106 protein-coding genes, 9 tRNA genes and 2 pseudogenes (1 of these 117 running past the window's edge) are annotated in these 115,343 nt (G+C 47.5%); 106 read left to right on the top strand and 11 right to left on the bottom strand.

Going from position 1 to position 115,343, the window contains the following annotated elements; genetic code table 11:
• Positions 1–67, top strand: the 3' end of a protein-coding gene (locus FYJ59_RS05335) for an EAL and HDOD domain-containing protein (RefSeq protein WP_154495754.1). Its footprint begins 1,151 nt before the window's first position; 67 of the gene's 1,218 nt are visible here — the last part of the coding sequence; its start codon lies beyond the left edge, outside the window; the stop codon is at positions 65–67.
• A gap of 143 nt (positions 68–210) precedes the next feature.
• On the top strand, positions 211–825 hold the full coding sequence (locus FYJ59_RS05330; RefSeq protein ID WP_235897926.1) for an ECF transporter S component: 615 nt from the start codon (positions 211–213) through the stop codon (positions 823–825).
• 146 nt (positions 826–971) lie between these two features.
• On the opposite strand, the gene FYJ59_RS05325 is transcribed toward FYJ59_RS05330, so the two are convergent.
• The gene (locus tag FYJ59_RS05325) at positions 972–2,171 is read right to left on the bottom strand and encodes an alanyl-tRNA editing protein (RefSeq protein WP_154495752.1); all 1,200 of its coding nucleotides are present in this window, start codon (positions 2,169–2,171) and stop codon (positions 972–974) included.
• A gap of 504 nt (positions 2,172–2,675) precedes the next feature.
• Between FYJ59_RS05325 and FYJ59_RS05320 the strand changes: the two genes are divergently transcribed.
• The 8 genes from FYJ59_RS05320 (at position 2,676) to FYJ59_RS05285 (ending at position 10,330) form a co-directional block, all read left to right on the top strand.
• Complete coding sequence (locus FYJ59_RS05320) at positions 2,676–3,863, top strand: carbamoyl phosphate synthase small subunit (RefSeq protein WP_154495750.1); 1,188 nt, start codon at positions 2,676–2,678, stop codon at positions 3,861–3,863.
• Position 3,864: 1 nt separating this feature from the next.
• On the top strand, positions 3,865–7,065 hold the full coding sequence (carB, locus tag FYJ59_RS05315; RefSeq protein ID WP_154495748.1) for a carbamoyl-phosphate synthase large subunit: 3,201 nt from the start codon (positions 3,865–3,867) through the stop codon (positions 7,063–7,065).
• Between the two features lie 196 nt (positions 7,066–7,261).
• On the top strand, positions 7,262–7,972 hold the full coding sequence (locus FYJ59_RS05310) for a superoxide dismutase (protein WP_154495746.1): 711 nt from the start codon (positions 7,262–7,264) through the stop codon (positions 7,970–7,972).
• Positions 7,923–8,582 carry an NUDIX hydrolase gene (locus tag FYJ59_RS05305; protein WP_154495744.1) on the top strand — a complete coding sequence of 220 codons (660 nt, stop codon included), beginning with the start codon at positions 7,923–7,925 and terminating at the stop codon, positions 8,580–8,582. The genes FYJ59_RS05310 and FYJ59_RS05305 overlap by 50 nt, the downstream gene beginning before the upstream one ends.
• A gap of 50 nt (positions 8,583–8,632) precedes the next feature.
• A complete protein-coding gene (locus FYJ59_RS05300; protein ID WP_154495742.1) occupies positions 8,633–8,893 on the top strand; it encodes a hypothetical protein in 261 nt (86 codons plus the stop codon).
• 95 nt (positions 8,894–8,988) lie between these two features.
• On the top strand, positions 8,989–9,318 hold the full coding sequence (locus FYJ59_RS05295; protein WP_022154221.1) for a PadR family transcriptional regulator: 330 nt from the start codon (positions 8,989–8,991) through the stop codon (positions 9,316–9,318).
• A 2-nt stretch (positions 9,319–9,320) separates the two neighbouring features.
• The gene (locus tag FYJ59_RS05290) at positions 9,321–9,707 is read left to right on the top strand and encodes a permease prefix domain 1-containing protein (protein ID WP_154495740.1); all 387 of its coding nucleotides are present in this window, start codon (positions 9,321–9,323) and stop codon (positions 9,705–9,707) included.
• Positions 9,708–9,772: 65 nt separating this feature from the next.
• On the top strand, positions 9,773–10,330 hold the full coding sequence (locus FYJ59_RS05285) for a hypothetical protein (RefSeq protein WP_154495738.1): 558 nt from the start codon (positions 9,773–9,775) through the stop codon (positions 10,328–10,330).
• Positions 10,331–10,602: 272 nt separating this feature from the next.
• On the opposite strand, the gene holA is transcribed toward FYJ59_RS05285, so the two are convergent.
• Positions 10,603–11,583 carry a DNA polymerase III subunit delta gene (gene holA, locus FYJ59_RS05280; protein WP_148448027.1) on the bottom strand — a complete coding sequence of 327 codons (981 nt, stop codon included), beginning with the start codon at positions 11,581–11,583 and terminating at the stop codon, positions 10,603–10,605.
• Between the two features lie 281 nt (positions 11,584–11,864).
• Between holA and mscL the strand changes: the two genes are divergently transcribed.
• Together mscL and FYJ59_RS05270 are read left to right on the top strand one after the other, a co-directional pair.
• Positions 11,865–12,302 (top strand): large conductance mechanosensitive channel protein MscL, encoded by a 438-nt coding sequence (gene mscL / locus FYJ59_RS05275; RefSeq protein ID WP_154495736.1) that lies wholly within the window; start codon positions 11,865–11,867, stop codon positions 12,300–12,302.
• A gap of 29 nt (positions 12,303–12,331) precedes the next feature.
• Positions 12,332–13,378: a tetratricopeptide repeat protein gene (locus tag FYJ59_RS05270; RefSeq protein WP_154495734.1), complete on the top strand. Its 1,047-nt coding sequence runs from the start codon at positions 12,332–12,334 to the stop codon at positions 13,376–13,378.
• On the opposite strand, the gene FYJ59_RS05265 is transcribed toward FYJ59_RS05270, so the two are convergent.
• Positions 13,368–13,739, bottom strand: coding sequence for a helix-turn-helix domain-containing protein (locus FYJ59_RS05265; protein ID WP_205839457.1), 372 nt, complete (start codon positions 13,737–13,739; stop codon positions 13,368–13,370). The two genes, FYJ59_RS05270 and FYJ59_RS05265, sit on opposite strands and share 11 nt — an antisense overlap.
• 623 nt (positions 13,740–14,362) lie before the next feature.
• On the opposite strand from FYJ59_RS05265, the pseudogene FYJ59_RS14495 reads away from it, so the two are divergent.
• The 32 genes and pseudogenes from FYJ59_RS14495 to malQ all read left to right on the top strand — a co-directional run.
• A pseudogene (locus FYJ59_RS14495) lies at positions 14,363–14,461 on the top strand (DUF2798 domain-containing protein); the annotation flags it as partial.
• A 474-nt stretch (positions 14,462–14,935) separates the two neighbouring features.
• The gene (locus FYJ59_RS05255) at positions 14,936–15,400 is read left to right on the top strand and encodes a ribosome maturation factor RimP (protein ID WP_022154229.1); all 465 of its coding nucleotides are present in this window, start codon (positions 14,936–14,938) and stop codon (positions 15,398–15,400) included.
• Positions 15,401–15,454: 54 nt separating this feature from the next.
• Positions 15,455–16,579 (top strand): transcription termination factor NusA, encoded by a 1,125-nt coding sequence (gene nusA, locus FYJ59_RS05250; RefSeq protein ID WP_154495730.1) that lies wholly within the window; start codon positions 15,455–15,457, stop codon positions 16,577–16,579.
• A 3-nt stretch (positions 16,580–16,582) separates the two neighbouring features.
• Positions 16,583–16,855 carry an RNase P modulator RnpM gene (gene rnpM / locus FYJ59_RS05245; RefSeq protein ID WP_118546568.1) on the top strand — a complete coding sequence of 91 codons (273 nt, stop codon included), beginning with the start codon at positions 16,583–16,585 and terminating at the stop codon, positions 16,853–16,855.
• The gene (locus FYJ59_RS05240) at positions 16,842–17,159 is read left to right on the top strand and encodes a L7Ae/L30e/S12e/Gadd45 family ribosomal protein (RefSeq protein ID WP_022154232.1); all 318 of its coding nucleotides are present in this window, start codon (positions 16,842–16,844) and stop codon (positions 17,157–17,159) included. Before rnpM ends, FYJ59_RS05240 begins: the two co-directional genes overlap by 14 nt.
• A gap of 17 nt (positions 17,160–17,176) precedes the next feature.
• Positions 17,177–20,095: a translation initiation factor IF-2 gene (infB, locus tag FYJ59_RS05235; protein ID WP_154495728.1), complete on the top strand. Its 2,919-nt coding sequence runs from the start codon at positions 17,177–17,179 to the stop codon at positions 20,093–20,095.
• Positions 20,096–20,120: 25 nt separating this feature from the next.
• Complete coding sequence (rbfA, locus tag FYJ59_RS05230; protein WP_148448035.1) at positions 20,121–20,540, top strand: 30S ribosome-binding factor RbfA; 420 nt, start codon at positions 20,121–20,123, stop codon at positions 20,538–20,540.
• Complete coding sequence (locus tag FYJ59_RS05225) at positions 20,540–21,496, top strand: DHH family phosphoesterase (protein ID WP_154495726.1); 957 nt, start codon at positions 20,540–20,542, stop codon at positions 21,494–21,496. Before rbfA ends, FYJ59_RS05225 begins: the two co-directional genes overlap by 1 nt.
• Positions 21,496–22,410 (top strand): tRNA pseudouridine(55) synthase TruB, encoded by a 915-nt coding sequence (truB, locus tag FYJ59_RS05220; RefSeq protein ID WP_154495724.1) that lies wholly within the window; start codon positions 21,496–21,498, stop codon positions 22,408–22,410. Before FYJ59_RS05225 ends, truB begins: the two co-directional genes overlap by 1 nt.
• A 2-nt stretch (positions 22,411–22,412) precedes the next feature.
• On the top strand, positions 22,413–23,324 hold the full coding sequence (locus FYJ59_RS05215; RefSeq protein WP_154495722.1) for a bifunctional riboflavin kinase/FAD synthetase: 912 nt from the start codon (positions 22,413–22,415) through the stop codon (positions 23,322–23,324).
• A gap of 166 nt (positions 23,325–23,490) precedes the next feature.
• A complete protein-coding gene (locus FYJ59_RS05210) occupies positions 23,491–25,140 on the top strand; it encodes a Na/Pi cotransporter family protein (RefSeq protein ID WP_154495720.1) in 1,650 nt (549 codons plus the stop codon).
• A 155-nt stretch (positions 25,141–25,295) separates the two neighbouring features.
• Complete coding sequence (locus FYJ59_RS05205) at positions 25,296–25,913, top strand: histidine phosphatase family protein (protein ID WP_154495718.1); 618 nt, start codon at positions 25,296–25,298, stop codon at positions 25,911–25,913.
• A gap of 185 nt (positions 25,914–26,098) precedes the next feature.
• Positions 26,099–27,430 (top strand): MATE family efflux transporter, encoded by a 1,332-nt coding sequence (locus FYJ59_RS05200; RefSeq protein ID WP_154495716.1) that lies wholly within the window; start codon positions 26,099–26,101, stop codon positions 27,428–27,430.
• A gap of 312 nt (positions 27,431–27,742) precedes the next feature.
• Positions 27,743–30,136 carry a ribonucleoside triphosphate reductase gene (locus FYJ59_RS05195; RefSeq protein WP_154495714.1) on the top strand — a complete coding sequence of 798 codons (2,394 nt, stop codon included), beginning with the start codon at positions 27,743–27,745 and terminating at the stop codon, positions 30,134–30,136.
• Between the two features lie 126 nt (positions 30,137–30,262).
• Positions 30,263–31,189, top strand: coding sequence for an orotidine-5'-phosphate decarboxylase (gene pyrF / locus FYJ59_RS05190; RefSeq protein ID WP_154495712.1), 927 nt, complete (start codon positions 30,263–30,265; stop codon positions 31,187–31,189).
• 110 nt (positions 31,190–31,299) lie between these two features.
• A complete protein-coding gene (locus FYJ59_RS05185; protein WP_118550422.1) occupies positions 31,300–31,590 on the top strand; it encodes an HPr family phosphocarrier protein in 291 nt (96 codons plus the stop codon).
• A gap of 77 nt (positions 31,591–31,667) precedes the next feature.
• Positions 31,668–31,741 (top strand) — tRNA-Arg (locus tag FYJ59_RS05180).
• A gap of 140 nt (positions 31,742–31,881) precedes the next feature.
• A complete protein-coding gene (locus tag FYJ59_RS05175) occupies positions 31,882–32,382 on the top strand; it encodes a DUF1700 domain-containing protein (protein ID WP_154495710.1) in 501 nt (166 codons plus the stop codon).
• Positions 32,383–32,630: 248 nt separating this feature from the next.
• On the top strand, positions 32,631–32,795 hold the full coding sequence (locus FYJ59_RS05170) for a hypothetical protein (RefSeq protein ID WP_022154245.1): 165 nt from the start codon (positions 32,631–32,633) through the stop codon (positions 32,793–32,795).
• A 106-nt stretch (positions 32,796–32,901) separates the two neighbouring features.
• Positions 32,902–34,053, top strand: a complete 1,152-nt coding sequence (locus FYJ59_RS05165; RefSeq protein WP_118546581.1) for a THUMP domain-containing class I SAM-dependent RNA methyltransferase — start codon at positions 32,902–32,904, stop codon at positions 34,051–34,053.
• Positions 34,054–34,059: 6 nt separating this feature from the next.
• Positions 34,060–35,130: an N-acetylmuramoyl-L-alanine amidase family protein gene (locus tag FYJ59_RS05160; RefSeq protein ID WP_154495708.1), complete on the top strand. Its 1,071-nt coding sequence runs from the start codon at positions 34,060–34,062 to the stop codon at positions 35,128–35,130.
• A 27-nt stretch (positions 35,131–35,157) separates the two neighbouring features.
• Positions 35,158–35,769, top strand: coding sequence for an XTP/dITP diphosphatase (locus FYJ59_RS05155; protein WP_154495706.1), 612 nt, complete (start codon positions 35,158–35,160; stop codon positions 35,767–35,769).
• Positions 35,747–36,226, top strand: a complete 480-nt coding sequence (locus FYJ59_RS05150) for a metallophosphoesterase family protein (RefSeq protein WP_154495704.1) — start codon at positions 35,747–35,749, stop codon at positions 36,224–36,226. Before FYJ59_RS05155 ends, FYJ59_RS05150 begins: the two co-directional genes overlap by 23 nt.
• A gap of 122 nt (positions 36,227–36,348) precedes the next feature.
• Positions 36,349–36,423: transfer RNA gene (locus FYJ59_RS05145), tRNA-Pro, on the top strand.
• Positions 36,424–36,542: 119 nt separating this feature from the next.
• A tRNA-Arg gene (locus FYJ59_RS05140) sits at positions 36,543–36,616 on the top strand.
• A 44-nt stretch (positions 36,617–36,660) separates the two neighbouring features.
• Positions 36,661–36,734: transfer RNA gene (locus FYJ59_RS05135), tRNA-His, on the top strand.
• A 49-nt stretch (positions 36,735–36,783) separates the two neighbouring features.
• A tRNA-Gln gene (locus FYJ59_RS05130) sits at positions 36,784–36,855 on the top strand.
• A 10-nt stretch (positions 36,856–36,865) separates the two neighbouring features.
• Positions 36,866–36,938: transfer RNA gene (locus tag FYJ59_RS05125), tRNA-Lys, on the top strand.
• A gap of 91 nt (positions 36,939–37,029) precedes the next feature.
• Entirely contained in the window at positions 37,030–38,400 is a 1,371-nt protein-coding gene (locus tag FYJ59_RS05120) for an MATE family efflux transporter (RefSeq protein WP_154495702.1), read from the top strand.
• Positions 38,401–38,453: 53 nt separating this feature from the next.
• A tRNA-Leu gene (locus tag FYJ59_RS05115) sits at positions 38,454–38,533 on the top strand.
• 68 nt (positions 38,534–38,601) lie between these two features.
• Positions 38,602–38,675, top strand: a tRNA-Val gene (locus FYJ59_RS05110).
• Between the two features lie 78 nt (positions 38,676–38,753).
• A complete protein-coding gene (malQ, locus tag FYJ59_RS05105; protein WP_154495700.1) occupies positions 38,754–40,250 on the top strand; it encodes a 4-alpha-glucanotransferase in 1,497 nt (498 codons plus the stop codon).
• A 44-nt stretch (positions 40,251–40,294) separates the two neighbouring features.
• Here the strand turns inward: malQ and FYJ59_RS05100 are convergent, their stop codons facing one another.
• Positions 40,295–40,801: a CYTH domain-containing protein gene (locus FYJ59_RS05100; protein WP_154495698.1), complete on the bottom strand. Its 507-nt coding sequence runs from the start codon at positions 40,799–40,801 to the stop codon at positions 40,295–40,297.
• A gap of 210 nt (positions 40,802–41,011) precedes the next feature.
• Between FYJ59_RS05100 and FYJ59_RS05095 the strand changes: the two genes are divergently transcribed.
• The 13 genes from FYJ59_RS05095 to FYJ59_RS05035 all read left to right on the top strand — a co-directional run bounded on the left by FYJ59_RS05095 (position 41,012) and on the right by FYJ59_RS05035 (position 56,233).
• On the top strand, positions 41,012–41,563 hold the full coding sequence (locus FYJ59_RS05095; protein ID WP_154495696.1) for a DJ-1 family glyoxalase III: 552 nt from the start codon (positions 41,012–41,014) through the stop codon (positions 41,561–41,563).
• Between the two features lie 28 nt (positions 41,564–41,591).
• Complete coding sequence (gene gmd / locus FYJ59_RS05090; protein ID WP_022154117.1) at positions 41,592–42,647, top strand: GDP-mannose 4,6-dehydratase; 1,056 nt, start codon at positions 41,592–41,594, stop codon at positions 42,645–42,647.
• 33 nt (positions 42,648–42,680) lie between these two features.
• Entirely contained in the window at positions 42,681–43,622 is a 942-nt protein-coding gene (locus FYJ59_RS05085; protein ID WP_022154116.1) for a GDP-L-fucose synthase family protein, read from the top strand.
• 48 nt (positions 43,623–43,670) lie between these two features.
• Positions 43,671–44,996 carry a M18 family aminopeptidase gene (locus tag FYJ59_RS05080; RefSeq protein ID WP_154495694.1) on the top strand — a complete coding sequence of 442 codons (1,326 nt, stop codon included), beginning with the start codon at positions 43,671–43,673 and terminating at the stop codon, positions 44,994–44,996.
• A 140-nt stretch (positions 44,997–45,136) separates the two neighbouring features.
• Complete coding sequence (locus FYJ59_RS05075) at positions 45,137–45,547, top strand: bacteriohemerythrin (RefSeq protein ID WP_154495692.1); 411 nt, start codon at positions 45,137–45,139, stop codon at positions 45,545–45,547.
• A 90-nt stretch (positions 45,548–45,637) separates the two neighbouring features.
• The gene (locus FYJ59_RS05070) at positions 45,638–47,473 is read left to right on the top strand and encodes a S8 family peptidase (RefSeq protein ID WP_235897925.1); all 1,836 of its coding nucleotides are present in this window, start codon (positions 45,638–45,640) and stop codon (positions 47,471–47,473) included.
• Between the two features lie 244 nt (positions 47,474–47,717).
• Positions 47,718–48,734, top strand: coding sequence for a LacI family DNA-binding transcriptional regulator (locus FYJ59_RS05065; protein ID WP_205839456.1), 1,017 nt, complete (start codon positions 47,718–47,720; stop codon positions 48,732–48,734).
• 275 nt (positions 48,735–49,009) lie between these two features.
• Positions 49,010–50,341: an extracellular solute-binding protein gene (locus tag FYJ59_RS05060; RefSeq protein ID WP_154495689.1), complete on the top strand. Its 1,332-nt coding sequence runs from the start codon at positions 49,010–49,012 to the stop codon at positions 50,339–50,341.
• A 265-nt stretch (positions 50,342–50,606) separates the two neighbouring features.
• Positions 50,607–52,031 (top strand): carbohydrate ABC transporter permease, encoded by a 1,425-nt coding sequence (locus tag FYJ59_RS05055; RefSeq protein ID WP_154495687.1) that lies wholly within the window; start codon positions 50,607–50,609, stop codon positions 52,029–52,031.
• Complete coding sequence (locus FYJ59_RS05050; RefSeq protein ID WP_154495685.1) at positions 52,031–52,873, top strand: sugar ABC transporter permease; 843 nt, start codon at positions 52,031–52,033, stop codon at positions 52,871–52,873. The genes FYJ59_RS05055 and FYJ59_RS05050 overlap by 1 nt, the downstream gene beginning before the upstream one ends.
• An 84-nt stretch (positions 52,874–52,957) precedes the next feature.
• Positions 52,958–54,067: a glycoside hydrolase family 53 protein gene (locus tag FYJ59_RS05045; protein WP_154495683.1), complete on the top strand. Its 1,110-nt coding sequence runs from the start codon at positions 52,958–52,960 to the stop codon at positions 54,065–54,067.
• Between the two features lie 136 nt (positions 54,068–54,203).
• Positions 54,204–56,042: a hypothetical protein gene (locus FYJ59_RS05040; RefSeq protein WP_022153791.1), complete on the top strand. Its 1,839-nt coding sequence runs from the start codon at positions 54,204–54,206 to the stop codon at positions 56,040–56,042.
• Positions 56,015–56,233 (top strand): hypothetical protein, encoded by a 219-nt coding sequence (locus FYJ59_RS05035; RefSeq protein WP_022153790.1) that lies wholly within the window; start codon positions 56,015–56,017, stop codon positions 56,231–56,233. The genes FYJ59_RS05040 and FYJ59_RS05035 overlap by 28 nt, the downstream gene beginning before the upstream one ends.
• Before the next feature lie 48 nt (positions 56,234–56,281).
• On the opposite strand, the gene FYJ59_RS14490 is transcribed toward FYJ59_RS05035, so the two are convergent.
• The 3 genes from FYJ59_RS14490 to FYJ59_RS05020 all read right to left on the bottom strand — a co-directional run bounded on the left by FYJ59_RS14490 (position 56,282) and on the right by FYJ59_RS05020 (position 59,947).
• On the bottom strand, positions 56,282–56,692 hold the full coding sequence (locus tag FYJ59_RS14490; RefSeq protein ID WP_154495681.1) for a DUF2752 domain-containing protein: 411 nt from the start codon (positions 56,690–56,692) through the stop codon (positions 56,282–56,284).
• 90 nt (positions 56,693–56,782) lie between these two features.
• Complete coding sequence (locus FYJ59_RS05025) at positions 56,783–57,022, bottom strand: TM2 domain-containing protein (RefSeq protein ID WP_205839455.1); 240 nt, start codon at positions 57,020–57,022, stop codon at positions 56,783–56,785.
• A gap of 444 nt (positions 57,023–57,466) precedes the next feature.
• A complete protein-coding gene (locus FYJ59_RS05020; protein WP_154495677.1) occupies positions 57,467–59,947 on the bottom strand; it encodes a YfhO family protein in 2,481 nt (826 codons plus the stop codon).
• 141 nt (positions 59,948–60,088) lie between these two features.
• Between FYJ59_RS05020 and FYJ59_RS05015 the strand changes: the two genes are divergently transcribed.
• From FYJ59_RS05015 to coaW, 23 genes and pseudogenes are all read left to right on the top strand, one after another.
• Positions 60,089–60,367 carry a hypothetical protein gene (locus tag FYJ59_RS05015; protein ID WP_022153786.1) on the top strand — a complete coding sequence of 93 codons (279 nt, stop codon included), beginning with the start codon at positions 60,089–60,091 and terminating at the stop codon, positions 60,365–60,367.
• Between the two features lie 88 nt (positions 60,368–60,455).
• Positions 60,456–61,121, top strand: a complete 666-nt coding sequence (locus FYJ59_RS05010; RefSeq protein WP_154495675.1) for a TetR/AcrR family transcriptional regulator — start codon at positions 60,456–60,458, stop codon at positions 61,119–61,121.
• Positions 61,122–61,233: 112 nt separating this feature from the next.
• Positions 61,234–61,728: pseudogene (locus FYJ59_RS05005) on the top strand (ABC transporter ATP-binding protein); the annotation flags it as partial.
• A gap of 274 nt (positions 61,729–62,002) precedes the next feature.
• Positions 62,003–63,340, top strand: coding sequence for an amidohydrolase (locus FYJ59_RS05000; protein ID WP_154495672.1), 1,338 nt, complete (start codon positions 62,003–62,005; stop codon positions 63,338–63,340).
• Positions 63,333–63,878 carry a hypothetical protein gene (locus FYJ59_RS04995; protein WP_154495670.1) on the top strand — a complete coding sequence of 182 codons (546 nt, stop codon included), beginning with the start codon at positions 63,333–63,335 and terminating at the stop codon, positions 63,876–63,878. Before FYJ59_RS05000 ends, FYJ59_RS04995 begins: the two co-directional genes overlap by 8 nt.
• Positions 63,856–64,644 carry an ABC transporter permease gene (locus FYJ59_RS04990; RefSeq protein ID WP_154495668.1) on the top strand — a complete coding sequence of 263 codons (789 nt, stop codon included), beginning with the start codon at positions 63,856–63,858 and terminating at the stop codon, positions 64,642–64,644. Before FYJ59_RS04995 ends, FYJ59_RS04990 begins: the two co-directional genes overlap by 23 nt.
• Positions 64,645–64,676: 32 nt before the next feature.
• Positions 64,677–65,729, top strand: coding sequence for an ABC transporter substrate-binding protein (locus FYJ59_RS04985; RefSeq protein ID WP_154495666.1), 1,053 nt, complete (start codon positions 64,677–64,679; stop codon positions 65,727–65,729).
• A gap of 22 nt (positions 65,730–65,751) precedes the next feature.
• Positions 65,752–66,537, top strand: a complete 786-nt coding sequence (locus FYJ59_RS04980) for an ABC transporter ATP-binding protein (protein ID WP_154495664.1) — start codon at positions 65,752–65,754, stop codon at positions 66,535–66,537.
• Between the two features lie 21 nt (positions 66,538–66,558).
• Positions 66,559–67,440, top strand: a complete 882-nt coding sequence (locus FYJ59_RS04975; protein WP_154495662.1) for a nitroreductase family protein — start codon at positions 66,559–66,561, stop codon at positions 67,438–67,440.
• Positions 67,441–67,615: 175 nt separating this feature from the next.
• Positions 67,616–68,293 carry an orotate phosphoribosyltransferase gene (pyrE, locus tag FYJ59_RS04970; RefSeq protein ID WP_118547143.1) on the top strand — a complete coding sequence of 226 codons (678 nt, stop codon included), beginning with the start codon at positions 67,616–67,618 and terminating at the stop codon, positions 68,291–68,293.
• A gap of 44 nt (positions 68,294–68,337) precedes the next feature.
• On the top strand, positions 68,338–68,490 hold the full coding sequence (locus FYJ59_RS13895) for a hypothetical protein (RefSeq protein WP_176863551.1): 153 nt from the start codon (positions 68,338–68,340) through the stop codon (positions 68,488–68,490).
• A gap of 91 nt (positions 68,491–68,581) precedes the next feature.
• On the top strand, positions 68,582–68,899 hold the full coding sequence (locus tag FYJ59_RS04965; RefSeq protein WP_118550447.1) for a DUF6142 family protein: 318 nt from the start codon (positions 68,582–68,584) through the stop codon (positions 68,897–68,899).
• Between the two features lie 72 nt (positions 68,900–68,971).
• Positions 68,972–71,056 carry an aminopeptidase gene (locus FYJ59_RS04960; RefSeq protein WP_154495661.1) on the top strand — a complete coding sequence of 695 codons (2,085 nt, stop codon included), beginning with the start codon at positions 68,972–68,974 and terminating at the stop codon, positions 71,054–71,056.
• 83 nt (positions 71,057–71,139) lie between these two features.
• Complete coding sequence (gene purE / locus FYJ59_RS04955) at positions 71,140–71,676, top strand: 5-(carboxyamino)imidazole ribonucleotide mutase (RefSeq protein ID WP_154495660.1); 537 nt, start codon at positions 71,140–71,142, stop codon at positions 71,674–71,676.
• A gap of 86 nt (positions 71,677–71,762) precedes the next feature.
• Positions 71,763–72,788 carry a phosphoribosylformylglycinamidine cyclo-ligase gene (purM, locus tag FYJ59_RS04950; RefSeq protein ID WP_154495659.1) on the top strand — a complete coding sequence of 342 codons (1,026 nt, stop codon included), beginning with the start codon at positions 71,763–71,765 and terminating at the stop codon, positions 72,786–72,788.
• Complete coding sequence (gene purN / locus FYJ59_RS04945; protein ID WP_022153776.1) at positions 72,782–73,417, top strand: phosphoribosylglycinamide formyltransferase; 636 nt, start codon at positions 72,782–72,784, stop codon at positions 73,415–73,417. Before purM ends, purN begins: the two co-directional genes overlap by 7 nt.
• Before the next feature lie 20 nt (positions 73,418–73,437).
• The gene (gene purD / locus FYJ59_RS04940; protein WP_154495838.1) at positions 73,438–74,712 is read left to right on the top strand and encodes a phosphoribosylamine--glycine ligase; all 1,275 of its coding nucleotides are present in this window, start codon (positions 73,438–73,440) and stop codon (positions 74,710–74,712) included.
• Positions 74,713–74,742: 30 nt separating this feature from the next.
• Complete coding sequence (locus tag FYJ59_RS04935; RefSeq protein ID WP_154495658.1) at positions 74,743–76,257, top strand: SH3 domain-containing protein; 1,515 nt, start codon at positions 74,743–74,745, stop codon at positions 76,255–76,257.
• Between the two features lie 141 nt (positions 76,258–76,398).
• Positions 76,399–76,776 (top strand): GntR family transcriptional regulator, encoded by a 378-nt coding sequence (locus FYJ59_RS04930; RefSeq protein ID WP_022153773.1) that lies wholly within the window; start codon positions 76,399–76,401, stop codon positions 76,774–76,776.
• Entirely contained in the window at positions 76,776–79,217 is a 2,442-nt protein-coding gene (locus FYJ59_RS04925; RefSeq protein WP_154495657.1) for an ATP-dependent Clp protease ATP-binding subunit, read from the top strand. The genes FYJ59_RS04930 and FYJ59_RS04925 overlap by 1 nt, the downstream gene beginning before the upstream one ends.
• Before the next feature lie 290 nt (positions 79,218–79,507).
• Positions 79,508–79,921: a hypothetical protein gene (locus tag FYJ59_RS04920; RefSeq protein WP_022153771.1), complete on the top strand. Its 414-nt coding sequence runs from the start codon at positions 79,508–79,510 to the stop codon at positions 79,919–79,921.
• Between the two features lie 85 nt (positions 79,922–80,006).
• Positions 80,007–81,389: a DNA repair protein RadA gene (gene radA, locus FYJ59_RS04915; RefSeq protein WP_154495656.1), complete on the top strand. Its 1,383-nt coding sequence runs from the start codon at positions 80,007–80,009 to the stop codon at positions 81,387–81,389.
• 72 nt (positions 81,390–81,461) lie between these two features.
• Positions 81,462–82,295 carry a type II pantothenate kinase gene (coaW, locus tag FYJ59_RS04910; RefSeq protein WP_154495655.1) on the top strand — a complete coding sequence of 278 codons (834 nt, stop codon included), beginning with the start codon at positions 81,462–81,464 and terminating at the stop codon, positions 82,293–82,295.
• 270 nt (positions 82,296–82,565) lie between these two features.
• Here coaW and FYJ59_RS04905 read toward each other — a convergent pair.
• A tRNA-Trp gene (locus FYJ59_RS04905) sits at positions 82,566–82,636 on the bottom strand.
• Positions 82,637–83,154: 518 nt separating this feature from the next.
• On the opposite strand from FYJ59_RS04905, the gene FYJ59_RS04900 reads away from it, so the two are divergent.
• From FYJ59_RS04900 to FYJ59_RS04790, 23 genes are all read left to right on the top strand, one after another.
• On the top strand, positions 83,155–84,018 hold the full coding sequence (locus tag FYJ59_RS04900; protein ID WP_154495653.1) for a formate/nitrite transporter family protein: 864 nt from the start codon (positions 83,155–83,157) through the stop codon (positions 84,016–84,018).
• A 332-nt stretch (positions 84,019–84,350) separates the two neighbouring features.
• Positions 84,351–84,635 carry a co-chaperone GroES gene (gene groES, locus FYJ59_RS04895; RefSeq protein ID WP_022153767.1) on the top strand — a complete coding sequence of 95 codons (285 nt, stop codon included), beginning with the start codon at positions 84,351–84,353 and terminating at the stop codon, positions 84,633–84,635.
• Positions 84,636–84,692: 57 nt separating this feature from the next.
• Positions 84,693–86,318, top strand: coding sequence for a chaperonin GroEL (groL, locus tag FYJ59_RS04890; RefSeq protein ID WP_022153766.1), 1,626 nt, complete (start codon positions 84,693–84,695; stop codon positions 86,316–86,318).
• A 282-nt stretch (positions 86,319–86,600) separates the two neighbouring features.
• Positions 86,601–86,774 carry a hypothetical protein gene (locus FYJ59_RS04885; RefSeq protein ID WP_022153764.1) on the top strand — a complete coding sequence of 58 codons (174 nt, stop codon included), beginning with the start codon at positions 86,601–86,603 and terminating at the stop codon, positions 86,772–86,774.
• A 124-nt stretch (positions 86,775–86,898) separates the two neighbouring features.
• Positions 86,899–88,443, top strand: coding sequence for a glycoside hydrolase family 43 protein (locus FYJ59_RS04880; RefSeq protein ID WP_154495651.1), 1,545 nt, complete (start codon positions 86,899–86,901; stop codon positions 88,441–88,443).
• Between the two features lie 364 nt (positions 88,444–88,807).
• A complete protein-coding gene (locus FYJ59_RS04875; RefSeq protein ID WP_022153762.1) occupies positions 88,808–89,287 on the top strand; it encodes a sigma-70 family RNA polymerase sigma factor in 480 nt (159 codons plus the stop codon).
• Between the two features lie 109 nt (positions 89,288–89,396).
• Positions 89,397–90,413 carry an RsiV family protein gene (locus FYJ59_RS04870; RefSeq protein ID WP_154495649.1) on the top strand — a complete coding sequence of 339 codons (1,017 nt, stop codon included), beginning with the start codon at positions 89,397–89,399 and terminating at the stop codon, positions 90,411–90,413.
• Between the two features lie 60 nt (positions 90,414–90,473).
• Positions 90,474–90,998 carry an N-acetylmuramoyl-L-alanine amidase family protein gene (locus tag FYJ59_RS04865; RefSeq protein WP_154495647.1) on the top strand — a complete coding sequence of 175 codons (525 nt, stop codon included), beginning with the start codon at positions 90,474–90,476 and terminating at the stop codon, positions 90,996–90,998.
• Positions 90,999–91,142: 144 nt separating this feature from the next.
• Positions 91,143–92,066, top strand: coding sequence for a phosphate ABC transporter substrate-binding protein (locus FYJ59_RS04860; protein ID WP_154495645.1), 924 nt, complete (start codon positions 91,143–91,145; stop codon positions 92,064–92,066).
• 28 nt (positions 92,067–92,094) lie between these two features.
• Positions 92,095–93,033: a phosphate ABC transporter permease subunit PstC gene (gene pstC / locus FYJ59_RS04855; protein WP_154495643.1), complete on the top strand. Its 939-nt coding sequence runs from the start codon at positions 92,095–92,097 to the stop codon at positions 93,031–93,033.
• Positions 93,026–93,913 carry a phosphate ABC transporter permease PstA gene (pstA, locus tag FYJ59_RS04850; protein WP_154495641.1) on the top strand — a complete coding sequence of 296 codons (888 nt, stop codon included), beginning with the start codon at positions 93,026–93,028 and terminating at the stop codon, positions 93,911–93,913. Before pstC ends, pstA begins: the two co-directional genes overlap by 8 nt.
• Before the next feature lie 27 nt (positions 93,914–93,940).
• A complete protein-coding gene (gene pstB, locus FYJ59_RS04845) occupies positions 93,941–94,699 on the top strand; it encodes a phosphate ABC transporter ATP-binding protein PstB (protein WP_154495639.1) in 759 nt (252 codons plus the stop codon).
• Between the two features lie 30 nt (positions 94,700–94,729).
• Positions 94,730–95,395 carry a phosphate signaling complex protein PhoU gene (phoU, locus tag FYJ59_RS04840; protein WP_154495637.1) on the top strand — a complete coding sequence of 222 codons (666 nt, stop codon included), beginning with the start codon at positions 94,730–94,732 and terminating at the stop codon, positions 95,393–95,395.
• Positions 95,396–95,726: 331 nt separating this feature from the next.
• On the top strand, positions 95,727–97,547 hold the full coding sequence (locus FYJ59_RS04835) for a Na/Pi cotransporter family protein (RefSeq protein WP_154495635.1): 1,821 nt from the start codon (positions 95,727–95,729) through the stop codon (positions 97,545–97,547).
• 57 nt (positions 97,548–97,604) lie between these two features.
• A complete protein-coding gene (locus FYJ59_RS04830) occupies positions 97,605–98,291 on the top strand; it encodes a response regulator transcription factor (protein WP_154495633.1) in 687 nt (228 codons plus the stop codon).
• A gap of 6 nt (positions 98,292–98,297) precedes the next feature.
• Positions 98,298–99,608, top strand: a complete 1,311-nt coding sequence (locus FYJ59_RS04825; protein ID WP_154495631.1) for a sensor histidine kinase — start codon at positions 98,298–98,300, stop codon at positions 99,606–99,608.
• A gap of 830 nt (positions 99,609–100,438) precedes the next feature.
• Complete coding sequence (locus FYJ59_RS04820; RefSeq protein WP_154495629.1) at positions 100,439–101,704, top strand: competence/damage-inducible protein A; 1,266 nt, start codon at positions 100,439–100,441, stop codon at positions 101,702–101,704.
• Between the two features lie 363 nt (positions 101,705–102,067).
• Complete coding sequence (gene recA, locus FYJ59_RS04815) at positions 102,068–103,096, top strand: recombinase RecA (RefSeq protein WP_154495628.1); 1,029 nt, start codon at positions 102,068–102,070, stop codon at positions 103,094–103,096.
• A 4-nt stretch (positions 103,097–103,100) separates the two neighbouring features.
• Positions 103,101–103,730: a regulatory protein RecX gene (locus FYJ59_RS04810; protein ID WP_154495627.1), complete on the top strand. Its 630-nt coding sequence runs from the start codon at positions 103,101–103,103 to the stop codon at positions 103,728–103,730.
• Positions 103,731–104,002: 272 nt separating this feature from the next.
• Positions 104,003–105,523 carry a ribonuclease Y gene (gene rny / locus FYJ59_RS04805; RefSeq protein WP_328597204.1) on the top strand — a complete coding sequence of 507 codons (1,521 nt, stop codon included), beginning with the start codon at positions 104,003–104,005 and terminating at the stop codon, positions 105,521–105,523.
• 240 nt (positions 105,524–105,763) lie between these two features.
• A complete protein-coding gene (locus FYJ59_RS04800) occupies positions 105,764–107,050 on the top strand; it encodes an aminotransferase class I/II-fold pyridoxal phosphate-dependent enzyme (protein ID WP_154495625.1) in 1,287 nt (428 codons plus the stop codon).
• A 37-nt stretch (positions 107,051–107,087) separates the two neighbouring features.
• Positions 107,088–107,630, top strand: coding sequence for an NUDIX hydrolase (locus FYJ59_RS04795; RefSeq protein ID WP_118547363.1), 543 nt, complete (start codon positions 107,088–107,090; stop codon positions 107,628–107,630).
• A gap of 143 nt (positions 107,631–107,773) precedes the next feature.
• Complete coding sequence (locus FYJ59_RS04790) at positions 107,774–108,373, top strand: stage II sporulation protein M (RefSeq protein WP_205839453.1); 600 nt, start codon at positions 107,774–107,776, stop codon at positions 108,371–108,373.
• A 13-nt stretch (positions 108,374–108,386) separates the two neighbouring features.
• On the opposite strand, the gene FYJ59_RS04785 is transcribed toward FYJ59_RS04790, so the two are convergent.
• Complete coding sequence (locus tag FYJ59_RS04785) at positions 108,387–109,415, bottom strand: 3-deoxy-7-phosphoheptulonate synthase (RefSeq protein ID WP_022155183.1); 1,029 nt, start codon at positions 109,413–109,415, stop codon at positions 108,387–108,389.
• A 246-nt stretch (positions 109,416–109,661) separates the two neighbouring features.
• Here FYJ59_RS04785 and FYJ59_RS04780 point away from each other — a divergent pair, with 246 nt between their 5' ends.
• On the top strand, positions 109,662–111,218 hold the full coding sequence (locus FYJ59_RS04780; RefSeq protein ID WP_154495621.1) for a Na+/H+ antiporter NhaC family protein: 1,557 nt from the start codon (positions 109,662–109,664) through the stop codon (positions 111,216–111,218).
• Positions 111,219–111,237: 19 nt separating this feature from the next.
• Positions 111,238–112,353 carry a UDP-galactopyranose mutase gene (glf, locus tag FYJ59_RS04775; RefSeq protein ID WP_154495620.1) on the top strand — a complete coding sequence of 372 codons (1,116 nt, stop codon included), beginning with the start codon at positions 111,238–111,240 and terminating at the stop codon, positions 112,351–112,353.
• Positions 112,354–112,450: 97 nt separating this feature from the next.
• On the opposite strand, the gene FYJ59_RS04770 is transcribed toward glf, so the two are convergent.
• Both FYJ59_RS04770 and FYJ59_RS04765 read right to left on the bottom strand, forming a co-directional pair.
• Positions 112,451–113,134, bottom strand: coding sequence for a phosphatase PAP2 family protein (locus tag FYJ59_RS04770; RefSeq protein WP_154495618.1), 684 nt, complete (start codon positions 113,132–113,134; stop codon positions 112,451–112,453).
• A gap of 122 nt (positions 113,135–113,256) precedes the next feature.
• On the bottom strand, positions 113,257–114,225 hold the full coding sequence (locus FYJ59_RS04765; protein ID WP_154495616.1) for a diacylglycerol/lipid kinase family protein: 969 nt from the start codon (positions 114,223–114,225) through the stop codon (positions 113,257–113,259).
• A 265-nt stretch (positions 114,226–114,490) separates the two neighbouring features.
• On the opposite strand from FYJ59_RS04765, the gene FYJ59_RS04760 reads away from it, so the two are divergent.
• The coding region (locus FYJ59_RS04760; protein ID WP_154495614.1) for an IS110 family transposase at positions 114,491–115,343 on the top strand (853 nt) is incomplete at its 3' end.

The raw sequence follows: 115,343 nt of genomic DNA, 5'->3' as shown, positions 1-115,343 counted from the left end.
TATTGATATGAATACAGTATATGAAGCCTATACATCGGCGTTGAAGTGGTATCGCACCGTACGTTGATTGTATTAAAAAATGTACTTGTGTTTTGTATACATTTATGTTATTTTCTTGAATGACTTGTAATTATATCCTCCGGCAGTTCAAAGGACGCCAGATGGAGGAATAGTAGCAAAGGCGCAAAAAGCGCGGAAAGGAAATTTCATATGAAAAAAAACAAGACACTTGAGATGGTACAATTGGCCGTACTCATCGCGATCATGCTGATTCTGGCATTTACCCCGCTTGGGTATCTGCGCATCGGACCGTTAGCAATCTCCCTGATGACCATTCCCGTAGTCATCGGTGCAATGCTCTTAGGACCCACAGGCGGAGCTGTTCTGGGACTGGTATTTGGACTTACCAGCTTTTACCAGTGCTTTGCAGGAGATCCTTTTGGAGCAGCTTTGGTAGCAATGAATCCGTTTTTCACTTTCCTGGTATGCATCCCTACCAGAACTCTGATGGGATGGCTGTCCGGCGTGATCTTCAAGGCACTGTGGAAGATTGACAAGACGAAGACCGTAACTTACTTCGTGACCGGTCTGCTGGGAGCATTTATGAACACCCTGTTCTTCATGTCTACTCTGATGATCTGCTTCGGTCATACCGAGTATCTGCAGAGCATGAATGCAACCGGAGCGAATCTGTTTATGTTCGCCGTAGCATTCTGTGGTATCAACGGAGCACTGGAGATGCCTATGAGCTGTGTAGTAGGTGGTGGCGTTGCGAAGGCAGTCAGCGTAGCGCTGAAGAAGAATGCAACAACAGAAGAGAAATAATCAGATTTTCCGAAACGAAAAATATATAAAATATACAAACAGACCCCCGGAGTATGACAGATGGTCATGCCGGGGGTTTTCCATGTGGAAATTTTGAATACGGAATTCATGTGCCGAAATGCATATATAGGCAGAAAGGATGGTCATTACAGCGACCTCCACATTGTCTGTAGGGTATCTGCCGTGACAGCAACATTCCCCTGGATCATGGGAGCGGATCCGCCACCTTTTGCAGAAAGTTCCCGGCGCATGCGGTCTGCCAGTTCCTGACAGTTACAGGAAGCACTGCCTACAATAAATCGATAACCGTTTGTATCGTCTCCGGCAAAGATACCACAGTAACCGGAATATTTTCCGGTCAGGGTATTCACAGCGTTACGTAGGGCAATGGCATCCAGTTCACCGACGAAGAGAAGCACGTGGTGTACTTTTTCCGGGGAGGGAAGTGCGCCCATCTGTACGTTCAGTAGCTCTGCCTGCAGGGCATTGGCGCGCTCTTTTTGCAGCCTTGCATCCTCTTTGGCGCGGGCAACAGCACCTGCTACTTCCGGCTGTTTCGCTGAGAGCAGAGAAGAAATTGCCCAGACAGAATCCTGTTTTTCAGTATAATCTGCCAGAGCACGGTCTCCGCAGAGAATATTGATGCGGACACCGCCTCTGTGGCTCTGCACATTTACAACTTTGATGAGACCGATCTGTCCGGTGGTATCTACATGCGGAGCACAGCAGGCACACAGATCCACGCCGGGGATCTCGACGATACGTACATTTTCTGTGAGAGCCAGCTTGCTGCGGTAGTTTAAGCTTAACAGTTCTTCGGAGGAGGGCCAGCTGATGTTGACCGGAAGATTTTTCCAGACATAAGCGTTGGCTTCTTGTTCGATGAGACGCAGCTGCTCCAGAGAGACTTCTCCGTTCATATCCAGTGTCACTTCTCTGTCGCTTAAATGGAAGCCTACGTTTTCCAGTCCGAAATGGGAGTGCAGTAAGCCGGAGATTATATGCTCGCCGGAGTGCTGCTGCATGAAATCAAACCGGCGGTTCCAGTCCACATGACCGGTGACCCGGGTGCCAGCGGGAAGTTCACAGGCTGCTTTATGATATAGGATGCCCTGTTTGATGCTGACATCCAGTACTTCCTGACCGTTTAAGGTGCCTTTGTCGGCGGACTGACCGCCCTCTTCCGGGAAAAAAGCGGAAGCGTCCAGAACGATCCTGTAATATCCCTCTTCCTTGTCGGGAACACATTCCATTACCACAGCGGTGAAATCCGTCTGATGTACATCTTCATAATAGAGTTTGCGGGTTCCCAGGGAGTTCATTTGAGCATTTTCGATACGATCCATAGATGCCTGTCCAATCTGCTGTAGGAAAACAGCGTTTTGTGATAATTGAAAAATAGAAAATACATATCTATTCTATATCAGACCCGGTGGAAAAAGCAATGGAAATTGTAAGCTTTTACATAGCTTTGTCAGATTCTCCAAGGAGTATCGGGATTGCGGAGAGGTTTTTTGTGGGTTTTTATGCAGACAGGGTCTATTGCGACGCATTTTTTTTTATGATATAATGAATCGATTATGCAGATACCAGATTTAAACGGCAGAGGCCGACCGCGCTTGCACGGGGAGGCAGGTGCCGATTTAAATCGCCAAAACATGAGGATGCAGCGATTTGCGGAAGCAAATCCGCGGAATCCGAATGTTTTCAGAATTGCGAGAGCTGCGAAGCAGCGGAGCAATTCGTAGGTATCGTAGACATTGCAGATACTCAGCGGAGCAATTCGCAGGTATTGTAGGAGACTGAGAGAAATACAAACGTCGCAAAAAGCGGCAGAATGTGAGGAAAGAATGAAGGCATTTTTGATTTTGGAAGATGGAACGGTGTTCGATGGAACGCACATCGGTGCAGACAAAGAGATCATCAGTGAAATCGTATTTAACACATCCATGGCCGGATATCTGGAGGTCCTGACGGATCCGTCCTATGCAGGACAGGCTGTATGCATGACTTACCCCCTGATCGGTAACTATGGCATATGCAGGGATGACTGCGAGTCGGAGAGACCCTGGCCGGATGGATTCATCGTCAGAGAGCTTTCACGTATTCCCAGCAACTTCCGCTGTGACTGCACAATACAGGAATACTTAGAGGAGAACGGCGTGCCCGGTATCGCCGGTATCGATACCCGTGCGCTGACCAAGATCCTGCGTGAGAAGGGTACCATGAACGGCATGATCACCACCAACGAAGCCTATGACCTGAACGAAGTACTTCCGAAGCTGAAGGAGTATACTACAGGCAAGGTCGTGGAAAAGGTGACCTGCAGGGAAAAATATGTGGTAGCGCCCACCACGGAGCTGGCACAGAACGGACCTCTCTCCGGTGCAGCGCGTTTTGATAAAGAAGCTTATGAAAAAGGTGTCAGAGAGCCTAAGCCGGCACTGGTAACGGAGCTGTCCGGACAGGGACTGAAGGTAGCTCTGTTAGACCTGGGAGCTAAGAGAAATATCGCCAGATCCCTGGCAGAGAGAGGCTGTGAGGTGACCGTATACCCCGCAGGAACTCCCGCACAGGAGATCATTGATGATAATCCCGACGGTATCATGTTAAGTAACGGACCGGGAGACCCCAAGGAGTGTACCGGTGTGATCGCCGAGATCAAAAAGTTATACGATACCGAGATCCCTATTTTCGCAATCTGTCTGGGACATCAGCTGATGGCTCTGGCTACCGGCGCAGATACCCATAAAATGAAATACGGACACAGAGGAGGCAACCATCCGGTAAAGGATCTGATGACCGGAAGAGTATATATTTCCTCTCAGAACCACGGCTATGTGGTAGATACCGATAAACTGGATCCGTCCGTAGCGGTTCCCGCATTCATCAATGTCAACGACGGTACCAACGAGGGCCTGTCCTACACCGGCAAGAATATTTTCACCGTACAGTTCCATCCGGAAGCATGTCCGGGACCCCAGGACTCCGGTTACCTGTTTGACCGGTTCATTCATATGATGAGAGGAGAGAACTAAGATGCCCAAGAATCCTAATGTAAAACGAGTAATGGTAATCGGCTCCGGTCCTATTGTCATCGGACAGGCAGCGGAATTCGACTATGCAGGTACCCAGGCCTGCCGTTCCCTGAAGGAAGAGGGAGTAGAGGTAATCCTGGTGAACTCCAATCCTGCGACCATCATGACCGATAAAGATATCGCAGATAAGGTATATATTGAGCCCCTGAACGTAAAGGTTCTGGAGCAGATCATTGAAAAGGAAAAGCCCGACAGCATTCTCCCCACCCTGGGAGGACAGGCTGGTCTGAACCTCGGCATGGAGCTGGAGGAATCCGGTTTCCTGGCAGCTCACAATGTAAAGCTGTTAGGTACTACCGCAGCTACCATTCGTAATGCGGAAGGCCGTCAGGAGTTCAAGGATCTGATGGAGCGTATCGGCGAGCCCTGTGCAGCATCCAAGGTCGTTGAGAACGTGGAAGACGGTGTGGAATTCACCAACACCATCGGCTATCCTGTTGTACTGCGTCCTGCTTATACCCTGGGCGGTTCCGGCGGCGGTATCGCACACAATCAGGTAGAACTGGAAGAGATACTGGAGAACGGTTTACGTCTGTCCCGTGTAGGACAGGTACTGGTAGAGCGTTGTATCGCGGGCTGGAAAGAGATCGAGTACGAAGTAATGCGTGACAGCGCAGGCAACTGCATCACTGTATGTAACATGGAGAACATCGATCCCGTCGGTGTGCATACCGGAGACAGTATCGTAGTAGCGCCTTCCCAGACCCTGAGCGACAAGGAGTACCAGATGTTACGTACTTCCGCTCTGAAGATCATCAACGAACTGCAGATCACCGGTGGATGTAACGTACAGTTTGCACTGCATCCCACCAGCTTTGAATATTGTGTTATCGAGGTGAATCCCCGTGTCAGCCGTTCTTCTGCACTGGCAAGTAAGGCGACCGGTTACCCCATTGCAAAGGTAGCAGCGAAGATCGCACTGGGCTTTACTCTGGATGAGATCAAAAATGCCATTACCCACAAGACCTATGCCAGCTTCGAGCCGACACTGGATTACTGTGTAGTAAAGATCCCCAGACTGCCTTTCGATAAATTTATCACTGCAAAGCGTACTCTGACCACACAGATGAAGGCAACCGGTGAGGTTATGAGTATATGCAATAACTTCGAGGGAGCACTGATGAAGGCCATCCGTTCCCTGGAGCAGCATGTGGACTGCCTGCGCAGCTATGATTTCAGCACTTTGTCTGTGGAGGAACTGTTAGAGCGTCTGAAGATCGTGGATGACCAGAGAATCTATGTGATCGCTGAAGCAATCCGTAAGGGTATCAGTTATGAACAGATCCACGACATTACAAAGATCGACCTGTGGTTCATTGACAAGATCGCCATTCTGACCGAGATGGAGCATGCACTGGAGACACAGCCCCTGACAGTGGATCTGCTGAAGGAAGCCAAGAGAATCGAGTTCCCGGATAACGTCATCGCAAGACTGACCGGCAAGACCGAGGAAGAGATCAAGAAGATGCGTTATGACAACGGCATTAAGGCTGTTTACAAGATGGTAGACACCTGTGCCGCAGAGTTCGCAGCTTCCACTCCTTATTATTACTCCGTATTTGGCGGCGAGTGCGAAGCCAAGGAGACCACCGGGCGCAAGAAAGTCCTGGTACTGGGTTCCGGTCCTATCCGTATCGGACAGGGTATCGAGTTCGACTATTGTTCCGTACATGCTACCTGGGCATTTTCCAAGGCAGGCTATGAGACCATTATCATCAACAACAACCCGGAGACCGTAAGTACCGACTTCGATATTGCGGACAAGCTGTATTTCGAGCCCTTGACTCCGGAAGATGTGGAATCTATCGTAAATATCGAGCATCCTGATGGTGCTGTGGTACAGTTCGGCGGACAGACCGCTATCAAGCTGACCGAGAGCCTGATGAAGATGGGCGTGCCCATCCTGGGCACCAAGGCGGAGGATGTAGATGCCGCTGAGGACAGAGAGCTGTTCGACAAGATTCTGGAAGAGACCGAGATCCCCCGTGCAGCCGGCGGTACCGTATACACCGCAGAGGAAGCTAAGGCGGTTGCCAACAGACTGGGCTATCCCGTACTGGTACGTCCTTCCTATGTATTGGGCGGACAGGGCATGCAGATCGCTATCTCCGATGAAGAGATCGAAGAGTTCATGGAGATCATCAATCGTATCGCACAGGATCACCCGATCCTGGTAGATAAGTATTTACAGGGTAAGGAGATCGAGGTCGATGCTGTATGCGACGGTACCGATATCCTGATCCCCGGTATCATGGAGCATATCGAGAGAACCGGTATCCACTCCGGAGATAGTATCTCCGTATATCCGGCTCCGACCATTGATAAAGTAGTAAAAGAGAAGATCGCAGAGTACACCAGAAGACTGGCAAAGGCACTGCATGTCAAGGGACTGATCAATATCCAGTTCATTGCCATCGGTGACGAAGTATATGTCATTGAGGTTAACCCCCGCTCTTCCCGTACCGTACCTTATATCAGTAAGGTAACCGGTATTCCTATCGTGGATCTGGCTACCGAAGTGATCATCGGCAAGACCATCCGTGAGCTTGGCTACGAGCCCGGCTTACAGCCTGAGGCAGAGTATTTTGCCATCAAGATGCCTGTGTTCTCCTTCGAGAAGATCCGCGGTGCCGAGATCAGCTTAGGACCGGAGATGAAGTCCACCGGTGAGTGCCTGGGTATTGCCAAGAGCTTCAACGAGGCACTGTACAAGGCATTCCTGGGGGCAGGTGTGGAACTGCCCAAGTATAAGAACATGATCATTACCGTAAAGGATGCGGATAAGGGAGAAGCAATCGAGATCGGAAGACGCTTCGAGAAGCTGGGATACACCATCTACGCTACCAGAAGTACCGCAGCAGCTCTGAATGAGGCAGGTGTGAAGGCGAGAAAGGTCAACAAGATCTCTCAGGAATCCCCGACCGTTATGGACCTGATCCTGGGACACAAGATCGACCTTGTCATCGATACCCCTACTCAGGGCCGCGACAAGACCAGAGACGGCTTCCTGATCCGTCGTACCGCTATCGAGACCGGTATCTACTGCATCACCGCAATGGACACCGCCAATGCTCTCGTGACCAGCATGGAGCATATGAACGATTGCAAGGAACTGACACTGGTGGATATTGCACAGCTGTAAAAATATAAAAAATGGAATTGAGCAGGAGGGAATATTTAATAAATTTTCTCTCCTGCTTGATTTATGTCAAAAAGAGAAGAACGCTGACTGCAAAAGTGCAAATCCGAAAATAAAATCCGTAAGTGCGGCATATAATAGGCGTATGGTAAATATTGTATGATCGCAAGCCTGTATCCCGCAGGCGGATTGGAGCCTTATGTTAGAAGAACATTATCCTTTTGTCGCACAGCCTCTGCCCTATGAATATGATGCCCTGTTTCCGGTACTGGATGAGGAGACACTGCATTTTCACCATGATAAGCATTATCAGACCTATGTAGACAAGCTGAATGCAATTCTTGCGGATTATCCTCAGTTACAGCAAATGACCTTGACGGAACTGCTCACTTCGGAGGATAATAAACTTGCATCCTTGCAGGAGGAAGCCCGGGAAAGTATTCACAATAACGGTGGCGGCGTATACAACCACCAGCTGTATTTTGACAGTATGCGAAGCCCTGTGGGGCAGGAACCCTGCGGAACATTGGAAGAGGCCCTGATCCGGGATTACGGATCGGTGAGACAATGGAAAGAGCAGATGACCCAGGCAGCCACGGGAGTCTTTGGCTCCGGCTGGGTATGGCTTGTAAGTGATCAGGATGGAACGCTTATGATCCTGACCACAGCAAACCAGGATGTGCCGGATCTGAGATTGTATACTCCCATATTTCTGATAGATGTGTGGGAACATGCCTATTATTTACAGTACCGGAACCGCAGACCGGATTATGTGGTGGGGTGGCATAAGCTGATCCACTGGAAAAAGGCGGAGAGACGTTATGAACAGGTCCTCTGCAGACTGGAAAGAGGAAATGAAAATGGAGAACAGACCGATCATAAAAAAAGAACAGGTAGAGACCGTCTATGACAGCAGATTCATCAAAGTATTTGACCTGCAATATGAGCCCGGAAAACATTATTTTGATGCCACCAGAAGAAGCATTGAGAATCTGGCGGCAGTAAAAAATGACGAAGAATTTAAACAGATGCTGCCGGATGCGGTGAGCTGTGTCGTAATCCTAAAAATCAGCGGACAGGAGCCGAGACTCTGCTTGAGCCGTGAGTATCGCTATCCTGCAGGACAGTTCCTGTTAAGCGTTCCGGCAGGACTGTTGGACCCGGAGGATGCGGCACAGGAAAATCCGGTGTTTCATGCAGCCATCCGGGAATTGCGGGAAGAGACCGGCATTACACTGGAGGAAAGTGACAGCATCCGTCTGGTGAATCCCCTGGTATTCAGCACCCCGGGCATGACGGACGAGAGCAATGCACTGGTGCAGATCACTCTGAACAGGGAAGAAATGCCGAAGGTAAGCCAGGAAGGTGCCGTAGGTACGGAATGCTTTGACGGCTTTTTATTGGTGTCCCAAGAAGAAGCACAGAAAATCCTAAAAGACGGCGTGGATGATCAGGAGCTTTTCTATCCCTTATATACCTGGGCGGCACTGATGTGCTTTGTAACGGGAATGTGGGAATAATTTTGAAGTTGCCATTCGCTCAATTGCGTTTCCGACTGTTCAATTGTATAATGATATTATCAGCAGACACTACTTACCTGGGAAATCTATACGCCGAAGTGGATGACAAATTGTACCGTGCGGAAGCGGATGGTTTCGCCTGGGGCATTGATGAAGACTCCATCAAAATATGGAAGCAACAGGGAGACAACCGATATGTGGTGACCTCTAAAGACCAAAGCGAGACAGTCTCTGATATGATATTCGTCATAAGGAAAGTGGAAAACAAGGATAACAAATATGAAATAGTAGATGAAGTCGAACTGTATTAGTGATCGATTTGAAAAATAAATATTGACATATATAGATAGCCGATATATATTATAGACAACGATATATATCGGCTATCTATATAAGGAGGACAAAAATGGCTGTGGACAAATCACTGATGTCGGGAAGTATGACGATGCTTCTGCTCAGATTACTGGCGGAGAAGGATATGTACGGATACGAGATGATCGATACACTGCGGAAAAAATCCTGTAACGTGTTCGAGTTAAAAGCAGGTACGCTGTATCCGCTGTTGCATGGGCTGGAAGCGAAGGGCCTGCTTACGGTATATGAGCAGGAATATGCAGGCAAGACGAGGAAGTATTACAGTATTACGAAAGAGGGCAGAAAATTACTGGAAACAAAAAAAGCGGAGTGGATGGAATATCAATCCGCGGTCACCAGCGTTCTGGCAATGGGGGTATAGGGATGGAGACATATTTGGAAAAACTGCTGTCACAGATTCGCTGCAAAAAAGCAAGACCTTATATCGCTGAGGAGATAAGAGACCATATAGAATGCCAGATCGCAGACAATCTTTCCGAAGGGATGACCTCTGAGGAAGCAGAGAAAAATGCGGTTGCGGACATGGGAGATCCGGTGGAAGTCGGTATCTCACTGGACAGAATCCACAAGCCTAAGATTGCATGGAGGTTACTTGTGATCGTAGGAATTTTAAGCCTGCTGGGCATTCTGATACAGCAATCCATTCTCAGACAACCCGGTTATCAGGAGCTGGAAACATGGAGACAGGAAGTGTACCGCTATACTACGGAGGGGTTTGTCTCATGTATTGTGTCCTTCTCATGTGTGTGATCTACTTTCTGGATTATACATTAATTGCAAAGTACTCCAGGTTCATTGGAGTCCTTATACTTATTTTGGGAGGATTGCGGCTGACCAGCTTTTTCGGTGTGGATATTAACGGAGTCGGCGACTGGGTTGGATTTGGAATGTTCCGGGTGTCGATTACTTCCCTGATGATGTTCTATGTGCCCATCTATGGAGCTATCTTATACAAATACAGGGACGGTGGGTTTATGGCACTGTGCAAAGCACTCCTGTGGCTGATCCTTCCGGTATTTATTACATTCCGGATTCCAAGCCTCGGTGTGGCTGTCATCATGATGATCAGTATGCTGATGGAACTTACGGTGGCTATTTGGAAGGGGTGGTTTCAATTGCCCGTCAAAAAGACGATTATTGTCTTGGGGTTGTTTCTTGCGGGATTACCGGTCCTGTTACTGGCTGCAATGTACGCATTTCATATGCTGGCAGTATATCAGGAAGCAAGGATCCGCTCCTATTTCACCGCTTCCGGAGATGCCTATTATATGACGTCCATGCTTCATAAATTTAATGAGAACATTTCGTTTTGGGGAAATAGTGGAAATGATGTGCTCGAAGGTCTGCCGGAATTTTTGGATGGATCCCGCTGACGACAACATTCCTGCCGTTCTTATCTGTTGGCAGAGATAATATTTTACTGTCTTACGCATTGGCGGGAATCATTCTGAGTATTTACAGATACAAAGATGTATATCCAAAAAAGTTCAAGGCGTCACAGGTATCATTGCAGAAGACCATTACTTTGAATCTGAATATGTAACATGGTAATAAAAGTAATGCAAATAAAAAGTCCATGAGCAGGAAAACTGTCCATGGACTTTTCTATATCGTGAGCAGAACTCACTCAATGCATTTCGCAAGCTTACGAGGGCAATACCGACAAAATCAGTATCTCCACACTCATCATATCATTCATCCGTCCGGATTTCACGGCCTCTTCAGTCTCCACGCACTGCTTTACCGCATTTTTCAGCACGGAAGTCTTGAAATGGGATGCCTGTGCCACATATTTTCCGGCGGCAAAGGGCGGTACACCAATCTTGGAGGCAATGGTCTTATTGTCGTGGCCTCTGTTTTTCAATTCCTTGGTCTGGAGCAGCAGGTTACACTGTCTGGCGATCAGGAACAGTACGCGCATGGGCGGCTCTTTTAATGCCAGCAGATCATAATAGAGCTGTAAGGCTTTCTGCGGCTGTTTTTCTGCAATGGCATTGACCATATCGAAGATATGGTTGGTGATACGGGTGGTGCAGACAGCCTCTACATCCTCCGCGGTGACCACATCCCGGTCCAGACAATAGCAGATCAGCTTCTCCAGCTCCATCTGGATATTTTCCATATCGGTGCCGGTCTTGGAGAGCAGGAGCTGTGCGGTGTTCTCGGAGATCTTTTTCCCTTCTTTGCCCAGAATACCGGCAATCCAGCGTTTCAGTGTATTTTCATCCTGTACTGTGAACTCTGCCACATATCCCTTGGACTGCACGGCTTTGTAGAGCTTGCTGCGCTTATCCACTTCACTTTCCGTGAACACGAAAAAGGTGGTGTCGTTGGGGTTTGCCAGGTATTCCGCCAGCTTTTCCCCACCGGCTTTGAAGAGTCCGGTATCTTTAAAAAACATGACACGGCGCTCTGCCAGAAAAGGCAGCGTCTCTGCCAGATCAATGACTTGTCCCAAGGAGAAATCCTTCCCCTGATAGAAATGGGTATTCATCTCGTCGCCGTCCTGACACAGAGCCTTGCGCAGACGGGTCGTGTACTGGTTCTTCAGATAACGTTCCTCTCCGTAGAGAAGGTAGATCTGTTTGAAATTGCCGGTTTTGATGTCTTCATTGATCCGCTGCATAAATAGTATTCCTTCTATTTCTTACTGTATTTTCTGAAAAGAGTATACCCCATTTCCTATTGAGGTTTCAAGGGGTGTATGCTATTATGAAACAAAACAGTTCGACCATGGACATATACGAGAGACACAATCATGCTTGCATGATTGCGTGAACGAATATGTCCATGAGTCAAGCGCCAATTCATGAGCAAAGGTAGTCACGAAGTGACGGAAAGCGCGGCAGCGCGACTTTGCGAATGGCGCGGGCCGAACAGTATACCATAAGAGGAAGGAAGAAAAAAATGAGCAAGAAAAGCGGATTCATGCAGGAATTTAAAAAGTTTATTCTGAGGGGAAATGTAATGGATATGGCAGTCGGCGTGATCGTCGGCGGCGCATTTACCGCTATCGTTACTTCTCTGAATCAGGACATCCTTACTCCGGTTCTGGCAATCTTCGGAGGCACGGATTTTTCTAATTTATATGTGAAGCTGGGAAGCGGTGACACCGCACCGGTGTTGATGTACGGTAATTTTATCACAGCGGTCATCAATTTCCTGATCACAGCATTTGTGATCTTTTGCCTGGTAAAATTCATTAACAAGCTGGGAGACACCCTGCACCACAAAGAGGAGACTCCGGCTGCACCTACGACGAAGAAATGCCCATTCTGTAAGAGCGAGATCGCTATTGATGCTACGAGATGTCCTCATTGTACTTCTAAACTGGACGAGCAGTAAGACACCTTGACAATACCGTGGAGGAAAGCATGGGTAAAACACATAAGAAAATAGTGATGGCAGGAATCTGTTGTCTGATGATAAGCATGCTGACAGGCTGCGGAAATGATACTACGAAAATCACCGAGGGGATGCAGCTGGTGGAAACACTGGATTATCAGGGTGCATTGACAGCCTTTGACGAAGCGGAAGCACAGAAGGAGAACAGCCGTCTTATTGCAAGAGGCCGGGGGATTGCCAGCATGGGGCTGACAGAATATGATCAGGCAGTGCAGTATTTTACAGAGGCGTTGGAGCTTAGTGACGGCTGGGTGCAGAATGTAGACTACGATATGAACTATTATCTCGCAGCCGCCTACCGGAAGAACGGACAGCCTGCGGAGGCAAAAAAGGTATATGATGCCATTCTGGAACTGAAGCCGGAGGAGAAGGACGCCTATTTCCTGCGGGGATCGGCGGAACTGGAACTGGGAGATTACGAGAGTGCCAAGGCAGATTTCGACAAGGCGATCTCTATGGATCCGAAAAATTATGACCGGCTGATCGAGATCTACGAAGCTCTGGCAGACTACGGATACCGGGAAGTCGGGCAGGAGTATCTGCAAAATGTACTGAATACCGACAAAAAGCTGGATGCCTATGACAGCGGTCGTATTTATTATTACCTGGGAGATTATCAGAAAGCCTACCTGGCACTGGAAGAAGCCAAGGGTAAGGGTGGAGTGGACAGCTATCTGTACCTGGGGAAAGCTTATGCTGCCACCGGAGATTATAATTATGCCTCCAGTGTGTACAGCAATTACCTGTCCAAGCAGGGACCGGATGCGGAGATCTATAATCAGCTGGGATTATGTGAGATGGCGAAAAAAGACTACCAGAAGGCATTGGAAGCATTTCAGGCAGGAAAACAGATCGAAGGGAACAGCCTGATGCAGACCTTGTCCTTCAACGAGATCGTAGCATATGAATATCTGCAGGATTATCAGAAAGCGGCAGTGCTGTTAAAAGCCTACTTACAAAATTACCCGGACGACCAGACGGCCATCCGGGAGCAGCAGTTTTTATCTACGAGGTAGAGGAGCAATCCTCTGCCTTTTGTCGTAATTGCAGAAGTTCGATATAATCCAAAAAGGATGCCGTGTTCTGGGGACTGAAATGCTGTATGATGTCCACCAGCTCAGCCACGGTCATGCCGGGAGCATATTCTTCATTTAAGGTATCCAGACTATAACGATAGGAAGTACGCCCCAACAGATAATCAACGGTCACTCCGAAATAATCAGCCAGCTGCAGTAATGCTTCCTGATCCGGGAAGTGAATATTGTTCTCGTAATTAGAGACGGTGCCAACGGATACTTTTAATATGGCAGCCAGTTCCTTCTGATAGATGCCCCGTTCTTCCCGCAGGGATGTAAGGATCTCACCGAAACTCCTCATATTGCCTCTCATTCTGCCGCAGATGCAGCACTATTTAAATGTTTTCTTTTAAGATTTGATGAAGTCTATTTTACTATATTTTAGTTTTAAAGGAATGACATTTTAGAAATAGATGAAAAATGTATAAAAGAAAGTCTAAAATTAATCTTACCTAAAAACAAAGGGATATACATGGAAAATCCTTTTGGGGACTCTTTTTCTCTTCAGGGACTGTTCGAAAGGACAGTCCCGTTTGCGGTTTGTCAGTGCAAATGAAGGCTGTCAGGAATTTTATTGGGATGAGTATTACTGGCATGACGGGACTTTGACAACATCATTTACAATTTATGATTTTATGCTTGTGGATATGGATGGCGATCAGAAATAGGAAATGATACTTACCGGCTGTATCCGGGAACAGCAGAAGGAAGCCGTGGAAGAAAAAATGGAAGAAAAAATGCATTATTTCATATTGACTTTTCCGGAATCTATGTGATAAAATCTCACCGTTGCAAAAATAGTAAAACAGCATAAAGACTTTAGGTAAGAATTGGAAACGACACATGTGCGCACTGCTCACTGATTAACGAACAACACACATGTGTCTTTTTGCGCTCATTTTTAGAAAAGGAGGGCATCCAATTATGCCGAAAACAAAATTACAGAACATTATTCTCACCCTGATCATGGCGTTCGTTATGGTGTACGCCATGGTCTGTTACAACATCGCACTGGAAAAGGGAGCAGAACTTCCCCATGGCGCTGTGCTGGCAGATCTTTTTCGCAGGCCCCGGAGTGCGGAATGTCTTTGGGTTTGTTGTCGGGAAAATGGCAAAAAACAAGAAAAATGAGAAACAGATCAAAAGTAATTGACAAAACAATTATAGTAATGTTAAAATAAATCGATTTTGAGAGACAGGCGATCTACACCACCTGTAAGAACAATACCTTTAACGGAATGCCCCTTCCGGCGATCTGGGTGTACCGGGAAGATGGAACCTGTGAAGAACTGGTGCATTTTGGATATAAGGATTTTAAGGCAAGGCTGGGGAGAACGTGATATACTAAAGAATAAAACCGATTATTAAGACTTGACTTTTTTTTACACAGGGTCTATACTGTGTATAGTTTAAAGATGATTACTAGAGTAAGAGTGGACACGTGCCACTCTTTCTTGTTGTTGTGACGACAGTTCATATCAGTAAAGGAGGGCATACATGTCCAAACGAGAGGACTACGAAAGCAGAACCGAAGAACTGCTTGCGCCCATCGCAGAAGTAAACCAGGTGGAGATCTACGATGTGGAGTATGTGAAGGAAGGCAGTGACTACTATCTGAGAGCCTACATCGACAAGCCGGAGGGTGTGAATATTCTGGATTGTGAAAATGTCAGCAGAGCATTATCCGAAGCTCTCGACAAGGCGGATTTCATTCCAGATGCATACATTCTGGAGGTCAGCAGCCCGGGACTGGGCAGAACTCTGAAAAAGGATAAGCATTTACAGAAGAGCATCGGCGAAGAGGTGGAGATCAAACTGTTTAAACCCATCGACAAATGCAAGGAATTTTCCGGCATTCTGGAAAGCTTTGATGCAGATACGGTTACGATCACAGAAGAGGGAACCCCGAGAACTTTTGCCAGAGCAGACATCGCACTGATCCGCCTGGCACTGGATTTTTGATAATAAGAAGAAACCATACACTAAGAAAAGGCGAAAGCCGGAATGGAGGAAATGATGAATAAGGAATTAATGGAGGCACTGGACATTCTGGAGAAGGAGAAGGAGATCAGCAAGGAGACCTTGTTTGAAGCCATCGAGAATTCCCTGATGACAGCCTGCAAGAACCATTTTGGAAAGGCTGACAATGTCCATGTGGAGATCAATAGAGAGACCTGCGATTTTCTGGTATATGCTGAGAAGGAAGTCGTACCCACGAAGGACGATGTAGAGGATGACTGCTTACAGATTGCTCTGGAGGATGCACAGGAGATCTCCAAAAAGGCACAGGTCGGCGACATGCTCCATGTAGAGATCAAGTCCAAGGAATTCGGACGTATCGCTACCCAGAATGCCAAGAACGTGATCTTACAGAAGATCCGTGAAGAAGAGAGAAGCGTGATCTACAATCAGTATTATGAGAAGGAAAAGGATGTTGTCACCGGTGTGGTACAGCGTTATGTCGGCAAAAACATCAGCATCAACCTGGGTAAGGCAGATGCCATGCTGACCGAGAATGAGCAGGTGAAGGGTGAAGTCTTCAAACCCACCGAGCGTATCAAGGTCTACATCGTAGAAGTGAAGAATACCCCGAAGGGACCCCGTATCAATGTCAGCCGTACCCATCCGGAACTGGTAAAGCGACTGTTTGAGTCTGAAGTTACCGAGATCAAGGATGGTACCGTAGAGATCAAGAGCATTGCCAGAGAGGCTGGCAGCCGTACCAAGATCGCTGTATGGAGCAACAACCCTAACGTGGATGCGGTCGGTGCCTGCGTAGGTATGAACGGTGCCCGTGTCAATGCTATCGTAGAAGAGCTGCGCGGTGAGAAGATCGATATCGTGAACTGGGATGAGAACCCCGGTAACCTGATCCAGAATGCACTTTCTCCTGCCAAGATCGTAGCAGTATTTGCGGATCCCGATGAGAAGACCGCAAAGGTAGTCGTTCCCGATTATCAGCTGTCTCTGGCGATCGGTAAGGAAGGTCAGAACGCAAGACTGGCAGCAAGGCTGACCGGTTACAAGATCGACATCAAATCCGAGACACAGGCCAAGGATGCTCCCGGCTTCCGTTATGAGGATTATGTGGATGATTACGAGGATGAAACCGAAGACGATTTTGATGGAGAGCAGGAATAATCAATGGCAAAAAAGATTCCACTGAGGCAGTGCGTAGGCTGCGGAGAAATGAAAGGCAAAAAAGAAATGCTGCGTGTTCTGAAGACTCCGGAAGGAGAGATCTGTTTAGATACAACGGGCAAAAAGAACGGACGCGGTGCATATATATGCAGACAGAAGGAATGTCTGCAGAAGGCCCGGAAGAATAAAGGCTTAGAGCGTTCTTTCAAGATGAGTATTTCTCCGGAAAGTTATGATATGCTGGAAAAGGAGTTTGATCAGCTTGAAACAGAATAAGATTTATTCCCTTTTGGGACTTGCGATGAGGGGGCGTAACCTGGTAAGCGGTGAATTCCAGACGGAGGACGCTGTGAAAAAAGGTTCTGCCATGTTGGTGATCGTTGCAGAAGATGCATCCGCCAATACGAAAAAGTTGTTTCACGACAAATGTTCCTATTATGAAGTCCCGGTATACGAATATGGCACAAAAGAAGAGCTCGGCTGGGCGATCGGCCGGAACTTAAGATCTTCGGTAGGTGTGTGTGATGCGGGACTGGCAGATGCACTCATCAAGCAATTGGAAGCGAATTTGCCCGGTTAGGCAGAATGGAGGAAAGCATGGCGAAAATCAAAGTACATGAACTCGCAAAAGAATTAGAACTACAGAGTAAGGATATATTGAATTTTTTACAGGAAAAAGGAATTGAGGCAAAGGCAGCACAGAGTTCGTTGGAAGAGGATGCAGCAGCGCTGGTACGTAACAGCTTAGGACAGAAGAAGGCTGCAGCAGCACCCGCTGTGGAAAAAGAAGCTCCGGCAAAGGCTGAAAATACAAAGCCTGTTGAGGAAAAGGCGCAGGAGGAAACAAAATCTCCCGAGGAAACGAAAAAGAAGAAAAAGATTATTTTCGTAAGTAACCCGCAGAATTCCAAGATGCCCGGACAGCGTCAGGGCGGACAGAACGGACAGGGACAGAGAAATGCCGGCGGACAGCGTCCGAACCAGGGACAGAATAACAGATATCAGAACAACGGCTATCAGAACAATTCTTACAATAACCGTGTGCAGGCACAGACTCCCGTACGTCCCATCAAGCCGCTGACCCCGCCTTCACCCACACCCAGTGTGGCAATGGTACCCGGCAATAAGGGACAGCAGCCTGCGAAAAAGCCTGTAAATAATACCGCAGCTGCACAGGCTCCCGTAAAAGAGCAGGCAGCGCAGAATACCAATACCGCAGCTGCACAGGCAAGACCTGCGGACAGACCTGCGGAGAGACCGCAGAACAATAACCGCGACAACCGTCAGAGTGGTTACGGTCAGAATAATTACGGACAGAACCGTGATAATCGTGGTCAGAACGATCGTGGTCAGGGCAGCCGACAGGGCGGACAGAACGCAAACAGAGGAGGTATGGGCAATGGCAGACCTCAGGGAGGCGGATTTAACAGACAGGGTCGTCCGGGTATGGAAGGCGGCCAGGGTGATCGCAGGAATAACGGCAACGGTGAGCGCGGTTACGGCAATAACGGCCGCGACCAAAGAGGCAATGGCGGATCGGGTAATCGATTCGGAGATAACAGACAGAATAAGGGCTTCGCTCCGGAACCTGCAGGTAAAGATATTGAGAAGAAGCGCGAAGATGAAAAGAGACGTTTCAGCCAGGAGAAGGACAACAAGCGTTCCAAGAAGGACCATATCTATGAGGACGAGGACGCACTGAAGAACAAGCCCGGACGTTTCATCAAGCCGGAAAAGAAAAAGGAAGCGGTACAGGAAGAGCAGATCAAGGTGATCGTGCTGCCGGAATCCATTACCATCAAAGAACTGGCTGAGAAGATGAAGTTACAGCCCGCAGCCATCATCAAGAAGCTGTTCCTGGAAGGTAAGATTGTAACCGTGAACCAGGAGATCTCCTATGAAGATGCAGAGAACATTGCCATGGAATATGACATTCTCTGTGAAAAAGAGGTCAAGGTAGATGTTATCGAAGAACTGTTGAAGGAAGACGAAGAGGACGAGGCAGATCTGGTGGAGAGACCTCCCGTAATCTGTGTTATGGGTCACGTTGACCATGGTAAGACTTCCCTGTTAGACGCTATCCGTAAGACCAACGTAACCGAGCGTGAGGCAGGTGGTATCACCCAGCACATCGGTGCTTATACTGTAAATGTGGGAGACCGTAAGATCACCTTCTTAGATACTCCCGGACACGAAGCATTTACCGCCATGCGTATGCGTGGTGCCAATGCGACCGATATCGCTATCCTGGTAGTAGCAGCGGACGACGGCGTAATGCCCCAGACCGTAGAGGCGATCAACCATGCAAAGGCAGCGGGTGTGGAGATCATCGTAGCAGTGAACAAGATCGATAAGCCCTCTGCAAATATTGACCGCGTAAAGCAGGAGCTGGCAGAGTATGAGCTGATCCCCGAGGATTGGGGCGGAAGCACCGTATTTGCACCCGTATCCGCAAAAAGCGGCGAGGGTATTGACCAGCTGCTTGACATGATCCTGCTGACCGCAGACATCATGGAGCTGAAGGCGAACCCCAAGAGAAAGGCAAGAGGTCTGGTCATCGAGGCAGAGCTGGATAAGGGACGCGGTCCTGTGGCTACCGTACTGGTACAGAAGGGTACCCTGCATGTGGGAGACTTTATCTCTGCAGGTGTGGCTCATGGTAAGGTAAGAGCCATGATTGATGACAAGGGACGCAGAGTCAAGGAAGCAGGACCTTCTACTCCCGTAGAGATCCTGGGTCTGTCTGATGTTCCCAGTGCCGGTGAAGTATTCCTGGCACATGATAATGATAAGACAGCAAAATCTTATGCAGAGACCTATCTGGCGCAGAATAAGGAAAAGATGCTGGAAGAGACCAAGGGCAGAATGTCCCTGGATGATCTGTTCAGCCAGATCCAGGAGGGTAATCTGAAGGAACTGAACCTGATCGTCAAGGCTGATGTACAGGGTAGCGTAGAGGCAGTAAAGCAGTCCCTGATGAAGCTGTCCAATGAAGAAGTAGTAGTAAAATGTATCCACGGCGGTGTAGGTGCCATCAATGAGTCCGACGTATCTCTGGCAAGCGCGTCCAATGCGATCATCATTGGATTTAACGTCCGTCCCGATGCGACTGCCAAGGCAACCGCAGAGAGAGAGGGCGTGGATGTACGTCTGTACAAGGTCATCTACCAGGCCATCGAAGATATCGAAGCTGCCATGAAGGGTATGCTGGATCCTGTCTATGAGGAGAAGGTGATCGGTCATGCAGAGGTTCGTCAGATCTTCAAGGCATCCGCTATCGGTAACATTGCCGGTTCCTATGTCTTAGACGGTGTCTTCCAGAGAGGCTGTAAAGTTCGTATCACCCGTGAGGGCGAGCAGATCTTCGAGGGCAACCTGGCTTCCCTGAAGAGATTCAAGGATGATGTGAAGGAAGTTAAGGCAGGATATGAGTGTGGTCTCGTATTTGAAGGCTTTGACAAGATGCAGGAGCTGGATATCGTAGAAGCCTACATCATGGTGGAGGTACCACGGTAGGGAGTTATTTTAAGAAGGAATAAGAATGAGAAAGAATAGTGTGAAAAATACCCGTGTCAACGGGGAAGTACAGCGCGTTCTGGCAGAGATCATCCGGGGCGGTCTTAAGGACCCCCGGATCAGTCCCTGGACCAGTGTGGTCGCTGTGGAAGTGGCACCGGATTTAAAAAGCTGTAAGGCATGGATCAGTGTGCTGGGAGACGAGGAAGTCAGAAAGTCTACCCTGCAGGGCTTAAAGAGCGCCGAGGGCTTTATCCGCAGAGAACTGGCGCGTACCATCAATCTGCGCAACACTCCGGATATCACTTTTGTGATGGACCAGTCCATCGAGTATGGTGTCAACATGTCCCACAAGATCGATGAAGTCATTGCAGCGGATGAGGCACAGAAGCCGGATCATGAAGTTGTGGAAGATACGGAAGAGACAGAGGAAGGTGACGAATAATGGATTTGCGTGAAGAATGTCGTGGCGCAAAAAAGATTGGCATCAGCGGACATATTCGTCCCGACGGAGACTGCGTGGGTGTATGTCTGTCCTTACAGATGTACCTGCGTAAACTCCTTCCCGAAGCAGAAGTTACCGTATATTTACAGAAGCCTTCCGAAGAGTTTTCCTATCTGAAGGGATACGATGAGATTCAGACCGAATGTCTGGAGCAGGATCCTTTTGATGTATATTTTGCGCTGGATTGCAGCTCAGACAGACTGGGAGACGCAGAGAAATATTTCCAGAATGCGAAAAAGAAGATCAACATCGATCATCATATCAGCAATTCCGGCTGCGGTGATGTAAATCTCGTCCGGCCCGAGATGGGCAGTGCCTGTGAGGTGCTGTATCACATCATGGATGCCGAACTCATTGACAGAGATATTGCGGAAGCATTGTACACCGGCATCATTCACGATACCGGCGTATTCCAGTATTCCAATACGACACCGGAGACATTGCAGGCAGCAGCATTTCTGATCTCTTTTGGATTTAATTTTTCTAAAATCATTGAGGAGAGCTTTTATCAGAAGACGTATCTGCAGACACAGATCATGGGCAGAGCCCTGATGGAGAGCATACGCTTCATGGACGGCCGCTGCATCGTGAGCATGGTGGACCGTAAGACCATGGATTTCTACAATGCAGTACCGGGAGATCTGGACGGCATAGTGAACCAGCTGCGCAATATTAAAGGAATCGACTGTGCGATCTTCATGTATGAGACCGGTGTACTGGAGTACAAGGTCAGCATGCGTTCCAATGAGAAGGTTGATGTGGCGAAGGTGGCATCCTTCTTTGGAGGCGGCGGACATGTACGTGCCGCAGGCTGCACCATGAAGGGGACTTTTCATGACTGTATCAATAATTTGTCACTGCACATCGATAAGCAATTGCGGGGAGAACAGGATTAATGGACGGCATCATCAATGTATATAAGGAAGCAGGTTTTACCTCTCATGATATGGTAGCCAAGCTTCGCGGGATCTGCCGGCAGAAAAAGATAGGGCACACAGGTACACTGGATCCACAGGCTACCGGTGTGCTCCCTGTATGTCTGGGGAGTGCTACCAGAGCATGCGAAATGCTGACGGACAGGACCAAGGAATATGTGGCAGAACTTTTACTGGGTCAGATCACAGATACCCAGGATACCACGGGAACCGTTTTGGAAGAACGGGAAGTAGCGGTGGATGAGGCACAGGTACGTGAAGTGATCGAAAGCTTTGTCGGCGGTTATGACCAGATTCCGCCTATGTATTCCGCACTGAAGGTCAACGGAAAAAAACTCTATGAGCTTGCCAGGGCAGGTAAAGAAGTGGAACGGCAGGCAAGACATGTGGATCTGCCGGCGATCGAGATCCTGGAAATAAGACTTCCGGTGGTGAAGTTCCGTGTGGAATGCTCCAAGGGAACTTACATCCGCAGTCTCTGTGCCGATATCGGCGGGAAGCTTGGCTGCGGTGGCACCATGAAGAGTCTCGTCCGCACCAGGGTCGGAGAATTCCGGCTTGCGGATGCCCTGACACTTGCACAGCTGCAGGAACTCCGGGATACGGACAGATTAGAGGAGGCACTGCTTCCCACGGACCGTATTTTTGCGGATTTAAATGCAGTACATGTAGAGGAAAAATGGCGGAAATTGATCGATAACGGGAACGCTTTTTATCCGGGACAGACCATGGAGCAGACTACTTACCCTGCGGGAGAGTGGGTGCGTGTCTACAGAGAGGATGACAGCTTTGTGGGCATTTATGCGTATGACAGGGTAAAAGAATGGTACAAGCCCATGAAAATCTTCCCAAGTAACACAGAAAGCAGGAAATAGACTTGGAAATCATTGCAGGAACAACAGATTTTTATCTGGAAAAAGATACTGCGGTAGCTATCGGCAAATTTGACGGTGTGCATTTGGGGCACAGAAGACTTTTAGAGGAAATCCTGAATAAGAAAAAGAACGGACTGGCAGCCTGTGTTTTCACTTTTGATCCCACACCGGCGGTGCTGTTCGGACTGTCGGATGGAAAAGAACTGACGACAAGAGAAGAGAAAAGGCGTCTCTTCGAACATCTGGGGATCGACATCCTGATCGAGTTCCCGTTGACAAAAGAGACTGCAGCCACAGAACCGGAGCGTTTCGTGACAGAGATTCTGGCGAAGCAGATGAATACCCGTTTTGTGGCAGCAGGTGAAGATCTGTCTTTTGGAAAAAATGGAGCAGGCAATGCAGAACTTTTAGAGAAAATGGCTCCGCAGTTAGGTTTTTGTGTCCGGACCATAGAGAAGATCGAAGTGGATGGCATCGAGGTCAGCTCTACTTACATCCGCAAGCTGGTGGAAGAGGGCCGGATGGACGAAGCGGAAAAGATGCTGGGGATGCCCTATACTCTCGTGGGATGCGTGGAACATGGCAACCATATCGGTCATACCCTGGGCTTTCCCACAGTAAATCTTCTGCCGCCCGCAGGTAAGCTCCTGCCGCCCAACGGTGTCTATTATGCGGTAGTCCGTTATAATGGGAGGGCCTACAAAGCCATCAGCAATGTAGGGACCAAGCCGACGGTTTCTTCCGAAAAAATGATGGGAGTGGAATCTTATCTATATGATTTCGCTCAGGATATTTACGGTCAGGAGATTGAAGTGGCATTGAAAAGCTTCCGGCGCCCTGAACGCAGATTCGGATCTTTGGAAGAGCTTAAGAAACAGCTGGACCTGGATATTGCGGATGGGCGAAACGCGTAAATTGAGTAAAAAAATGTAAAGAAACGTAAAAGAAAAGTAAAATATCCATTGCAAGTTTTTATTCTATCTCGTAAAATATATTTTGGATTGTTTATAGTTAGATTAAATTTGAAAATAATTATTTTGGTTTTTCGTAAGAGAATCAAGAGAGATTGAGGGATTAAAAATGAGCTTTGGAACAATATTGACAATGGCTGGAGGTCTGGGACTATTTTTATTCGGAATGGAACTGATGAGTGATTCCATTGAGAAGGTAGCAGGAGCCAGACTTCGTCGTATTCTGGAGATTTTTACCACGAACCGTTTCATGGGGATGATCGTAGGTATTATTTTCACCGGTATCATCCAGTCTTCCTCCGCATGTACGGTTATGGTCGTCAGCTTTGTTAACTCCGGTCTGATGAATCTGTATCAGGCAGCGGGAGTCATCCTCGGTGCCAATATCGGTACCACCATTACCTCACAGCTGGTATCATTTAATTTGTCCAAGATAGCACCGTTAATTCTGTTAGTCGGTGTGGTCGTGATGATGTTTACGAAGAAAGAAAAAGTCCGTAAAGTAGCGGAAGTGGTCGTAGGCTTCGGTATTCTGTTCGTGGGACTGAGCACCATGTCCCAGGCAATGGCCAACATGAAAAATGAGCCGCAGGTAGTAAATCTGCTGATGTCTCTGAAGAATCCGTTCTTAGCCACCTTGATGGGATTTGCCCTGACTGCGATTATTCAGAGCTCATCCGTAACGGTCAGTATCGTACTGCTGCTCGCCAATCAGGATCTGCTGCCGTTACCGATCACACTTTACATTATCTTAGGATGTAATATCGGTGCCTGTGCTACCGCAATGTTAGCTTCTATGACCGGTAAAAAGGATGCGAAGAGAGCTGCACTGATCCATCTGCTGTTCAATATCATTGGTACGGTTATTATCTATATTGCTCTGTTCGTGGCAGGTGATCAGATCGTGGAACTGATCAAGTCTATCTCCGCGGACAACGGCCGGTTCGTGGCAAATGCGCATACGCTGATCAAGATCGCACAGGTAATTATGCTGTTCCCGTTCACCGGCTGGCTGGTAAAGATGACCTACCTGATCGTACCCGGCGAAGATCAGAAGGTTGGTTACAGAGAGAGCTATCAGTTAAAATACATCGGCGACAAAGTGGTGTTCAACCCCGCTACCGCAGTAGTAGAGGTTGTCAAGGAGCTGGAGCGTATGGCTTCTCTGGCGGAGGAGAACTTAAACCGTGCCATGAATGCCCTGATCACATTGGATGAAGAAGACATTGAGGAAGTCTACGAGGTAGAGAAAAATATCAACTTCCTGAACCATGCCATTACGGATTATCTGGTGAAGATTAACCAGACGACACTGCCCATCGAAGACCTGAACAGTCTGGGTGCTCTGTTCCATGTGGTGAATGATATCGAGCGTATCGGTGACCATGCGGAGAATGTAGCGGATGCCGCAAGACAGCGTAAGGAAGAAGGAGTATCTATCAGCAAGGAAGCCCAAAAGGAACTGGGAGACATGCTGGAGATGGTCAATAAGATCATCCGTTATGCCGTAGAAATGTTTGCCAAGAGCGATGAGACCCATATGCAGGAGATCATCACTTTAGAGGATCAGGTAGATGAAAAGGAACGCGAACTGCAGAAGAAGCATGTAGAGCGTCTTACCAAGGGAGAATGTTCTCCCGAAGCCGGTATGATCTTCTCGGATATTGTATCCGGTCTGGAGAGAGTTGCAGACCATGCGACCAACATTGCATTTGCCATTACTACCGAAGACGAAATGGACGAAGGCAAGACCAATTAAAAACAAGAATGAGCTGTAAGATGAGAACCATGCAAAGTATAATGCTTTGCGTGGCTTTCTTTTTTCGACACTTAAGACGATACGATTGACAAAGCAGAGAAAACAGTAGTATTTTGTAACAGAAATACTATCGGAAGTTGTGAGGATACAAATACATGAAGATCTATTTGGTAAGACACGGTGAGACGGACTGGAATCAGGCAGGACTTTTGCAGGGGCAGACGGATATTGCGCTTAATGCCCAGGGATTGGAGCAGGCCCACGACGCGGCGGAGCGGTTAAAGGAGGTTCCGTTTGAAATTGCATTTTGTTCACCATTGATCCGGGCGAAGCGCACGGCAGAGATCATCATAGGCGACCGGAAGATCACCCTAACCACAGACGAAAGACTCAGAGAACTGAATTTCGGACCCTGGGAAGGCGTGGATATCCGGACCATCAAGGATGCTGCCAGCCAGCCTTTTACCAACCCGGGCAGCTACATTCCCCCCGCGGGAGCGGAAAGTTTTGCACAACTGTATAAAAGAAGCGGCGAATTCGTAGATCAGGTATTGCTGCCATTAGAAGGTACATATGAGACTGTGTTGGTGGTGGCTCACGGAGGAGTGAACCGCAGTATTCTGAATCCTGTTCTGAATATTCCTGTCGATGATTTCTGGCGGGTGCATATGGGCAACTGTGCTACTGCGATTTTCGACTGTACAAATGGAAAACTGTCCATGCTGGAATATACGGATAGCAAGAGTGCCAATGCGAAGAGCAAGCTGTTGTGAAGGGTTTGCTGAAATTTTAGGTGTGTTGGCTTGACAGACAGAGATTTTTTCCCTATAATACGCACTGGAACAAAGTAAATCTCGATTACAAAACCCGTAAGGGCAGTGGATTTTTCAAGATTTTGATCTTATTTTCGCCACACAGCAGAAATGTTGTGTGGCGTTTGTTGTATAAGGAGCAGAAAATGAACCAGACTTATATGAAAGAAAAGAAAATATTTCCCCTTGTGATGTCCATGGCACTTCCCATGATGCTTTCCATGGCATTCAATTCCCTCTATAACATTGTGGACAGCTATTTCGTGGCGAAACTCAGTGAGGATGCCATGACAGCACTTTCCCTGGTCTATCCGGCACAGAACCTGCTGACTGCTGTGGCGGTGGGCTTCGGCGTGGGTGTTAATGCCATGATTTCCTTCTATCTGGGAGCACAGAATCAGGAAAAAGCGGATAAGACGGCAACTCAGGGCATGGTGCTGGGCGTATTGCACGGTGTGCTGCTCATGGTCCTGTTCCTCTGCGGAATGAACTTATTTTTGGGAATGTTTACGAAGAGTGATACGGTGCGGGCACTGGGCATGGAATATTCCAATGTCGTGTTCCTGTTTTCTGCCATTGTGACCGGAGGCATCACACTGGAGAAAATATTCCAGGCGGTAGGCCGGATGCGGGCTACCATGGTCAGCATGATCGCCGGATTTGTAACGAATATTGTACTGGATCCGCTGTTGATCTTTGGCATCGGACCTTTTCCCCGGATGGAGATCGCCGGAGCGGCGCTTGCCACCGGCATCGGACAGGTGATCACGTTACTGGTATATCTCATCTATTATGTGGCGGATCCTTTGCCGGTGAAGCTTCATAAAAAATATCTGCGCCCGGAAGGGGAGATCTGCGGCAAGACTTATGGTATCGGCATCCCGGCGACCCTGAATATGGCCCTGCCTTCTCTGTTGATCTCCGCGTTGAACAGCATTCTGGCAGCATATTCCCAGGGGTATGTGCTGGTGCTAGGGGTTTATTATAAGTTACAGACCTTTATTTACCTGCCTTCCAATGGTATCATTCAGGGCATCCGCCCCTTGATCGGCTACAATTATGGTGCCGGAGAGAGAAAGCGTGTGGAGCAGATCTACCGTCTGACATTGGAACTGACGGCCGGGATCATGGCTGCCGGTACGGCACTGTGTTGGCTGATCCCCGGAGGGCTGATCGGACTGTTTACTGAGAATCCGGAGACCATCACCATCGGTATCATGGCACTGCATATCATCAGTCTGGGCTTTATTCTGTCCGCTGTGTCGGTGACCAGCTCCGGAGCCCTGGAGGCACTTGGACAGGGTATGGCTTCCCTGGTGATCTCTGTGATGCGGTATGTGGCGGTGATCATTCCTGCGGCATTTGTCTTAAGCCGCCTCATCGGTGTCACCGGTGTATGGTGGGCGTTTGTCTGCACGGAGAGCGTGACCGCGATGGTGGCGTATGTGCTGTACCGGAAGGTGTGGAAGAGAGCGTAAAGCGGCCGTTCACTCCGCGCCATTCGCGCTTGCGGCCGTTCACCCCGCGCCATTCGCAAAAACGCCTCTTCGAGGCTTTTCGCTGCTTCGCAGCTGCTTTTGCTCATGAGATGGCGCTCCCTCGTCGATTTGCACAGAGCCGGCTCCTTACGCGAGCGTAAAGCCGTCTCCGCACAAATCGACGGGTGAACTGATGTATACACAATATCTTGTATCCTAAGATTGACTTCCACCACAAAGTGTTGTAGAATAGACTGTAATAGGTTTTATGGGCACAAGCCATGGGGACATGAGATTAAGGGGGTACATAAGATGTTTCAGGTGATCAAACGAGATGGTTCCAAAGCAGACTTTACACTGACGAAGATCAATGATGCCATTATGAAGGCTTTTACTGCGACGCAGATGAGCTATAATAATGACATTATTGATCTTCTTGCGTTACGTGTGACCGCAGATTTCCAGAAAAAGGTGGAAAATGATGAGATCCATGTAGAAGATATCCAGGACAGTGTGGAGCGTGTACTGGGACAGGCCGGCTATGAGGAAGTGGCGAAGGCGTATATTCTGTATCGCAAGCAGCGCGAGAAGATGCGTACCATGAAATCCACGATCCTGGACTACAAGGATGTGGTCAACAGCTATGTCAAAGTCGAGGACTGGCGAGTGAAGGAGAACTCCACGGTGACTTATTCCGTAGGTGGTCTGATCTTAAGCAATTCCGGTGCGGTAACGGCGAACTACTGGCTGTCCGAAATCTACGACGAAGAGATCGCCGAGGCACACCGCAATGCGGATATCCATATCCATGATCTGTCCATGCTGACCGGTTACTGCGCGGGATGGTCCTTAAAGCAACTGATCAAGGAAGGACTGGGCGGCATCACCGGCAAGATCACTTCTGCACCGGCGAGACACTTATCCGTACTGTGTAATCAGATGGTGAACTTTTTGGGGATCATGCAGAACGAATGGGCGGGAGCACAGGCTTTTTCCTCCTTTGATACCTACCTTGCCCCCTTTGTGAAAGTAGATCATTTAAGCTATCCTGAAGTGAAAAAATGCATCGAAGCATTTATCTACGGTGTGAATACGCCCAGCCGCTGGGGTACCCAGGCCCCTTTTTCCAATATTACACTGGACTGGACGGTACCCGATGACCTGGCAGAACTGCCGGCACTGGTAGGCGGCGTGGAGATGGATTTCAAATACAAGGATTGTAAAAAGGAAATGGATATGGTCAACAAGGCATTCATCGAGACCATGATCGAGGGCGACTCCAACGGCCGCGGTTTCCAGTATCCGATTCCGACGTATTCCATCACGAAGGATTTTGACTGGTCCGACACCGAGAACAACAGACTGTTATTCGAGATGACCGCAAAATACGGTACACCGTATTTTTCCAATTATATCAATTCCGACATGCAGCCCAGCGATGTCCGCAGTATGTGCTGCAGACTGCGTCTGGATCTACGGGAACTGCGTAAGAAGACCGGAGGCTTCTTCGGTTCCGGCGAGAGCACCGGAAGCGTGGGTGTTGTCACCATCAATATGCCCAGGATCGCATATCTGTCTGCCAATAAGGACGAATTCTACGCAAGACTGAATCATATGATGGATATTGCTGCAAGATCCCTGAAGATCAAGCGCGGTGTCATTACAAAGCTGTTAAATGAGGGACTGTATCCTTATACTAAGCGGTATCTGGGCACCTTTGAGAATCATTTTTCCACCATTGGTCTGATCGGCATGAACGAGGTGGGCTTAAATGCCAACTGGCTGAGAGCGGATATGAGCGATCCGAGAACTCAGGAGTTTACCAAGGAAGTACTGAATCATATGAGAGAGCGCCTGTCGGATTATCAGGAGCAGTACGGAGACCTTTACAATCTGGAAGCGACTCCTGCGGAGAGTACCACATACCGTCTGGCCAAGCACGACAGAAAGCGCTGGCCCGGTATCAAGACGGCAGGAAAGCCCGGAGATACTCCTTACTATACGAACTCTTCCCATCTGCCGGTGGACTATACTGTGGATATTTTCGATGCACTGGATATTCAGGATGAATTGCAGACCCTGTATACTTCAGGCACGGTGTTCCATGCGTTCCTGGGAGAGAAGCTTCCCGACTGGAAAGCAGCGGCTTCCCTGGTGCGGACAATCGCTTCCAATTACAAGCTGCCATATTATACGCTGTCGCCGACCTATTCCATCTGTAAGGAACACGGTTATCTGGCTGGAGAGGTGAAGGTATGTCCTCATTGTGGGGCGAAGACCGAGGTGTACAGCCGAATCACCGGTTACTATCGTCCGGTGCAGAACTGGAATGATGGTAAGTTACAGGAATATGCCAACAGAACGGAGTATGACATTGACCATTCTTCCTTAAAGCGTCCCACCAGAAGTGTGGTAACGCTGTCCAATTTTGCGGAGGACGTGGAAGTGAAGGTGGAGCAGCCGCAGGATATCAAGTATCTGTTCACGACCAAGACCTGCCCGAACTGCAAGCTGGTGAAGGAATATCTGAAAAATGTGCCCTACGTGACCATCGATGCGGAGGAGAACATGGAGTTGGCAAGACGTTACGGCGTAATGCAGGCACCGACACTGGTGGTAGTAAACGGCGACAGCCATAAAAAATATGTAAATGCTTCAAATATCAAGAAGTACGTTGACCAACTGACATTAGTTGGGGTAGAATAGAAACAGGTCAGGAGGCATCGCCCGAAGGCGGTGCCTTTTCTACGGTCATTACAGATACACCGCAGAGGGAATTTACACAATTGAGAAAATAAAATGCAATGAAAATGATTGCAGAACGGAGGAAATATGATCAACAAACTGATCACTCGAATCAAAGAAACCAACGCACCGATCGTGGTAGGACTGGATCCTATGATGAAATTTGTGCCGGAATATATTAAAAAGGCGGTTTTCGCTGAGTATGGTGAGACCCTGGAAGGTGCTGCAGAAGCAATCTGGCAGTATAACAAGGGTATTGTGGATGCAATTTATGATCTGGTACCCGCTGTGAAGCCTCAGGTAGCAATGTATGAGCAGTTCGGCATTCCCGGTATGGTGGCATTTAAAAAGACCGTGGATTATTGTAAAGGAAAAGGTCTGATCGTCATCGGCGATATCAAACGTGGTGATATCGGATCCACTTCCGAAGCATATGCAGTAGGACATCTGGGAAAAGTACAGGTAGGTAGCAGGAGCTATTACGGTTTTGATGAGGATTTCGTGACCGTGAACCCTTATCTGGGATCCGACGGTGTGAACCCTTTTGTGAAGATCTGTAAGGAAGAGAAAAAGGGCATTTTTGTACTGGTGAAGACTTCCAATCCCAGTAGCGGCGAATTTCAGGATCAGTTAATTAATGGCAGACCGCTGTATGAGCTGGTAGGAGAAAAGGTTGCAGCCTGGGGAGCTGATTGCATGGGCGATTCCTACAGCTATGTAGGTGCTGTGGTAGGTGCAACCTATCCTGAGCAGGGAAAGGTACTTCGTAAGGTAATGCCCAAGGCATTTATCCTGGTGCCCGGTTACGGTGCACAGGGCGGCAAGGGCGCAGATCTGGTACACTTCTTCAATGAAGACGGACTGGGTGCCATCATCAACTCCTCCCGTGGCATCATTGCTGCATACCAGCAGGAGAAGTATGCACAGTTCGGTGAGCAAAATTATGCAGATGCTTCCCGCGCGGCCGTGCTGGATATGCGTGAGGATATCGCACAGGCACTGGCAGCACGCTAAAGACGCGCATCTCCACGTTTGACCGGCGCGTGGGGATAGGCTTATGCGTTTGATGGCATAATATACAAAGGTATGGGGTGTCCGCAAGCGGACAGATGGGAGAACGAAGGATGAGAGAAAAACTATATATTACCTTCCATTCGGAGGATGAAATCAGACATTTTGTGGATACCTGCAATGAATTCGATGATGCGATCGATATCCGTATTCAGAAGACCGCAATGGATGCGAAGTCTCTTTTGGGAATGCTTCTGATGAAGACGGAGGAACCGCTGGAGATTGAATACGCCTGCTACGATGATGAGGATAATTACGAAGAGTTCAAGCAGGCTATTCTGGAAAAGTATGATGCGAAAGTTGTACCGGCATCGGAAAAATCTGCTGAAAATAAAATTGTTTGAAAAAATTAAAAAATTCTATTGACATTTTCACCTGCAGCAGTTAAAATACATACTGTTGCAGGCGAAAACCTGTGAATGTACGTGTAGCTCAGCTGGATAGAGCGTCTGGCTACGGACCAGAAGGTCGTGGGTTCGAATCCTGTCACGTACATCTAAGGCCCCGGAGATGATGTCTCCGGGGCTTTTGTGTTTTATTTTAGAAAAGTTTTAGAATTACTTCCCGCTCCGTATATTTACGCAGTACTTATGTCATGCTAAAATAATGAGGTAAATGGAGGAAGCTGTATTAGTATGAACAAACAGGATTTTATAGACCGGCTGCGGATGGCACTGAACGGACGTGTGTCCCCCGGCTTGGTTATGGATAATGTCAATTATTACGAAGACTATATTAATACGGAGATCCGGAAGGGCCGTACGGAAGAGGAAGTACTGGAGAGCCTGGGAGATCCGAGACTGATTGCGCGTACGATCATTCAGACCAATGGTGGTGATAATCGGTCCGGCTATCGTAATACCGTCTATGGAAACGGAGAATACAGAGAAGCGGCAGGATCGACGGTACATCACAGTTATAACGGAGACGGTAATGGCGAATATGGCACCCATCGGAGTAAAATGGCAGATGTATTAGCGAAGCTGCCGGACTGGGTCTGGATTATTCTGGGGATCCTTGTGGTGGTATTGGTGATCAGCGCGGTATTTTCAGTACTATCCTTCCTGGCACCGGTATTGATCCCGATTCTGGTAGTACTGTTTTTGGTAAAACTGTTTCGAGACTGGCTGAACTGATAAATAACGATAATAAAAGAGCCATCAGGGGGAAGCTGATGGCTCTTTTGAGGGGAGTATAAATAATACATAAGGGTGCAAATAGAATCATGAAGGGTTCTTCTATTCACATTTATGATTATAGTACTAATGTCACAAAAATGCAAGATAAAAATTGGTTCTAAAGTACCATAAATTAAAAAGCATATTTTTGTGAAAAATAGACATACTACTCCTGTAACTAAAAATCCTGTTAGGAGGTCACAGATATGTCTAATAATTACGATCAGAACAACGAGAACAAGTATAGTAACTCTTATGGCGAGAACCAGAACTCTCAGAATAAGCAGAGCAGTAAGAATCAGAACAAGAATCAGAGTAAGAACCAGAATAGGGATCAGAGCGAGAATAAGGAGCAGAATAAGAACTGCTAGTTTTTGTGCATAAGAAGTCAGGGGCGTTCGCAGGAACGCCCCTATTTACATATTTTTGGAATGCATATATAATGTTCCTATGTTTGATTGAGATACGGAGGAACGAATGAGACGTTTTGAATTGATCGCTCCCTGCCATTTCGGCATGGAATCGGTGCTTAAGAGAGAGATTACAGATCTCGGATATGATATTACGGATGTGGCAGATGGCCGTGTGACTTTTTTCGGTGATGAAGAAGCTTTATGCAGAGCTAATATTTTTCTGCGCACAGCGGAGAGAATTCTGATCAAGATCGGAAACTTTCACGCAGAGACATTTGAGGAACTGTTTCAGGGAACGAAAAGTCTGCCCTGGGAAGATTACATTCCTAAGGACGGTAAGTTCTGGGTAGCAAAAGCGGCCAGCGTAAAGTCCAAATTATTCAGTCCTTCGGATATCCAGTCTATTATGAAAAAAGCCATGGTGGACCGGTTGAAATCACAATATGAAATCTCCTGGTTCCCGGAGGATGGTGCAAGCTTTCCGGTCAGAGTGTTCCTTATGAAAGACGAAGTAACGGTGGGACTGGACAGTACCGGAGAATCCCTGCATAAGAGAGGATACCGGAAGCTGACGGCAAAAGCGCCCATTGCGGAGAACCTGGCAGCATCGCTGATCATGCTGACTCCCTGGAACGGAGGAAGGATCCTGGTGGATCCTTTTTGTGGAAGCGGTACGTTTCCGATAGAAGCAGCCATGATGGCGGCCAATATGGCCCCCGGCAGGAACCGGAGCTTTACGGCAGAAGAATGGCCACATATTGTAGGAAAGAAAATATGGTATGATACCTGCGATGAAGCGGAAGAGATGGTAGACCTGTCAGTGGAGACGGATATCCAGGGATATGATATTGATGAGGATATGGTAAAAATAGCCCGGGAAAATGCGCGTATGGCCGGTGTGGATAAGCTGATCCATTTTCAGAGAAGAGGCGTGGAAGATCTTCATCATCCGAAAAAGTATGGATTCATTATAACTAATCCGCCCTACGGAGAACGATTGCAGGATAAGAGCCAGATGCCGGCACTTTACCGTACCATAGGGGAACGTTTTCGTGAACTGGACTCCTGGAGCATGTATCTGATCACTGCTTACGAGCAGGCAGAGAAAGATATCGGACGGAAAGCAGACAAGAACAGGAAGATATATAACGGAATGATGAAAACCTATTATTACCAGTTTTTGGGACCGAAGCCGCCGAAGAGAAGAGAAATATAACCTTTCATGAAAAAACGATTGCAAATCAGAGACCAAAAACAAAATAGGAAGGTGACATTGGTCCTCTGGCTCCTGTTGGGAACATTTTCCATGGTAGCAATGCTATGGACAGCGGCGCACAAGACGGTGGTGATTTCCGCACGAAGCCAGGAGCAGGGAGAACTGGTCCCGGAATACCGGACGGAACAGACCGGAGAGATGCAGCTGCCCATGCAGACGGATCAAAAAGCCGACAGACAGATCTGTATACCACTGGAATCGGGGACGAAGGCGGAGAATGTAATGGTGGAGAACCATTACATGGAGAAGGAACTCTGGATCTATATAGAAAACGGAAGAAAAGCATTCTATAAGGAACAGAGGATCACAGGAGATCTGAATCCCGTGGAAAAAGGAATCTGCGAAGCACAGAACGAAGGTGTGCTGCTGAGACTTTCGATGCGGGAAGTGCTGGAATATCACAGTACTCTGGAAGAAGGATACTTATGGGTCGATTATGTCAGCCCCAAGGAACTCTATGACAGGATCGTGGTATTGGATCCTGTGGGAGGCGGCAGAGATCTCGGTGTGACGGCTTCCGGCTGTCAGGAAAAAGAAGTGGCACTCAGTGTTGCCAGACAGACAGCCCAGCTGATGGAAGACCGGCAGGTGAAGGTATATCTTACCCGTACAGAGGATATCGATGTTACGAAAGAGGCAAGAAGGCAGTTCGCCGACTGGGTTGGAGCAGATCTGTATCTGGAGATCGGATTGTCGTCAGATCCGGAGAATACGTCGGCCTATGGGATCAGCGGAGAATATAATGATGAATATTATATTCCGGAGTTCGGCAACCTTCAGTGGGCCGATTGCGTTACAAGGCAGGTTACGGTGGCGGCCAGCAATCGGGCAGTGGGACTTTTCCCGGCAACAGAGGAAGATGTCCTGTGGGAGATCGCAATCCCGTCAGCCAGAATCTCTCTGGGGTATGTGACGAACACTGCTGAGAGACAACTGCTGATACAGGAAGACTATCAAAAAAAGCTTGCACAAGGTATTGCGGAAGCTATTAACGAGGTTTATACTAATACGCAATGATGGATCATATGCGGTGAGGAGTGGAATATGCAGGGAAGAATCGTATTTGCAACCGGTAATGCCGGTAAGATCAAAGAGATCCGAATGATCATGGAGGACACCGGAATGGAGGTGGTATCCATGAAAGATGCGGGGATTATGGCAGATATTGACGAGAACGGAAAAACCTACGAGGAAAATGCTTTGATCAAGGCCAGAGCGGTGGCGGCGTTTACGAATGACATCGTCATGGCGGATGACTCCGGACTGGAGATTGACTATCTGAATAAGGAACCGGGGATATACTCTGCAAGATATCTGGGAGAGGATACTCCTTATTCTGTGAAAAACGCAAATCTGATCCAGAGACTGGAAGGGGTGCCGGAGGAACAACGGACAGCCAGATTCGTATGTGCCATTGCCGCTGTATTACCGGACGGAAGAGAACTGACGACCCGCGCTGCGATTGAGGGCAGGATCGGATATGGTGAAAAAGGGAAGAACGGATTCGGATATGACCCCATTTTCTATGTACCGGAGTTCGGAAAGACAACCGCGGAACTTACAGAAGAAGAGAAGAATCAGGTCAGCCACAGAGGAAAAGCGCTGCAGCTGATGAAAGAGGAACTTAAGAAATATGAAAATATTGATCGTAAGTGACACCCATAAAAAGAACGAGAATTATTTCAAAGTGTTGGAAATGCATCATCCGGATATGGTGATCCACTGCGGTGATGCGGAGGGGAGTGAGTATGCCCTGTCTGCTGCTGCAAAATGCCCGGTATATATTGTGCTGGGGAATAACGATTTTTTTTCGGATCTGCCCAGAGAGATCACTCTGAATATTGGACCCTATAAGGTATGGGTGACTCATGGACATAATTATTATGTCTCCATGGGGAATGAGACGATCAAAAAAGAAGCCATTGATCGTGGTGTGGATATTGTATTGTATGGACATACACACCGCCCGGTGATCGATATCGATGACGATATCATTGCGGTGAATCCCGGAAGCCTGTCTTATCCAAGACAGGAAGGACGTCAGCCGTCTTATGCCATTATGGAGATCGATAGAGAGGAAAAAGTACATTTTACCATTGCATATCTGCGATAATGGTTCCGGTGTAAAACACGTAGTACAGACGTAGGAGTTCTGCAACTTTTCTCTTGACAGATAGAAAAAAACTAGGTTATAATTACACCTGCGTTGTCGGAGGTTCCGATGTGACGCAGCCTCGGGGTGTGGCTCAGTTTGGCTAGAGCACCTGGTTTGGGACCAGGGGGTCGCAGGTTCGAATCCTGTCACCCCGATGCGTAACTTGAGTTTTGTGTTTATTTTTCAAAAAATTAGTACAAAACTGTTGACAAATGATGTCGGATAAGTTACAATATGCTTCGTCGGTTTGCTAATGCAGATGACTGACAGATATGTGTTCGTAGCTCAGCTGGATAGAGCAACGGCCTTCTAAGCCGTGGGTCGGGGGTTCGAATCCCTTCGAGCACATTTGAGATAAGGAAGGACTTAATTGACCATCACTGTCTCGCATGGTGGGTATAGCGCAGTTGGTTAGCGCGCCAGATTGTGGCTCTGGAGGCCAAGGGTTCGAATCCCTTTATCCACCCTTTTTCATTAGTGAAGTGTCGTAATGGCACGCTTGGTGTCATATTTATAGGGCTATCGCCAAGCGGTAAGGCACAGCACTTTGACTGCTGCATTCGCTGGTTCGAATCCAGCTAGCCCTGTTTTTATTATGGGGTATTAGCTCAGTCGGTAGAGCACTTGACTTTTAATCAAGTTGTCGGGGGTTCGAATCCCCCATGCCTCACTTGATGTTACGATATCCTGACAACATACAACATTTTCCAATTCTCAAAAACCCCGCTTGGGGCTTTTTTTTATGCGAAAGGAGCACATTTATGCAGACCAAAGAAAACAAAATGGGTGTCATGCCCATTGACAAATTACTGATCTCTATGTCCCTGCCTATGATGATCTCCATGCTGGTGCAGGCACTGTACAATATCGTGGACAGCATCTTCGTCTCCAGGATCAATGAATACGCACTTCGTGCGGTATCCCTGGCATTCCCGATCCAGAGCCTGATGATCGCCGTAGCAGTGGGAACGGCAGTGGGTATCAATGCGTTTCTGTCCAAGACTCTTGGAGAGAAGGATTTTGAGAAAGCTGATATCATTGCCAGAAACGGTATTTTTCTTGCGATTGCAAGCTACGTGGCTTTTGCGGTGATCGGTCTGCTGGTGAGCCGCCCCTTTTTTGCCAGCCAGACGGAAGTCTTAGAAGTACGAGAGTACGGAGTGACGTATCTGACGATCTGTTGTGTGGCGGGAATGGGTATTTTTCTCCAGACGACCTTTGAGAGATTGTTACAGGCTACCGGTAAGACTTTCTATACCATGATCACGCAGGGAACCGGGGCGGTAATTAATATTATTCTGGATCCGATCCTGATCTTCGGCTATTTCGGAATGCCCCGGATGGGGATCGCCGGTGCGGCGGTGGCTACCGTTATCGGGCAGATCATAGCTGCAATTCTTGCTCTGGTATTTAATCTGAAATGTAATCGGGAACTGAATATTTCCATGAAAGGATTTCGACCGAACGGACATCTGATTGTACAGATCTATAAGGTGGGAGCGCCTTCCATAGTTGTACAGGCCATCGGTTCTCTGATGACTTACGGTATGAATCTCATCCTGGCGGCATTCGGTTCCGCGCAGACGGTATTTGGTATTTATTTTAAACTTCAGAGTTTTGTATTTATGCCGGTATTTGGCCTGAATAACGGAATGGTGCCTATCATTGCCTATAATTACGGTGCCGGTCATAAAGACCGTGTAATTAAGACGATCAAGCACAGTGTGGCATATGGCGTGGGTATTATGTTCGTGGGATTACTTGCGATGCATATTTTCCCGGCTCAGCTTATGCGCATGTTTGATGCGGAGGAGAGTCTGATCGCCATCGGAACGCCTGCCCTGGAGACCATTTCGTTGAGCTTTGTGTTCGCCGGGTTCTGTATTGTGGCGGGAAGTGTATTCCAGGCATTGGGGAATGGTGTCTACAGTATGATCGTATCTGTGGCCAGACAGATGTGTGTGCTGCTCCCGGTGGCAAAGCTGTTGTCCATGAGTGGCGAAGTAACGTTGATCTGGTGGGCATTTCCCATTGCGGAGTTAGCCAGTGTGCTGTTAACATCGTATTTCTTGGTAAGAATCTACCGGAAAGTCATCTGTCATATCGGAGAGCCAGTCGTGCAGGATGCTTGACAAGTTTAAGGGTGGCAGAGTATAATTAGGCGTGTTCTTTTGTGGACATGTAAGCGGTTATGGCGGAATTGGCAGACGCGCTGGTTTTAGGTGCCAGTGGTTACCCGTGTGGGTTCAAATCCCACTAACCGCATTTGTTAGTACTTGCAATTCCGAATGCCGGTGCTATAATAAGGATGGCAGAAGATTGCTGCAGTACCCGGAAGCATAGCTCAGCCGGGATGAGCGTTCGCCTCACACGCGAAAGGTCAGGGGTTCGAGCCCCCTTGCTTCCATTTTTTAGTAACTATTCAGAGCGACGGCAAAGTACTGGATAGTTATTTTTTTAATCAAATCAAAGGAATACAAAAGCAATGAAAGAAAACGTAAGAAAACAGGGAATTTTACTGCCGGTATCCAGTATCCCTTCCGCATATGGGATCGGAACCTTTGGCAGGGAAAGCTATCGTTTTGTGGATTTTCTGGAGAAGTCCGGCAACAGGTTGTGGCAGATCCTGCCGCTCGGACCTACCGGATACGGAGACTCTCCTTATCAGTCGCTTTCCACTTTTGCGGGGAACCCTTACTATATCGATCTGGAGCTTCTGATCGAAGAAGGGCTTTTGACGAAGGAGATCTGTGACGGTTATGACTTCGGAGACAATGAACATTACGTGGACTATGAGAAGATCTATCTGTCCCGGTTCAAAGTCCTGAAGATCGCATTTGAGAATGCGAAAAAACAGGGACTTATGGAAGCACCGGAATATCAGAAGTTCATCACGGACAATGCCTATTGGCTGGATGATTATGCCCTGTATATGGCAGTAAAAAATGCATTCGGCGGCGTCTGCTTTATGGAATGGGACGAGGATATCCGTCTCAGAAAAGCGGCAGCGCTACGCAAGTACCGCAAAAAGCTCTCGGATGAGATCGCATTTTACTGCTTCCAACAGTACCTGTTTGCAAAACAGTGGAAAGAACTGAAGACTTATGCGAATAAAAAGGGCATAGAGATCGTAGGAGATATTCCTATCTATGTAGCTTTTGACAGTGCCGATACCTGGGCGAATCCGAAGCTGTTCCAGTTAGACAGGGAAGGTCGTCCCACCGGTGTGGCAGGCTGCCCGCCGGACTGCTTCTCGGAGACCGGACAGTTGTGGGGCAATCCGCTCTATGATTGGAAATATCATAAGAAGACCGGTTATGAATGGTGGATGCAGCGTATTGCATATTGCTATCAGTTATACGATGTGCTCCGTATCGACCATTTCCGGGGATTCGACGAGTACTGGTTCGTGCCTTACGGAGATCCTACGGCACAGAACGGTCACTGGGAGAAGGGACCGGGCTATGAATTGTTTGCTGTGATGAAGAAGAAACTGGGCAAAAAGAAGGTCATCGCGGAGGATCTCGGATTCCTGACCCCCAGCGTGATCCGTCTGGTGAAGAAGACAGGTTACCCGGGAATGAAGATCCTGCAGTTTGCTTTTGATGCGGGAAATGACAGTGAATATCTGCCTCACAACTATGATAAAAACTGTGTGGTCTATACAGGAACCCATGACAACGATACTACGGTAGGATTTCTGCAGAACATGCCGGAGAAGGATAAGAAGTTCGCGAAGAAGTATCTGGGACATAAGAATGATAAAAAGCTCTGCTTTGAGATCGTCCGGGCGGCATTGTCCAGCTGCGCGGATACCGCCATCATTCCCATGCAGGATTATCTGGAGCTGGACAGCAGTGCCAGGATCAATATTCCCTCCACGTTGGGATGCAACTGGAAATGGCGTATGGACAAGGATGCGTTGGATCTGAAGCTTGCGAAGAAGATTTATAAAATGGCAAAATTATATGCACGATTATAAAAATACGGAAGGCGTTAAGCCTTCCGTATTGCTTTTTTGGGATGCTATGCTTCCGGTGCGTGATGCAGCTCCAGTGCCAGATAGGAATTGTGGTATTCCTTGCAGTAAGTCACATCTTTGTCAAACCATGCGGGAGGGACAAATGCCTCTGCTGCTTCTTTACTTCCGAACTCCACTTCTGCCATGATCAGAGGGGCGAAGGGGGCGTCAAAAACATCCAGCTCGATGGTCAGGGAATAATCTGCGGGAGGAGTGGGAAAGCCTTCTTTGAATCCGGGATGCTGTAGAGGAATCAGATAGCGTCTCTTGGAGATCACGCTGCCGTCAGCTTTTTCCCGTAAATGATAATAAGATACTTCGTTCAGCGGAAGATTGCTCTCGTCTCTGGCCATCATGCCGCTGCCTTTGTAGGTAAGATAATACTCATCATCCTGTTTTCTGGCTCTGACCACAGGATTATAATTCAGATATACCTGCTCGATATGATGAGAAGGATAGCTTTCCAGATTATCAGGTAAGGATTTCAGGGTAAACTTTCGCTCGATTTCCATAGTATTAATGCCTCGCTTCTGTAATTAAGACTTAAAAATACTTCTTTAGTATAACATGATTTCCCTTGAAAATACAGTGAAATCTACAAATATCTGCCCATGGGAATTGAATTACGCCTCCAAATTGTGTATACTAATCATAACTGTGCAAAGTCAGAGTGTATGACTTGCAGATGAGACAGGAAACAAAACGGAAAGCGAGGGAAAACCATGAGTAAGATAGCAATTTTTCTGGCAAATGGGTTTGAAGAAATAGAAGGTCTGACGGTAGTGGATATCTGCCGCAGATGCGGCCTGACCATTGATATGGTGTCCATTACGGAAGAAAAACAAGTGATGGGATCACATAAGATCCCGGTGACAGCGGATATGACACTGTCGCAGGTGGATTTTGAGGAATATGATTGTCTGGTGCTTCCCGGTGGCGGACAGGGTACGAAGAATCTGGAGGCATGTGAAGTACTGATGCAGCAGGTCGATGCTTTTTACGCAGCAGGAAAATACATCGCGGCAATCTGTGCGGCACCGAGCATATTCGGGCACAGAGGCATCTTACAGGGAAAAAGAGCCTGCTCCTATCCCTGCTTTGAAGACCATCTGGAAGGCGCGGCAGTGACTGCGGGACCGGTAGAGATTGACGGGAATGTGATCACTTCCAGAGGTATGGGAACCTCCATTCCTTTCGGACTGGCGATCGCAGGCGTGTTCTGCGGACAGAATAAGGCAGATGCCTGCGCACACGGCATTGTATATCAGCCGTAAACAGGCGTGAGAAAGACGAGGACAGAGAATGAAAAAAGCGTTAATTACGGGAATTACCGGACAGGACGGCTCCTATCTGGCAGAGTTCCTTTTGGAAAAAGGCTATGAGGTGCACGGACTGATCCGCAGATCCTCCATCAGCAACACAGGACGTATCGATCATCTGATCCGGGAGAATAAAATTGTTCTTCACGGGGGGGATCTGTCGGATTCCTCCAGTTTGGTGCGGATCATCGGAGAAGTGCGTCCGGATGAGATCTATAATCTGGGAGCACAGAGCCATGTGCAGGTGAGCTTCGAAGCACCGGAATATGCGGGTGATGTGGATGCGCTGGGCGTGCTGCGTATCTTAGAGGCGGTACGTATCGTAGGACTGACCGAGACCTGCCGCATCTATCAGGCATCTACTTCCGAACTGTACGGAAGAGTGGAAGAAGTGCCGCAGAACGAGAATACACCGTTCCATCCCTACAGCCCCTATGCGGTGGCAAAACAGTACGGCTTCTGGATCGTGAAGGAATACCGGGATGCATACAATATGTTCGCAGTGAATGGTATCCTGTTTAACCATGAATCTGAGCGCCGCGGAGAGAACTTTGTGACCCGTAAGATCACACTGGCAGCCGGAAGGATCGCCTGTGGTATTCAGGACAAGCTTTACCTGGGTAATCTGGATTCTAAGAGGGACTGGGGCTATGCGAAGGATTATGTGGAGTGCATGTGGCTGATGCTACAGCATGACAAGCCGGAGGATTTCGTTATCGCAACCGGTGTGCAGCATACGGTGAGAGAGTTTACCACGCTGGCATTCCATTATGCCGGGATCGAACTGGAATGGCAGGGAAGCGGCATTCATGAAAAAGGGATCAACAAAGCCAATGGCAAGGTGGTCGTGGAGGTAAGTGAAGCCTTTTACCGTCCTACCGATGTGGTAGATCTGTGGGGAGATCCGCAGAAGGCACGTACGGTGCTGGGATGGAATCCCCAGAAGACAAGCTATGAGGAACTGTGCCGTCTGATGGCAGAACACGATCTGAAGCTGGCTAAGGCGGAAGCGATCATGCTACAGGAGACTGAGAAATAATAGGATAGATCAGAGAGGAAGCAGAGCAACATCATGGAAAAAGACGCAAAAATATACGTAGCAGGACACAGAGGAATGGTGGGAAGTGCCATCTGCAGAGCACTGGAGAGAAACGGATATACGAACATCATCACCCGCACCCATAAGGAGCTGGATCTGTGCAGACAGGATGCGGTAGAGGAATTTTTCGCAAAGGAAAAGCCGGATTATGTATTCCTGGCAGCAGCGAAGGTAGGCGGCATCATGGCGAACAGCGAAGCACTGGCGGATTTCATGTATGAAAACATGATCCTTGAGATGAATGTGATCCATGCCGCGTGGCAGAGCGGCTGCAAGAAGCTGATGTTTCTGGGCAGCAGCTGCATCTATCCCCGTATGGCACCGCAACCTATGAAGGAGAGCTGCCTGCTGACTTCTGAACTGGAGAAGACCAACGAGGCTTATGCACTGGCGAAAATATCCGGTCTGAAGTACTGTGAGTTTCTGAACAGACAGTACGGAACCGACTATATCAGTGTTATGCCGACGAACCTGTACGGACCCAACGACAACTATCATCCGACTCACAGCCATGTGCTCCCGGCATTGATCCGCCGTTTCCATGAGGCGAAGGTGTCCGGCGCGAAGGAAGTGGTCTGCTGGGGTACCGGAACTCCCCTGCGTGAGTTCCTCTATGTGGATGATCTGGCGGATGCCTGCGTTTATCTGATGAATACTTACAGCGGCAATGAGACCGTGAATCTTGGAACTGGCAAGGAACTGACCATTCGGGAGCTGACAGAGCTGGTGGCAAAGGTCGTAGGCTATACCGGCGAGATCAAATGGGATCCCAGCAAGCCGGACGGAACCCCCAGAAAACTTTTAGATGTCAGCAAGCTGGAGAGTCTCGGCTATCATTATACGACGGAGCTGGAAGACGGTATCCGCCTGACCTATGAGGATTTCCTCAATAATCCCATGCGCGCGGAACGCTAGGGAAAGGTGTCTGCCGGTAGTGGGCAGCGGAAGGACTGGACGATTAACATGAATGATTTTCAGAAGACAGCGAAAGAAATGCTGGATTTTATAGAGAAAAGCCCCACCTGTTTTCATGCGGTTGCGAATATCGGAGCAATGCTGGAAGAGGCAGGATATGTCAGACTGCGGGAAAACGAGGAATGGAAGCTTGTGAAGGGTGGAAAATATTACACGGAGCGCAATGATTCTTCTGTGATCGCTTTTGCTGTTCCTACGGGAACTGTGAAAGGGTTTCATATGGCAGCGGCACATAGCGATTCCCCATGCTTTAAGGTCAAGGAAAAACCGGAACTTACGGTAGAAGATCACTATATGCGCCTGAATACCGAGAAATACGGCGGCATGATCCTTTCCACCTGGATGGACAGACCGCTCTCCGTAGCAGGCAGACTAGCGGTGCGTGGAACGGATGGCATCCAGAGCAGACTGGTCAATATTGACCGGGATCTCTGCGTGATCCCAAATGTGGCGATCCATATGAACCGGGAGATGAACAAAGGTGTGGAGTACAATCCTCAGGTAGATATGCTCCCACTGTTTGCGGATGTAGCATTTGATACCGATGCCGCAGGGGCATCTGAGACCGCTGACGGATCACTGGAGAAGCCTGCGCTGCTTGGACTGGCAGCAGAGGCCGCAGGGGTGGATGCGGAAGCGATTCTCGGGGAAGACCTGTTCCTGTATACCAGACAGGAAGGAAGATTCTTAGGAGCAAAGGGTGAATTTGTCCTGGCTCCGAGACTGGATGATCTGCAGAGCGCCTTTGCGCTGACCAAAGCTTTTACGGAGAGTACACCTGCGGAATATATCAATATCTGCGCGGTATTTGATAATGAAGAGGTGGGAAGCGGTACCAGACAGGGTGCAGATTCCACGTTCCTTGCGGATACGTTGGACAGAATTACGGAGGGGCTTTTGGCAGATCACAGCACGTATCTGCGCTGGATCGCGGATAGCTTCCTGATCTCTGCGGACAATGCCCATGCGGTACATCCCAACCATCCGGAGAAGGCGGATCCTACGAACAGACCTTACTTAAACGGTGGAATTGTTATCAAATTCCACGGAAGCCAGAAATATACTACAGATGGTATCTCAGCTGCAAAAATGAAGGATTACTGTGAACGGGCAAAGGTGCCTTACCAGACCTATGCCAACCGTTCGGATATCGCAGGTGGTTCCACTCTCGGTAATATTTCCACGGCTCATGTATCGGTGTCCAGTGTGGACATCGGACTGCCCCAGCTGGCCATGCATTCCGCGGTGGAGACTGCGGGCATGATGGATACAGAATATGCAGTGCGGGCGCTGAAGGAATTCTGGGGCGAATGATGAATTATCCCGGGAAATCATTAAAAAAGTATAAAAAGCATTGAAAACTTTGGCTGAAAAGTGCATAGTTAGAATGCAAAAAAGATTCAAAGAAAGAATCAAGAAATGATCCAAAAAGGATCCGAAAGAAGGTTGAAGTTATGTTTGAAATGAAACCGGAATACTATATTGGAATTGATATGATCGATCAGGAGCATAAGCAGCTGTTTGACTATGCCAATGAGGCTTACGAGCTGCTGCAGGAGGAGTTTACACCGGATAAGTATGACAAGATCGATGCAATTCTGGAAAAACTGCGTGATTATACCGTAAAACATTTTACAGATGAAGAAGCGTATATGGAATCCATCCAGTACAAAAAGATTTTTACCCAGAAGATTCAGCATCAGGAATTTATTAACAAACTGGATGAGTTTATAGATCAGCATGAGAAGGATGAAGGTGATCGGGCGGAACAGGATGAACAGATCATGGATATTCTGAATTACCTGACGGACTGGCTGATCAACCATATCCTGCATGTGGACGGACAGATCCCGAAGGAAGCGTAGAAGAGTGGAAGATTACTCCGGGCTTTCGTGAATAGTTTTGTATCGCCTGCATACGATGTAGGAAATACAGGACCAAGGACGGAAATTCTGATGGACCAGAAGCTGGAAAACATCCTGAACCTTGCATTAGAGACCCCGGAGGAAGAACGGGAACAGACGGAGAGTCTGAATGTCGGCTACAGCGCAGAGACCCGTAGCTGGGAGCTGATCGTAAAATATCACGGCAGTCTGGACAGACTGCGGGAACAGAATATTGTGGTGGAGGAACTGATCGCCGGATATGCGATCCTTACGGTGCCGGAGGCACTGGTGGATACGGTATCGGATATCCCGGAGATCGAGTATGTGGAAAAACCCAAGCGGTTTTATTATGGACAGACGGATCCTGCGGGGACATCCTGTTTTCCACCGGTCACTATGAGAACGCCTTTTCTGAATGGAAGGGGCGTTCTTTTGGCTGTACTGGATTCCGGGATCACCTGGGATCAGGAGGTGTTCCGGAAGGCAGATGGCAGTACGAGGATACGGTATCTATGGGACCAGACAGTCCTCAGGGATCGGACGCTGCCACAGGATCGGACAGTGCCGGAGAAAACAGGTAATGTGGGATATGGAAAAAAGCCGGATGGATTTGCCTTTGGGACGGAATATACCGCGGAGGAAATAAATGCGGCATTACAGATGCCTGCATTGGATCGTTACCGCCGGATTCCCAGCAGAGACCTGTCCGGACATGGAACCGCGGTGGCAGGGATCGCCGCCGGGAAAAGTGCAAGTGGTCTCTATACCGGGGCGGCCCCCGAGGCGGAACTGATTGTGGTGAAGCTGGGATTGCCGGGGAATAGTGTGGGCGCAGAAGAAGGATTCCCCCGAACAACCGAAATCCTGCGTGGAGTGACCTATGCACTGCGGAAAGCACAGCAGTTAAATATGCCACTTGTCATCAATCTAAGCTTTGGCAACAGCTATGGATCCCATGACGGAAGCTCTCTGCTGGAGCGTTTTCTGGACAATGCTTCCGAGATCGGCAAAACCGTGATCTGTGTGGGCAGTGGTAATGAAGGGGCGGCAAGAGGGCATTTCGCCGGGAATATAGCGAAGGACAGCCGTATAGAACTGGCTGTTGGAAATTATGAAAAAAGCCTGAATATCCAGCTGTGGAAAAATTACAGCGATGTGTTTCGGATAAGGTTGCAATCTCCGGGAGGTGAGGAGGCAGAGCTAACCACGAATATTCAGGGCGGGAAATATACGCTTAGGTTGGAGCAGACAAGGATTCTGGTCTATCTGGGAGAACCCCTGCCCTATGCGGTGGCGCAGGAGATCTATCTGGAGATGATCCCGGTTACAGGCGGTTATATCGACGCAGGGATATGGACGATCCGGCTGGAGCCGGTAATGACCGTAACGGGACAATATTATCTGTATCTTCCGGTGGGAAACGGCAGGGGAGACAGCACTGGCTTTTACCGTTCCACTCCGCAGATGACACTGACGGTTCCCTCCACGGCAGCGAAGGTGATCACAGTGGGGGCTTACGATCCGGTCTATGATACCTATGCGGATTTCTCCGGCAGGGGTTATGCCGACAGCACCCGTACCATCGGTGTGACGGCAGCAGGACTGACCAAGCCGGATCTTGTGGCTCCCGGTGTAAATATCCAGGCTCCGGATGTTTATGGCAGTTTTCTCCCTGTTACGGGAACTTCTTTCGCCACACCGATTGTCAGCGGTGCCGCGGCGCTTCTGATGGAATGGGGGATCGTGCAGGGAAATGACCCCTTCCTCTACGGCGAAAAAATCAAGGCATATCTCAGAAAAGGTGCCAGACCCTTAAGGGGAGAGAAGGAATATCCCAACGACCGGGTGGGGTATGGCAGGCTGTGTGTGGCAGACAGCCTGCCGCAGACAGGAACAACAGAATGAACGGTATTAGTTGCGTATTGGAAACAGTTCCGGAACCGGAATGAAGGAAAACAGATGAAATAACATCAATAATCCTACTGTTTTGTTACTATTGTATAGAAATGAATGGTCAATTTGTGTAAAAAGGCGCATTGAATGCCTTCCATGAAAATGATACTATGAGTATGAACAATCGCTTGCGCTTTATGATCTGCATCTCGAAGAAGTGAAAAAGATAAATTGCGCAGAGAATGGGGTGAATGAGATGAACAACAATTCCGGCAACGACAAGACGATGACGATCCATGATGTGGCAAGAGAACTGGGGGTATCTGCCAGCACCGTATCCAGAGCCATCTCAGGGAAAGGGCGTATCGGAGCGGCTACGAGGGACCGGATCCTTGCTTATATCGAAGAACACGGCTTTTATCCGAATGCGGCGGCACAGAGCCTGGCACAGTCCAGGACCAATAATATCGCGATCATCCTTCCGGAAGTGAATACTCTGGTGGATATGCCTTTCTTCCACACTTGTATGTATGGAGTGGAAGAGGTGGCACAGGCTAATGATTATGACATTATTGTGGTAACAACGAACGGAAACGATACCAAACCACTGGAGAGATTGATCAAAAACCGTAAAGTGGACGGAATGATCCTTACCAGGACTTATGAGAACGATAAATATGTGAAATTTCTGAAACAAAAGCAGATTCCCTTCGTGGCAGTTGGAAAATTCCCGGATGATGATGTGGTACAGGTAGACCATGATAATGTGGGAGCCTGTAAGGAACTGGTGACGGTTCTGTTCGCCAAAGGAATCCAGAACATTGCCTATCTGGGAAGCAATATGGACCAGATGGTAAACCGCTGCAGGTATCAGGGATATGAGGAAGCCTACCGCAAGGGAAAACGGAAGCTGAACCAGGACCTGGTCTACAAGGATCTAAGCAGCAGGGCTATGGTGGAAAAAGCGGTGGAAGAGCTGAAAAACAGCGGTGTGGAGTGCATTCTGTGCCAGGATGACTACATCTGTGATGAAGTGGTCAGAAAGCTTGCCCGCATGGGTGTGAGAATCCCGGATCAGATGAAAGTGGCATCCTGCCATTACAGCCGCATTCTGGAAAATTATCCTGTTACGATCACATCTTTGAAATTCAATATCACAGAGCTGGGCAGAAGATCCTGCCAGGTGTTGTTGGATATGATCCATGGCAAAACAGTACCTGACAAAACACTTTTGGACTATGAGATCATCCTGAAGGAGTCTACAAAAGGTTAAATGAGAGTGTGAAAATCATAATTTGGAAAAACGTTTTCCTATATTTTACTCAGAAAAATCATAAAAAAAGCATTTTTTTCAAATAATAGGATGTGCTAAAAACCCAGTAAAATCAATGGCTTCAAAAGGCGGTTGTGCAAAATGCACAATTTTCGCCTGCAATATCAGTCATTATTATAAATTGACAACATAAGGAAATGTTGCTACACTATTATCGTAGACAAGCGGTTGCGCAATACGCACAAACTTGCAAAACAAAACAGGAGGATAACAAAATGAAAAAGTTAGTCGCTTTAGCAATGTCACTGACTATGGCATTCTCTCTGGTAGCTTGTGGAAGCTCTGATACTTCCAACACCAGCACAGATGCCGCTGCTACCACCGCAGCTTCTACCGAGGCTGCACAGACCGCTCCCGCTGAGAAGCAGGACGTTTCCCTGAGAATCTGGGGTGCTGAGGAAGATCAGACCATGTTACAGGGCATGATCGATTCCTTCAAGGAGCATTATGCAGATTATGCAAACTTTGATATCCAGCTTGGTACCGAGTCCGAGTCCACAGCTAAGGATACTGTTTTAGCCGACATCGAGGCTGCTGCTGATGTGTATTCTTTCGCATCTGATCAGCTGATTGACCTGGTAAATGCAGGTGCCCTGCAGTCTGTTGATGAGATGGATGCAGCTCTGGAAGCTTACGCAGGCAAGAGCGTAGCTGATGTTAAGAGTGCAAATGCTCCTGGTTCTGTAGACGCAGCAACCAAGGACGGTACACTGTATGCATTCCCTATGAGTGCTGATAACGGTTACTTCTTATATTACAATTCCGAGTTAGTAACTCCCGAAGATGCACAGACCTGGGATACCTTACTTGCAGCAGCTGAGAAGGCTGGCAAGAAGGTTGGTATGACTCTTGCTTCCGGTTGGTACAATGCTTCCTTCTTCTATGGTGCAGGCTTCACTACCGCACTGAACGACGACGGCAGCACTGCTTTGGACTGGAACGGTACCAGCGCTGATGGTGTTACCGGTGTACAGGTAGTACAGGCTATGCTGAACATCACCGGCAACAGCGCATTCCTTCCGATCGCTGATGGTGACGTATCTAACCAGATCGCTTCCGGCGACCTGTGTGCAGTAGTTTCCGGCACCTGGGATGCAACCGCAGCTCAGACCGCTTTCGGTGATGGCTACGCAGCTACCAAGCTTCCTACCTATACCTGCGGCGACAAGCAGATCCAGCAGGGTTCCGTAGCAGGCTTCAAGCTGGTAGGCGTTAACAAGTATTCTGCAAATGCAGGCTGGGCAACTCTGCTGGCTGACTGGATCACCAACGAAGACAACCAGGCAGTACGTTTCGCAGAGAGAGAGATCGGACCTTCCAATATCAAAATTGCTGGTTCCGAGGAGGTTTCTTCCAATACCGCTATTGCAGCTCTGTCTGAGCAGTCCGCTTATGGTGTAGTTCAGATCGTCGGTGGCAAGTACTGGGATCCTACCGCTACCTTCGGTGAGAAAGTAGCTCAGGGTCAGCTGAAGGCTGATGATGAAGCAGGTATCCAGGCAGCACTGGATGAGCTGGTAGAAGGTGTTTCCGTACCCGCTGAATAAGTTTGGGAAGATGATCTGTTCCGGTTCTGTTACAAATGAATGATGAAAACGTTCTGGTGCAGAACGAATACAGAGAATAGAAAGGCGTCCTGAAGCTATGAACAATAATACGTAGTGGATGGATGCCTTTTTTACAGGAAACGTTTCCGGTAAGCGGGTTCGACTCCTGCCTGCCGGATTATGTAACTGGTCAGATGAACGCGGGAAGGTGTTCGGAACAGTTACTAAAAATTTATATTAATATGAAGAAAGGAGAGGGCAGAGAATGAAGAAGAAAAAGAGCGGAATCGGCGGATTCTTCAAGGAGTTCGGTGAAGCAGTCGTAAAAGGAGATCTGTTCGTAAAATTATCCCTGGTCTGGATGGGAGCAGGATATATCCGCAGAAAACAAATTATCAAAGGTATTTTAATGACTCTGCTCGAAGTGGCAGTCATTGTATTTACATTTGGCTTTGCCACAGAGTATGTACGTGATTTTGGAACGTTGGGAACTGTTCAGCAGGAGACGGTTTTCAACATTGTAACCATGCAGAATGAATTCAACGATTATGACAACTCGTTTATGATCCTGTTATTCTCCGTAGTTTCATTTGTTATCTGGTTCACGTTCCTGGTGATCTGGCTTAAGAATGAAGTGACTGTTTACCGACTTCAGAAAAAAGCACAGGCAGGAGAACATATCAATACGTTTGTAGAAGACTTGCAGCAGTTCAAGAATGACAAATTCTATATCACACTGCTGGCACTTCCTGTCATGGGCGTTGTTATTTTCACAATCGTTCCTCTGCTGATCCTGATCGCTGTTGCGTTTACGAACTATGATCAGGGACATATGCCTCCGTCCGCACTGTTTACATGGGTGGGATTTACCAACTTCAAGAATCTGTTCTCCAGCGGTGGAATGACCATTACCTTCGGTTATGCCTTCCGTAAGATTTTGATCTGGACACTGGTATGGGCACTGTTCGCAACCTTTACCACTTACCTTGGCGGTATCCTGTTGTCCTTACTGATCAATAACAAGAGAACCAAGCTGCCGAAGCTGTGGAGAACTCTGTTCATTGTAACGATCGCGGTTCCCCAGTTTGTTTCCCTGCTTCTGGTACGTAACTTTTTCGCTAATAACGGTATCATGAACACAATCTGTGCCAATGCGGGTATTACCCAGTGGCTGAGAGATATCGGTGCGATCAGTACCAGCTACATTCCGTTCCTGTCCGCTCCCGGATGGGCACATGTAATGATCATCCTGATCAATATCTGGATCGGTGTTCCTTACCAGATGCTGATCGCTACCGGCGTGCTGATGAATATTCCTTCTGATCAGCTGGAGAGTGCGAAGATCGACGGAGCTACTCCGCTGCAGAGCTTTATTCATATCACCATGCCATATATGCTGTTTGTTACCGGCCCTTCTCTGGTAACGGATTTTGTCAAGAATATTAATAACTTCAACGTAATCTATCTGTTGACCCAGGGGGTATATACCACCACCAATCAGGCTATGGCGAATTCCCAGGCGAAGGAAGTGGACCTGTTGATCACATGGCTGTTTAACCTGACACAGAGCTATTATAACTACAAGATGGCATCCACCATCGGTATTATCGTGTTTATCCTTTGTGCGGTATTTACCCTCATTGCCTTCAGCAGATTCCTGAGGGGTGACAGAGAGGAGGCGTTCCGTTAATGAAGAGATTTATTAAAACATTATTGCATAACCTGTTACTGGCATTTTTGGCATTTATCTGGCTGGTGCCTATCGTCTGGCTGGTGGTCACATCCTTCAGCGCATATACCGGCATGAACACCAGCACCTTTTTCCCGAAGGAATGGAGCCTGGTCAATTATAAGAACCTGTTGTTTTCCGCAGACAGTGTGGCACAGTTCCCGAACTGGTTCAAGAACACCTTCATCATTGCATGTGTGGTATGTGTGATCTCCACCGCTTTTGTACTGATGGTGGCCTATGCGACCTCCTGTATGCGTTTCCCGGCACGTAAGCCGCTGATGAACGCAGCAGTTATTGTGAATCTGTTCCCCGGTGTATTGTCCATGATCGCAGTATATTTTATCCTGAAGACCCTGAACCTGACCAACACGCACCTCGGACTGATCCTGGTATATTCTGCCGGTTCCGGTCTGGGTTACCTGATCGCAAAGGGCTTCTTCGATACGATCCCGAATTCCCTGCGCGAGGCCGCTTATCTGGATGGAGCCAGTGAGGCTACAATCTTCTGGAAGGTTGTTATCCCCATGAGCCGTCCCATCATTGTATATACCGTTATCAGCTCCTTCCTGTCCCCCTGGATGGATTTCGTATATGCAAAGCTGTTGTTAAATTCCGGTATTTCTTCGCAGTGGACCGTTGCCATCGGTCTGTACAACATGCTGGATAAGAGCCTGATCAACACTTACTTTGGTCAGTTCTGTGCAGGCGGTGTACTGGTATCCATTCCTATCTCTGTATTGTTTGTCATCATGCAGAAGTTCTATGTGGAAGGTATTACCGGTGGTGCCGTGAAAGGGTAAACTGCTTCGGCAGTTTAACCTGGGAGAATCCATGGAATGGATTCTTCAGGATAAACGTATGACATGGAGACAAAGAGTTAATTTATGGATAAATTTATCAAAGGTATGGATGTATCGAGTCTGCCGGAGGAGACGGCTCTCGGTGCAAGGCTTTATGACGAAGGCAAAGAGGGGGACGCACTGGAGATCCTGAAAAAATACGGTGCCAACTCTCTGCGCATCCGTCTCTGGAATGATCCTTACAGTGAGGACGGCAAGCCTTACAGTGCCGGTACCAGTGATTTCACCAAGCTGGTAGCACTGGCTTCGGCCGGTAAAAAGCTGGGTTACAGCTATCTGCTGGATCTGCATTACAGTGATTTCTGGGCAGATCCCGGCAAACAGTTCCCTCCTAAGGAGTGGGCGTATGCCGATGCAGATGCACTGGAGAAGCATGTGTATGACTACACAAAGGATGTGCTTTTGAAGTTAAAGCGTCTCGATCTGCTTCCGGAGATGGTACAGGTGGGAAATGAGATTACCAATGGTCTGATGTGGCCCCACGGAAAATGGGACAACGTTGACAATATTGCAAGATTCATCAGCGCGGGCATCCGTGCGGTGAGAGAAGTATCCCCGGACAGCAGAGTGATGCTTCATCTGGACTGTGGCGGTAACAATGCCCGCTGCAGAGAATGGTTTGATGCCTATGTACAGAGAGGAGAGGACTTCGATGTCATCGGACTGTCCTATTATCCCTTCTGGCACGGAACCATTGATGACCTGACCAATAATATGAATGATCTCTCACAGAGATATCAGAAGGATGTCATCGTAGCGGAGGTTTCCATGGGATTTACCATGGAAGACTATGCGGACAGAGAGAAGCTCGCACCAAAAGAGCGCAAGGGCATGGCGACCAAGCCCAACCTTGCGGAGGCGGTAGAGTATCCTATGACACCGGAAGGACAGGCTGCATTCATGCAGAAGGTCATGGAACGCATTGCGCAGGTTCCGGATGGCAGAGGAAAAGGCTTCTATTACTGGGAGCCGGCATGGATCCCGGTGCCCGGCTGTGGCTGGGCCAACGAGGAGTCCCTGAAGTATATTCAGGATCCCGGTCCCGGGGGAAACGAATGGGCAAATCAGGCACTGTTCGATTATGATGGAAATGCACTACCCGCATTGAAAGTGATCAGAGACTTTCAAAAGTAATATGAAATTGTTCCCGTAATGCGGGGATGATTATATAATGAAGCAAAATCACTTGCTTGCAAGTGTGATTTTGCGAAATGCATTGAGTGAGCTATGCTCACGAAATAAGTTGCCTAACGGCGAGATGGAGGAAAAGATGGATAAGTTTATTGTGAATATCATTCACCGTCCGGAGATGGTTCCCGAGTATGCGGAAAAAGTAACCGGACACGGCAAAGAAGAGGATCTGGGCAGAAAAGCACTGTTGACAGAGTCTCTGGATATTTTCAAGTTTCAGCAGGAAACTGCGCACAAGAATGGTTTGAAGACCACCATTCAGATGACCTATGCTTCCCTGTTCAATGACGAAGCGGTAGCACTGGCTAAGGCAGATCACGAGAAGTACGGCGATGAGATCGCACTGTCTCTGTTGGGACTGCCCTGCACAGAGTTCCGTGAAAAGTACAAGACCAAGGATTTCTGTATCTGGATGTTCTCCATGGAAGATAAAAAGTCTATCGTGGATGATGTATTCGGCAAGTTCCATGAGAAGTTCGGATTTTATCCCGAATCCACCGGTTCTTACTACATGGATGCAGATCTGACCAATTATATCAAAGCAACCTATCCTACCGTAAAATGTGCGGTAGCAACCTGTTGGGAAGAAGGTCCCAAGGCATACCATACCTGCAACAACTCCTGGTATACCTTCATGGATGGCGGCCCCTGGGCACCCTGGATCCCTTCCAAGCAGAACACCCATGCACCAGCAGCCAATGAGGCAGAGGACAGCGGTATCGTAGCGATCCCCCATCTGTCCAGAGACCTGCTGGCATGCTATGACGGTAACGGCTCCAATTTCGGAACCCATCCCCAGAACGTACTGCGTGGCATGATCTATGACACCAAGACATGGGAGTATCCTTACCTGTACAACCTGATCGACCAGTATCGTTCCCTGGAGAAATACAACAACGGATACGCATACAACATGATGTTCGTAGGCCCCGGCTGGCTGAACAAAATGGGTCGTTGGGAGCAACCTTACGAACTGCTGAAGAAGAGCTATGAAGACGGTATGAAGTACTATGGCGACCTGAAAAAGGAAGGCAAGCTTACCGATATGACCATGGCGGAGTTCGCTGATTATTATCGTCAGAAGAAGACCTACACCGAGCCCGAGTGTGCTCTGTGGAGAGATATCCTGTATGGCTCCGATAAGCAGTTGTTCTGGTATTGTGATCCTTTCATGCGTGCCTGCGTAAATATGGATCAGGGCGGTGCTATCGTTGACCTGCGTCCTTACGCTGCTAAGCTGGAGTGGCCGGTAGGTATCGGTACCAAGCATGTGACCGATGCATCCTATCCTTTCCTGATCCAGGAGAAGTACCGTGCAGGTTACTTCACCCACTATGCAGGAGAAGGTACCGTAAGAAGTGCCAAGTTAAAACACAATGGTGAAGAAGTGGATCTGTGCCTGTGCCGTACCAAGGCTCATTTCTCTCAGGAAGGCAACACCAGAATCCTGACACTGGATCCCGTAGACATCGAATTCTACGATCTGACCGTAAAATTACAGACCATCGTTTCCTTCGAGGAAGGCAGCTCTGCGATCAAGATCGAGCGTAAGATCCTGGAGATGAGCGATCCGAACGCTGAAGTAGAACTGAACGAGTATATCGTAGCCTGCTATGGTACCACAGAGTATTCCGAGGATATGCTGGGTATCACCTTAAGCACCAAGAAGGGTGACGAGGTAGAGACTCTGGATTACGAGTACAAGTGCCGTGAGATGGAGAAGGCAGACGCTGACGAAGTAAGAGCGGTGATCCCTCAGATCGAGACCGCAGTATCCATGAGCACCAACGCAGAAGGCGCTGTCGGATACGTGAAGGAAGGATACGCATTCTCCCCGATGTTTACACTGGGTTACAATTCCAAGATCAAGGATAAGGAGGTCGTTGCAACATGGCTCAAGCTGGAAAAGGCAAATTAAACTACAGATGTCCCTCTTGCTTCATGAGAGATATCGATATGGATATGTTCTACGATAAGGATAAGAAGGAATATTACTGTCTGCGTTGTCAGTACAGAGGCTCCGAAGAAGATGTCCTTCAGAAGAATGAAATGGCAAGATTCCGTTATGGCGCTATGTATGAGCGTTACACCAAATTCGATTTTGATTGAAAAAACGGATAAAGCGATTGCATAAGAGCATTGAAAAAAGGAGCTGTATTACAGCTCCTTTTTCATATAGGAAAAGAAATAAAAAATACCTTTTGTAAAATCAATCTGTACAATGGGAGAATGTGTCACATGCCTTATGATAAAGCAGAGTAAGAACAGAATTCCAATCGCAAAAGCCCCATGATCGATCCATTTGTCCGATAAGTGAAGAAGCCGAAATTTCCAAAGAGGAAAAATAATAAAAATTCCTAATACGATAGGCCACAGAGGATGAAAATAAAAGGATTTTGCAAGATCACCATCTAAGACACATAAAAACGCCCGGGTCATTCCGCAAAAAGGACAGGGAATGCCCAAAAAGAAACGCAGTGGACATTGATAGTCTGCCAGCAACAGGAATAACAGGAGCAGTAGAATAAATAAAATAAAAAATAATATATGTTTTGTATTTTTCTTCATAATATATTTTTTATATCACATTTATCGTTTACTATGATCAAACGAAAAAAGCTTCTGCCTGAAAAGACAAAAGCTTTTTTGATCATGTGATTATGCAGTATATTTTCCGTCTACAAATACAACCTCTTCGGAACCGGCATAAGCAGCACCATATGCTTTGGTAAGAGCAATGATCCAGTCAATCAGGCTCCATACTCCGCAGCCACCGGCAGTGAGAAGCTTCAAAATTCCGAGACCAACCTGACCTCTGACGAATCTATCAACACCCAACTCACCAAGTAAAAAGCAGAAAACCCAGGCAAATACATGCTTATTAATTCGTTTCTCCATATAAAAGTCCCCTCCTTTGTTTTTATAATAAATCATTATGCGCTATAAAGGGAAAAATGTCAATTAATATACAAAAATTAATAAAATGTATTTTTATAAATATGTATTAGAGGAGCGTTTTAAAATAAAGCGGACATTATATCCGGACTCGTCACAGATCCCACGTACGATCTCTTCAGCTGTGTCCCGGACATTATCGTTGATACAGATAATACAGGAATCCTTTTTCCTGTTAAAAAAAGAGGATTTCGGCCAACGAATATAATAGGAAATCCGATTTTTTAAAAGAGCCCGCTCAATAAGCTGCTTACAATCAGGATCAGAAACTTCACATAATTCAATTTCGTTATTGACTTTCAAAGTAGTGTATAGCGGCTGCATGCTGTCACCTCCATTGGATTTACAAAGCGATTATAGCACAAGTGTTCCGTGCGGCGCAATGTATTACCGTTGCTTTTTCTTATGCGTTTGTAAAAAGTTTACGACCAGAAGAAGCATTAAAGTGATCAAAAGGATCAGAAGTCCCGGGACGATGCCGGGTGACAGATAATACATTTCTAAATGATGTTCTCCCTCAGGGGCCTGTATCGTGAGAAAAGTATCTGCATAGGTTCCGATATCAGAGGCATGTACTTTATGACCATCCAGATGAATATGCCAGCCGACATCATAAGGAATGGAGGTAACAATGGTATCACCTTTATGTACCGAAATATTACCGGAAAGTCTTCCTGAGCTGTGGGAGGTAAGAGTAATTTCACCGGTCTGTAGAGAGGTCAAAGCATCCTGCAACGCTAAAGTATCCAAAGACTCAATATAAGTATCACCGGGCGCTGTCGCTGAGGCTGAGACAACGGTTACCGTAACGGCTTCCCCGGCGTGGAAACATCCAAGACAGAGATTATAAATACTTTTACCGTACTCAAAAGATCCTGCCAAAGCATCATTGACATAAATATCTGCAGAGACAAATGGAGTCAGGGGCATATACATATATACCGGATCCGTATTCTCGGCGATGAAAGAATAGCTCCAGGAGGAAACAGGGTCATATTCCAGATCAGCAGGCAGACTGCCAGCAGGATTGGCGAGCTCTATATCGTATTTCTGATAGAATAAAGTACTCGATCCGCATAAGCTATTCAGATAACGGCTCTGATTTTCAAAAGGATCAGAAGTAAATGAGATATCCGCCGAAGCCAAAGGTGCACTGTAGATAAATTCCATAGCAGAAGGATTCTCGTAAACGGATACCGAATTATCCGTCGTTTTTAAGGAGTAATATCCGGAAGGCTCTACAGTGTCTGACAAAAGATATTTCACGCCCAACAGACTGTCTGTCACAGGGGTGGTACCATAGCCGGTATTCCATAACCATGCCTGACCGATTCCGAGCTTAGATGTCAGAGCGTTGACACTTTGGGTATAAGTGGAAGAATAATGAAACATTCCCTTAAATCCCAAAAGCATTGGATCATTGGAAGTAAGCTGGTAATTCTGACAGATACGGTACATTCCGGAGTCCGAGGCTTTAATGTCATCAATCAGTGGTTTGTTGTCATTCAGATAAGATACGTATTCATCCATACGCATATAAGGAGTTGCGTAATCAATATTGCGGAAAATGGCTCTGCCATTGATACCGAGATCGGCTGAGGTAATTAGCAAAAGCAGTCCAACCACAAGCTCCAATGCCGGGAAACGATGCGTCTTCTCTAAAAAACATGGTAATTGATACGAAAGAACACATAGAAAGCGGCAACTCATATACAACAGGCAGAAGCTGAATAAAAAGGAGTATCTGTAGTTGAAGGAATTAGGTGTTATAAAGCCGTGCCAAAAGATATTCAACGGCCAAAGATAAAAACTAAGAAGCAGGAAGCTTGTCAGTAAAAAGGCGCCAATCCTTTCCCGGAGAGAGATCCGTTTGCAAAATAGGAAAAGAATGGACAAAAGAATAGCGAGATATCCACAATAAATATTGGGAAGCCCGGTGACCCCAAGGTAGTTGACGGTGCCATTGCGAAGTTGTCCCAATATATCGGATAGCGGCTGGTTGATCAATCGAGGATCATAAACAACACTGGTCAGAGGATCCGACAGTTTTCCGATAAACATATCGGAAAAAGTAGGGATCAGCAAAGGAGCTGCCAGTCCCAGGGATATTAATGTAGAAAGAGCGAAATTTTTCAGAATTCTCCACAAGTCGTGCCGGGAGTGAGAGTAAGTGGTAAGAAGTCTGAAAAGAAGATAAAGGGCACAAAAGATTCCTGCCATATAAGAGATATAATAGTTGAAATAGAAAATTGCTGTTAATGGCAGAATGAACCAAAGATTACGTTGCTTGTCCAGCAGCTTTTCCACTCCAAGCAGGAGTAAAGGCAATAAAATGACACCATCCAACCACATGATGGATAGTGCAAATTGCAGATTATATGACATCAGCGCGTATGCAATGGGCAGTGGAAGCAACGTTAAATGAGCGAGTAATCTTCGATAAGAAGAGGTCTGTGCGGGTAATAAATTATATTTATTCCACAGGAAATTAACATAAACCGAAAACGTTAATCCGGAGAGCGAAATTTTGCTGACGGTCATGAGAAAAATAGCAAGAGGCAGTTTTTCAATGGAAAACAGTGTTGTCAGCCAGGAAAAAGGGCTTGCAAGATAGTAGGCATACAGACCAATATAATTGCCGCCGAGGGATTTAGACCAATGAAAAAAAATGGAATCATCTCCACCGATCAGATAATGCAAAGAGGAGAAAAACGGCAGATACTGTTCTTTCATATCAAAGGTAAAAAGAGTTACTTCCTTAAAAGGATAAAAGCCGTTGGATTTCAGAATCAACAGAATCCCAAATGTTGAGATTAAAGTTGAAACAATGCAGAACAGAAGATTTTCTTTTTTGGTTGATCTGGACATGAAAATGAACACTCCTTTGTAGCGTAAGATAAAAATAATATATTTCTATCTTACTATAAACATAAACTGAACACAAGGGTCTGCTATTGACGTGGAAAGCGTGCAAGAGTAAAATAATAGTACTGGAAAGGAGATCATACCATGGATATTATAGAGAAGATTGGCGATACCATTACAGAAAAAGGAAAAGTGGCTGCAGATAAGGCAAAAGAACTGGCGGCTATTGCAAATCTGAAGAGCCAGATTTCTACCTGCGAAGAAGTGATGAAGAAAAATTATCTGGAGATCGGCAAGATTTATTTTGAGCAGTACAGTGATATGCCTGAGCCTCCTTTTGAGAAGCAGTGTGAAGCCATTAAGAATAGTCAGCGTGCCATTGCAGATCTGCAGGAGAAAATCGATCAGTTGAAAACAAAATAAAACAGAAGATAGAAATACGAATAAAAACAGGGTTGACAGCAATCCTGTTTTTATTTATAATTCAGACATAACACCGTTATGTGAACAAGTGAACAGATGTAAACACAATAGGGAGGGAAATGACATAAAAAAAGAAGCAGCAAAGGAGAATAAAGAGACCAGAAAGCATCTTTTGGAATGTGCGGGGAGAGAGTTCCTGGAAAAGGGATATATGAAGGCTTCCCTGCGGAACATCTGCAAAGAAGCCGGGGTGACCACGGGAGCATTGTATTTTTTCTTCAAAGATAAGGAAGATCTTTTTGCTGCATTGGTGGAGAAACCGCTCAAACAACTCTATCTGACAATGGAGGAACATTATGCTGCGGAGATGCGAAGTGAAACGCAGGTGGTCAGACTGGAACAGAATGATGATGACCTGGAGACCTCGAGAGAGATCATAAGGCAAATGTATGCGAATCGGGATGCCTTTCTATTGTTGTTGACAAAGTCTCAGGGATCCCGCTTCGAAAATTGTCTGGACGAGATCGTGGATATTTCGGAACAGCAGTACCGCAGATTATGCGATATGGTGACCGGCGCTACCGGGAGACCGCGGATCGATGATTATATGACACATTGGATGGCGCACATTATGGTAGATACTTTCATGCATCTGTTTCTGCATGAATCGGAGGAAAGTATGGCACTGAAGCATGTGGATGCCCTGACCAGGTATTTGGCCCGGGGCTGGATGGGTATGATGACGGAAAGCTAAGATATATGCACCCCGAAAAAGTTCGGACTTTGCAGGGGTGCTGTTTCAGGATATTAACATAACAGTGTTATGTTAATGAAAATCATTATCAATAAGCACGAGGAGGAAGGATATGTATCTGGAAGTAAAAGACCTGAAGAAAAGTTACGGCGAGGGCGGCGGTTATGTGCAGGTATTGAAAGGGATCACTGCAGGAGTGGAAAAAAGTGAAATGTGTGTCATTCAGGGTACCAGTGGTTCCGGTAAATCGACATTGCTCAATTGTATCGGAGGCTTAGACACCGTAGATTCCGGATCCATTGTCGTAGACGGAATGGAAGTGGCAGGACTTGGAAGCAAAGCATTGTCCGATTACCGGAGAAATAAGCTGGGGTTCATTTTTCAGTTCTATAATCTGGTGCCAAATCTGACGGTGAAAGAAAACATTCAGGTCTGTCAGTATCTGACGAAGAATCCCTTGGATCTGGAGGAATTATTGCAGGTACTTGGTCTCACGGAACATCAGAACAAGTTCCCCGCACAACTGTCCGGTGGACAACAGCAGCGCTGTGCCATTGCCAGAGCACTGATCAAAAATCCCGGTCTTCTGTTGTGCGACGAACCCACCTGTGACGGCAGCAGTGGTAAATTATCTGGTGATCAATTTCCTGCTTGTAGGCAGATTGAATAAGCTGGTACCTGCGGAGGTATTAAAGAACAGAGAGTAGCCGCATGAGGCTACTCTTTTTTTGCACATAGACTTTTATTAAAAGTTGAAAAAAGAAAATAGAGAAAAATAGAATTCATGTATTGACAACAAAATCATGCGGTAGTATTATGTAAAAAACATACAAAACATATCAGATTACTAGGAATAGTAGGAAATGAAAAGGAGGACGATCATGGCAGCGGCATTTGATACGACAGAACAGAGAATCCTTAAGATCATAGATGACAACCGGGAGACCATCGTAGATTTCGCAAGAGACATCTACGATCATGCGGAACTTGGATATAAGGAATTCCGTACTTCCGGGAAATTTACAGACTTCATGAAAAACTTACAACTGCCGGTGCAGACAGAGCTTGCGATCACCGGAGCGAAAGCATATCTGAATCCGGAGAAAGCAGAAAATGCTTCTCTGGCCCTGATCGGGGAACTGGACGCTCTTCGGATCCCCACACATGCACATGCCAATCCGGCGACACAGGCCGCACACTGTTGTGGACATCACGCGCAACTGGCGGGAGTCATCGGAGCGGCACTGGCACTGACGGATGCTGAGGTGGCACAAAAGCTGGATGGTCAGGTGATCTTCTTCGCCACACCGGCAGAGGAGTACGGTGAGATCGAGTTCAAGAACGGTCTGATCGCCGACGGCAGGATCGCTTATGGAGGCGGAAAATGCGAACTGATCCGCATCGGTGCTTTTGATGATGTGGATGTGGCATTGGCGCATCATATTTCCTTAGAGGGAATCCGGCTGGGAAGCAACAGCGGCAATGGTTTTGTATCCAAGGTGATCCGTATCAAAGGAAAAGCAGCCCATGCGGCGGGATGTCCGGAAAAAGGTGTCAACGCCTTATCGGCAGCAAGCCTGGGGTTACAGGCACTGGCCATGAACCGGGAAACATTCCGGGATGAGGATTGTGTGAGAGTCCATCCGATCCTGACCAAGGGCGGAGATCTGGTCAATGTAGTTCCCAACGAAGCGGTGTTGGAGACACTGGTAAGAGGCAAGACCCTGGAAGCTTTCGCAGATGCATCCGTCAAGACAGATCGTTCCTTCAAGGCAGGAGCACTGGCCATGGGAGCAGGATATCGTATCGAGACCATGCCGGGATATCTTCCTTCTCTCTGGCAGCCGGTACCGGAAGAGATGGCCGATGCGGTGAAAGCACTGGCAGGAGAAAAAACGGTATACGAGGTCAGACCGGAGGAACACAGCGGTGGATCCACAGATGTGGGAGATGTACAGCATCTGCTCCCTGTGATCACTTTCAATACCGGTGGTGCCGTCGGTGGTTTACATCAGGTGGATTTCGATATTGTGGATGAGGAAGAAGCTTACGTGTTGACCGCAAAAATGTTTGCACTGAGTGCATACCGAATGTTAAAGGATGGTGCGGCAGTCGCAAAACGGACGAAGCAGGAATATCATCCGAGATTCGCAGATAAACAGGAATACATAGCATTTATGGACAGCTTTAATAAGGTGGAGGAAACGGACATTGAGTAAAGCAGATTATAAAATAGAAGGCACAGTTCCCAGAGAACTGTTGGTAAGTGAAGTACGAAAGGCCGCAAGACAGTTCGCAATGCAGTTCTTCCATTTCAGCAAAGTATTATATGATCAGTTCGGACTGGAGAAGACGAAAGATATCGTGAGACAGACCGTATTCGAGCTGGCGGTGGACCGGTCGGATCAGTTGCGGGAGAAAGCACTGGCGCAGGGATTGAAGGCAGATTCCGTAGAGGATTTTATGAGTGTCATTGATCTTCCTTTCACCGGATGGATCCCGGAATGGGGAGAAGACCATTGTCCTTACGCAGAAGTGTGGAGAACTTATTTTGACAAGTATCCCTGGTTCCGAGAGATCGCACCGTTTTACTGTGATGTGATCGATACCACCACCATTGAGAATTTTTCCAGGTGTCTCTCCCACAGAATTACACAGAATGTCATCCTGGAAGGTACCTGTTGTACGAGAGAGTACTTTGAAAGCGATAAGGTGAAGCGAGGAGAATACACTTATGGAAAAAAAGAAGAAATCTAAAAACAAGAAAAAATTTACCTGGGTGAATCTGGCACAGCTGCTTACGGTGGCGGCATTTCTTTTATGGATGCAATGGGCAGTGGATTCCGGAAGAGTGTTGACAATCTTCGTGGCTTCTCCGACTTCCATTGTGGAAGAAGGGATCGAGATCATAACGGACGGAACTCTGTGGCCTCATTTATTGCTGACGATACAGGAGGCACTGGCAGGTTATCTGTCTGCTGTGGTGGCAGGTATTGCAGTGGGACTGATATGGACCCTGTTTCCGGTATCGGAGAAGTACATGAATGTATTCTGTTCGTCGATCATGGCAGTTCCGAAAGTAGCAATCCTGCCGCTGTTGATCCTGTGGTTCGGCATCGGTTTTCAGTCCAAGGCGTTTCTGGTATTTTTGTTCTCGGTATTTACAATTCTGTATAACACAGTGACCGGAACCAAGGAGTGTAAAAAGGAGTATCTGAAGGTCGCAAAAGTATTTAAAGCCAATCGTTTCCAAACCGTATTTTTGGTCATTATTCCGGCAGCACTGCCGTCGATCTTCAACGGATTGAAGCTGGCAGCGGCAACGGCACTGACCGGTGTATTGTTCTCGGAAATGCAGTCGGCGAGAGCAGGACTCGGATATCTGCTGACAGAATCCCAGAACCTGTTGAACACCCCCAGGATGTTCTTCCTGATCATCCTGATCACCTTATTATCCGTAGGCGCAGTGAAACTGATCGACGCCATCGAATATGCCATCAGCTATCGATGGAGACATGTGTAAGTAGATTTTGAATAAACGAGGAGGAAAATATTATGAAAAAGAAAGTATTAAGCGTATTACTTACCGTCGTATTGGCAACCGGAGTACTGGCAGGATGCGGAAGCAGTGCAGCTACCACTGCCACACAGAGCGGAAGCACCGCAGGAGAGACCGGTGATGATACCATCGTGATCCGTTCCTGCTTTGCAACCGGAATGACCGGTGCGGTGAACCGCTTTGCAATCGAAAAAGGACTGTATAAGGAGCTGGGTATTGAGTTTGAAAATGTGGAGGCCAGCGCGGATACCAATTCTACCGTAATGTCTCTGATCACCAGAGGCGAGATCGATGTAGCTGACGGAGATCCCAGTTCTTACATTCCCGGCATCTACAATGGGGTACCTGCCAAGCTGGTAGGAAATATGTGGAGATATTCCGGATGTTACTGGCTGGTTGCAAATAACGATATTAAGGACTTCTCTGATCTGGAAGGCAAAAAGGTAGGTACCGCAGGTGCTTCCGGAGGAATGAGACTTTCCGTATTGAAAATGTTAGAGAAAAACGGCGTCAGCACAGACAATGTAGATCTGATCGCCAACGGTGTATATCAGACAGCATATGCTTCCCTGACTTCCGGTGAGGTGGATGCCACCATTATCCACAACCCGTATGCGGCACTGGCTGAGGCAGACGGTACCGGACATATCCTGGGCAGAGCATGGGATTACATTCCCGACTACTATACCGGAACGATCATCGCAAGCAACAGCTTTATTGAAAATGAGCCTGAGAAACTGCAGAGATTCCTGACTGCATACTATCAGGTACATGAAGAAGTGAAAAACGACTATTTTGATGAGTTCGTTGTCTGGGCAGCCAAAGAGATGAACACCTCCGAGGATGTAATGAGACAGGCTATCGAATCCGAAATTGACGTATGGCTGGATTACCCGGTAATCCCCGAAGATCGTCTGGCTACTACTTTTGAATATCTGAAAGAGTACGGTTGGGTAGATCCCGATGTCAGCTATGAAGGAACCTATACCAATGAGTTCGCCCAGGTAGCTGCAGATACTCTGGGAATGACAGATCCGGAAGCAAAATAATAAGAAAACGGAGGTAATGGAAATGCCCGCAATATCCATTAAAAATATCAACAAAACCTATATTGATCAGGACGGCAACGAAGTCCAGGCACTGCATGACATCAATCTGGATGTGGCAGAAGGAGAGTTCGTCTGCATCGTAGGACCCAGCGGATGCGGAAAAAGTACATTGCTTGAGATTGTGGCAGGTCTGCTGGATGCTACCGGCGGAGAAGTAATGCTGGACGGTCAGCCGGTACGCGGTACCAGCAGAGATATTGGTGTGGTATTCCAGGACGCCTCCCTGTTCCCCTGGAGAACCGTACGGAAAAATGTGGCATTCGGTCTGGAGATCGCAGGCGTCCCCAAGGAAGGGAGAGAAGAACGACTGAAACGATACATTTCCATGGTCAGTCTGAATGGTTTTGAGAACAAATACCCCGCACAGCTGTCCGGAGGTATGAGACAGAGAGCCGGCATCGCCAGAACTCTTGCCATGAATCCCAAGGTCATCCTCATGGATGAGCCGTTCAGTGCCGTGGATCATCTGACCAAGTGCACCCTGCAGGAGGAACTGATCAATATCCGTCAGGCAGAGAACAAGACCGTATTATTCGTCACTCACGATATAAATGAGGCGGTGTTCCTGGCAGACAGAGTGGTGCTGTTAAGTCCAAGACCCAGTACCATTCAGAAAATCTACGAGATCCCTCTGGAGCAGAAGAGAGGGCGTAATGATCCTCTGCTTCTAAAAATTGCAGCAGAAATCGCAAAAGACATCAACAGCGGCGGACAGGATATTCCCAACAACTATTGGGGCAACCTGTAGACCACAGAAGGAGGCAGTAGTATGTTTCGTGATACCAGTATGGACTATTTACCCAGAGAAGAAGTACTTGAGATCTGGAATAATAATATGAGTCTGACAGACGAGCAGCTATTAAATATGGACGAAACCGAATTCCGGGCCAGAGTGAGAGAACGTTCCCATCATACCCTGGAGATTCAGGTGTATGCTACCGCATACCGCCATCAGAAACTGAAACCCAACCAGGCAGATTATACGAAGCATCTGCTGGAGCTGTGGGAGAAAAGAGGACTGGGCAAGGATCTGCCCGAGTACCGGTATGCTTCTTTCCTGATCGATGCAGCGGATAAGCTGGTAAAGGGAGAAGATGTAGATCTAACCCCCTACAAGCCGACACCGGTTACGGAACAGATGGAGAAAGACTTCTTTACTATCGTAAAGGAGCGCAGAAGCGTCCGGGAATTCACCGATCAGGAAGTACCGGATGAGCTTATTGACAAGATTCTGGAAGCAGGACTCTGGGCAGCACATGGCTGCAACGTCCAGTCCATCCGTTATGTGGTGGTTCGCGAGAAAAATGAACCGGGACTGTTCCGCAGCAGTGATGTGCCGGGAGGTCCGGTGCATCTGGTGATTTTACAGGATATGAGATGCTACAGAGCCAACTCCTTTACGCCGGTGCGTAACCAGTTGCTGGATGCTGGAGCCGCTGGACAGAATATTGTGTTGGCAGCCCATGCTGTGGGATTGGAAGGTGTCTGGCTGACCTTCCCCGGAGAGGAATTCTGCGACAGACTGCGGAAGAAATTCAATCTGCCGGATTATATCCGGCTGGTGACCTATGTGGATGTAGGATACGGTGATCAGACCCCTTATCCGCCTCAAAGATGGGATGTCAAGGATACGATCCTCGGAAGATATTAAGTCACCCCAGGCAGTGTTAGAGGAAGTGAATATCCGCCCGTTGCAGGGAGATACCTATTAGGCAGTCGGCTGACTGCCTTTTTCTTTGCAAGGAAATTCATTGAATGTTAAAAAAAAATATGGTATGATAAAGGGCAGAACAAAAGATATGAAAATTACGGAGGTTTTGCATAGAATGGAACAGTACAAGCAGGAATTTATTGAGTTCATGGTGGATTGTAAGGCATTGAAATTCGGAGAGTTTACCTTAAAGAGCGGTAGAAAGTCTCCTTTCTTTATGAATGCGGGTGCATATGTCACCGGCTCGCAGCTGATGAAGCTGGGGGAGAGCTATGCCAAAGCAATTCATGATACGTATGGTGATGATTTCGATGTACTGTTCGGACCGGCATATAAGGGTATTCCCATCAGTGTGGTAACCGCAGTGGCTTACAGCAAATTATACGGCAAAGAGGTTCGTTACTGTTCCGACCGTAAGGAAGAGAAGGATCACGGCGCAGATAAGGGAAGCTTCCTGGGAAGTTCCTTAAAAGACGGCGACAGAGTTATCATGATCGAGGACGTTACCACTTCCGGTAAGTCTATGGAAGAGACGGTTCCCAAGGTAAGAGGAGCTGCCAACGTAGAGATCGTTGGTCTGATGGTATCCCTGAACCGTATGGAGAAGGGACTGGGCGGTAAAGTCAGCGCACTGGAAGAGATCAAGGAAAAGTACGGCTTCGATGCACATGCCATCGTGACCATGCAGGATGTTATCGATCATCTGTACAACAGACCTTACAAGGGAGAAGTATACATCGACGACACCCTGAAGAAGGCAATTGATGAATATTACGCCGTATACGGTGCTTAAGCAGGCGGCTTCGAAAAGTTTTGGATAGAAGACAGGAGGATTCCATGGAAGAGAAAATCTATAAGATCATGCGCGGAGCGGGTGCTCTGAATATTGTATTGGGAGTGATCTCCCTGGTAGTCGGAATTGCGGCAGGAGTACTGCTGATCATCAGCGGCGGCAAGCTTATCTCCGGCAAATCCCGTATCCTGTTCTGAGGACAAAAGAGAAGAAAGGCGCCGCTTGGGCGCGCAGATTGGGCATTTCCACATAGGAAGTGCCCTTTTCGGGTTCCATAGGAGATATATTATGCGGAAAAAGAACTACATTTTTACGAATAAAAAACATTCGGACAAAGCGATCATGTCTACGATTCTGGGTGTCATCAGCCTGGTGTCTCTTGGCATTGTGACGTATTTGTCCTACAGTCAGGGGGGCGTGATGCACGGAGGATACGGAGTCACCGGTGTGCTGGCAACGGTCTATTCTCTGATCGGACTGATTCTTGGCGTTCTGACACTGCGGGACAAGGATATTTACCGGTTCTTTCCTGTGCTGGGGACAATATTGAATGTAATTTCCCTCGGTGGCATCAGCTTTTTACTGTATCTGGGGAGCCGGCTGTAAGATATGACATCCGGAGGGCAGGAGTATGGGAACACACGACAGTCATTTGGAAATAAGGAGTTAACAGGTATTATGGAAGAAAGAGAAATTTTACAGGAACGTCTGGAACTGGCGCTTCTCCGGATCCGGGAGATTCCCGGTGAAGATTTCCAGGGAGCGGAGTTACTACCCTGGAAAGAATATTTTACAACAGTAGCGAAGTTTTTACTGCTGATCGAGGATACCAGACAGTTCCTGGAGCAGGGGAAACAGGCCACAGCCACACTGGAAGAATTACAGCAGCGCAACCGTGCTCTGTATGAAGATATTTTGCCGGAAAATTATGAGAACAGTTTTGCCAATCCGGCTTATGCTGTGAAGATGCTGGGAGAAGAATTCGGTGCGCTTGCGTCCTTTTTATACACAGAGATGCGGAGCCTGATCGGCTTTACCTACGAAGGACGTTTGGATGAGCTGGTGATCCGGATGGAGCTGTTTTCTGAGGTATATGTGGCATTTGTATATGAACAGCAGGAAAACCATAAGCTTCCCACGTATGCAGCTATTCGTGAGATCCTCTACTGGTTCGTCAGTGATTATGCGGATGTAGCGGCGGAAGAGCGGGTACGTGAAATGGTATGCCCGGAGAATAATTTTGCAGCGGCAATTCTTCGAACTGCAGACTTTACGGATCTGCGTTATCTGTATGCTTACGGTGAGTATGTAGGCGATAATGAGTTGAAAATGGCGGAATTTATGAATTCTCTGCCGGAGGAGACTATCCATACCATGGCAGACACTTACACCGAAGGGTATCGTATCGGCTTTGAAGTAACCGGCAAGGATCTGTCGAGAAAATCTACGGTGGATGTCCGCTATCAGCTGGGCTTTGAGCGTATGATGCGGAGAGCCCTGGAGAATTTTGAGAAAATGGGATTGCAGCCGGTGATCTACCGCGCAGCCTCCAGCATTTTGTACAATCCGTCCATTTACAAGAATGGCTTCTATAGCGTCAGCCCCAACAGACAATACGAGTTCGACCATAAGGATGACAAGGCACTGTTCTTAGACAAAATGTATTGCAGCCGGAAACTGGAAGTGATGCATACCGCATTTGAAAAATACAAAAAAGAGGCGAGAGGTTATGCGGGCCCGGCGGTAGTGGAGACCTTCGGAGAGAAGGAATTCGAGCCGGTGAACAAGCCGGAAAGCCTGAAAATGACGGATGAGCAGAGTGCTTTACTGGTAGAGAACCGTACCCAGATGGGACAGCTGCAGAGACAGTATATTATAGAAGAAGAGCGCAGCTTCACGATCATTGCGTTCCCGATTCCGGAGGTGGGTGACTGCTTCGAGGAACTGTTTCGGGAGACGATACAGATCAATACGCTGGATTATAAAAAATATCAGCGGATCCAGCAGACCATCATTGATGCTCTGGATCAGGCAGATCATTGTGAAATTAAGGGTTGTAACGGCAATCATACCGATCTGAAAGTAAACTTATGGAAACTGAAGAACCCTGCGAAAGAGACTATTTTTGAAAACTGCGTGGCAGATGTGAACATCCCTGTGGGTGAGGTATTTACCTCTCCGGTACTGGAAGGTACGAACGGCGTGCTGCATGTGACCCGGGTATTTTTAAACGGTCTGGAATATAAGGATCTGGAGATCACTTTTGAAAACGGTAAGATCCAAAATTATAATTGCGCCAATTTTGCCGCAGAGGAAGAAAATAAGGCATTTATTAAGGAGAATATCCTGTTCCGCCACAAGACACTGCCCTTAGGAGAATTTGCCATCGGCACGAATACCACAGCCTATGTGGCAGCAAAAAAGCTGGGTGTGGAGTCCAAAATGCCCATTCTGATCGCAGAGAAGATGGGACCGCATTTTGCAGTGGGAGATACCTGTTATTCCCATGCGGAAGAAGTAAAAGTATACAATCCCGACGGCAAGGAGATCGTGGCAAGAGACAACGAGGTGGCGGCGCTCCGCAGTGTGAATCCGTCCAAGGCATATTTTAACTGTCATACGGACATTACCATTCCTTATGATGAGCTGGCAGAGCTGACCGCGGTGAAAAAGGACGGAGACCGGATCACTATCATTCAAAACGGCAGATTCGTCCTGCCGGGAACGGAAGAACTGAACGAACCGTTGCAGGAACTTTCATAAAACCATTGCATCATCGACAAGATTTTAGTACACTTATAGATATATGGAAAAATCGGTGAAAACCGACACATGAGGAGGACATTATGGAAAATACAGAGAATTGCCCTAAGGTTGGCATTGTAATGGGTAGTGATTCCGATATGCCTGTGATGGCGAAGGCAGCAGACATTTTGGAAGAATTGGGCATCCCTTATGAGATGACCGTGATCAGCGCTCACAGAGAGCCGGATGTATTTTTTGAATATGCAAAAAGTGCGGAGGAAAAAGGCTTCAAGGTGATCATTGCCGGTGCCGGTATGGCAGCACATCTGCCCGGTATGTGCGCCGCTATTTTCCCGATGCCTGTCATTGGTATTCCCATGCACACTACTTCCCTGGGAGGCAGAGATTCTCTGTATTCCATCGTACAGATGCCCTCAGGCATTCCTGTTGCCACAGTAGCCATTAACGGCGGCGCCAATGCAGGACTTCTGGCTGCCAAGATCCTGGCAACCTCCGACACAGAACTTCTCGGAAAACTGAAAGCATACAGCACAAAATTAAAAGAACAGGTAGAAGCCAAAGATGCAAAACTGCAGGAGATCGGCTATAAAGCATACCTGGAAGGCATGAAAAAATAAGAAGATAATACAGAGAATCAGGGACCTCTTAAGAGGCTGCCCCACTAATAAAACGAAAGAGCCCCTGCGGCGGAAATGAGGAGAAAATGGATTACAAGAAAGCTGGAGTAGACATCGAAGCAGGCTACAAGTCTGTAGAACTGATGAAGAAGTACGTGAAGGAGACCATGCGTCCCGAAGTAATGGGCGGCATCGGTGGTTTCTCCGGAGCATTTTCCTTAAGTGCCATCAAAGATATGGAGGATCCCGTGCTCCTGTCCGGAACCGATGGTGTAGGTACCAAGCTGAAGCTGGCATTTTTAATGGACAAGCATGATACCATCGGTATCGACTGTGTGGCCATGTGTGTAAACGATGTGGCATGTGCAGGCGGCGAACCTCTATTTTTCCTGGATTATATCGCATGCGGACGCAATATTCCCGAGAAGATCGCTACTATCGTAAAGGGCGTGGCAGAGGGCTGTAAGCAGTCTGACGCAGCACTGGTAGGCGGTGAGACCGCAGAACATCCCGGACTGATGCCCGAGGATGAGTATGATCTGGCAGGATTTGCCGTAGGCGTGGTAGAACGTAAAGACCTGATCACCGGTGAGAATATCAAGCCCGGTGATGTACTGGTGGGCATCGCTTCCTCCGGTGTACATTCCAATGGTTTTTCTCTGGTGAGAAAAGTATTCGATATGACAAAAGAGAGCCTGGATACCTATTATGACGAGCTGGGCAAGACTCTTGGTGAGGCACTGCTTGCTCCTACCAGAATCTACGTGAAGGCTATGAAGTCTGTGAAGAACGCAGGTGTTAAGGTAAAGGGCTGCAGCCATATCACCGGTGGTGGTTTCTATGAGAACATCCCCAGAATGCTTCCCGACGGCATCCGTGCAGTCGTGAAGAAAGACAGCTACGAAGTGCCTGCTATTTTCCGCCTGATGCAGAAGAAAGGCAATATCACAGACGAGATGATGTATAATACTTACAACATGGGTCTGGGCATGGTACTGGCACTGGATCCCGCAGATGTGGATAAGACTATGGAAGCTCTGAAGGCAGCAGGCGAGACTGCTTATGTGGTAGGTACCTGTGAGATCGGTGAAAAGGGTGTGACCATATGTTAAGAGTAGTCGTACTGGTATCCGGCGGCGGCACGAATTTACAGGCCATCATTGATGCTATTGCAGCAGGTAAGGTTAAAAATGCACAGATCGTGGGCGTGATCAGTAATAACAAGACGGTGAAGAGCTTAGAGAGAGCACAGAATGCTGGGATTCCCGCAGTCTGTGTGTCTCCGAAGGATTATGAGAGCAGAGAAGTATTTAATGAGGCACTGCTTGCAAAGGTGAAGGAGTTTGCTCCGGACTTAATCGTACTGGCAGGATTCCTGGTGAAGATCCCGGAGGCAATGGTACATGAATACAGCAACCGGATCATCAATATCCACCCGTCCCTGATCCCTTCTTTCTGCGGTGTGGGATACTACGGACTACATGTGCATGAAAAGGCACTGGAGCGCGGTGTGAAAGTGACAGGAGCTACGGTACATTTTGTGAATGAAGGCATGGACGAGGGTCCTATCATTGCACAGAAGGCAGTGGCAGTGGAGGACGACGACACTCCGGAGACGTTGCAGAGACGTGTGATGGAACAGGCAGAGTGGCTGCTTCTTCCGAAGGCAGTGGATGACATTGCCAACGGACGGATCTGTGTCGTGAACGGAAAAGTAAAGCATACAAACAGCGAAAATTAAGGAAGGCAGAAGATATGGGTATGAAAGTATTGATCGTAGGCGGTGGCGGCAGAGAGCACGCCATTGCAACCTGTGTGGCAAAAAGTCCTAAAGTAGATAAGATCTATTGTGCTCCGGGCAATGCCGGGATCGGTCAGATCGCAGAATGTGTTCCCATCGGAGCCATGGAATTTGATAAGATCGTGGCATTTGCGAAGGAACAGGCCATTGACCTGACCATCGTAGGCATGGATGATCCCCTGGTCGGCGGACTGGTGGATGCACTGGAGGCAGAGGGCCTGCGGGCTTTTGGACCCCGTAAAAATGCAGCGATCCTGGAAGGTAGCAAGGCCTTTTCCAAGGATCTCATGAAGAAATACAACATTCCCACCGCAGCTTATGAGAATTTTGATAACGCGGAGGAGGCTATTAAGTACTTGAAGGAGCAGGCAAGCTTCCCCATCGTGCTGAAGGCGGACGGTCTTGCATTGGGCAAGGGCGTATTGATCTGCAATACTTTAGAAGAAGCGCTGGCAGGCGTGGATGAGATCATGCTGGATAAAAAGTTCGGTGCAGCCGGCAACCGCATGGTCATCGAAGAGTTTATGACAGGCAGAGAAGTCAGTGTACTTTCTTTTGTGGACGGCAAGACCATCCGCATCATGACTTCTGCGCAGGATCATAAGAGAGCAAAGGACGGCGATCAGGGGCTGAACACCGGTGGTATGGGAACCTTTTCTCCCAGCCCCTTCTATACAGAGGAAGTAGATGCATTCTGTAAGAAATACATCTACCAGGCTACCGTGGATGCCATGGCAGCGGAAGGCAGACCTTTCAAGGGAGTCATTTTCTTCGGACTGATGCTGACTCCGAACGGTCCCAAGGTATTAGAATACAATGCCAGATTCGGTGATCCGGAGGCGCAGGTGGTACTGCCGCGTATGAAGAATGATATTATCGAAGTGATGGAAGCCTGTGTGGACGGCACACTGGATCAGATCGACCTGCAATTTGAGGACAATGCTGCGGTATGTGTGGTCCTGGCAAGCGACGGCTATCCCGTATCCTATGAGAAGGGATTTGTAATAAACGGTCTGGAGAACTTCGACGGAAAAGACGGTTATTATTGCTTCCATGCCGGAACGAAGCTTACGGACAAGGGAATCGTTACAAACGGTGGTCGTGTCCTGGGGGTGACGGCGAAGGGAGCAGATCTGAAAGAAGCCCGTGCCAAGGCTTATGCGGCAACGGAATGGATCTCTTTCGAGAATAAATACATGCGTCATGACATTGGCAAAGCAATCGATGAAGCGTAAGACAAGGTCAGGATACAAAAGGAGTTGCAGATGAAAAAGACAGTACAGAGAATAAGTAAATGTAAGGTTTTCTGGGGAATGCTGGCACTGGTATTTGTGTTGGGAGCAGGACTTTTTAGTGAGAATCTGGCAATTGTCAGCCATGCGGAAAGTGCAGCCAAGGTAACAGCATCCAGTGCTAAGATCCGTAAAACTGCGGATTCTTCCAGTGAAGTGATCGGCAGCGCAGCCAAGGATAAGGCGATCTCCATCAAAAGTCAGACCAAGGGAGCAGACGGTTATACCTGGTATGAAGTATATGTGGATGCGAATACGCTGGGATATATTCGTTCCGATCTGGTAAGCATTACCGACGGATCTACCCCGCCGTCTTCTTCAGGTACAACAACTACTACAACGACTACGACCACAGCAACACCGGCGCCTGTTGTGAATGAGACTCCTGTGGAGGTTACTGCAGTGGAACCCCTGAGTGCGACCGTGACCGGAGGTCAGTCTGTTCGTGTGCGCAGCAATGCGTCTACCACCAGCCAGATCGTGACTACTGCGGAGAATGGAATGGCACTGACTGTGACCGGACAGGCAACAGGAACCGATGGAAAGACATGGTATCAGATAAGCTTTATTTCCAACAGTGTCGAGGTGACAGGCTTCATTCGTTCGGATTATGTTGCATTATCCGGAGAGCTGCAGGCACCGGTAGAAGAACAGCCGGTAGAGGAACAACCCACAGACGAGCAGCCTGCGGAAGATACCCAGACCACATCCAAAGACTGGGATACTCAGATGCAGGGAGATGCATGGTATCTGTTGGACATGGCAGGGCAGAAGCAATATAAGATTGATGATCTGTTCAATTCCCTGAACCAGATCACAGAGATCAATGCACAGTATGAGACCAATCAGAAAAGGATCAGCAGCCAGAAAGCAGTCATCATTATTTTGGTGATTCTGCTTGCAGCGGCGGTAGCAACGGTGACACTGTTGATCTTCAAAATCAAAGATATGAATGACGCATCCTATTTCTCCGACGTGGAAGAGGAAACGGCCCGCAGAAGAAGAGTGGACAGACCCCAGGGAGGCAGACCCCAAAACGGAAGACCCGCACCTCAGGGAGGCAGACCGCAGGGAGGCAGACCGCAAGGCAGCCAGAAAGTAATGCATGAAGTGGGAGCCGAGAGAAGACCTGCATCCAGACCGACAGGCCAGGGAACACGTCCAGATGGCAGACCCGCACCTCAGGGAGAGAGACCCATTGGACAGACCGTAAGACCTGCGGCACCGCAGGAGAGAAGACCTGCACCTCAGGGAGGCAGACCGGTGACACCCGGACAGGGAAGACCTGCACCTCAGGGAGGCAGACCCACGGCACCGCAGAGCGAAAGACCCGCGCCGCAGGCCGGCAGACCGGTGGCAAGACCCACAAAGCCTGTACCGCAGAGTGAAGGCAATCAGAATCCCGGCTGGAAGTCCAAAAACTTCATGTCAGATGATGATGAATTTGAATTTGAATTCCTGAATTGGGACGGAGACGAAGATCAATAAAATGCAAACGGCATCTTGCACAAGTGAGATGCCGTTTTTGATTAAAAAACGATAAACTTTCCCTGGTTACAGTTGACAGTACCGCGTTCACTGTTATAATAGGAATATAACAATCAGTGACATGGGAAGGGAGCGAGTTTGATGATAATAGAGATAGATTTCAACAGTGATGAAGCACTCTATATGCAATTACGCAATCAGATCATCATGGGAATTGCCACGTCACAATTTCATGAAGGAGATTCTCTGCCCAGCGTGCGCCAGCTGGCGGATACGATCGGGATCAATATGCATACAGTAAATAAGGCATATACGGTTCTGAAGCAGGAAGGTTATGTTAAGGTAGACAGGCGAAAAGGCGCGGTAATTGCACTCGATGTGGATCGCATGCGTGCGGTAGATGAATTGCGGAAGGAATTGCAGGTAATACTGGCTAAGAGCAGCTGCAAGAATATTTCCAGGCAGGAAGTTCATGAGCTGATTGATGAAATATATGAAGAGTATGGAGGACTGAATTGATGCAGTCACAGTTTACGGATAAGGCGCAAAATGCGCTGGCGCAGGCTTCCAGATGTGCAAGGAGCCTGAAGCAGGGTTACATCGGAACGGAACACATTCTGGTAGGATTATTAAAGGAAGACACCGGTGTGGCGGCCAAGGTATTGGCTGATAACGGTGTGGAGACCGAGCAGGTTATGGATATGATCCGGGATCTGATCGCGTTTGAGAACGGTGTCGCAGTGAAGGACAGAGAGGGATATTCTCCCAGAGCCGCACGGATCCTGGAAGAAGCACACAGTCAGGCCGCACGTTTCGGACAGAAGCAGACCGGAACGGAGCATTTGTTGCTGGCCCTGATCAAAGAGGGGGAAAATGTAGCGGTACGCCTGTTGAACACATTGGGAGCCAATGTACAGAAAATTTATGTGGATACCTTGATCGCTATCGGACAGGACGGCAATCTGTACAAAGAAGACCTTGGAAAAAAGGGAGACCGTAAGGCGAAACAGTCTACGTTGGAGCAGTACAGCCGGGATCTGACGGCGCTGGCCAGGGAAGGAAAGCTGGATCCGGTAGTCGGAAGAGATGAAGAAATCCGCAGAGTGATCCAGATCCTGAGCCGACGGACGAAGAATAATCCCTGCCTGGTCGGGGAACCCGGTGTTGGCAAGACCGCCGTGGTGGAAGGACTGGCAGCCCGGATCGTGGCGGGAGATGTACCTTTTACGGTGCAGAACAAGAGATTGTTGACGCTTGATCTGTCGGGGATGGTAGCTGGCAGTAAGTATCGTGGCGAATTCGAGGAACGGATCAAAAAGGTAATAAAAGAAGTCACGGATGATGGAAATATCATCCTGTTTTTGGATGAACTGCATACGATCATCGGTGCCGGAGGCGCGGAGGGTGCCATTGATGCATCCAATATTATGAAGCCTTCCCTGGCCAGGGGGGAACTCCAGCTGATCGGTGCGACGACTATTGCAGAATATCGGAAATATATTGAAAAAGATGAGGCACTGGAACGCAGATTCCAGCCGGTTACCGTAGAGGAACCTACAGAGGAGGAGACTGTCCGTATCCTCGAAGGCATCAAGGGAAAATACGAAGAACATCATCATGTAAAGATTACATCGGAAGCCATCGAGGCAGCGGTGAGATTGTCCAGCCGCTATATCAACGACAGAAATCTTCCGGACAAAGCCATTGACCTTATGGACGAGGCAGCGGCAAGCGCCAGACTGCATGCTCTGGATGTGCCGGATAAGATCCGGGAAATCTCTGATAAGATCCTGGAGATGGATCAGGAGATGGAAAGAGCGATCCGGATGGAAGCTTTTGCGCAGATGGCAGAGATCAAAATGCAGCAGGATGCTTTGATGAAGAAAAAGGAGCGTCTGTTGAAGAAGAGAGCAAAACACGAAGAGGAAAACACCTTAAGTATCGGTGAAAATGAGATCGCCGAGGTGGTAGCCCAGTGGACCAAGATCCCGGTGCAGAAGCTTGCAGAAAAAGAAAGTGAGAGACTGTTGAAGTTGGAGAAGACACTGCACAAACGTGTCATCGGTCAGGAAGAAGCAGTCACTGCCGTAGCCAAAGCAATGCGCAGAGGCCGTGTGGGACTGAAGGACCCCAATCGTCCGATTGGTTCGTTCCTGTTCCTGGGACCTACAGGTGTGGGCAAGACGGAACTGTCCAAAGCATTAGCTGAGGCGATGTTTGGCTCAGAAGATGCCATGATCCGCGTAGATATGTCAGAGTATATGGAAGGACATTCGGTCTCCAAAATGATCGGTTCACCGCCCGGATATGTGGGATTTGAAGAGGGTGGCCAGCTGAGCGAGAAGGTGCGCAGGAATCCTTATTCCGTGGTGTTATTTGATGAGATCGAAAAGGCACATCCCGATGTGTTCAATATTCTGCTGCAGGTCTTGGATGATGGTCACATTACGGATTCCAAGGGGCGGAAAGTCAGTTTTAAAAATACTGTATTGATCATGACCTCCAATGCCGGAGCACAGAGAATCGTGGATCCCAAGAATCTGGGATTTGCCACGGAGAAGAGTGAGACAAAGGATTACGAGAAGATGAAAGCGAGCGTCATGGAGGAGGTAAAGCACAGTTTTAAACCCGAATTTATCAATCGTATTGACGATATTATCGTGTTCCATCAGCTCAACAACGAGAATATGAAGGAAATCGTCAATTTATTGGCGTCGAATCTTTACAAAAGATGTGAAAATCAGTTGGGAATCCAGCTGACGATCACTGCAGCACTGAAGGAGCATTTGGTGAAAAAATATGCTGACAATAAGATGGGTGCAAGACCCTTAAAGCGTGCGATCCAGTCAGTGGTAGAGGATGCTCTGGCAGAAGAGATACTGCTGAAAAAGGTGGTGCCGGGAGATAAGGTTTCTGCAGGATTTAAGAATGGTAAAGTCGTATTTACGGTTAAGAATTAAGCATTTGTAACTATTCAGTCACTCAATTCGCAAAATCGCTCTTGCAGAGCTTTCCTTTTGCTCATTGAGGTTACTTCGTCTTATAAATATCATGAAATATTCTTACGAATGCAAGCATTCGACGAATATTCAATGATATTTAAATGACTCTGAATAGTTACAAAATTAATAAATTTTTTTGTAGAAAAACAGGGTGAGATATATTATACTGTAACTATTCAAACCCCATTCGCAAAGGACGAAAGATAAAGAAGTGTTGCGGATGCAGTTACTTTCAGGAGGACAGACAGATGGCAGTAGTGGAAGAAATACTTCGCAGTGAAGCAGACGGATCTATCAGCTTTGGTAATCATAAGTTGGCCAAGAAGGCAAAGGTAGAAGATTATGAGCATGCAGGGGATCTGCTGAAGGTTAAGACCTACAATGAGATGACAAAGCTGGAGAAGAACGGTATGTTTTTATATGAATCTGTTCCCGGAACCAGTGTGTTGGAGTTCAAAGAGTCCGATAACAGTGTAGAATTCATCGTAGAAGGTGATGAAGATTCTCAGATCACAGTAGGATTAAAGGATGACACCGAGTACGAAGTATTTATTGACGGTAAGAACGTAGGAACCATGAAGACCGGACTTGGCGGCAAGCTGAGCCTGAGTGTAGAACTGGAAGCAGCAGGGGAAGTACCTGTGAAGATCGTAGAGGCGTAAAGGCGCACTGCAAAGGAGTCCAGACACGGAGGATATTGTAGTACTTCGTGTCTGGGCTCTTTTTTATAACGATTGAGGAGAGAGCATGGCAAAAGGTAAGACAGCCACCGTTTTTTTCTGTCAGAACTGTGGCTATGAATCCACGAAATGGCTGGGACAATGCCCCGGCTGCAGAGAGTGGAACACTTTCGTGGAAGAGACGATAGACAAAACGGTATTGAAAAACACCGGCACCGGGAGCAGAAGAGAGCGCAGAGAGGCTTCCGAACCCTGTGTATTATCTGAAATCGCGATCCGTGAGGAGAACAAGACACTCACCGGGATCAAAGAACTGGACCGGGTGCTCGGTGGCGGAATCGTACAGGGTTCCCTGACTCTGGTAGGAGGCGATCCGGGGATCGGTAAATCTACCCTGCTGCTTCAGGTGTGTCACAATCTGTCAGAGGCCGGACATAAGGTATTGTATATCTCCGGAGAGGAATCCAAGGTACAGATCAAGATGCGGGCGGACAGGCTCGGCACATTTTCGGAACATATGCTCCTGCTGTGTGAGACGAATCTGGACATCATCGGCGAAGTGATCCGCAGGAGCAAGCCGGAGGTCGTGATCATAGATTCCATTCAGACCATGTATAATGAAAATGTATCTGCAGCACCGGGAAGCGTATCACAGGTGCGGGAATCCACAGGCATCCTGTTGCAACTGGCAAAAGGATTGGGGATTTCTATTTTTATTGTGGGACATGTAACAAAAGAAGGAACCGTAGCGGGACCCAGAGTGTTGGAACATATGGTGGACACGGTACTTTATTTTGAAGGGGACAGACATGCTTCCTACCGTATCCTGCGTGGGGTGAAGAACCGTTTCGGGTCCACGAACGAGATCGGTGTTTTCGAGATGCGGGAGACGGGACTCGCGGAGGTGAAGAACCCTTCGGAATATATGTTGAACGGACGGCCGGAGAATGCCAGTGGCTCTGTGGTGGCATGTACTATGGAGGGCACCAGGCCGCTTCTGATCGAACTGCAGGCGCTGGTGTGCCACAGCAATTTCGGAATTCCCAGAAGACAGACCACCGGTACGGATTTCAACCGTGTAAATATCCTGATGGCAGTGCTGGAGAAACGTTCCGGAGTGCAATTATCTTCCTGTGATGCCTACGTGAATATCACCGGTGGTATCAAGATCCAGGAACCGGCGATCGATCTGGGAATCGTGCTGGCGATTCTGTCCAGCTTCCGGAATAAGGCACTGAATCCGAAACTGGTCGCTTTCGGTGAAGTGGGATTAAGCGGCGAGGTCCGGGCAGTCAGCATGGCAAAACAACGCGTGGCAGAGGCAGAGAAGCTGGGCTTCGAAGAATGTGTGGTGCCGCTTGTCTCGTTGGAAGAGTGTAAAAAAGGAAGTAAGATCCGGGTCATTGGCGTCAGTTCTGTACAGGATGCTGTGGATAAAGTGTTTGGCTGACGGTCTCGAACTGTGGAAATGTATCTGGAAATGAGACTATGAACAGTTAAGGGATATGAGGAGGTTGAAAACATGCCTGTCAAAATAGGAATCGATATCGGTAGCAGTACGACAAAAATCGTAGCTTTTGAAGGAGAGCATATGCTTCCGCCCATGGCGGTTAAGGCGGATAGCCAGGTGGCATCTCTCTACGGTGCATTCGGAAGATATCTGTATGAGAATAATCTGGAACTGGTTGATGTGGAGGGAGTCTATATCACCGGTGTGGGAAGCAAATATGTGGAGAAAGCGGTATACGGCTGTCCTACCTATAAAGTGGATGAATTCGTTGCTACAGGTACCGGAGGATATTATCTTACGGATAAAAAGGAAGTCATTGTCATCAGTATGGGTACCGGAAGCTTCTTCGTCAAAGTTACGGAGAAGGAGATGAAGCACCTGGGTGGTGTCGGATTAGGAGGCGGAACGATCTGCGGACTGTCTTCGATCATGCTGAATACCGGCGACATTCATGAAATTGTGCCGTTGTCCCGTAAGGGTGATGTGGCGAAGATCGACCTGCGGATCGCAGATCTGGCCAAAGAAAAGTTGCCGGGCCTGAATCTGGATGTGACGGCTTCTAATTTTGGTAAGGCAGATGCCCAGTCCAAACCGGAGGATATCGCGGCAGGTATTGTACATATGGTGATCGAGAATATCTGCCAGGCAGGAATCCTGGCATCTATGAGCACCGGCATCAAAGAGTATATCCTGATCGGCGGACTGACTAAATTCTTCGAGTGCCGCCAGATCATCGAGGATTTCAAGAGCCTGTGGGATGTGAAGATCAGCATTCCGGAATACTCTGATTACGCGACCGCCATCGGATCTGTGATCGCACCGGATTCGGAGAAAGAGGAGATCTGACAGATGAAAAAAGAGGGATTGATTTCTCAATCCCTCTTGGTATATAATTTGCTTAGAAAGTGCGTCAGAGGTGAAAATTCCGATTTACCATCAGTTTTGAAAAACTAATAGGAGATAAGCATCCTAGACTTTGGACAGTTGAGGATGCTTATTTCTTTTTGTTATTATCGTCACCATGTCTGTCAATGTATGATAAAGTCGCAAAGACAACTAATAACAGAGTAAGTAAAATGGAAAATAAAAAAAGCCGATAAAATCGACTTTTTAAAGCAGGGGAAGAGGGGATCGAACCCCCGTTAACGGTTTTGGAGACCGCCGCACTACCGCTGTACTATTCCCCTATGAAATTGTATCAGCTGAATCACTGACGAAAGCTATTATAGCATAGATACTTATCACTTAGCAAGTGAAAATTTTAAATTTTTGCAAAAACTTTTGCAATTTTAAAGGAAAGCTTAAAAACTGCCTTATAACACAATTAAAGCAGCCGCAGGCGGGAAACCTGCAGCCACTTTAATTGTGTAAAAGGGGAATTCTTCCGGAAATCTACTTATATAAGCGGTTCGGCTCTCACCGAACGAGTTTAGTATAGTACACATTATGTCTTTTGTCTAGCATTTTTTTGCAAAAAAAGGCAAAAAAATTACAAAAAAAGACTCTTGCCGACAAAATCAGACGCTGCTCAATAGTCATACGAGATTTCCATTTTGTAAACGAGATTCCACTTTGAAAGCAGAAATGTATATAATCAGATACATGGAGTGAAAATCTTGCTTACTATTATGAAAGTAGTGTAATATAGGATATAGATGAGTTAAGAGAGCACAGCAGATAAGGGCTGTGCAGAAATGAGGGTTATATGGAACAGCATTTTAATACGCCGTCAGAAGTCATTGATACCAACATGAAAGCCGGAGAAGGTAAAGCCCATCTTCCTTTAGGCAAGATGATCCTGTTAGGTATTATGGCGGGTGCATTTATCGCGCTGGGCGGAGCCACCAGCAGCACCGCGGCACATGCCATTGACAATGTAGGGCTGGCACGATTTGTGGCAGGTATTATCTTCCCCGTGGGACTGATGATCATTGTATTTGTAGGTGGAGAGCTTTTCACCGGTAACTGCCTGATCGTCATGGATGTGGTTGGCAAAAAGGTAACGTGGTTCGAATGTATCCGCAACCTGATCGTGGTGTACTTCAGCAATCTGATCGGCGCCCTGATCATTGATATCCTGATCTACTTTTCCGGTAATCTGGATTACACCGGTGGGCTGCTGGGTGCCTATGCCATCAAGGTGGCAGTCGGCAAAGTGGGCATTTCTCCCCTGAAGGGAATCACCTCAGGCATTCTGTGCAATATTTTGGTATGTATTGCTATCCTGATGGCAGTGGCAGCTACGGATATCGTAGGTAAGGTCTGGGCGATCTTCTTCCCGATCATGGCGTTTGTGGTCGGCGGCTTCGAACACTGCGTTGCAAATATGTTCTACATTCCCGTTGGCATGATGGCTGCGCAGAATCCTGTTTACGTGGCGAAAGCACAGGAAGCATACGGATTGACGGCAGAGCAGATTCAGGGACTGACGATACTTCACAGTCTGAACAACTTTATTCCTGTTACCATCGGTAATATTTTAGGTGGAATGGTATTCGTAGGAATTCCATGCTACTTTATTTATAAGAAGAAGTGGCAGAAATACCATGACGATGCCAAAACAGCATAAAGTAAATCAATTTTATAGGTAAGTATGGGAAACAGTCCGGTGATAGCATCGGGCTGTTTTTTTAATTCATAGGAAATAAGCGAGATTCTTTTTTATAATTATAAACGAAATATTAAATCGTATTTTCACTCATGCTATATAAAAACGAAAGATAAAATGAGAAAATGAGAGAAAAAATGAGAATAGAGATTTTAAATAGTTGTGAATACGTTTGAAAAACTGGGCATATAAAACTAATATAAGCTATAGCAATTAGCACTCGATAAAAATGAGTGCTAACAAATGAAAACTAGTAATAATATTTTTTAATAGTTATTAAGGAGGCAGTTATCATGAATTTGAAACCGTTAGGTGACAGAGTCGTATTAAAGCAGTTAGTTGCAGAGGAGACTACCAAGTCCGGTATCGTACTCCCCGGTCAGAATAAGGAGAAACCCCAGCAGGCAGAAGTCGTAGCAGTAGGCCCCGGCGGTGTTGTAGACGGCAAGGAAGTCAAGATGGAAGTTAAGGTTGGCGATCAGGTCATCTATTCCAAATATTCCGGAACCGAAGTAAAGCTGGATGACGAAGAGTATATTATCGTAAAGCAGAGCGACATCCTTGCAATTATTCAGTAAAAGCAAAACCTAAAAAGAAATTAAGACTAAGAGCAAATAAATTGGAGGCTGATTATTATGGCAAAAGAGATTAAATACGGCGCAGAAGCCCGTGCAGCATTAGAGGCTGGTGTCAACCAGCTGGCAGATACCGTAAGAGTAACTTTAGGACCCAAAGGAAGAAACGTAGTACTGGATAAGTCCTTCGGTGCACCCCTGATCACCAACGATGGTGTTACCATTGCAAAAGAGATTGAGCTGGAAGATGCATTCGAGAACATGGGTGCACAGCTGGTAAAGGAAGTAGCTACCAAGACCAACGATGTAGCCGGTGATGGTACTACCACAGCAACCGTTCTGGCACAAGCTATGGTAAATGCAGGTATGAAGAACCTGGCAGCAGGTGCGAACCCCATCATCCTGAGAAAAGGTATGAAGAAAGCAACTGCATGTGCAGTAGAAACCATCGGTAAGATGAGCCAGAAGGTAAACGGTAAGGAGCACATCGCAAGAGTAGCAGCAATCTCCGCAGGAGATGAAGCAGTAGGACAGCTGGTTGCAGATGCTATGGAGAAGGTAAGCAACAACGGTGTTATCACCATTGAAGAGTCCAAGACCATGCAGACCGAACTGGATCTGGTAGAAGGTATGCAGTTTGACAGAGGTTATATCTCCGCTTACATGGCAACCGATATGGATAAGATGGAAGCAGTTCTGGATAATCCTTATATCCTGATCACTGATAAGAAGATCTCCAACATTCAGGAGATCCTGCCCCTGTTAGAGCAGATCGTTCAGTCCGGCGCTAAGCTGTTGATCATCGCTGAGGATGTAGAGGGTGAGGCACTGACCACCCTGATCGTCAATAAGCTGCGTGGTACTTTCAATGTAGTAGCTGTTAAGGCTCCCGGCTATGGTGACAGAAGAAAAGCTATGCTGGAGGATATCGCAATTCTGACCGGCGGTACCGTGATCAGTTCCGAACTTGGTTATGAGCTGAAGGATACCACAATGGATATGCTGGGTCGTGCAAAATCCGTTAAGGTTCAGAAAGAGAACACCGTGATCGTAGACGGTGAAGGCGATAAGGAAGCATTGCAGTCCAGAATCGCACAGATCAAGAAGCAGATCGAAGAGACCACTTCTGATTTCGACAGAGAGAAGTTGCAGGAGAGACTGGCTAAGCTGTCCGGTGGCGTGGCAGTCATCCGTGTAGGTGCTGCTACCGAGACTGAGATGAAGGAAGCTAAGCTTCGCCTGGAAGATGCGTTGGCAGCTACCAGAGCAGCCGTAGAGGAAGGCATCATCTGTGGCGGTGGTTCCGCATACATTCATGCATCCAAGGAAGTTGCTAAACTGGCAGCTACATTGGAAGGTGATGAGAAGACCGGTGCAGGCATTGTCCTGAAAGCATTGGAAGCTCCTCTGTATCACATCGCAGCAAACGCGGGACTGGAAGGCAGCGTTATCATAAATAAGGTACGTGAGTCTGAGGTCGGTGTCGGCTTCGATGCTCTGAAAGAGGAATATGTAGATATGGTAAGTGCCGGCATCCTGGATCCCGCAAAGGTTACCAGAAGTGCCCTGCAGAACGCTACCAGCGTAGCAAGCACACTGCTTACTACCGAAAGCGTTGTAGCTAACATCAAGGAAGAGACTCCTGCAATGCCTGCCGGTGGAGCCGGCATGGGCGGAATGATGTAAGCGTCAGGACCGCTTCGACGCAGCCGTGACATAAAAATACCCGATCTCCAAGCTTGCTTGAGAGGTCGGGTACTTTTTATGCCACGGATATGACGAAGTCCAGCGGATATCGCATGAATTGCGAAGCAATTTATGCGATAAGCCGCTGCTGCGTCGAAGCATAAGTGCGAAGCACGTGCTCTGCGAAGCAGAGCGATTTTCGAAGATAAAGTGGATTCCCTTGACTCTTCCACAAAAACCTCTTAAACTTATCTCAAACACATCAAAGAAAGAGGTATCCCTATGAATCGTTTTGAATACATCGTAGAAAGCATTGACGGCGATTACGCCCATCTTCGCAGAACAGACATCGAATCCGATGAATTAAAGCTGGTAGCGCGTGCGCTGCTCCCACCCGAGATCATGGAGGGAACGAAGCTGTTGTACGAGTGGATGCAGTACTCCATCATGGAATAATTCCGGAGGATCAATCGGTATTTAATGCAATATTTGTCATAAAATAAAAAGAAAACTGGCACGACAGAAGTCCGGGAAAAAGCTACACTTACAGTATAATTATGAGTGATAAAAGGAGACCCCTATGAGCGAACAGAGAACCTATCACAATCCTGTACAGCGAGGCTTTTTCCCGGATCCCTCCGTGATCCGTGTCGGTGACGATTATTACATGGTGAATTCGAGCTTCCAGTATTTTCCGGCGATCCCCATTTCCCATTCCCGGGATATGGTACACTGGCATATCATCGGACATGCCATCACGAATTCGGAATGGCTGGATCTCAGCGACATCAGGGATTCCCACGGCATCTGGGCACCGGATATCGAATATGTGGACGGAAAATACTATGTTTATGTAACTTTGCGTCTGAATGCGGACGGCAAGCGTGATAACAACGTAATGCGCAGACAGCTGGTGATGGTGTCTGATAAGCCGGAGGGCCCTTATAGTAAGCCGGTATGCCTGGAAGTGGACGATATTGACCCGTCCCTGTTCGTGGATGATGACGGCAGCAGATATATGATCATTGCCAAGGCAGCACAGGCAGTTCCCCTGACGGCGGACGGACTGGCAGTGGCGGGTCTTGCGAAGACTGCATGGGAAGGCACCGGCGAGCGTTGTTCCGAAGGTCCCCATATCATGAAAAAGGACGGCTATTATTACGCCATTGTGGCTGAGGGCGGCACCGGTTACGGCCATGGGATCAATGTGGGAAGAAGTAAAAATTTCTACGGCCCTTATGAGTGTTCTCCTTATAATCCGGTTATGCGTCAGAAGGATCCCGCTGCACCCATCCAGAGAGCCGGTCACGGCAAGCTGGTACAGGATCAGAACGGTCAGTGGTGGTGCTATTATCTCTGTGGAAGACCCAATCAGGGGAATTACACGACTGTAGGCAGGGAGTCGGCACTGGATCCCGTACAGTGGACGGAGGATGGATGGTTTACCGTCAACGAGGGAAAAGGTCCCAGCCTGACACAGATTGCACCGGATCTGCCGGAGTTCATTTATGAGAGAAATCTGTTTGATGATTTTAACGATACCAGGCTGAATCTGGAATGGGAGTTCGTGCGCAACCCGGATAACGGTTCCTGGTCATTGACGGAACGTCCCGGATATTTCCGGATCTGGACCAGAGACGGACAACTGAATGAGATCCGTGCGAAAAATACGTTATTACGCAGAGAACAGGAGCTGTCCTATGTGGCGGAGACGAAGTTGGAGTTCTACCCTGATAAGGACGGAGAACAGGCCGGACTGACCTGCTACTACAGTACAGCCACTTATGCCAGATGCGCTCTGTGCTATGAGCGTGGACGGAAGATTCAGCTGGTTATCAACCGCAATCACGGCGAGGAGCTGGTGGCGGAAGTGGACAAGGTGAAGGAAGGTCCTGTGTATCTGAAAGTAGTGGTGGAGAAACTGACCAGAACTTTCTATTACAGCTATGATGGGGAGAACTGGGAACAGGTAGGTGTCCTGGAAAACTGCATTTACCTCTGCGACGAGGGTGTTCCCGACGATCCCAAGCGACATACCGGTACGCTGGTAGGCATCTATGCCAACAACGGAGGCTGTGGAAGCCGCAAAGCAGCGGATTTTGACTACTTCAAATATGAGGATTAGACAAAAAAGAAGGTGTGATTTTGGCTAAAAGTGCGAAAAAGTCGTAACTGATGGAAATTTGTTTGCCAAATAGTCGAAATAATGGTAAAATAATCATGGTTCGGAATGTAAGAGCTTACATTCCGGATCGACAGGAACAAATGCAACGCATAGTTTCATACATCTCTTTTCAAAGGATCCCGGGTGAGCAGCCCGGGATCTTTTGTGTAGCCGAAGCTGTTGGGAATATTTTCCTGATTTGCCGGTGAAACTTTTTGTAGGAATACAGCGTCAAAATAATAGACAGCTTAAGAAGAATATGTGTTAAAATGAATATCAGAGAAAATGATTGCATGCAGTTTTCATAAAAGTGAGGAAAGGACATATGTCAGACAGAAAAAAAGAACAGGCGGTGGAGCGTGCCCTGACGGAGGGGTATGAGAAGTATTACCGTCTTGCTTATAGTTATGTACATAATGAAGCGGACGCGCTGGATATTGTACAGGAAGCAGCCTATAAAGCCATTTTAAAAAGTGACAGCCTGAAGGAGCCGCAATACGTGGAGACCTGGGTATACCGGATCGTGGTCAACGAGGCATGCAGCTTCCTGCGCAACCGGAAGGAGAGCGCGGATGTGGAGGAGATCCAGGCGGCAAGTGAAGATATCTATGAAAATATTGATTTAAAACGTGCTATAGAAAATCTTGACCCGAAGGATCGTGCCATTGTGGTTCTGAGATTCTTTGAGGACAGGCAGCTGGAGGAGATCGCGAAGATACTGGATGAGAACCTGAACACGGTAAAGAGCAGACTGTACCGGGTGATGAAAAAGCTGCGGCTGAACCTCGAGGGCAGCACAGGCTGAGCAATCCGTAGGCAGCAAAGTCGGGAGATTTTGACCACGACATCATATATATGCGGGACATAAGACAGATACAGGCAAAGAGATATAGGAAGATATAAGAAGAGATAACATGAACGATCCGAATAGACCGGACAGATGGAGAATAGATATGAATGAACAGGAACAATTAAAACAATTAAAAGAGGAGTATGAGAATATGACAATACCCGAAGCGGGACGGGAACGGCTGCAGGCAGGTATCGACAGAGCCCGTATAGAGAAAAAAAGAGCGGAGCGTGTCCGAAGACGTTCCGCATGGACTGCGGCAGCGGCAGCTGTGATCATGTTGATCGCACTGCCAAATACCAATATGCAGATCGCCCATGCCATGGAAAATATTCCGGTGCTGGGAGGCTTTTTTAGACTGGTGACGGTGCGGCAGTACAATTACAGCGATGAGAACCATGATGCCGAAGTAGAACTTGCACAGATCTCTTATGGAGAAGATGCGGGAGAAGGTGCTCCTGTTGGCGAAGTGGCAGTCGGGGCAGCTGCTCCGGAGGGTACAGTTGTCGGAAGTGTGGAAGGAGCCGGACAGGAGGATGCGGAGGCGAAGCTGTCGGAAGACGGTGTGAAGGAGATCAATCAGGATATGGAGGCTACGGTAGAGGAACTGATCCGTCAGTTCGAGGATACCTTATCCGAGGAAGGGTATCATGGACTGCATGTAACACAGGAGGTTGTTACAGATAATGCACTGTATTATACAGTGAAGCTGAGTGTCCTGGAGACGGAGGCCAGCGGCTATGAACATAATCAATTTTACACGATTGCTAAACAGACGGGAAATGTGGTGACACTGGAAGATCTGTTTGCAGAAGGGAGCGACTATATTTCCGCGATCAGCGAGAACATTAAGACCCAGATGAAGGAGCAGATGGCGGCGGACGAAGGCGTGATCTATTTCCTGGATAATGACGATATGCCGGAATTCAATTTTCAGGGGATCACGGAACAGACGAATTTTTATTTCAATGAAAGGGGAGAACTGGTCATAGCATTTGATGAATATGAAGTGGCTCCCGGCTCTATGGGAGCACCGGAATTTGTAATCCCTCAGGAAGTGACGGCAGCACTTTTAAAATAAATATCTAAATGGGGAAACTCCCGCATATCATGAAACAAAAGGATATGCGGGAGCTTTTTTATGCCATTGATCGTATTGGATGCGGGGCACGGTGGTGCAAACCCCGGGGCCACGTATAAGGGAAGAAAAGAAAGTGAAGATGCGCTGGCGCTGACACTGGCGGTGGGAAGCATCTTAGAAGAAAACGGAGTGGATGTGTATTACACCAGGACCACAGATATCTACGAGTCTCCTTATCAGAAGGCGCAGGAGGGAAATGAGGTGGGAGGAGATTATTTTGTCTCGATCCATCGCAATTCCAGTCCTTATCCGAACCAGTACAGCGGAGTGGAGAGTCTGGTCTACAACCGCTATGGGGCGGCAGCCAGGATGGCGTACAACATCAATGCCGGACTGGAGCAGGTGGGATTCGTGAATCTGGGAGTGAATGAAAGACCGAATCTGGTGGTGCTGAACAGCACAAATATACCGGCAGTGCTGGTAGAAGTGGGATTTATCAATACGGATGCGGACAACGAACTCTTTGACAGCCGTTTTGACGAGATCGCCCGGGCCATCGCCGACGGAATCTTAGAAAGCGTGTGATTTACGTTCAGCTCATATTGCTTTTGTGATTTTACTTATTTCTTACAAACATCTTACCACACTGTGATATTATGTGAATTTCCTCCATGTTAGTATGATTGCGTAATCAAGAGAAAGAAAAAACAAAACATGGAGGACATTATTATGAGAGTAAGACACAGCAAATTATTAGCTCTGATCGGAGCAGGAATATTAGCAGTAATTACATTGGTTGCATGCGGTAACGGTGATGCAACTGCAAACACAGCATCATCCGCAGAGGCAAGCAGCGCAGCAGAAAGCACTGTAGCAGCAAGCAGTGAAGTAGCTTCTACTGAAACCACCGCAGGTCTGTCTGGCAGCATTTCCATGGTAGGAAGTACTTCTATGGAGAAGTTAGCCAATGCATTGAGCGAAGCTTTCATGGAAGAATATCCTGATGTAACCGTAACTGCTGAGTTCGTAGGATCCGGTGCAGGTATCGAAGCTGTTACCAACGGAACTGCCGATATCGGCAACTCTTCCAGAAGCTTAAAGGATGAGGAAAAGGCAGCAGGCGTTGCAGAGAACATAGTAGCAATTGACGGTATTGCTGTATGTGTAGATCCTGCTAACGAAGTAGCAGATCTGACCAAAGAGCAGCTGACGAACATCTACAATGGCACAGTTACCAACTGGAAAGAAGTCGGCGGCGCAGATGAGCCTATCATCGTGATCGGTCGTGAGGCAGGTTCCGGTACCAGAGGTGCTTTTGAAGAGCTGGTTGACCTGAAGGATGCCTGCAAATATGCAAACGAACTGGACAGCACCGGTGCTGTGATCGCTAAAGTAGCATCCACTCCCGGAGCTATCGGATACGCTTCCCTGGATGCACTGGATGATAGTGTTAAGGCACTTTCCCTGGAAGGCGTAGAGGCTACCGCAGAGAACATCAAGGCTGGTAACTACTTCTTAAGCAGACCCTTCGTAATGGCTACCAAAGGTGAGATCTCCGAGCAGAACGATCTGGTACAGGCATGGTTCGACTTTGTACTGGGTGACGAAGGACAGCAGATCGCTTCCGAAGTTGGTCTGATCACTGTAAAGTAAGTTTCGGAATCGAGAAAAGGAAAAAGCGATGAATAGTCAAACACACGCTTCCGTAATGGGAAACAGAAAAAACAAAGCGGTAGTGGAAACTGTGGCACAAATAGTCTTTACGATTTGTGCCTTCTTCGCTGTACTGGCGGTAGTTTCCATTACCTTATATATGATCATCAGTGGCACTCCGGCAATTTTAAAAGTGGGATTAAAAGAGATTCTGTTCAGTACAGAATGGATGCCGACGGCGGCAGAGCCGAAATTCGGTATTCTGTGGGTTATCCTGACTTCTATCGTTGGTACAACACTGGCAATTTTACTGGGTGTACCCATCGGCGTACTGACAGCGGTATTTCTGGCAGAGGTGGCACCCAGACCCTTAGCTGCCATTGTAAAGCCTGCGGTAGAGCTGTTAGCAGGCATCCCTTCCGTTATCTACGGATTGTTGGGAATCTACTTATTGAATCCTCTCATGTATCAATTAGAAAGACTGATCTTCCAGGGATCCACGACACACCAGTTCACCGGAGGTGCGAACCTGTTGTCTGCCGTGATCGTACTGGCGATCATGATCCTGCCCACGGTGATCAATATCAGCGAGACTTCCATACGCGCCGTTCCAGCCGGAATAAAATCGTCCTCCCTGGCACTGGGTGCTTCCCATGTGCAGACCATTTTCCGGTCCATCCTTCCGGCAGCCAAATCCGGAATTGTGACCGCTATCGTTCTGGGAGTAGGACGAGCTATCGGAGAGGCTATGGCTATCACACTGGTATCCGGCAGCAGCGTGAATGTGCCCCTGCCCTTTAACTCCGTGCGATTCCTGACCACAGCCATTGTCAGCGAGATGGGATATTCTTCCGGACTGCACAGACAGGTGTTGTTTACCATCGGACTGGTGTTGTTTGTATTCATTATGATCATTAATGTAGTGTTGAATAAAATACTGAAAAAGGGGGCGGACGACAATGAATAAAGACACCTTATATGTAAAAAGAAAACGCCCCACTGACATGCTGCTATTGGCAGCTATTTACATTTCCGCCACACTGGCGGTGGCACTTTTGCTGGGAATTATCCTGTATGTCTTTGTGAAAGGCATTCACACCGTGAACTGGGCATTTTTAACGACTGTGACCAGTGCCAGGAAACAGACCACGGGTATTGCCGGCAACCTGTTAAATACTCTGTACATCATCGTGATCACTCTGCTGATCGCAACCCCCATTGGTGTGGGAAGTGCTATTTACCTGAACGAATATGCCAAACCCGGCAAGCTGGTCTCCCTCATTGAATTTACCACCGAGACCCTGTCCGGTATTCCTTCTATTATTTTCGGCCTATTCGGTATGATCTTCTTCGGAGAGACTTTGGGATTCGGTTACTCGCTGCTCACCGGTTCTTTTACCTTGACCCTGATGGTGCTGCCGCTGATCACCAGAAATACGCAGGAAGCTCTGCGAACCGTACCGGACAGCTATCGTACCGGTGCTCTGGGAATGGGATCCACAAAATGGCATATGATCCGTACCATCCTTCTGCCGTCCTCCATGCCGGGTATCGTGACCGGTATCATTCTGGCACTGGGACGAATTGTAGGAGAATCCGCAGCACTTTTATTTACTGCAGGAAGCGATTACAAGCTGCCGAAGTTCACAGGAGCTTTCGGGGACAATCTGGCGAAGCTGGCCCACAAGGCAATGGAGTCTGGCGGAACCCTGACGATCGAACTGTATCTGCAGATGCAGAAGGGACAATATGACAACGCATTTGGAATCGGATGTGTTCTCATTGTTATTGTATTGATCCTGAATCTGCTGACCAAACTGGCAGCAAATAAATTGAGACGAGAGTAAGAGAAATCACAAAAAGGAGATACCCTTATGGCTAACAGTAAAATAACCGTGGAAAGCTTAAATCTCCATTACGGAGAGAACCACGCACTGAAAAATGTAAATATGGAGATCGCAGATCATGCCATCACCGCATTTATCGGTCCCAGTGGCTGCGGAAAATCCACTTTCCTGCGCTGCCTGAACCGGATGAATGATCTGGTGGATGGCTGCAGAGTCGAAGGAAAAGTGATCCTGGACGGAGAGGACATTTACGATAAGCGGGTGGATACCACATTGCTTCGTAAAAAGGTGGGTATGGTATTCCAACAGCCCAATCCTTTTCCCATGTCTATCTATGACAATATTGCCTATGGTCCAAGACTGCATGGCATCAAGAATAAAAAAGAACTGGATGAGATCGTGGAGCGTTCCCTGCTGGGTGCCGCCATCTTTGAAGAGGTAAAGGACCGTCTGCACAAATCCGCACTGGGCCTGTCCGGCGGACAGCAGCAGAGACTGTGTATTGCCAGAGCACTGGCAGTATCCCCGGAGGTGCTTCTGATGGATGAGCCTACTTCTGCACTGGATCCCATTTCTACATTAAAGATTGAGGAACTGATGGAGTCCTTGAAGAAAAAATATACCGTGGTCATCGTAACCCACAATATGCAGCAGGCTGCCCGTGTGTCGGATGATACCGCATTTTTTCTGGTAGGGGAAGTGATAGAGAAAAATGCAACCTCCGAGATCTTTGCAAGACCTCAGGACAAGCGGACAGAAGACTACATCACCGGACGGTTTGGATGATTTTGGATGAGAAGATAGGAGGAATGGGAGATGTCACCCAGAGTATTATTTGAACAGGATCTTGAGACTTTGAAAAATAAAGTATCTGAGATGGGAGAGCATGCGGAGATCAGTTATGACCGTATGGTGTATGGAATTCGTGAGAACAAAGAAGACATTCTGAAGACACTGTTGGATACAGATCATACCATGGTGGATATGCAGAGAAGCATTGAAGCTATGTGCTTAAGTCTGCTGACCAGACAACAGCCGGTGGCGAGAGATATGCGGCTGGTGAGTGCAGCACTGAAGGTTGTAACAGACATTGAGCGGATCGGTGATCATGTGGCAGATATGGTGGAGCTGTATCTGCGGATGGGGAATATGAATTCTGAGGGAAAACAGGAAAAACTGCTTCTGAAAATGATGGAAGAGGCAAAGGATATGATCCATAATTCTGTGGAGGCTTTCGTGGAGGGAGATGAAGCGAATGCCCAAAAAGTTGTGGAGCATGACGATGTGGTGGACGACCTCTTTAACGATATGAAGAAAGAGATGATGCAGGCTATCCGGGAACAGAATCTGGATGCCGACCGTGTGGTGGATTATCTGATGATGGCAAAGTACCTGGAAAAGGTAGGCGACCATGCAGTAAATATTGCCCAGTGGGCGATCTTCCGTATGACCGGAGATATGGAAGGGGTAAAATTATACTAGAAGCCTGGCAACGATGCAGACCCCAATTCGCAAAAGAACTATTGTCATATGCTCTTACGAAGGCCAGCAACAATGCAGAGCCTCAATTCGCAAAATCGCCTCTGCGAGGCTTTACTTTTGCTCATTGAGGCGTGCTCGCCAAAGAACTATTGTCATATGCTCTTACAGATGCCAGCATCTGACGAGCATAGAGCAATAGTTCATGGCTCTGCATCGTTGCAATTTTACATAAATTTTACATTCGAAGATATTGCATTTTACATAAGCAAGATAAAGTGAAGATAGAAACCGAAAATGTAAAGTATGTTATGTAAAATGAGAGGATTAGAGTATGGACTTTTTTGATTTGTTGAAGATGGTAGGAGGACTTGCACTGTTTTTATACGGAATGAATCTGTTGGGTGATGGATTGTCCCAGGCATCCGGCGGACGTCTGGAGAGTATCCTGGAGAAACTGACCAGCAACCCGATCAAGGCAGTCTTGATGGGTGCGGTGGTCACCGGCGTGATCCAGTCCTCCTCCGCTACCACTGTAATGGTAGTCGGATTTGTCAATTCCGGCATTATGAGCCTGAAACAGGCAGTGGGCATCATCATGGGTGCCAATATCGGTACCACGGTGACCTCCTGGATCTTAAGCCTTGCAGGCATTGAGAGCGATGCCTTCTGGATCCGTATGTTCAAACCCAGTTCTTTTTCGCCGATTCTGGCAATCGTGGGTGTGGGTATTTTACTGTTTTCCCATAAAGATAAATTAAAAAATGCGGCAACCATCCTGGTGGGCTTTGCAATTCTGATGTTTGGCATGGATTCCATGAGTGCAGCAGTTTCACCTCTGGCAGAGGTACCGGAGTTTACCAATCTGCTGATCAAGTTCCAAAATCCCGTATTTGGTGTGCTGGCAGGACTCATTCTCACAGCGGTGATCCAGTCTTCTTCCGCATCTGTAGGTATTTTGCAGGCACTTTGCATGACCGGAGCGGTAAGCTTCGGCGCAGCAGTTCCCATTATCATGGGACAGAATATCGGTACCTGTGTTACCGCTATGATCTCCGGTATCGGTGCTTCCCGCAACGCAAAGCGTGCGGCACTGATCCACTTGTATTTCAATATTATCGGAACGATATTGTTCCTTGGAATCTTTTATACTGCAAATGCCATTCATCCCTTTGCTTTTTTAGGAGAAGTGGCAACCCCCTTCGGCATTGCAGTGGTCCACAGCTGCTTTAATGTTGCTGCCACACTGGTATTGCTGCCATTTTCCAATGGACTGGTAAAGCTTGCCTGCCTGACACTGCCTACGCATGAAGATGCGAAGGAAATGTCTGAGACAGACAAGACACTGAGCCTTTTGGATCCCCGATTCCTGGATACACCTGCCTATGCAGTAGAACAGAGCAGACAGGTAGCGTCTGTTATGGCAGACAAATCCCGCAAGGCAATGGACCTCGCCATGGAATTACTGCAGGGGTATGACGAGGCAAAAGCAGAGCAGGTAGCACAGATGGAGACAGATGTGGACCGCTTTGAGGATGAGCTTGGCACTTATCTGGTGAAGCTCAGCTCCAGACAGCTGTCCGGTAAAGACAGCGAGACACTGAACACTATTTTACATTGCATCGGTGATTTTGAGAGGATTTCCGACCATGCCCGCAATGTGAAAGAAGCTGCGCAGGAAATGTATGACAAAAAGCTGGATTTTTCCGATAAAGCACAGGAAGAACTGAAGGTATTCGAAAGAGCGGTACATGACATTCTGGATATTACCATGAACAGCTTTATAAAGGGTGACCTGAACCTGGCAAGACAGGTAGAACCCATGGAAGAGGTTATTGACGGATTGAGCCTGGATGTGAAACAGCGTCATGTGCGCAGACTCCGTAAGGGAAAATGTACCATTGAACTGGGATTTATTTTATCCGATGTGATCACGAACTTTGAACGTGTCAGTGATCACTGCTCCAATATTGCGGTCTGCCTGGTACAGGTGAATGAAGATGAATTCGATACGCATGCTTATCTGGATGAACTGCGCCAGGAGGATAATCTGGATTTTCAGGGTAAAGTGATGGCATGTCGTGAAAAATACCAGTTACCTCCCACAAAGCAGGATCGTGTTATGGAAAAGAATGCAAAATTACTTGCGGAGTAAGGATTTACAGAGGTATAGTTAAGAAGAGAAAGCACGGTCAGAGAGGAGTGCTGTGAGATGGCATTGATCTATGTAGTAGAAGATGATAAAAACATTCAGGAGATTGAGACCTTTGCGTTGGCCAATGTAGGGTATGAGGTAAAAGGATTTGACTCCGCCACAGATTTCTATGTAGCATTGAACGAGACAGCACCGGATCTGATCCTGTTAGATATTATGCTGCCGGATGAGGATGGACTGAGTATCGTGAAAAAGCTTCGTACCAGACAGGATACAGTACTGGTGCCGGTGATCATGGTGACGGCCAAGACCACGGAGATCGATAAAGTGAAAGGCCTGGATCTGGGAGCGGATGATTATATTACGAAACCTTTCGGTGTCATGGAACTGATCTCCAGGGTCAAAGCAATGCTTCGGAGAAGTCAGAAGACTCAGGACAAAGATAAGATTTTGAAGCTTGGCAATATTGTGCTGGATAGAGAGAAACATTCCGTGATGGTAGGTAAGGAGCCGGTGGAACTGACTTACAAGGAATATGAACTGTTAAAGCTTCTGATGACCAATGCCGGTATCGTGACTACCAGGGAACTGATCTTAGACCGGGTGTGGGGGATTGATTTCGAGGGAGAGTCCAGAACGCTGGATATGCATATCAAGACTCTGCGTCAGAAGCTGAAGGAAGAAGGCAGCCTGATCAAGACGGTACGTAATGTGGGATACATTATGAACGGTGAGAAAGCGTAACAGAATATGAAGAAAAAGATTAACAAAATGATGATCCTCATTGCCACGGTGACGATTCTGCTGACGATGGTATTGATCACAGTGGTCTATTATGATCTGTTTCGCAGACAGGTACTGGAGGATCTGAAAAGCTACGGATTGTTGCTGAGCAACTGCTCTTCCGTAGAGGAAATTGAGCAAAGCGGTGTGCCGGTGGAATCGGATCTTCGACTGACCATCATTGGCAGTGACGGCCGGGTATTGTATGATAATGAAGCAGATTCCGTGGCCATGGGAAACCACTCTTCCAGACCCGAGATCCGGGAAGCCATGCAGGACGGAGAGGGCGAGGCGGTCCGTAATTCCGAGACGTTATCCCGGTCCACTTTTTATTATGCCATCCGGCTTGCAGATGGCAGTATCTTACGTCTGTCCAAAGATGCCAGGAGTATTTACAGCATTTTCAGCCAGGCGCTGCCTATGATGGTTGGTATTTTCATAGTGCTGGTGATCTTGTGCATGGTGGCGGCCAAAGTGCTGACCGCGAAGCTGATCGCCCCCATTGAAAAACTGGCAGAGAACATAGGTGAGTGTACGGAAATGCAGACCTATGAGGAGCTGACACCGTTCATGGTCATGATCCGCAAACAGCATGAGGACATTATGAAAAATGCCAGAATGCGTCAGGAATTCAGTGCAAATGTATCTCACGAACTGAAGACTCCGCTGACATCTATTTCAGGATATGCGGAGCTGATTGAGACCGGAATGGCTTCCGAACAGGATACGGTGCGTTTTGCTCACGGGATTCATAACAGCGCGAATCGTCTGCTTACACTGATCAATGATATTATCCGCTTGTCAGAGCTGGATGGCACGGAAGGGGAAGCGGATACGGAGCTTTTGAATCTTCATGAGATGGCACAGAATTGTGTGGAAATGCTCTCCATGAGTGCCGAGAAACATAATGTGACTATTGCCCTCTCCGGTACGGAGTGCTACGTAACGGCGAACCGGCAGATGATGGAGGAATTGCTATACAATCTGTGCGATAATGCCATCCGGTATAACAACCCGGGAGGAAGCGTGGATGTACAGACCTATGCCAGAGAGGACCATACTTACCTGATAGTAAAAGACACCGGAATCGGCATTTCCAAGGAACACCAGGAGAGGATCTTCGAGCGTTTTTACCGCGTGGACAAGAGCCGTTCCAAATCCACCGGTGGCACCGGACTGGGGCTTGCAATTGTGAAGCATATCATCGCTAAAAGCCATGCAAATCTGGAGCTGGAGAGTGAACCGGGAAAAGGAACGACGATAAAAGTAGTTTTTTAAATTGAAAGTTACGAGCCATGCAAAGTCAAAACAGAAACAGCGATCTGGGAGCTTGCTCACAAATCACGGTTTTTACTTTTGGCGTGATGCGGCGAACGCCGCGATATGAAATAAGATTGGCAGCGCCTTTTGCTGCCAATCTTATGAATAGCGTGGCTCATTGCGGATGCCATCTGCCCCCCGGGGAGATCTGTTTGTATTAAAAACACCATTTTCTGCTAAAAAAATACAAAAACATGAGATTTTGCCATGTAAAAAGCTGTTATTTTCGCTGAGCGTGCAAAATGAAGAAATTCCGTACAAAAATTCCTGATTTAGAAGTTTTTTTGTACGGATTTTGCTATTTTCATGCGATTTTCACCAAAGCAATAGAAAGAGGGCTACGGGGCTGTTTCGCTAACTCCCTGCTTAGTAGGGCAAGCATATTACTGCCCTGAAAGTGCTTTTAGAAATCCAAGCAGTATTTTTATTGAAGAATTCATGAAAACGTTCTGACAATTACCGCTTCGGCATAGGATGCTTCCATTCCGGCAGTAAGTATCAGTCACTATAAAAGAAAATCACTTCAAACTTACTGCTTATACAGCACAAAATAGATTTCAGGCGGTAAAGATTGGAACAGCAAAACCAAAATACCACCCAGGAAGACAACAAAGTCATCCGGGTGGTATTTCACTAACTCTCAATTTAGTACAAAAGATACGAAAGAACAAATAGGTGTGGAAGAAGCCACAGAGTAAAATATTTCCTTTTCTCCGCTTCCGAAGTGTAGTATACTGTCTGTGGATAACTCTATGACAAGGATAATGTTAGCGAAAGGCGGTAAAGCAATGACAGCAGAGATCATCTGTGTAGGAACCGAAATTTTACTGGGCAATATTGTGAATACGAATGCAGCATATCTGGCGGAAAAGCTTGCTGCTTCCGGACTGGACTGCTATTACCAGACGGTGGTGGGAGATAATGCGGAGAGACTTGCGGGCGTGTTAAAATGTGCCATGGAGCGTTCGGATGTAATTCTGCTATCCGGCGGACTGGGACCCACGGAGGATGATCTGACTAAGGAAACCGTGGCAAAAGTCTGTGGGAAAAAACTGTCAGTGGATGACCACAGCATGGAACGGATCGCAGAATTTTTCGCAGTGAGAGATATTCAGCCTACGGAGAATAACTGGAAACAGGCCATGGTGCCCGAAGGTGCAAAAGTACTGGACAATGATAACGGAACGGCACCGGGGATCATTTTGGAAACGGAGAAGAACCGGATCGTATTGCTGCCGGGACCTCCTGCGGAGTTGATCCCCATGTTTGAGCAGCAGGTAATTTCTTATCTGGACGCATTGACTCCAGGGGTGATCTGTTCCCGGATGGTAAAGCTGTGTGGTGTGTCGGAGAGCCAGGTGGAGGATACGCTGAAGGATTTGATCGACGGACAGACCAATCCTACTATAGCCACCTACGCTAAGACCGGAGAAGTACATATCCGGGTGACTGCTTCCGGAGAAAATGCCAAGGCAGCCGGAAAGACGATCAAACCCATAGTAAAAGAATTAAAATCCCGTTTCGGAGGGGATATCTACAGTACCAGAGAGGAGACTACCCTGGAGATGGCAGTGGCAGATCTGTTGCTTGCCAATGATCTGACCGTGACTACTGCAGAGTCCTGTACCGGAGGCATGATCGCGGCGAGAATTATCAATGTGCCCGGTGTGTCGGAATGTTATAAAGCGGGATTGGTAACTTATTCCAATAAGGCTAAGCGAAAATTCCTGGGAGTGCGTAAGAGCACGCTGGATAAATACGGTGCTGTCAGCAGCAAAACAGCAGGAGAGATGGCGAAAGGGGCGGCTCTTTTGCTAAAAGCGGATGTGGCAGTGGCAGTGACGGGAATCGCCGGACCGGACGGAGGAACCGAAGAGAAGCCGGTAGGACTGGTGTATATCGGATGCTGTGTTAAGGGAGAACTTACGGTAAAAGAATATCATTTCTCCGGAACCCGCAGCCAGATCAGAGAAGCGACTACCTCTGCAGCATTGATCCTCATGCGCAGCTGCATTTTGAAATACTTCAGTAAAGTGACATTTGGTAAAAAGTAACAAAATAATAATTTGTGAGATACCCTCAAAACGTAAGGGCGTAAAATTGTAAATAGTGCTGAAAACATAAAAAATGTATCATGCATCCTTGCAAGAAGCGGGGAAGTGTGGTACATTCTTTTTGTATCTTGCTGCGGAACAATTCGCTGACATGTCTTTCTATCTCAGATTATCGGCAATTCAGGCATTCGCCAAAATTTCAGACGATTATCGGGACAAATTAGCAAATAGGGGGTGCTCTTAAAGGGAGTTTTATTGGACATAAAATAGATATAATAAAAATAGACATTGACAAACACGAACAAATGTTTTATTCTAAATAAAAAGCAGAACATTTGTTCCTTGAACAAAAAGGAGATAAACATGGAAAAAGATGATAAGCTTAAAGCATTGGATGCGGCACTGAGCCAGATCGAGAAGCAGTATGGAAAGGGCGCGGTAATGAAGCTGGGAGATCCCACGGCACAGATGAACGTGGAGACCATTCCTACCGGTTCTTTAAGTTTGGATATAGCATTGGGATTGGGTGGTATTCCTAAGGGAAGAATCATTGAAATCTATGGACCGGAATCCAGTGGTAAGACGACCGTTACTTTACATATGATCGCTGAAGTACAGAAGAGGGGAGGCATTGCCGGATTTATCGATGCAGAGCATGCCCTGGATCCCGTCTATGCGAAGAATATCGGAGTGGACATTGATAATCTGTACATTTCCCAGCCGGATAACGGAGAGCAGGCACTGGAGATCACCGAGACCATGGTGCGTTCCGGAGCTATTGATATCATTGTAGTGGACTCCGTAGCTGCACTGGTACCGAAGGCGGAGATCGATGGGGATATGGGAGACAGCCATGTGGGTCTGCAGGCACGACTGATGTCCCAGGCACTACGTAAGCTGACTGCTGTGATCAGCAAATCCAACTGTACTGTTATTTTTATCAACCAGCTTCGTGAGAAGGTAGGTGTCATGTTCGGTAACCCTGAGACCACCACCGGTGGACGGGCACTGAAGTTCTATTCTTCTGTACGACTGGATGTCAGGAGAATTGAGGCATTGAAGCAGGGCGGTGAGGTCATCGGTAACCGTACCCGTGTCAAAGTAGTGAAAAATAAGATTGCGCCTCCTTTTAAGGAAGCAGAGTTTGATATTATGTTCGGAGAAGGTATTTCTATGGTAGGAGATATCCTGGATCTGGCGGCCAACTGTGATGTAGTTGCCAAGTCCGGTGCATGGTATGCCTACGAGGGCAATAAGATCGGACAGGGAAGAGAGAATGCAAAACAGTATTTGAAAGATAATCCGGCTGTCTGTGATGAGATTGCAGAGAAGGTCAGAGAGCATTACGGACTGAAGGCAGATGTATCTGCTACAGCGGAGAAGGAAGAGTAGATCCATGCTGGTAACACAGGTTACGGAAGTTACTAAATCAAGAAGTAAAGTGTATATTGATCAGGAATTCGCCTTTGTTTTATACAAAGGCGAATTGCGTCTCTACCATATAAAAGAGGGTGAAGAACTCCGAACGGAGGATTACCGGACCATTATGCAGGAGGTACTGCCTAAACGTGCAAAACTGAGGGCTATGAATCTGCTTCAGGGGCGGGAATATACGACCTCACAATTACGGACAAAATTACAGCAGGGATATTATCCGCCGGAGATCATAGAGCAGGCAATAGAATATGTGGCAGGATTTCATTATATAGATGATCTTCGTTATGCGGTGGATTATATCACCTATCATGAGAACAGCCGCAGCAGAAGACGCATTGAACAGGATCTCCAGGGCAAGGGGATTTCCTCTGCCACGATAGAAGAAGCCTGGCAGAACTGGAGGGAGAATGGCGGGGAACAGGATGAACAGAGTATGATCCGGGAATTGCTTCGTAAGAAACATTATGATGCAGCGGAAGAAACAGACTGGAAAGAACGACAGAAAATATACGCATTTCTGGCAAGAAAGGGATTCTCACAGGAAGCCATTCGCAAGGCAATCGGAGGCATGCACAGTGACGATTTTTAGGATACTGTATAGTGCAGCAAAAGCAAGAAATAATGCACAAAGATTGTATTAATATAGGAACTATTTTTGGAGTAATTGCGACTTGTACTTGACAGAGGAGTATTTTCAGTTTACACTAATACTGTTGTGAATTGCTTGTTAGAATGTACATAAATTGCATTCTATTTTGAACGATAATTTGTATTATCAGAGCAAAATGTACAATGAAAATTTCATAAGGAGGTGCTCCTGTAGTGGACACTAATATTGTAATAGTATTAGTGGTTTCTGTTATTGCCATTATAGCTGCAGTGCTGATCACAGCAAAGGTTACCACCACCCGTCTGAAGAAGAATGCGGAGGGAACCATCGGCAACGCAGAGGAGAAGGCAAGAGAGATTATTGATGAAGCCCTGAAGACTGCAGAGAACAAAAAGCGTGAATCACTCCTGGAAGTCAAAGAAGAGTCCATTCGTACCAAGAATGAACTGGACAAAGAGATCAAGGAGCGCAGAGCGGAAGCTCAGCGGTATGAGCGCAGAGTTCAGCAGAAGGAAGAGAACATCGATAAGAAAGCAGATGCCATCGAGAAGCGCGAGGCAAGTTTGGCAGCCAGAGAAGAAACCCTAGTCAGAATGAAGGAAGAAGTCTCCAAGCTGAATGAGCAGCGTGTGCAGGAACTGGAACGAATTTCCGGATTAACCTCTGAACAAGCAAAAGACTACTTATTGAAAATTGTTGAAGATGAAGTGAAGCATGAATCGGCCGTGATGATCAAGGAAATGGAGAGTCGGGCCAAAGAAGAAGCAGACAAGAAAGCAAAGGAATATGTGGTTAACGCAATACAGAGATGCGCAGCAGATCATGTCTCTGAGACTACAATTTCCGTTGTACAGTTACCGAATGATGAGATGAAGGGACGTATCATCGGACGTGAGGGACGTAATATCCGCACACTTGAGACCATGACAGGTGTAGACCTGATCATTGATGATACACCGGAAGCAGTAATTTTGTCCGGATTTGATCCGATTCGTCGTGAGGTAGCGAGAATCGCGCTGGAGAAGCTGATTGTGGACGGACGTATTCATCCGGCCAGAATCGAAGAGATGGTAGAGAAGGCGCAGAAAGAAGTCGAAGTAATGATCAAGGAAGAGGGAGAAGCCGCAACTCTCGAGGTTGGCGTACATGGCATTCATCCCGAACTGGTAAGATTACTCGGTAAGATGAAATTCCGTACCAGCTATGGTCAGAATGCATTAAAGCATTCTATTGAAGTAGCACAGCTGTCCGGACTGCTGGCTGCAGAACTGGGATTGGATGTGAGACTTGCCAAGAGAGCTGGACTGCTGCATGATATCGGTAAAGCAGTCGACCACGAAATGGAAGGTTCTCATATTCAGCTGGGTGCTGAATTGTGTCGGAAATACAAAGAGAATGCTACTGTTATCAACGCAGTGGAATCTCACCATGGCGATGTAGAGCCTACTTCCCTGATTGCATGTATTGTACAAGCTGCTGATACAATATCCGCTGCAAGACCGGGAGCTAGAAGGGAAACACTGGAAACCTATACTAGCAGATTAAGACAGTTAGAAGATATCACAAACAATTTCAAAGGTGTAGATAAATCTTTTGCTATTCAGGCAGGTCGTGAAGTTCGTGTTATGGTAGTGCCCGAACAGATTTCAGATGCCGATATGGTACTGTTGGCAAGAGATATTTCCAAGCAGATTGAAGCTGAATTGGAATATCCCGGACAGATCAAGGTGAATGTGATCCGTGAGAGCCGCGTAATTGATTACGCCAAATAACTGACCAGTCAGAAATGACAATTTCATAAGATGTAAGAGGTAGCCGTTGTATGGAGACATACAACGGCTGTTTTAATGAAAATTTATGGATAAACGGGTGTAAAAAAGTGAAAGTTACCTATTGTGTTATATGTTATCTTATAGTATGATATTCGAAGTGTATGATTGTATACGATTATCCAACATCCACAGAAGAAGGCGTATTCCCAACGAGGAAAGACGAGAAAGGTATGGTAAGAAATGAAAGCATATCAGGAATTAACCAAGGAAGAACTTTTAACACTGAAGGCAGAGCTTAATGCTGCATATGAAGATGCAAAAGGCAAAGGCCTGAAACTGGATATGTCCAGAGGAAAACCTGCAGTCAATCAGCTGGATATGGCAATGGATTTTCTGGATGCTGTGAATTCTCAGAGCGCTATGAAGGCTGAGGATGGAATGGATGTGAGAAACTACGGAGGTTTGGATGGCATCCCTGAGGCAAAGAAGCTGATGGCGGATATTCTGGAGGTGAAACCAGAGAACGTGATCGTATGTGGTAATGCCAGTCTGACCATCATGTATGATACGGTATCCCGTGCCATGACCCATGGCATTTTGGGAAATACCCCCTGGTGTAAACTGGATCATGTAAAGTTTTTGTGTCCTGTTCCCGGATATGACAGACATTTTGGAATCACAGAGCATTTCGGAATTGAAATGATCAATGTACCCATGACTCCCGAAGGACCGGATATGGATCTGGTAGAGAAGCTGGTCAGCGAAGATCCCGCCATCAAAGGCATTTGGTGCGTACCGAAGTACTCCAATCCTCAGGGATATTCTTATTCCGATGAGACCGTAAGACGCTTCGCAGCGCTTACGCCGGCGGCACCGGATTTCCGTATTTTTTGGGATAATGCTTATGCAATTCATCATTTATATGATGACAGACAGGATCAGCTGTTAGAGATTCTCTCCGAATGTGAGAAGGCAGGACATCCGGATATGGTATTCGAGTTCTGCTCTACCTCTAAGGTAAGCTTTGCAGGTTCCGGTATTGCGGCTATCGCATCTTCTAAGGCCAATCTGGATGATATGAAAAAGTCCATGACAATTCAGACGATTGGATACGATAAGATCAATCAGTTACGTCATGTACGCTATTTTAAGGATATTAACGGTATTCGTGAACATATGAAGAAGCATGCGGCAATCATGCGTCCAAAATTTGAGGCAGTATTGAAGGTTTTGGATGAGGAACTGGGTGGACTTGGTATCGGCAGTTGGACAAAACCCAACGGTGGATATTTTATCTCCTTTGATGCGATGGATGGTTGTGCCAAGGCTATTGTGGCAAAATGTAAGGAAGCAGGTGTGACTCTGACGGGGGCAGGCGCTACTTTCCCTTATAAGAAGGATCCCAAAGATTCCAATATCCGTATCGCACCTTCCTTCCCGACACCGGAAGAGATGGCAATGGCAACGGATCTGTTCGTACTGTGTGTCAAGATGGTAAGTGTGGACAAATTACTGGAGAACAAATAACAGATTCGAGGATAAATAAAAGAAGGAATAACGGGTCATGGAAGAATTCAGGCGTATCAAACGGGAACTGGTGGCAAAAGGTGCGATCATTGATTATTATCAGGACACCATGCAGATTCCCAACGGTAACATTGCAAAATGGGATCTGATCGATCATAAAGGCGCAGCAGCCGTGGTTGCAGTAAGAGAAGACGGTAAACTTCTCATGGTGCGGCAGTATCGTAATGCGCTGGAGCGGGAGACTCTGGAGATTCCGGCCGGCGGACTGAATGGCAGAGAAGAACCTACGGATCAGGCAGCCATGCGGGAATTGCAGGAAGAGACCGGCTATCATACCGATCATGTGGAACTGCTGACTTCCATCTATACCACAGTAGCTTTCTGCAATGAGAAAATCGACATCTATCTGGCGTTAGACCTGAAAGACAGAGGAAGCCAGCATCTGGATGAAGATGAATTTATCAATGTAGAGGCATATTCCGTAGAGGAATTAAAACAAATGATCTATGACTGTAAGATTCAGGATGCCAAGACGATTTGCGGCATTCTGACATATGCATCGAAATACTTAAGTAAATAGTCAGTACGTTGAGGTAGGCAACCCGCTCCATGGATAGAATCTGTGTGGCGGGTTGCTTTTTAGTTGTTACGGTTCAGGAATGATTCCCTGTGTTGTCCGCATATATTAACATAACATTGTGTGGCGTAGAGATGGGAATTTTCATGAAATGGGATAAGTCTATCGTACCGGTGGGAAAGCTGCCGCTTCGTTTTCTGTTTGTGATCGGATTCACAGTGGGGTTTCTGATCGTATATTGGGGAAAAGGCACTTTCCTAAAGAATATGGGAATGCTGGATGAGGATACTTTGTATCATATGAAATACATGGCCGTGGACAACAAGGTGCTCTTCTGGTACGTCCTGTGTAAAAGAGGCAAAGATTTCATTGCACTGGTTCTCATGGCCACGACGTACCTGGGATTGTTATTCTGCGGCGGGATGACAGTAAAATATGGCTTTTCCCTTGGATTATTCTTAGGTACTGCGACCTGCCGTTATGGAATCAAGGGGATTTTATTATGTATTGTTGGAATTTTTCCTCACTATCTGTGCTATGTACCTGCAATGGTGATGCTGCTTCAGTGGTGCGAGGATATTTACAGAAGTATTTATTTTTATCATAACATAACCGGGCAGGGAAAAAAGTCCCTGCCCGGTAAACTGGGAAAACCGGTGCTCATTTTGGGAGTACTGGTTCTCGGATGTGTATTGGAAGCGTTTGTGAATCCTGTGTTATTCAAAGGCTTCCTGCAATTTTTTTAAAAAAGGGTTCGTCTTATTCGTACTCTGCGATATCATAGATCAGACGCTCTGTATCGTCCCAACCCAGGCAGGGATCTGTGATGGACTTACCGTAACAGCCGGCACCCACCTTCTGGTTACCTTCTTCGATATAACTCTCGATCATAACGCCCTTGACCAGCTGATGGAGATCGGAACTCAGCTTGCGGCTGTGCATGACTTCTTTGGTGATTCGGATCTGTTCTTTGAACTGCTTGTTGGAGTTGGAATGGTTCGCATCGATCACGCAGGCAGGATTCTTCAGATCCATTTTTTCATACATATCCCACAGACGGATCAGATCTTCATAGTGGTAGTTGGGAATGTTGGCACCATGCTTGTTGGTAGCACCACGCAACACGGTGTGAGCCAGATCATTTCCATGGGTATTTACTTCCCAACCGGTATAAATAAAGGAATGGGGATGCTGTGCTGCATATACGGAATTCAGCATTACGGAGAAATCTCCGCTGGTTGGATTCTTCATACCTGCCGCTACATCAAAACCGCTGACGGTCAGACGGTGCTGCTGATCCTCTACGGAACGGGCGCCGATTGCCACATAGGAGAGGATGTCGGATACATAACCCCAGTTCTCAGGGTATAACATTTCATCTGCCGCAGTCAGCCCTGTCTCCTGGATCGCACGGATGTGCATTTTACGCATGGCCATCAGTCCTGCCAGAAAATCAGGCTTCTTCTCGGGATCGGGCTGGCTAGTGATACCTTTGTAGCCTTCACCGGTAGTGCGGGGTTTGTTGGTGTAGATTCTGGGGATCAGGATCAGCTTATCCTTCACCTGTTCGTTAACTCTTGCAAGGCGGTTTACATAATCGCAAACGGAATCCTCATTGTCAGCAGAGCAGGGTCCGATGATCACCAGAAATTTATTACTCTTACCGGTGAGGACATCTCGGATCTCGGCGTCTCTTTCTTCTTTGATCTTGACTAATTCTGCCGGAAGAGGCAGCTCCTTACGTATTTCCGCAGGAGTGGGAAGTTTTTTGATGAATTCGAAACTCATAGTATTCCATCGTGCGCGGGGCACGTCCTTTCTGCTAAATTTCTTTGCCTATTATAGAACAGAATCCCCGCAGATGCAAGATAATTTAACGATTTAAAGCGAAAAAGAGTAAAAATGATAAATAAGCTATCGTGTTAATGCGTTAATTTGCAAAAATTTATTGACAGGACAAAAGGTTTGCCATAAAGTTAGAGATAGTGAAATAACTGCAGAAACTGCGAAAAAACTACGAGAGAGGGCAAAATTATGTACGGAACAATTTGGGCATTACTACCGCCGGTGGTAGCAATTGTACTGGCACTGATCACAAAGGAAGTATATTCATCACTGTTTATCGGTATCGTCACGGGAGCGCTGATCTATACTGGATTTTCACCCATCGCGACGCTGGACACAGTGATCAACGAAGGATTCATCAATTCCGTTGCGGATGCATGGAACATCGGTATCTTCATGTTCTTGATCCTGCTGGGAACCATGGTGGCATTGATGAATAAGGCAGGAGGCTCTGCGGCCTTCGGTGAATGGGCGAAAAAGCATGTAAAGACTAGAGCGGGAGCACTGCTTGCCACCTTTTTATTAGGTGTTTTGATCTTCGTGGATGACTATTTCAACTGTCTGACCGTAGGATCCGTTATGATGCCGGTCACAGATGGACACAAGATCTCCCGTGCAAAGCTTGCATATATCATTGATGCCACGGCAGCACCCATCTGTATGATCGCACCGATCTCTTCCTGGGCAGCAGCAGTATCAGGCATGGTGGACGAGGGTGTGTATTCCGGTATCGAACTGTTCGTAAGAGCGATCCCCTATAACTATTATTCCTTATTAACCATTGTATTTGTCATCGGTATGGCGCTGATGGGATTCGATTACGGTCCCATGGCTAAGCACGAGCGTAATGCCAGAGAAAAGGGTGACCTGTTCACCGAAGGTGAGCGTGTGACCAATGCAGACAATGCACCCAAGGGATCTGAGAGAGGAAAAGTATATGATCTGCTGATTCCTGTAATTGTACTGATCGTCTGCTGCGTCGTAGGAATGATCTATGTCGGCGGATTCTTCGAAGGCGTGGATTTCATCGATGCTTTCAGTGCAACAGATGCTTCTGTGGGACTTCCCTGGGGATCGCTGATCGCGCTGCTGTTTGCCATTGTATATTATATGTGCAGAAGACTGGTATCCTTTAAGGAAGCCATGAACTGCCTGACCCAGGGCTTTATCGCCATGGTACCCGCCATGCTGATTTTAACTTTTGCTGTAACGCTGAAGACCATGACCGGTCTGTTAGGTGCGGATGTCTATGTGGCAGGTCTGATGCAGGGCGCATCCACAGGACTGACCAACATGCTTCCCGCAATTATCTTCCTGGTAGCATGCTTCTTAGCTTTCGCTTCCGGTACCAGCTGGGGAACCTTCGGTATTCTGATCCCCATCGTAACCGGCGTATTTACCAATCCCACCACCGGAGCTATCGTACCCGGAGCCGAGCATCTGATCATCATCGGTGTATCCGCATGTCTGGCAGGTGCTGTTATGGGTGACCATTGTTCCCCCATCTCCGATACCACGATCATGGCTTCCGCAGGAGCACAGTGTAACCACATCAACCATGTATCCACCCAGGTACCTTACGTACTGACTGTGGCGGCAATCTCTTTTGTAAGTTATGTAATTGCCGGATTTGTACAGAATGTGGTAATCTGTCTGGTGATCGGTATTCTGCTGACACTGGTGACACTGTTTGTACTGAAGCGTATCTTCGGAGAAAAGGCTGTCGCACAGAGCGCACAGAAATAGAAAGGAAATATTCAGATTCATGAAGTACGATTATCTGGTCGTCGGTTCCGGTCTCTATGGTGCGGTGTTCGCAAGAGAAGCCGCCGACAGAGGAAAAAAGGTCCTGGTGATCGACAAGCGCCCCAATGTGGCGGGCAATATTTACACAGAAAAAGTGGAAGGAATCCATGTCCACAAATACGGTGCCCATATTTTTCATACCAATGATACGAAGGTATGGAAGTATATTACGAGATTCGCAGAGTTCAACCGGTTCACCAATTCCCCGGTGGCAAATTACCGCGGAGAACTGTATTCCCTGCCTTTTAACATGTATACCTTCAATAAAATGTGGGGTGTGGTGACTCCCGAAGAGGCTGCGGCGAAGATTGAAGAGCAGAAAAAAGAAGCCGGTATCACAGAACCGAAGAATCTGGAGGAACAGGCAATCTCGCTGGTAGGCAGAGATATTTTTGAAAAGCTGATCAAGGGATATACCGAGAAGCAGTGGGGACGTGACTGCAAGGATCTTCCGGCATTCATTATCAAGCGTCTGCCGGTGCGACTGACCTTTGATAATAATTACTTCAACGCCCTGTATCAAGGCATTCCCATTGGCGGTTACACGAAGCTGGTGGAGCATTTGTTGGAAGGCATTGAGGTGCGTCTGAACACGGATTATCTGGAGCAGAAGGCAGAACTGGATAAACTGGCGGAACAAATTGTCTATACCGGTCCTATCGATGCGTATTTCGGATATTCGCTGGGAGCACTGGAATACCGTTCCGTCAGGTTCGAGACAGAGGTGCTGGATATTCCGAATTTCCAGGGCAATGTGGCAGTGAACTACACGGATCGTGAGACTCCCTGGACCCGGATCATTGAACATAAATGGTTCGAGTTCGGCAAGGACGAACAGGGACAGGAATTACCGAAGACGGTCATCAGCAGAGAGTACAGCTCCGAGTGGAAACCGGGAGATGAGCCTTACTATCCGGTGAACGATGAGAAGAACGGAGCACTGTATGCCGAGTATAAGAAGCTGGCGGATGCCGAGCAGAATGTGATCTTCGGAGGAAGACTGGCGGAATACCGCTATTATGACATGGATGCGGTGATTGCTTCAGCATTACAAAAAAGTGAAGAAGTACTGTGATCATTCAGACCACGGTGGTGAGCATACCTGGTGTGACTCATAAAAAATGCAACGGTAAATATCACCGTTGCATTTTTATTTCAAGAAATTGAATTCATTAACCGATCTGCGGTTTTGCTTTTCTCTTGTTGCGGAACTCTCTGACTGCGATCAGCAGGTCATAGCGATACACCAGTGTATACATTACGGCTGCCATGACAAAAGCGGTGAGCACATCGAATACGGAGTGCTGTTTGATGAACATGGTCGCCATGATGATAGAAGAAGCAAGAATCAGAGATCCGATCCGGATTCCTTTTTTCTTCTCGAAGCACTTGCTGCGGATAATCGCAAAGTGTGCGCCCAGGGAATTATATACGTGAATGCTGGGCCACAGGTTGGTAGGCGTGTCCGTCCGGTACAGAGCAGCTACCATGCGGGTGAAGATGTTGTCTCTGGGCATCACCGCCGGGCGAAGGTGCTGTCCGTTGGGCCACAGAGTGGATACGATCAGGAAGATCGTCATGCCGGTGAAGAGGAAAATACAAGTGCGGTAGTAGTCCTCTTTATTTTTGAAGAAAAAGTAGACGACCACTGCCGACACATATGCAAACCATAAAAAGTAAGGAATGACGAATACTTCACAGAAGGGAATGTAATCATCCGCCGCCATATGTATGATCCGATAATGCCCGGTGGTATTTTTCTCTAACCATACGAACCAGGTCATATAAATAATACCATATATAATAAGAGGAATGGCATGTTTGTATTTCAAATAGAATGTCTTAAATCTTTCCATAAAAACCTCATTTCTCTACAAAACCTATGCTCCAAAATCAATTTTAGTATAGTCAAAGATATAAAAAAATCAAGGCTTTTTTGGAATACTTAAGCATTCTTAAGAAAATCTTTAGAGTGTGTTTATTTCACTTCGGGAGTGATCATCCGGATGGCGCCGGGGAGGCATTCTACCCGGAAACCACAGCTTTTTCTGGTCACTTCTCCGTCGGTATGTACCCACAGCGGAGAGGATGTGGTAATGGACATCCGGGTCGCGGTATGTGCATTAATACCCTTAACAAAATAGTGCTTGCCAAAAAAGGCGGTGGGCAGTGCCAGCAGTACCAGCCCTTTGGAGATATTGCCGACGGAACACAGATCCAGTACGCCATCGTTATCTGCAGCGGGCGGGCAGAACATGAAGCCGCCGCCCTCGTAGCGATGACTCATACAGGTCACAAACAGAAAGCGGGGAAGCTCTAAGGATTCCTGACGGTTATGCACGGTATCTTCCATCGTCAGCGTACAGGAGACCTTGCGTGCGGTGATCAGCTGCTTTAAGGCGATTCCTAAATAAGTCAGCTTGCCAAGACCGATCCGGTTCATGGTATCCTTGATGGGGGAATGCATGGCTTCCGCACAGACGGCAGCATCAAAGCCGATGCCGCAGCTGACGGCGAACAGTCGGGATTCTTCCGGCTGATCTTCGTCGAGATAAGTAAGCCTTCCTAAGTCCATGGCTCTGGGAGCAGTATCCTTAAGGATCAGATGAAGGGCTGCTTTCGGGTCTTTGGGAATACCGAGGTCCCTTGCCAGGTCATTGCTGGAGCCGGTGGGAATATAGCCCAGGATGACTTTGGAGGGATCTGCGATGCCCTGCAGGGCTTCGTTCACGGTTCCGTCGCCGCCTAAGATGATCAGTTTTAAATCGGGTTCTTCCGCATGCTCTGCGGTGATCTGTTCTGCCAGATGTCTGACTTCTCCGGCCTTTCCAGAAAAATAAGTCTGATATTCCGTGTTGGCAGCCTTAAGAGCCGGTTCCACCTGCTCAGACCAGATCTTCGCACCTCTGCCGGAGCGGGAGGCTGGATTGATAATAATATGATACATGAGGATACCTCATCTTTCGTAAGAATGTAACTAAAGTTTATTCTAACACACTCAGGGGCTTCTGCCAACATTGTTCATTTTCTGTCTTTGCAATTAAAAAGTTCTATGCTATACTAAACCATAAGTTTAGCGAATTAACGCAACATAAGGAGCATTCCTGTTAAGTAACAAATAACCGGTTTGCAAAAAATGAGTGCCTACCATAGAATAATGATTGTTAACTTGGCGGTTAATAAAAATCATTGTTCAGAGGAGACACCCACAAATGAATTATAAGCAGAATGAGAAAATCAATCAAGTAAAAGAATCAACTTTGGTAGTAGGAATCGATATCGGAAGTACCACACAGTATGCGAGAGCGTTTGACTGGAGGGGCATCGAACTCGGGAAAGTCTTTCCATTCAGCAACAGCAGAGAAGGCTTTGAATCCTTCAAAGCATGGATGCAGCGTTTACAGGACAAGTACAAGAAGTCAGATGTGATAGTCGGTATCGAGCCAACAGGTCATTACTGGTTTGACCTTGGCGCTTATCTTGAGGATGAGGGCATTCTCCTGGTTATGGTTAACCCTTATGCGGTAAAGCAGACCAAGGAACTGGATGACAACAGCCAAAGCAAGAATGACAGAAAGGATCCGAAGGTAATCGCAAAGCTGGTTACCGAAGGCCGTTATTCTGCACCGTATACACCGGATGGTGTGTATGCAGACTTAAGAATTATGGTGGCCAATCGTAAGAGACTCATCAGGGAACTTACCCAGATCAAAAACAGATTTGCCAGATGGTTCGCCATATATTTCCCTGAATATAAAGATGTATTTGGGGACTATGAAGCACAGAGCAGTATGCTGCTTCTAAAGAAAGCTTGTACTCCGGAAGCAATCGTGGAACTTGGAGCTGAGAAAATCAATCAAATCTGGCGTGATGCAAAGCTAAGGGCTGTCGGTATGAAAAGGGCAACGAGCCTGTGTGAGACAGCAAAACGCAGCATCGGCTTAAAGAAAGGCTCTTCAGCAGCCAAGTATGAAATGAAACTGTTGCTCGAGGATTACGAATACAAAAAAGCACAGCTCGATTCCGTTATGGAGGAGATAGAAAGTTTGTGTAAAAAGATACCCG

Origin of the sequence: Waltera intestinalis (assembly GCF_009695995.1) — a bacterium.
GTDB classification, from domain to species: Bacteria; Bacillota; Clostridia; order Lachnospirales; family Lachnospiraceae; genus Acetatifactor; species Acetatifactor intestinalis.
Note: the sequence above shows the minus strand (reverse complement) of the source record. Positions and strands in the feature narration are given on the sequence as shown.

What these genes read in the sequence shown, in the direction of transcription:
- FYJ59_RS05065 (WP_205839456.1), top strand. Translation starts at nt 47,718, where the DNA reads ATGAACAACAATTCCGGCAACGACAAGACGATGACGATCCATGATGTG.
- FYJ59_RS05050 (WP_154495685.1), top strand. Translation starts at nt 52,031, where the DNA reads ATGAAGAGATTTATTAAAACATTATTGCATAACCTGTTACTGGCATTT.
- FYJ59_RS04935 (WP_154495658.1), top strand. Translation starts at nt 74,743, where the DNA reads ATGAAAAAGACAGTACAGAGAATAAGTAAATGTAAGGTTTTCTGGGGA.
- FYJ59_RS05040 (WP_022153791.1), top strand. Translation starts at nt 54,204, where the DNA reads ATGGATAAGTTTATTGTGAATATCATTCACCGTCCGGAGATGGTTCCC.
- FYJ59_RS04780 (WP_154495621.1), top strand. Translation starts at nt 109,662, where the DNA reads ATGTACGGAACAATTTGGGCATTACTACCGCCGGTGGTAGCAATTGTA.
- FYJ59_RS05175 (WP_154495710.1), top strand. Translation starts at nt 31,882, where the DNA reads ATGAACAAACAGGATTTTATAGACCGGCTGCGGATGGCACTGAACGGA.
- FYJ59_RS05075 (WP_154495692.1), top strand. Translation starts at nt 45,137, where the DNA reads ATGTTTGAAATGAAACCGGAATACTATATTGGAATTGATATGATCGAT.
- FYJ59_RS04875 (WP_022153762.1), top strand. Translation starts at nt 88,808, where the DNA reads ATGTCAGACAGAAAAAAAGAACAGGCGGTGGAGCGTGCCCTGACGGAG.
- FYJ59_RS04885 (WP_022153764.1), top strand. Translation starts at nt 86,601, where the DNA reads ATGAATCGTTTTGAATACATCGTAGAAAGCATTGACGGCGATTACGCC.
- truB (WP_154495724.1), top strand. Translation starts at nt 21,496, where the DNA reads ATGGACGGCATCATCAATGTATATAAGGAAGCAGGTTTTACCTCTCAT.
- FYJ59_RS04785 (WP_022155183.1), bottom strand. Translation starts at nt 109,415, where the DNA reads ATGAGTTTCGAATTCATCAAAAAACTTCCCACTCCTGCGGAAATACGT.
- FYJ59_RS04795 (WP_118547363.1), top strand. Translation starts at nt 107,088, where the DNA reads ATGGAAGAATTCAGGCGTATCAAACGGGAACTGGTGGCAAAAGGTGCG.
- FYJ59_RS05205 (WP_154495718.1), top strand. Translation starts at nt 25,296, where the DNA reads ATGAAGATCTATTTGGTAAGACACGGTGAGACGGACTGGAATCAGGCA.
- infB (WP_154495728.1), top strand. Translation starts at nt 17,177, where the DNA reads ATGGCGAAAATCAAAGTACATGAACTCGCAAAAGAATTAGAACTACAG.
- FYJ59_RS05045 (WP_154495683.1), top strand. Translation starts at nt 52,958, where the DNA reads ATGGATAAATTTATCAAAGGTATGGATGTATCGAGTCTGCCGGAGGAG.
- FYJ59_RS05035 (WP_022153790.1), top strand. Translation starts at nt 56,015, where the DNA reads ATGGCTCAAGCTGGAAAAGGCAAATTAAACTACAGATGTCCCTCTTGC.
- FYJ59_RS05270 (WP_154495734.1), top strand. Translation starts at nt 12,332, where the DNA reads ATGGGTAAAACACATAAGAAAATAGTGATGGCAGGAATCTGTTGTCTG.
- glf (WP_154495620.1), top strand. Translation starts at nt 111,238, where the DNA reads ATGAAGTACGATTATCTGGTCGTCGGTTCCGGTCTCTATGGTGCGGTG.
- purN (WP_022153776.1), top strand. Translation starts at nt 72,782, where the DNA reads ATGTTAAGAGTAGTCGTACTGGTATCCGGCGGCGGCACGAATTTACAG.
- FYJ59_RS05025 (WP_205839455.1), bottom strand. Translation starts at nt 57,022, where the DNA reads ATGGAGAAACGAATTAATAAGCATGTATTTGCCTGGGTTTTCTGCTTT.
- FYJ59_RS04965 (WP_118550447.1), top strand. Translation starts at nt 68,582, where the DNA reads ATGCGGAAAAAGAACTACATTTTTACGAATAAAAAACATTCGGACAAA.
- FYJ59_RS05020 (WP_154495677.1), bottom strand. Translation starts at nt 59,947, where the DNA reads ATGTCCAGATCAACCAAAAAAGAAAATCTTCTGTTCTGCATTGTTTCA.
- FYJ59_RS05330 (WP_235897926.1), top strand. Translation starts at nt 211, where the DNA reads ATGAAAAAAAACAAGACACTTGAGATGGTACAATTGGCCGTACTCATC.
- FYJ59_RS04960 (WP_154495661.1), top strand. Translation starts at nt 68,972, where the DNA reads ATGGAAGAAAGAGAAATTTTACAGGAACGTCTGGAACTGGCGCTTCTC.
- purM (WP_154495659.1), top strand. Translation starts at nt 71,763, where the DNA reads ATGGATTACAAGAAAGCTGGAGTAGACATCGAAGCAGGCTACAAGTCT.
- FYJ59_RS04865 (WP_154495647.1), top strand. Translation starts at nt 90,474, where the DNA reads ATGCCATTGATCGTATTGGATGCGGGGCACGGTGGTGCAAACCCCGGG.
- FYJ59_RS05055 (WP_154495687.1), top strand. Translation starts at nt 50,607, where the DNA reads ATGAAGAAGAAAAAGAGCGGAATCGGCGGATTCTTCAAGGAGTTCGGT.
- FYJ59_RS04930 (WP_022153773.1), top strand. Translation starts at nt 76,399, where the DNA reads ATGATAATAGAGATAGATTTCAACAGTGATGAAGCACTCTATATGCAA.
- purE (WP_154495660.1), top strand. Translation starts at nt 71,140, where the DNA reads ATGGAAAATACAGAGAATTGCCCTAAGGTTGGCATTGTAATGGGTAGT.
- FYJ59_RS05080 (WP_154495694.1), top strand. Translation starts at nt 43,671, where the DNA reads ATGAATGATTTTCAGAAGACAGCGAAAGAAATGCTGGATTTTATAGAG.
- FYJ59_RS05265 (WP_205839457.1), bottom strand. Translation starts at nt 13,739, where the DNA reads ATGAGGAGTTTCGGTGAGATCCTTACATCCCTGCGGGAAGAACGGGGC.
- pstA (WP_154495641.1), top strand. Translation starts at nt 93,026, where the DNA reads ATGAATAAAGACACCTTATATGTAAAAAGAAAACGCCCCACTGACATG.
- purD (WP_154495838.1), top strand. Translation starts at nt 73,438, where the DNA reads ATGAAAGTATTGATCGTAGGCGGTGGCGGCAGAGAGCACGCCATTGCA.
- FYJ59_RS04985 (WP_154495666.1), top strand. Translation starts at nt 64,677, where the DNA reads ATGAAAAAGAAAGTATTAAGCGTATTACTTACCGTCGTATTGGCAACC.
- FYJ59_RS04830 (WP_154495633.1), top strand. Translation starts at nt 97,605, where the DNA reads ATGGCATTGATCTATGTAGTAGAAGATGATAAAAACATTCAGGAGATT.
- FYJ59_RS04975 (WP_154495662.1), top strand. Translation starts at nt 66,559, where the DNA reads ATGTTTCGTGATACCAGTATGGACTATTTACCCAGAGAAGAAGTACTT.
- rnpM (WP_118546568.1), top strand. Translation starts at nt 16,583, where the DNA reads ATGGCAAAAAAGATTCCACTGAGGCAGTGCGTAGGCTGCGGAGAAATG.
- FYJ59_RS05325 (WP_154495752.1), bottom strand. Translation starts at nt 2,171, where the DNA reads ATGGATCGTATCGAAAATGCTCAAATGAACTCCCTGGGAACCCGCAAA.
- FYJ59_RS04800 (WP_154495625.1), top strand. Translation starts at nt 105,764, where the DNA reads ATGAAAGCATATCAGGAATTAACCAAGGAAGAACTTTTAACACTGAAG.
- FYJ59_RS05320 (WP_154495750.1), top strand. Translation starts at nt 2,676, where the DNA reads ATGAAGGCATTTTTGATTTTGGAAGATGGAACGGTGTTCGATGGAACG.
- FYJ59_RS05170 (WP_022154245.1), top strand. Translation starts at nt 32,631, where the DNA reads ATGTCTAATAATTACGATCAGAACAACGAGAACAAGTATAGTAACTCT.
- pstB (WP_154495639.1), top strand. Translation starts at nt 93,941, where the DNA reads ATGGCTAACAGTAAAATAACCGTGGAAAGCTTAAATCTCCATTACGGA.
- FYJ59_RS05305 (WP_154495744.1), top strand. Translation starts at nt 7,923, where the DNA reads ATGGAGAACAGACCGATCATAAAAAAAGAACAGGTAGAGACCGTCTAT.
- pyrE (WP_118547143.1), top strand. Translation starts at nt 67,616, where the DNA reads ATGGAACAGTACAAGCAGGAATTTATTGAGTTCATGGTGGATTGTAAG.
- FYJ59_RS05060 (WP_154495689.1), top strand. Translation starts at nt 49,010, where the DNA reads ATGAAAAAGTTAGTCGCTTTAGCAATGTCACTGACTATGGCATTCTCT.
- FYJ59_RS04880 (WP_154495651.1), top strand. Translation starts at nt 86,899, where the DNA reads ATGAGCGAACAGAGAACCTATCACAATCCTGTACAGCGAGGCTTTTTC.
- FYJ59_RS05165 (WP_118546581.1), top strand. Translation starts at nt 32,902, where the DNA reads ATGAGACGTTTTGAATTGATCGCTCCCTGCCATTTCGGCATGGAATCG.
- gmd (WP_022154117.1), top strand. Translation starts at nt 41,592, where the DNA reads ATGAAAAAAGCGTTAATTACGGGAATTACCGGACAGGACGGCTCCTAT.
- FYJ59_RS14490 (WP_154495681.1), bottom strand. Translation starts at nt 56,692, where the DNA reads ATGAAGAAAAATACAAAACATATATTATTTTTTATTTTATTTATTCTA.
- FYJ59_RS05295 (WP_022154221.1), top strand. Translation starts at nt 8,989, where the DNA reads ATGGCTGTGGACAAATCACTGATGTCGGGAAGTATGACGATGCTTCTG.
- FYJ59_RS05300 (WP_154495742.1), top strand. Translation starts at nt 8,633, where the DNA reads ATGATATTATCAGCAGACACTACTTACCTGGGAAATCTATACGCCGAA.
- FYJ59_RS04790 (WP_205839453.1), top strand. Translation starts at nt 107,774, where the DNA reads ATGAAATGGGATAAGTCTATCGTACCGGTGGGAAAGCTGCCGCTTCGT.
- FYJ59_RS05195 (WP_154495714.1), top strand. Translation starts at nt 27,743, where the DNA reads ATGTTTCAGGTGATCAAACGAGATGGTTCCAAAGCAGACTTTACACTG.
- FYJ59_RS04900 (WP_154495653.1), top strand. Translation starts at nt 83,155, where the DNA reads ATGGAACAGCATTTTAATACGCCGTCAGAAGTCATTGATACCAACATG.
- recA (WP_154495628.1), top strand. Translation starts at nt 102,068, where the DNA reads ATGGAAAAAGATGATAAGCTTAAAGCATTGGATGCGGCACTGAGCCAG.
- FYJ59_RS13895 (WP_176863551.1), top strand. Translation starts at nt 68,338, where the DNA reads ATGGAAGAGAAAATCTATAAGATCATGCGCGGAGCGGGTGCTCTGAAT.
- holA (WP_148448027.1), bottom strand. Translation starts at nt 11,583, where the DNA reads ATGCAGCGGATCAATGAAGACATCAAAACCGGCAATTTCAAACAGATC.
- FYJ59_RS05155 (WP_154495706.1), top strand. Translation starts at nt 35,158, where the DNA reads ATGCAGGGAAGAATCGTATTTGCAACCGGTAATGCCGGTAAGATCAAA.
- FYJ59_RS04925 (WP_154495657.1), top strand. Translation starts at nt 76,776, where the DNA reads ATGCAGTCACAGTTTACGGATAAGGCGCAAAATGCGCTGGCGCAGGCT.
- coaW (WP_154495655.1), top strand. Translation starts at nt 81,462, where the DNA reads ATGCCTGTCAAAATAGGAATCGATATCGGTAGCAGTACGACAAAAATC.
- FYJ59_RS04820 (WP_154495629.1), top strand. Translation starts at nt 100,439, where the DNA reads ATGACAGCAGAGATCATCTGTGTAGGAACCGAAATTTTACTGGGCAAT.
- FYJ59_RS04825 (WP_154495631.1), top strand. Translation starts at nt 98,298, where the DNA reads ATGAAGAAAAAGATTAACAAAATGATGATCCTCATTGCCACGGTGACG.
- FYJ59_RS05310 (WP_154495746.1), top strand. Translation starts at nt 7,262, where the DNA reads ATGTTAGAAGAACATTATCCTTTTGTCGCACAGCCTCTGCCCTATGAA.
- FYJ59_RS04810 (WP_154495627.1), top strand. Translation starts at nt 103,101, where the DNA reads ATGCTGGTAACACAGGTTACGGAAGTTACTAAATCAAGAAGTAAAGTG.
- nusA (WP_154495730.1), top strand. Translation starts at nt 15,455, where the DNA reads ATGAATAAGGAATTAATGGAGGCACTGGACATTCTGGAGAAGGAGAAG.
- FYJ59_RS05225 (WP_154495726.1), top strand. Translation starts at nt 20,540, where the DNA reads ATGGATTTGCGTGAAGAATGTCGTGGCGCAAAAAAGATTGGCATCAGC.
- FYJ59_RS04765 (WP_154495616.1), bottom strand. Translation starts at nt 114,225, where the DNA reads ATGTATCATATTATTATCAATCCAGCCTCCCGCTCCGGCAGAGGTGCG.
- FYJ59_RS05255 (WP_022154229.1), top strand. Translation starts at nt 14,936, where the DNA reads ATGTCCAAACGAGAGGACTACGAAAGCAGAACCGAAGAACTGCTTGCG.
- FYJ59_RS05100 (WP_154495698.1), bottom strand. Translation starts at nt 40,801, where the DNA reads ATGGAAATCGAGCGAAAGTTTACCCTGAAATCCTTACCTGATAATCTG.
- FYJ59_RS04870 (WP_154495649.1), top strand. Translation starts at nt 89,397, where the DNA reads ATGAACGATCCGAATAGACCGGACAGATGGAGAATAGATATGAATGAA.
- rbfA (WP_148448035.1), top strand. Translation starts at nt 20,121, where the DNA reads ATGAGAAAGAATAGTGTGAAAAATACCCGTGTCAACGGGGAAGTACAG.
- FYJ59_RS05200 (WP_154495716.1), top strand. Translation starts at nt 26,099, where the DNA reads ATGAACCAGACTTATATGAAAGAAAAGAAAATATTTCCCCTTGTGATG.
- phoU (WP_154495637.1), top strand. Translation starts at nt 94,730, where the DNA reads ATGTCACCCAGAGTATTATTTGAACAGGATCTTGAGACTTTGAAAAAT.
- FYJ59_RS04920 (WP_022153771.1), top strand. Translation starts at nt 79,508, where the DNA reads ATGGCAGTAGTGGAAGAAATACTTCGCAGTGAAGCAGACGGATCTATC.
- FYJ59_RS05290 (WP_154495740.1), top strand. Translation starts at nt 9,321, where the DNA reads ATGGAGACATATTTGGAAAAACTGCTGTCACAGATTCGCTGCAAAAAA.
- carB (WP_154495748.1), top strand. Translation starts at nt 3,865, where the DNA reads ATGCCCAAGAATCCTAATGTAAAACGAGTAATGGTAATCGGCTCCGGT.
- FYJ59_RS05015 (WP_022153786.1), top strand. Translation starts at nt 60,089, where the DNA reads ATGGATATTATAGAGAAGATTGGCGATACCATTACAGAAAAAGGAAAA.
- FYJ59_RS05160 (WP_154495708.1), top strand. Translation starts at nt 34,060, where the DNA reads ATGAAAAAACGATTGCAAATCAGAGACCAAAAACAAAATAGGAAGGTG.
- FYJ59_RS05185 (WP_118550422.1), top strand. Translation starts at nt 31,300, where the DNA reads ATGAGAGAAAAACTATATATTACCTTCCATTCGGAGGATGAAATCAGA.
- FYJ59_RS05085 (WP_022154116.1), top strand. Translation starts at nt 42,681, where the DNA reads ATGGAAAAAGACGCAAAAATATACGTAGCAGGACACAGAGGAATGGTG.
- mscL (WP_154495736.1), top strand. Translation starts at nt 11,865, where the DNA reads ATGAGCAAGAAAAGCGGATTCATGCAGGAATTTAAAAAGTTTATTCTG.
- groL (WP_022153766.1), top strand. Translation starts at nt 84,693, where the DNA reads ATGGCAAAAGAGATTAAATACGGCGCAGAAGCCCGTGCAGCATTAGAG.
- FYJ59_RS05070 (WP_235897925.1), top strand. Translation starts at nt 45,638, where the DNA reads ATGGACCAGAAGCTGGAAAACATCCTGAACCTTGCATTAGAGACCCCG.
- FYJ59_RS05150 (WP_154495704.1), top strand. Translation starts at nt 35,747, where the DNA reads ATGAAAATATTGATCGTAAGTGACACCCATAAAAAGAACGAGAATTAT.
- FYJ59_RS05210 (WP_154495720.1), top strand. Translation starts at nt 23,491, where the DNA reads ATGAGCTTTGGAACAATATTGACAATGGCTGGAGGTCTGGGACTATTT.
- pyrF (WP_154495712.1), top strand. Translation starts at nt 30,263, where the DNA reads ATGATCAACAAACTGATCACTCGAATCAAAGAAACCAACGCACCGATC.
- FYJ59_RS05000 (WP_154495672.1), top strand. Translation starts at nt 62,003, where the DNA reads ATGGCAGCGGCATTTGATACGACAGAACAGAGAATCCTTAAGATCATA.
- malQ (WP_154495700.1), top strand. Translation starts at nt 38,754, where the DNA reads ATGAAAGAAAACGTAAGAAAACAGGGAATTTTACTGCCGGTATCCAGT.
- radA (WP_154495656.1), top strand. Translation starts at nt 80,007, where the DNA reads ATGGCAAAAGGTAAGACAGCCACCGTTTTTTTCTGTCAGAACTGTGGC.
- FYJ59_RS05095 (WP_154495696.1), top strand. Translation starts at nt 41,012, where the DNA reads ATGAGTAAGATAGCAATTTTTCTGGCAAATGGGTTTGAAGAAATAGAA.
- FYJ59_RS04860 (WP_154495645.1), top strand. Translation starts at nt 91,143, where the DNA reads ATGAGAGTAAGACACAGCAAATTATTAGCTCTGATCGGAGCAGGAATA.
- FYJ59_RS04770 (WP_154495618.1), bottom strand. Translation starts at nt 113,134, where the DNA reads ATGGAAAGATTTAAGACATTCTATTTGAAATACAAACATGCCATTCCT.
- pstC (WP_154495643.1), top strand. Translation starts at nt 92,095, where the DNA reads ATGAATAGTCAAACACACGCTTCCGTAATGGGAAACAGAAAAAACAAA.
- FYJ59_RS04835 (WP_154495635.1), top strand. Translation starts at nt 95,727, where the DNA reads ATGGACTTTTTTGATTTGTTGAAGATGGTAGGAGGACTTGCACTGTTT.
- FYJ59_RS05120 (WP_154495702.1), top strand. Translation starts at nt 37,030, where the DNA reads ATGCAGACCAAAGAAAACAAAATGGGTGTCATGCCCATTGACAAATTA.
- FYJ59_RS04980 (WP_154495664.1), top strand. Translation starts at nt 65,752, where the DNA reads ATGCCCGCAATATCCATTAAAAATATCAACAAAACCTATATTGATCAG.
- FYJ59_RS04990 (WP_154495668.1), top strand. Translation starts at nt 63,856, where the DNA reads ATGGAAAAAAAGAAGAAATCTAAAAACAAGAAAAAATTTACCTGGGTG.
- groES (WP_022153767.1), top strand. Translation starts at nt 84,351, where the DNA reads ATGAATTTGAAACCGTTAGGTGACAGAGTCGTATTAAAGCAGTTAGTT.